The sequence below is a fragment of the Streptomyces sp. NPDC030143 genome (assembly GCF_055573695.1).
The window spans coordinates 241,225-351,395 of sequence record NZ_JBVIAY010000007.1; the positions used below are offsets into that span (position 1 = coordinate 241,225).

Below are 110,171 nucleotides of genomic sequence, written 5' to 3' on the forward strand. Positions count from 1 at the left end.
TCATGACGACGATCGGGCCGTCCCCGGAACCCCCCGTGGCACCGGGGACGACCCCGCACCCGGCGGCGAGTGACGCACAGGCCACCAGGGCACCCGCCGAGACGGCGGTGGCTCTGGCGGATCTGGTGAAGCGGGTGAACCCGGGGAGGAAGGTGCTTCGTGCGCGTCGCCTGCCGGTCATGGACACGCACGATTCCGTCACATGGATAACCTCCGCGTCATCCATGGTCGACAACAGGTGACCGAGAGGTGAATTGCGGGGGCCGGTGAGGCGCCCGAGGCCGAGAACGTACGATCGGTGACCGTGCAAGGTTCGGAGAACTCTTCCCGTCGCGGCCGTCGCTCGTTCACCATGGGCGGCATGCCACTCAACGACATGCCGTGGTGGCGCTGGCGCAGCAATGTGCGCTCCGCGCTGCACATGCTCTCCGACCCGGCGTTCCAGCGCGACGTCTGGCTGGCCGGTGTGGAGGGCTACGGGGACGTCACCGACGCCGTGTACCGCCTGGTCGAGGACACCTGGCTGGACAACTGGTCCGCCGAGAAGTACGTCGGTACGATCTTCCGCGACTCGCAGGAGGCGGCCCTCGTCGACACGGCCGTCCTGCGGGTGCTGCGGATCATGCACCAGGTCGGCCCGGACGCGCCGGTCTCCGCCTATCTCGACCACGAGGCCTGGCCGGAGGCGGTGCGGGCGGCGCGTGACGCGCATGTGCGGATGGCGGCGGCCGACGGCGAGGACCCGGACGCGGCGCCGCGCACGCTCGAGGTGCTGCGGATCATGACGCGTTCCGCGTGACGGACGTCGGGCCGGGGCCCGCGACGGACGTGAGACCCTGTCCTGCATGAGTGAGCAGTCCACCCGAGCCGCGGCGGCCCCCGCCGACCAGTACGTCCTCACCCTGTCCTGCCCCGACAAGCAGGGCATCGTGCACGCCGTGTCGAGCTACTTGTTCATGACCGGCTGCAACATCGAGGACAGCCAGCAGTTCGGGGACCACGACACGGGTCTGTTCTTCATGCGCGTCCACTTCTCGGCGGAGGCGCCGGTGACGGTGGACAAGCTGCGGGCGAGCTTCGCGGCGATCGGCGACTCCTTCCACATGGACTGGCAGATCAACCGGGCCGACGAGAAGATGCGCATCGTCCTCATGGTCAGCAAGTTCGGGCACTGCCTGAACGACCTGCTGTTCCGCGCGCGGATCGGAGCGCTGCCGGTGGAGATCGCGGCGGTGGTGTCCAACCACACCGACTTCGCCGAGCTGGTGGGCTCTTACGACATTCCCTTCCACCACCTTCCGGTGACGAAGGAGAACAAGCCCGAGGCCGAGGCGCAGCTGCTGGAGATCGTCCGCGGGGAGAACGTCGAACTGGTCGTCCTCGCCCGGTACATGCAGGTGCTCTCGGACGACCTGTGCAAGCAGCTCAGCGGGCGGATCATCAACATTCACCACTCCTTCCTGCCGAGCTTCAAGGGCGCGAAGCCGTACCACCAGGCGCACGCCCGGGGCGTGAAGCTGATCGGGGCGACCGCGCACTACGTCACCGCCGACCTCGACGAGGGGCCGATCATCGAGCAGGAGGTCGAGCGGGTCGGGCACGACGTCACGCCGGACCAGCTCGTCGCGATCGGGCGGGACGTGGAGTGCCAGGCCCTGGCCCGCGCGGTGAAGTGGCACGCGGAGCGGAGGATCCTGCTGAACGGGCGGCGGACGGTCGTGTTCGCCTAGGGGGTGTTTCCCGGCTGCCCGGCTGCTCGCCTGCGGCGGCCCGGGGGTCGGGTGCGCCCGCATCGAGGGCGTGCGGAGCCGCCTACATCCGGCTCAGGGAGGCCGCCGCCAGCAGCACGTCCCGGATGGCGTCCCGGTCCCCCACCTGGCCCGCCGCCGCCTCCTCCGGAGGGACATGGCCCGCGGCGAGCTTGCAGAACTCCGTGTCGTCCAGGGCGACATGGGCCACCTCGTGGTCGGCGGAGCCCACCGCCGCCGGGGAGTCCAGGGGAATGAGCCACTGCCCGCCGCCCGAGCCCTCGATCTCCAGCCGCAGGCTGCGGCCGGGGCTGCCGGCGGGCACGAGATGGCGGGTGGCCGTTGGGGAGGCGAGGCCCGCGCGGCGGCGCTCGGCGAGGGCGCCCGGCAGCATACGGGCGGCCAGGTCGATCATGCCGTGCAGATGGCGCGGCGCGGGCGGCGCGTAGGGGTAGTCGACCGCCTCTGCGATGTCCTCGGCGTGCACCCAGCACTCGAAGGCCCGGTCGAGCAGCGCGTCCCGCAGGGGCAGCTCGAAGGCGCCGTACGAGACGGGCACGGTGCCGGGGCCGCCGCCGGTGAAGGAGACCGTGCGCACGACGGAGTGGGTCTGCTCGCGCCACGGGCCCCGCACGTCACGGGTGGGCGGGAGGTGCGAGGCGTCCCAGAACGCCTCGGTGCGTTCGGCGGGCGTGTCCGTCGGCTTGGCCTCGCCCAGCGGGTCGTCGAGGCCGAGCGCGACGGCGACCAGGCCGTCCACGGCGAGCAGGTGCGCGATGACCCCCGCGACGGTCGTCCGGCGGCTCGTCGGCCCCTCGCCCCGGTACCAGCGCAGCCGTACGGGCGCGTGCCACTCGGCTTCCCCGAAGTCCTGGAGCAGGGCGTCGAGGCGGGCGGTCTCGGCGTCGTACGAGGCCGCCCAGCCGGGGACCGGGATGCGGGGCGGCCGCCGGTCCAGACAGCCGTCGAGGACGCGGGTGCGCAGGCCGGGGTCGAGGTCGAGGCTCTCGGGACGCTGGAGCAGGCCGACGGCCTCGCGCAGCCGGCGCGCCTCGTCGGCGCACGTTCCGCAGGAGCCGAGGTGGTCCTCGACGGCGGCGGTCTCCTCGGCCGAGCAGGCCGCCAGCGCCCACGCGCCCAGCAGCGCCTTCAGTACCGGGTGCTCCAGACGCAGCGACCCGGACGCACCGCCGCGGACCGGCTCGCGCACCGGCGTCGCACCCTCCTCGACGAAGGCCCGCGGGGGCGCAAGCGGGTACGGGACCCCGGAGAGGTGTCCCGGGTCCGGGGTGCCGGCGGGTGCGGAGGGACGGGGGCCACCCGGAGCGTCCGGTGGCCCGGGGTGGCCGTCCCCGGTGTCGCGCTCCGTCCCGTGGCGGTCGCGCGGCTCGAAGGCGCCCTCGTCGGTCATGCCGCTCCTCCGTATCCGGGTGGTGCGCCGGGGGCGGGGGTGTCGTGGGCGGTGGAGAGCAGCTGGAGACCCAGGCGGAGCCGGCGGCGGGCCTCGTCCTCGGTGACGCCCAGGTCGGCGGCGGTCTGGCGGTAGTCGCGGCGCTGGAAGTAGGCCAGCTCCAGGGCGGCGCGCAGCGGCGTGGGCATGGACTGGACGATGTAGTCGGCGCGGGCGGCGACGGCGGCGTGGCGGACCTTGTCCTCCAGTTCCTCGGTGGTGCCGGGGGCGCCGTCGGCGAGGGCCGCGGTCTCGGTGGCACGCAGCCGCTGCACGGCGAGGCGGTGCGTGAGGGTGGCCACCCAGGTCCGCAGGGGCCCCTGCTTGGGGTCGTAGGAGTCGGGCCGGGCCCAGACGTGGGCGAAGACCTCGCGGGTGACGGCGTCCGCGGCTCGTTCGTCTTCGAGCACGCGGTGGGCGAGTCCGTGCACCAGCGAAGCGAACCGGTCGTAAAGCTCGCCGAGGGCGGCAGCCTCCCCGCGCGCGAGCCGCTGTTGCATCTTGCGGTCCCAGCGGGGCGGTGCGTCCTCCGTCGCCATGCGGCCCCCTCACCCGTCCGTCCGCGTCCAGCGTGCTGCCACCGTCACCTCGAATGTAGTCGGCACGTCCCACAGTGCACGCCCCTTTGTGGCATTGTGCGCCCCCCGTCCCCCGGCAGGTGGTATGGGCCGTGCCTACCCAACCCCCTTGTGATCAAGCCTGTTCTGTTGCGATCGAACAGGACCGAATGTGACGGAAACAAGCCTCTTTCGTTCATCTCTCGTTTTTGGCTCGGCGTTTCGGGGAACGGCCGCTGGGCAGCCGCGCTGCGAGGAAGCGAAGGGACAGCTTCCGTTCTGGCGAGCGAAGGGCGTGGTCGTGGCGTTCGAAGTGACCGACGGCGAGCGGGGCGGGTGGGCCGTGCTCCATGTGTCGGGCGAACTGGACCTGGTGACGTCGCCCGTGCTGCGCAAGCGGGTGCACGACGTGGTGGCCGAGGGGCGCCACAGTCTCGTCCTGGACCTCTCCGAGGTGCATTTCTGCGACTCCAGCGGCGTCGGCGTGCTCATCGCCGCCCGCCGCCTCATCCGTTCCTGCCGGGGCCGGCTGCGTCTGATCCTGCCGGCCCGGGGCGCGGCGGAGGGCTCGCACGTCAACCGGGTCCTCGGCGCCCTCGGGGTGCGCCGGCTCTTCGACGTCTACGGTGATGTCGCCGACGCCGTGGGCGACGACACCGAGCCCCTGTCGGCGTAGCAGCCGACCGCACCTCGGAGTGCGCCCGGCGGCGCCTACCCGCAGTGGCGTGCCCAGCGGCGGGCCTCCCCCCTCGCGTCCCGCGTCCCGTGTCCCGTGTCCCGTGTCCCGCGTCCCGCGTCCCCGTCGGTCCGGTGCGTCTCGCGCGGCGGTGACGAAGGGCGGGGCAGGACCCGTCCGGCAGCCGGCCGGCACACCCGCGGGCGGGTCACCGGCGTCCGTACGCTCCTGCCGCTGCCGCTGCCGCTGCCGCTGCCGCTGCCGCTGCCGCTGCCGCTGCCGCTGCCGCTGCCGCTGCCGCTGCCGCTGCCGCGTCACGGCCCGGCCACGCCCCTGTCCCGGAATTCCCCCGGTCTTGGCACAACGCTCACCTTCCCGCCGCCCGGACGTCGCCGGCGTCGTACGCTCCCTGCCTGGAAGCACCCCCACGTGACGACGTAAGGCGGCCCGAGAAGCATGGTCAGCAGCGAGTACGAGCGCCGGATCGCCGGCCGGTTCGCCACTTTCGACCAGGACGGCAACGGCTACATCGACCGGGAGGACTTCGGCGCCGCCGCGAAGGCGCTGCTCGCCGAGTTCGGCACTCCGGCCCGGTCGGACAAGGGACAGGCCCTCTACGCCGGTGCCGAGGCGTTCTGGCAGGGCATGGCCGGCATGGCGGACCGGGACGGCGACCAGCGCATCACCCGGGACGAGTTCGTCAGCGGCGCGGTCAAGCGCCTGCGCGACAACCCCGAGCGGTTCGCCGAGATCGCCCGCCCCTTCCTGCACGCGGCCCTGGCCCTCGCCGACACCGACGGCGACGGGGCGGCCACCGTGGAGGACACCGTGCGCGTGCTGCGCTGCCTCGGCGTTCCCGAGCAGGTCGCCCACGCGGCCGCCGTCACGCTCGACGGCGACGGTGACGGCAGGGTCGGCGAGGCGGAGATCGTGCCCGCCTTCGCGCGTTACTTCACCGTCCCCGAGTAATCCCTGGCGGATCTGACGTCCGCTGTCCGGCCGGCCCCGGGCGGCGTCACCGTCCGCCGGCCGTGAAGCGTTCGCGCAGTTCGTACTTCAGCACCTTGCGCAGCGTCTCGCCGCGCGGAAGGGCGTCCACCAGCTCCAGCTGCTCCGGCAGCTTGTGCACGGACAGCCCTTCCGCGCGCAGGTACGCGGTCACCGCCTCCAGGGTCAGCTCCTCGGCCCCGGCGGGCTGCTCGACCACCGCGCACACCCGCTCGCCGCGCTCGGCGTCCGGCAGGCCGACGACCGCCACGTCGCCCACCGCCGGGTGGGCGTGCAGCAGGTCCTCGATCTCCTTGGCCGAGATGTTCTCGCCCTTGCGGATGATGACGTCCTTCAGCCGGCCGGTGAGGACCAGATGGCCGTCGGCGGTGAGGTGTCCGAGGTCGCCGGTGCGCAGGAACCCCTCCTCGTCGAAGGCCTCGGCGGTCTGCTCCGGGTCCAGGTAGCCCCGGCACACCGCCTCCCCGCGCAGCCGCACCTCCCCGTCCACGATCCGTATCTCCATGCCCTCCGGCGGCCGCCCCTCCGTCGTCGCGAGGTTCTCGGGGGTGTCGTCCGGTGACCCCATGGTGATCATCGGCACCTCGGTCATCCCGTACCCGTGGGTGAGCTGCACGCCCATCTCGCGGACGACCGCGTGGTAGAGCTCGGGCGGTTTCGGCGCCCCGCCGCCGGCGAGCAGCCGCAGCGAGGGGATCAGCGGCGTGTCCGGCCGTTCGCGCTGCTGGGCGAGGAACATCGAGTAGAACGCCGTCGACCCGCCCGCCACGGTCACCCCGTGCCGGCGGTACTCCGCGAGCGCCTCCGGCAGGGCGAACTGTTCGAACATCACCGAGGGGAAGCCGTACAGCAGCAGCATCACCGTGTAGTCGGGCCCGGCGATGTGCGCGTAGGGGAAGGCCATCGAGCCGACGTCGTCGGCGGACAGCCGCAGCGCGTGGGCGAGGCAGGAGCCGCCCGCGATCAGGGAACGGTCGGTGTGCAGCACGCCCTTGGGCGCGGACGTCGTCCCGGAGGTCCAGTAGATCCAGCGGACGCGGGTGCCGTCGGCGGGCGGCGGGGGCAGCACGGACGGGTCGCCGTCGGGGAGGTCGTCGTACGCCTCGAAGACGCCCTCGGCGCCCAGCCGCCGAGCCATGGCGCCGTGGTCGAAGCCACGCCACACGCCCGGCACCGCGAAGTACTCGGCCTTCGACTCGCGCAGCGCGAAGCCGACCTCGCGGTCCCGGTAGAAGGGGATGACGGGGCTCTGGACGGCGCCCAGGCGGGCCAGCGCGAAGGACAGGACGACCGTCTCGGGGCGGGTGGGCAGCTGCCAGGCGACGACCGTGCCGGGGCGCACCCCACGCTCGTACAGGCCGGCCGCGGTCCGCTCGGCCCGCGCGCACAGCTCGCCGAAGGTCAGCGAGCGGTCGCCCTGGAGGAGGACCGGACGGTCGGGGGTGAGGGCGGCGCGGCGGGCCAGGAGCTCCCAGAGAGTGCGGGACGCGCTCAGCGCGTGGGCGGTGTCGGTCACGGCGGCCCCTTGTCGGCGGACACAAGATCTGACGGACAGTCAGATCGTGGGCAGAGCGTAGGGCCGGGCGCCTTGTCGGTCCAGGGGTGTGGCACTAGCCTGCTTGCGACGGCCGATCTGACGGTCCATCAGATACAGAGGTGGGGAACCCCATGGCCCAAGCCGAACTGCCCCGCATCATCAGCGTCGACGACCACGTCATCGAGCCCGCACACCTCTTCGACACCTGGCTGCCGGCCAAGTACCGCGACCGCGGCCCCAAGCCCCTCACCGCCGGGATCGGGGACCTGGCGTACGTCGGCGGCAAGTACCGGATCACGATGGACCCGGACGGCCCGCCCACCGACTGGTGGGTCTACGAGGACCTGAGGTTCCCCTACAAACGCAACATCGCCGCCGTCGGCTTCGACCGCGACCAGATGACCCTGGAGGGCATCACCCGCGCGGAGATGCGGCGCGGCTGCTGGGACCCCGTCGCCCGGCTCCAGGACATGGACCTCAACCACGTCGAGGCCAGCCTCTGCTTCCCGACCTTCCCCCGCTTCTGCGGCCAGACCTTCGCCGAGGCGCACGACAAGGAGGTCGCCCTCGCCTGTGTGCGCGCCTACAACGACTGGATGGTGGAGGAGTGGTGCGGCGACAGCGGCGGGCGGCTCATCCCGCTGTGCCTGATCCCGCTGTGGGACATCGACCTGGCGGTCGCCGAGATCCGGCGCAACGCCGCCCGCGGGGTGCGCGCGGTGACCTTCTCCGAGATCCCCACCCACCTGGGGCTGCCGTCCATCCACTCCGGCTACTGGGACCCCTTCTTCGCCGTCTGCGAGGAGACCGGAACGGTCGTCAACATGCACATCGGCAGCAGCTCGCAGATGCCGGCCGCCTCGCCCGACGCGCCGCCCGCCGTCCAGGCCTCGCTGTCCTTCAACAACGCCATGGCGTCGATGATGGACTTCCTCTTCAGCGGTGTCCTGGTGCGCTTCCCGGCCCTCAAGCTCGCCTACTCCGAGGGCCAGATGGGCTGGATCCCCTACGCCCTGGAACGCGCCGACGACGTGTGGGAGGAGCACCGCGCCTGGGGCGGGGTCCGCGACCTGGTCCCCGAGCCGCCGTCCACCTACTACTACCGGCAGGTCTTCTGCTGCTTCTTCCGCGACAAGCACGGGGTGGCGTCCCTGGACGTGGTGGGGCGGGACAACGCCACCTTCGAGACCGACTACCCGCACGTCGACTCGACCTTCCCGCACACCAAGGAGGTCGCCCTCGACCATGTGAAGGGCCTCGACGAGGAGACGGTCCACAAGCTGATGCGGGGCAACGCGATCCGCATGCTCGGCCTCGACCTCGACGCCTGATGGACCTCGCGGACACCCCGGAGGAGGCGGAGTTCCGCGCCCGCCTCAGACAGTGGCTGACGAAGGAACTCCCGGCGCTGCCCGACAGGCCGCCGCCCGACGACTGGCCGGCCCGCCGCGCCTACGACCTCGGCTGGCAGCGCAGGCTGTACGACGCCGGGTACGCGCACGTGCACTGGGACGCCACCCCCACCGTCCGGCTGATCTTCCTGGAGGAGACGGAACGGGCCGGAGCCCCCTACGTGGGCGCCGGCTTCGTCGGGCTGCTGCACGCCGGTCCGACGATCGCCGCCGAGGGCACGGCCGCCCAGCGGGAGCGCTGGCTGCCGCCGATCCTGCGCGGCGAGGAGGTCTGGTGCCAGGGCTTCAGCGAACCGGGCGCCGGGTCCGACCTCGCCGCCCTGCGCACGCGCGCGTGGCGCGACGGCGACTGCTACGTGGTGAGCGGGTCCAAGATCTGGACGTCGCACGCCGAGGTCGCCGACTGGTGCGAACTCCTCGTGCGCACCGATTCGGACGCGCCGAAGCACCGGGGCATCACCTGGCTCGCGCTGCCCATGGACAGCCCGGGCGTCACCGTTCGGCCGCTGCGCACGCTCGCCGGGTCGGCCGAGTTCGCCGAGGTGTTCCTCGACGAGGTGCGGGTCCCGGTCGCACACCGGGTGGGCGCCGAGAACGACGGCTGGCGGGTGACCATGGTGACGCTGTCCTTCGAACGCGGCACCGCCTTCGCCGGCGAGGTCGTCGCCTGCCGCCGCGTCCTCGGCGACCTCGCCCGCGAGGCACGCGCCAACGGCCGCTGGGACGACCCGGCGCTGCGGCGGCGGCTGGGCGCCCTCAACGCCCGCTTCCGCGCGTTGTGGCGGCTCACCCAGTGGAACGTCAGCGCCGCCGAGGCCGCGGGCGGGGTGCCCGGCGTGACGGGCTCGGTCTTCAAGCTGAGCTACTCGCACGCCCGCCAGGAGCTGTACGACACCGCCGCCGACGTCCTCGGCGACGCGGCCCTCGATCTCGGCCGGCCCTGGGTGCTCGACCGGCTGTCCTCCCTCTCGTACACCATCGCGGCCGGGACCTCGCAGATCCAGCGCAACATCGTGGGCGAGCGGATCCTCGGACTGCCGAAGGGGCGGTGACGTGCGGGCATGCGCTTCCGACTGACCGAGGACCAGAAGGCGTTGCGCACCGGGGTGCGGGAGGTGCTGGCGCGCCGCTTCGACCGGGAGGCGCTGCGCCGGACCGTCGCCGACCCGCGGCTCGACCGGGGGCTGTGGCGGGCGCTGGGGGAGGCCGGGTTCTTCGCGCTGCGGCTGCCGGAGACGCGGGGCGGGGTCGGACTGGGCCTGCCCGAGGCCGTGTTGGCGTTCGAGGAGGCGGGCCGGGCGCTGCTGCCGGGACCGCTGGTGGCCACCCATCTCGCGGCCGCGGCCGTGCCGGGCGCGGCGAGCGGGGAGACGGTCGTGGCGGTCGTCGACGGCGGGCTGGTGGAGTGGTTGGCGGAGGCCGACGTCGTCCTCGGGGAGGCCGACGGTGCCGTGCCGCTGCGGTCGGTGGACCCGCTGACCCCGCTGCACCGGGTGCCGTCCGGCACCCGGCCGGCCGACCCGGTCGCCGTCCTGCTCACCGCCGCCGAACAACTCGGCACGGCCACGCGCGCGTGCGAGCTCGCCGCGCAACACGCTCGGACGCGGGAGCAGTTCGGGCGGCCGATCGGCGCCTTCCAGGCCGTCAAGCACCTGTGCGCCGAGCTGCTGGTGCGGGTGGAGGTGGCCCGGGCCGCGGTCTACGCGGCCGCCGTCACCGCCGACCCGGCCGACATCGCCGCCGCCCGCCTCCTCGCCGACGAGGCCGCCGTGCGCGGTGCCCGCGACTGTCTCCAGGTGCACGGCGGGATGGGGTTCACCTGGGAGACGGAGACACACCTGCTGCTCAAGCGCGCCTGGGTGCGCACCCGACGTGCCGGAAATGTCACGGAGAGTGAAGAGATGCTCGCGGTGGACCTGCTGGGCGAACCGGCCGGAGGGCCGCCCCAGGGCTCCTGCCTGCGGTGATGGTGTGACGTGAGTGGCCTGTGGGGCTCATGTCGCGGATCGTGGCATACCGCCGTCACGGAGCGTGGATATGCAGTTGTGTCCTACGCGTGACCCGTCACGGCATGGAGTCGGGGAGTCGCTCCGGTACCTTCTGTGGGATGCGAGTGGTTCCGAGTACGAACCGTGTCGGCGGCACCCCCCGGGCGGTGCCGGACGTCGCGGCGTGCACCCCTGCTCGCAGGGCGTTCTCCTGTCCGGACAGGCCGCGGTACTCCGCCTGTTCGACTCCTCGCGGCGAGCGTCGCACAGTATGCCGTACAGGTACTCCTTCGCGCTGGAATATGCCCGAAGCGCTTGTTGAGGTGACTGTACGTCAATCAAGCTGTCCCGTAAGGGATTCACGTTCCGTCACCCTGCCTCTGGCTGTTGTTCTGGCCATGCAGAAAATGGCTACGATCGTGGCCCTCGTCGTCATGGTGCTCGCGTGGCTCACGTGGCTCGCGTGGCGCGCGGCCATGTGTCCGCCGGTTCGGATGGTGTGAGCGGTGCAGGTGCTTCAAGTGCAGTTGGAGATCCGGCCCGACCCCGCTGAGGTGGGTCGCGCCCGGCGGTGGGCCCGTTCGCGCCTCGTCGGGTCCGGAATAGGGGACGACGAACCACTCGCCGAGACGCTGATCCTGCTCGTCTCCGAGCTCGTCACCAACGCCGTCGTGCACACGGGCCGTGCGGCCGTGCTGCGGCTCTCCCTGCCGGGCAGGACGGCCGAGGGGGCCGTCGTCCGGCTGGAGGTGGCCGACCGCAGCGACCGCGCGCCCGTGCCCCGGTGCGTGGACGACGACTCCACGGGCGGGCGCGGCCTGGCCCTCGTCGACGGGCTCGCCGACCGCTGGGGCTGGACCATGGAGGGCCCCGGCAAGCGGATCTGGTGCGAACTCGACCGGTGCGCCCCGCCCGGCGTGAGCAAGGCCGAGGGCGAGGGGCCCGCCTGCCAGGGGCCGACGTACGAGGGGTTCGCCTACGAGGCGGTGTGACGGCGCACGGCGGAGGTGGCGCACGGCGGAGGCGGCGCACGGCGGAGGCGGCGCACGGGGGGGACGGCGGGTCGACGGCCCGTCAGGTGACGGAGCACGGGGGCAGAAAGCGCTGTCGTCCGACTCCCGGCGGGGCTCGATGCGCCCGGGTGTGCTTCCGTGCGCGCCCATGACAAAGGGTGCGTACGTGATGAATCCCCGATCGGGTGTTGACGACTCGTGTCCGTTTGATCACGCTTGTGGTCAGCGATTCGCCGCGAGGGGACGACGAGGGCTTCGGTGACGGAGGCCCTCGCCGAGTGCGGGTCGCGATTCGGCGTCGGTCCCCGCAGGGTCGAGGGGATGCCGACGGGGCCCCCGCTCGGGCGCGGTCGAGAGCGGGGAGGGTACGCCGAGTCGGATGGTGGTGCGCAGTGTGCCGTGCTCGGGGCGGGCACATGCGCGCCACCATTCGTCGTTCTCCGCGCCCCTGGGGGTCTCGGCGGGGGTGAGGGGGTTCACAGGACGGCCACCGGCGCCACCGGCGATCCGGTGCCGCCGACGAACGGCTCGGGCGTCGCCGACAGCAGGAACGCGTAGCGGCCCTCTTGTCCACAGGCTGTGGACAACTTTTCGAGATTCCAGTTCTGGCCCTGGAGCATCCCCATCTCCACCAGGTGGAGCGCGTGCACCGGCAGCCACAGGTCCTCGATCTCGGGCGGGAAGATCTCGAACGTGAGCGTGTCGTTGGCGACCGCCGCCACGTCCCGCGCGTGGAACCACTCCGGCGCGCGCACCGACAGCCCGGGCGACGGGTGCGCGTAGCCGTGCCTGTCCCCGGCCAGGTAGGCCCGCACCTGACCGGTCCGCACGAGCACGATGTCGCCTGCCCGCACCCGCGTCCCGGCCAGCTCCTCGGCCGCCTCCAGGTCCTCCGGGGTGACCGCGTGCGCGCCGTCCAGCCGGTCGACGCCCCGCGCGCGTGCCACGTCCAGCAGCACCCCGCGCGAGACGACGTGCCGCGCCTTGTCGATGCCGCCGAACCCGGCGCCGCCGTGCGCGGTGATGCCGGTGGCCGGGCGGCCGTTGTAGAGGCGGCCCGCGTGCGAGACGTGCGTCAGCGCGTCCCAGTGGGTGGCGGCCTGGAGCCCCATGGTCACCGCGTCGTCGCTGCACGCCACCGAACCGGGCCCGAAGAGCTCCTGGTTGATCTGCACCATCACGTGCAGGGGGTTGACCCGCCCCGGGATCATCCCGGTCTGCACGCCGTCCTCCTTGAGCGGGAGGGCCAGCGGGACCCGCCGGCCGGTGCGCACCTCGGCGACCGCCCGCCGCACGACCTCGTCGGTGATCAGGTTGAGGGTGCCGATCTCGTCGTCGGCCCCCCAGCGGCCCCAGTTGTTGACGCGCTGGGCGATGGCGTGGAACTCCTCCGGCAGTGCCATCCGGTGCCTCCCCGGGGCTTGTCCTCGACCGTCCGGCGGGACATAAAATCTAACGGTCCGTCAGAAACCGTGGGAAGGGGCCGAGCATGGGGAACTTCTTGGCCGGCAAGGTCGTCGCCGTGACGGGCGCCGGCCGGGGTATCGGCCGGGCGGTGGCACTGGCGGCGGCCGCCGAGGGCGCGCGGGTCGTCGTCAACGACTACGGCGTCTCCGTGGACGGCGCCTCGCCCACCAGCGAGGTGGCCGAGGCCGTCGTCAAGGAGATCGAGGCGGCCGGCGGCGGGGCCGTCGCCGTCGCCGACGACATCTCCACCATGGCCGGCGGACAACGCGTCGTGGACACCGCCGTGTCGGAGTACGGGCGGCTCGACGGCGTCGTGTGCGTGGCCGGGATCCTGCGCGAGCGGATGCTGTTCAACATGTCCGAGGAGGAGTGGGACCCGGTGGTCGCCACGCATCTGAAGGGCACCTTCACCGTCTTCCGGGCCGCCTCCGCCGTGATGCGCGCCCAGCGCTCCGGCACGCTCATCGGCTTCACCAGCGGCAACCACCAGGGGTCGGTGTCGCAGGCCAACTACAGCGCGGCCAAGGGCGGGATCATCTCGCTGGTGCGCAGCGCGGCCCTCGGGCTGCACAGGTACGGGGTGACCGCCAACGCGGTCGCGCCCGTCGCGCGGACGCGGATGTCGGCGGGGGTGCCGACGGAACTGGCCGAGATCGGCGAGCCGGAGGACGTCGCCGCCATGGTGATCTACCTCTTGTCGGACCGCGCGCGGGAGCTGGGGATAACCGGGCAGGTCTACACGGTCGCCGGTGCGAAGATCGCGGTGTGGGCGCAGCCGCGGGAACTGCGGTCGGCCCACGCGCAGGGCGGTCCCTGGACCCCGGAGCGGATAGCGGAGGCCCTGCCCGGGTCGGTGGGGGTGGACCCGATGCCGATGCTGGAGCGGGTGGGGGAGATGGCCCGGGCGGCCCGGGAAGGGGCCCGCCCGAACGCGTGAGCGGATGGACGCCGGAGGTGAACGTGGATTTCGCCATCACAGCCGAGGACGACGCGATGCGGGCCGAGGCGCGTGCCTGGCTCGCCGCCCATGCCGGACGCGCCGGCGACCGGCGCACCTGGGAGCGCACCCTCGGCGCGGCCGGGTGGATCGGTCTCGGATGGGGCGAGGCCGGATACGGCAACCGGACCGCGAGCCTCACCCAACAGGTCGCCTGGGCCGAGGAGTACGCGCGCTCCGGTGCCCCGCCGCGGTCCGGGCACATCGGGGAGAACCTGCTGGCGCCCACCCTCCTCGCACACGGCAGCCCCGCGCAGAAGGCCCGCTTCCTGCCGCCGATCGCGGCCGGCGCCGAACTCTGGTGCCAGGGCTACAGCGAACCCGGCGCCGGGTCCGACCTCGCCGGTATCCGCACGAAGGCCGAACGGACCCCGGACGGGACGGGCTACCGGGTCACCGGGCAGAAGATCTGGACCTCCCTCGCGCACGAGGCCGACTGGTGCTTCGTGCTGGCCCGCACCGACCCAGAGTCGACGCGCCACCGCGGGCTGGGCTTCCTCCTCGTGCCGATGGACCAGCCCGGCCGGATCGACGTGCGGCCGATCCGGCAGATGACCGGCACGAGCGACTTCAACGAGGTCTTCTTCGACGGCGCCCACGCGCGCGCGGACCATCTCGTCGGCGCCGAGGGCGACGGCTGGCGGGTCGCGATGAGCCTCCTCGGCTTCGAACGCGGGGTGTCCACGCTGGCCCAGCAGATCGGCTTCGCCGAGGAACTGGGGCGCGTGGTCCGCACGGCCGTCGCGACGGGCGCCGCCGACGATCCCGTCGTACGGGACCGGCTCGTCACGCTGTGGGCCGAGCTGCGGGCGATGCGCTGGAACGCGCTGCGGACGCTGGGGGGTTCGGGCGGGCCGGGCGCGCCCAGTGTGGCCAAGCTGCTGTGGGCGGGCTGGCATCAGCGGCTCGGGGAGCTGGCCGTTCAGGTGCGGGGCGCCGCGGCCGCGGTGGGCCCGTCGGACTGGTCGCCCGACCTGCCGTACGCGCTCGACGAGGCGCAGCACCTGTTCCTGTTCTCGCGGGCCGACACCGTCTACGGCGGCTCGGACCAGGTGCAGCGCACGATCATCGCCGAGCGGGTGCTCGGCCTGCCCGGACAACCCAGGGGACGGTGAGGGACGCGATGCGTGGCGTGGTGTTCGACGGGGAGCGGGCCGAGGTCGTGGACGACCTGGTGGTACGGGAGCCGGGGCCCGGGGAGGTGCTCGTCGCCGTGGCGGCGGCCGGACTGTGCCACAGCGACCTGTCCGTGGTCGACGGGACGATCCCGTTCCCGGCGCCGGTGGTGCTCGGGCACGAGGGCGCGGGTGTGGTGGAGGCGGTGGGGGCCGGAGTCACGCACGTCGCACCGGGCGACCACGTCTCGCTGTCCACGCTCGCCAACTGCGGCACGTGCCCGGAGTGCGACCGGGGGCGGCCCACGATGTGCCGGCAGGCCATCGGCCGGCCGGGGAGGCCCTTCACGCGCGCGGGGCGCCCTGTCCACCAGTTCGCGTCCAACTCCGCCTTCGCCGAGCGGACGGTGGTGAAGGCGGTGCAGGCGGTCCGGGTCCCGAAGGACCTTCCGCTGCCGTCGGCCGCGCTGATCGGGTGCGGGGTGCTGACCGGCGTCGGTGCCGTGCTCAACCGGGCGCGCGTCGGGCACGGCGAGAGCGTCGTCGTCATCGGGACGGGCGGGATCGGGTTGAACGTGCTGCAGGGCGCGCGGATCGCGGGCGCCTCGCGGATCGTCGCCGTCGACGCCAATCCGGGCAAGGAGGCGGTGGCGCGGCGGTTCGGCGCCACGGACTTCCTCACCTCCACGGAGGGCGTAAGGGACCTCCTGCCGACCGGCGCCGACCACGTGTTCGAGTGTGTGGGGCGGGTGGAACTCGTCCGTCGGGCCGTCGACCTGCTGGACCGCCACGGCCAGGCCGTCCTGCTCGGTGTGCCGCCGACCGGCGCGGAGGCCTCCTTCCTCGTCTCCTCGCTGTACCTCGACAAGTCCATCCTGGGCTGCCGTTACGGCTCCTCCCGCCCCCAGCGGGACATCGCGCTGTACGCGGAGCTCTACCGCGAAGGCCGGCTGCTGCTCGACGAACTGGTGACGGCCACGTACCCGGTCGAGGACTTCGCGAAGGCGGCGGCGGACGCGGAGGCGGGACGGGTGGCCCGGGCCGTCCTGACCTTCTGAGCCTGAGGCGGCCGTGCTTCGCTCAGGGGCCCGTCAGGGTGCGGGACCGATGCCGTGGCGCGGTCGGCCGAGGGAGTTCCCGGGCCTGCCGCGGGGTGGTCCGGAAGGTGCGCCGGTACGCCGTCGGCGTGACCCCCAGCGCCGTCTGGAGGTGCTGGCGCATCGACTGGGCGGTGCCGAAGCCGGCGTCGTGGGCCACCTGGTCGATCGACAGGTCGGTGGACTCCAGGAGGTGCCGGGCCCGTTCGACCCGCTGCTGGGTGAGCCACTGGCCGGGGCTGAGGCCGACCTCCTCGCGGAAGCGGCGCGTGAAGGTGCGCACCGACATGGACTCCTGGGCGGCCATGTCCCGCAGCTGGATCGGCTCGTGGAGGCGGCCGAGCGCCCAGGCGCGCGCGGAGGTCGTGCCGGCCTGCTGCGGGTCGGGCACGGGGCGCTCGATGTACTGCGCCTGCCCGCCGTCGCGGTGCGGCGGCACGACCGTGCGGCGGGCGACCTCGTTGGCGACGGCGGTGCCGTGGTCGCGGCGCACCATGTGCAGGCACAGGTCGATGCCGGCGGCCACACCCGCCGAGGTGAGGATGTCGCCGTCGTCGATGAACAGCACGTCCCGGTCGACCTCGACGCGCGGGAAGAGCCGCTGGAGACGGTCGGCGTCGGCCCAGTGGGTGGTGGCGGGCCGGCCGTCCAGGAAGCCGGCGGCGGCCAGCACGTACACGCCGGTGCAGATGGAGGCGAGGCGGGTGCCGGGCCGGACGTGCGCGAGGGCGGCGGCCAGGTCCTCGGTCAGCACGCCCTCCTCGAAGACCGGGCCGAGTTCGTACGAGGCCGGGACGATCACGGTGTCGGCGGTGGCGAGGGCCTCCGGGCCGTGGGCGACGTCGATGGCGAAATCGGCGTCGGTCTCGACGGGTCCGGGAGGCCGTACGGAGCAGGTGACGACCTCGTACAGGTGCTGTCCGTCGGGACCCTTGGGGCGGCCGAAGATGCGGTGCGGGATGCCCAGCTCGAAGGGGAGCAGCCCGTCGAGGGCGAGGACGACGACGCGGTGCGGGCGCGAGCCGGGGGTGCCAGTGGCCGATTCCATGGCCCGATCCTAACGAATGCTGACCTTCGGGCCACTCGATGGGAAGGGGCCGTGAGCCGGAAGCTTCAGGACGTGACCGAGATCCACACAACCCGAGCGGCCCGACCGCCCGAAGCCACCCCTGTCGCCCACGTCGCCGAGCCGGCCGGAGTCGCCCCGGGGCGGCGGCGCCGGCGCGTTCACCGCGCCTGGTTCGTCGCCGCCGTCACCTTCGTCACGATCATCGGCGCGGCGGCCTTCCGTTCGCTGCCGGGTCTGCTCATCGACCCGCTGCACGCGGAGTTCGGCTGGTCGCGCGGCACGATCGCCGCGGCGGTCTCGGTCAACCTCGCCCTGTACGGCCTGACCGCGCCCTTCGCCGCCGCGCTGATGGACCGCTTCGGCATCCGCCGGGTCGTGGCCGTGGCCCTGACCGTGATCGCGGTCGGCTCGGGTCTGACGGTGTGGATGACGGCGGCCTGGCAGCTGATGCTGTACTGGGGACTGCTGGTCGGTCTGGGGTCGGGCTCCATGGCGCTGGCGTTCGCGGCGACGGTCACCAACCGCTGGTTCGCCGAGCGGCGTGGCCTGGTCAGCGGCATCCTCACCGCCGCCTCCGCCTCCGGCCAGCTGATCTTCCTGCCGGCGCTGTCCTGGATGGTCACGCGCCACGACTGGCGTCCGGCTGCCGTGACGGTCGCCCTCGCCGCCCTGGCCGTCGTCCCCTTCGTCTGGCTGCTGCTGCGCGACCACCCGGCGGACGTGGGCCTGAAGCCCTACGGGGCGAAGGAGTTCGTGCCCAAGCCGCCCCCGGTCACGGGTGCCGCCCGCCGCGCGGTCACCGTCCTGGTCTCCGCGATGCGCACGGGCCCCTTCTGGCTGCTGGCCGGCACCTTCGCGATCTGCGGCGCGTCGACGAACGGCCTGGTCCAGACGCACTTCGTGCCCTCCGCCCACGACCACGGCATGTCCGTCCCGGCGGCGGCCTCGCTCCTCGCGGTCATCGGCGTGTTCGACGTGGTCGGCACGATTGCCTCCGGCTGGCTCACCGACCGCTTCGAACCGCGCCGCCTGCTGGCGGTCTACTACGCCCTGCGCGGCATCTCGCTCGTGTTCCTCCCCCTGCTGCTGGCCCCGACCGTCCACCTCCCGATGATCTTCTTCATCGTCTTCTACGGCCTCGACTGGGTCGCCACGGTCCCGCCCACGCTGGCCCTGTGCCGGGAGCGGTACGGCGACGACAGCGCGATCGTCTTCGGCTGGGTCCTCGCCTCCCACCAGGTCGGCGCGGCCCTGATCGCCTTCCTCGGCGGTGTCGCCCGCGACGTCTTCGGCTCCTATGACGTCGTCTGGTACGCGTCGGGCGCGCTGTGCGCGGCGGCGGCGCTGATGGCGCTGGTGATCCGGCGCGGGCCTTCTGCAAGGACCCCTTAGAGGAACCGGCCCCTGTGGAACAGCAACGGTGCCGCGTCCTCCCGGCCGGCGCCGAGGGCGTCCACCCGGCCGACCACGATCAGGTGATCGCCCCCCGTGTGCACGGCGTGGACCGTGCAGTCGATCCACGCCAGCGTGTCCGTGAGGCGCGGGGCGCCGGAGACGGGGGCGGGGTCGTAGGGCACGCCCGCGAACTTGTCCGCGCCGCTCACCGCGAAGGCGCGGCACAGGCCGCCCTGGTGGGCGGCCAGGACGTTCACGCAGAAGGTGCCCGCGCGGGCGATGCGCGGCCAGGTCGTGGACGTGCGGCCGACCATGAAGGCGACGAGGGGCGGGTCGAGGGAGAGGGAGGTGAAGGACTGGCAGGCGAAGCCGGACGGGCCGGGCTCGCCGTCGGCGGCGGGTGCGGTGACGACGGTGACGCCCGTCGCGAAGGCGCCCAGCACCCGCCGGAACTCCGCCCGGTCGACCGGCGGCCGTTCGTCCTCGCGGACGCAGCGCAGGTCGGGGCGGGGAAGAGGCTCGACCGGGTCTGCCGCCCGGAGGTATCGGACGGCGGCGGCCGCCATCCCTGCGTGTCCCATCACATCCCCCATTGAAACTGACGGACCGTCAGATGAGAAGGGGTGCGGCGTCGGATGAGAAGGCGTGCTGTGCCGAAGAGGGACGCGGGGCCCGGCGGAGGTGCGCGGGGCCCCGCGGAGGGCTCAGGGCGCGCGCGTACGCTGACGCCGTGGGGTGGGATGGCATGCACACGAGGGCGGCTGCGAAGGCCATCGCGCAGGCGGCCGCGCTGCGGCCAGGGTCCGCGCCGACGGCGGCGATCGCGGCCGGGGCGGCACAGCTCCCGGCGGCCCATGTGCTCTGGTGGAGCCACAGTCTCGCCACCGACGCCTACGGCCGCGGCCTCGGCGGGGCGCTCGGCCTGCTGTGCGTGGTCGTGTTCGCGCCCCTGTACCTGCCGGTGCTGGGTCTGCTGCACGCGGTCACGCAGATCCTGCCCGGCGCCGCCCTCGCCGACCTCGCGCTCGGCCGTCTGCGCGGACCGTCCTGGGTCCGGCACCTGCTGGGCGCGGTCGGCGTCGGGGCCGTGTGGGCGCTGGTGGCCGCCGTGCTGTGGGACCGGCCGTTCGGCACCACGGTCCTGGTGCTCGCGGCGCTCGCCGTCGTCCCGGTCCTGGCGATGGCCTACGCGCGGCGGACGGCGCCCAGCACCTGGGGCGTCTGGTGGCGCGCGGGCGCGGGCTCCGTCGCGCTGTCCGTGCTCGCCCTGGTGGGCGGAGCGCTGGCCGGTGCCACCGGACTGCTCCCGCGCTACGAGCCGCCGAAACTGTCCGCCGCTCGGATCGCCGGTGTGTGGAGCGGTGACGACGGGGCGGAACTGCGGCTGCTTCCGGGCGGGCGGGCCGAGCTGACGAGGGTGCCCGCGGAGCCGGAACCCTTCGCGGACGCCGACGCGGTCGTGTGCTCGGGCGTCGGCACCTGGACCTTCGTGACGGAGGGCACCGGCGGCCGACGGGACGTCGTCGTACGCCTCGCGTCGGGTACCGGCACCGGCAGCGGCTGCGGCGACGAGACGTCCTGGACGGTCGGCGGGACCGAGCGGGCCCCCGAGCTGTTCCTGTTCGTCGGGGACCCGGACGTCGAGGACCTGCGGATCCTGAAGCGGGCCGGGGGCTGACCGTCAGCGGCCCCCGAACTCCGGGTCCCGGCGCGCCACGAAGCTCGCCAGCCCCTCCCGGGCGTCGGCCGTCGTCATGTTGATCTCCTGGGCGGCCGCCTCCGCGGCGAACGCGGTGGCGCGGTCGCCGTCGAGGGAGGCGTTGACGAGCTGCTTGGTGAGGGCGAGGGCCCGGGTGGGGCCGGCGGCCAGGCGTTCGGCCCAGGCCCGGGCCGTCTTCGCCAGCTCGCCGTCGGGGAGCACCCGGTTGACCAGGCCGAGGCGTTCAGCGTCGACGGCGGTGAGGGCGTCGCCGAAGAACATCAGCTCCTTGGCGCGTCGCGGTCCCACGAGACGGGGCAGGAGATAGGCGCCGCCCGCGTCGGGGACCAGGCCCCGGCGGACGAACACCTCGATGAACCTCGCCGACTCCGCGGCCAGCACCAGGTCGCAGGCGAGGGCGAGGTGCGCGCCCAGGCCGGCCGCCGTGCCGTTGACGGCGGCGACGACCGGCTTCTCGCAGTCGAGGACGGCCGCGATCAGGCGTTGGGCGCCCAGGCGGAGGGTGCGGGCCACGTCGCCCGGGACCCGCTCCCCGGCCGGGGGTCCGCCGCGCAGGTCCGCGCCCGCGCAGAAGCCGCGGCCGGTCCCGGTGAGGACGACCGCCCGCACCTCCGGATCGGCGGAGGCCTCGGCGAACAGCTCGATCAGCCGGTCGCGCAGGGCGGGCGTGAGGGCGTTGAGGGCCTCGGGGCGGTCCAGGGTGAGGTGGGTGACGTGCCGGTCGGTCGTGTTCCGGATCCAGGGGTCGGGCACGCTCATACTCCGTTCCGGGAGGACGGGACAGCCGGGTGCACGCTCACACTCCGTTCCGGGGACGGGACAGCCGGGTGCGGGCGGGGCTGCCCTTCGTCTCGGTGCCGAGGCCGGCCCCGTGCCGGAGGCCGGCCACCTCGCGACCGTCGGGCAGGCCCGGACGTACGGGCAGGTATACGACCTCCGGGCGCGGGTGCGGGTGCGGGTGCGGGCTGCCCGTCGCCGGGAGCACCTCCGGACCGCCTCTTCGGCGCCGCCTCGTCGGCCGCCCTCGTCCGTCCCGGCCGTGACGTGATCCCCCGCCGGTACGGCGACCCCCGCACACCCCGGCCGGCGGGTCCCCTCACCGGCACACCGCCAGCGCGTCCAGGGCCACCGCCCCCTGCCCCCGCTCCAGCACCATCAGCGGGTTGATGTCCAGCTCGGCCAGATCGTCGCCGAGTTCCAGCGCCATGCGCTGGACCCGCAGGACGACTTCGACCAGCGCGTCCAGGTCGGCCGGGGGGCGGCCCCGGACGCCGTCCAGCAGGGCGCGGCCGCGCAGTTCGCCGAGCATGGCGCGGGCCTGGTCCTCGCCGAAGGGCGGGACGCGGACCGCCGCGTCGCGCAGGACCTCCACCAGCACCCCGCCCAGCCCGACCGTGACCGTCGGCCCGAAGAGGGCGTCGTGGGTGACGCCGACGACCATCTCCACGCCCCGTTCGACCATCTGGCACACCAGGACGCCGTCCAGCGCGACGTCCTCGTAGCGGGCGGTGTCGGTCAACTCCCGGTAGGCGTCGCGCACCTGACTGGCCGAGGTCAGGCCGACCTTCACCAGGCCCAGTTCGGTCTTGTGGGCGATGCGGGCGCCGGAGGCCTTCATCACCACGGGGTAGCCGACCAGACCCGCCGCCCGCACGGCCGCCGCCGCGCTGGTCACGAGCTGCTCGCGCGGGACCCGTATGCCGTACGCCCGCAGCAGTTGCTTCGCCGCGTGCTCGCTGAGCTGCTGGCCGGGGCGCATCAGCATCCGCGCCTTGCGGAAGGACGGGGACGGGGTGCGCGGGGCCCGGTCGAAGGGGGAGCGGTAGTCGCGGACGAAGCGGTGGTGGTCGAGGTGGGCGCGGACCGCCGCGAGACAGTTGCCGAGCGTGCGGAAGGTCGCCACCCGGGAGGAGCCGAGGAGGACCTCGCGGTAGGCGGACTCCGTGCCCACCGGGGAGCCCCACACCACGCACACCAGCTTGTCCGTCGTCTCCGCCGCGTCCACCAGGTCCCGGACGAGTCTGTCGCTGAGCGGCGGGAAGGGGCCCGTGACGGGACAGATCAGGACGCCGACCTCGGGATCGTCGAGGAGCGCGTCGATGATCTTCCGGCCCCGCTCGTCGCCCACCGGGTGGCCGCCGTTGTCCACGGGGTTGGCGACGTTCAGGTAGTCCGGGATCCACCGGTGCAGTTCGGCCTGTCGGGCGGCCGACAGCGTCGGCAGGCGCAGGCCCGCCGCAGTCGCCAGGTCGGCCGCGTGGGCGCCGGTGCCCCCCGAGATCGAGTAGATCACCACGCCGTCGGCGCGCGGCGGGCGGGCGCGGGCCAACAGGGCCGCCGTGTCCTGGAGTTCGTCGAGACCGTCCACCCGGATCACGCCGTACTGGCGCATCGCCGCGTCCACCACGTCGTCCGCGCCGGTCAGCTTGCCGGTGTGGGTGGCGGCGGTGCGGGCGCCGGTCTCGGTGCGTCCTACCTTGACCGCGACGACCGGGACCCCGCGGCGGGCGGCCCGGTCGGCGGCGAGGAGGAAGGCGCGGCCGTCCTTCAGCCCCTCGATGTAGCAGGCGATCGCGCCGACCTCGGGCCGCTGCGCGAAGTAGGAGACGAAGTCGGCGGTCTCCAGGTCGGCCTCGTTGCCCGTCGGCGCCCAGTGGGAGAGGCGGATGCCGAGGTCCTGGAGGGCGAAGACGGGGCGGCCCTGGTGGCCCGACTGGGTGACCAGCGCGATCGACGGCCCCTCGAGGTCGTCGCGGAAGTGCTCGAAGGCGTTGAGGTTGGTGTTGGGGCCCAGCAGCCGCATCCCCGAGCGCGCCACGGCCGCGGCCAGGCGGTCCTGGGCGGCGGCTCCCTCCTCGCCCGTCTCCGCGAAGCCCGAGGCGAAGACGACCGCGAACCGCGCCTTGGCCTCGGCGAGACGCTCGATCACGGGCAGCGGGTCGGCGACCAGGACCACCGCCAGATCGACCTGCTCCGGCAGGTCGGCCACGGACGGGACGCAGGGGATGCCGAAGACCGAGTCGCGGGTGGGGTGCACGGGATGCAGCCGGGCCCCCACCCGCTCGGCCCAGCGCACCAGTTGCCGGGTGACACCGGTGTGGGGCCGGCCCTCGGCGTCCGACGCGCCGACGACGGCGACCGTCTCGGGCCGGAAGAAGCGGTCCAGATCGGGGACGGTCGCGTACAGCGGACGGCCGCCGACGTCGAGATCGTCCGCGTCGGCCGGCCGTCCGTGCACGGCCGGACCGGGCTGTTCGCCGCACGCGATGACCCGGGCCCGGCGGGAGTCGGTGGTGAGGGTGCCGTGGGTTGATCCAAGCATCGGTCCGCCCGCTCCTGTGTGACTGCCAAGTAACTGACGCTCTGTCAGGTTACATAGCTGACGGTCTGTCAGAAATAGTCGTGCACACAGAAACGAACGGCCCCGGGGAACCGGACGGCGGGTTCACAGCACCGCCAGCACCTCCCGCGCCACCCGCTCGCCCGAGCGCACGGCCCCGTCCATGAAGCCCATCCAGTACGTGGAGGTCTCCGTGCCGGCCCAGTGGATGCCGCCCACGGGCCGGCGCAGGGCCGGGCCGTACTGGGTCAGGACACCGGGCGCGGCGACGGAGACGGGGCCGCCGCGCGTGTAGCCCTCGTTGTTCCAGCGTTGCAGGACGAAGGAGGAAGGGGAGGCGGCTTTCTCGCCGAAGTACGTCGCGTAGTCCTTCAGCACGGCCGCCCTGACCTCCGCCTCGCTCGCCGCGTCCAGGGCCCGGGCCTTGTCGGCCTCGATGAAGCCCATCAGCGCGCCGTACGAGGCGTCCGGCGGGGAGTTGTCGAAGGTGGAGCTGACCACGCCGGTGTCGCTGACGACCTGGCCGTTGAGGCCGTCGGCCCGCCAGAAGGGGGTGTCGTAGATCGCGATCGCCTTGCCCACCGACGCCATCGGCAGGCGCTGGGTGAGCTGGTCGCGGTCGGCGGGCAGGAGGGGGTCGTAGGTGATGCGCGCGGCCAGCGGCGGGGGCACGGCGACGACGACCTTCCTGGCGGTGACGGTGACGCCGTCGGCCGTCACGACGTACCTACTCCCGGACCGGCTCACCGCGCGCACCGGGGCGTTGAGCACCACGCGGTCGCCGAGCGTGGCGGCGAGCTTGACCGGCACGAGCTGTGAGCCGCCGACGAAGCGCAGCTCCTGGGCGCCGTTCGCGGTCTCGGTGAGGCGTTCCAGGGTGCCGGGGGTGGACGCGTCGCCGGCGGCGGCGATGTAGAAGAGGACGAACAACAGCGACAGTTCGCGGGGTTCGGCGGAGAAGATCGAGGTGCAGGCGACGTCGAGGAGGAACTTGGCGGACGGGACGACGGCGTTGGCGCGCAGCCAGGTCTCGAAGGTCTGCCGGTCCCACTCGGCGGCCTTGGCCGCGGTCCAGGGCGCGTCGACCGGGACCTGTCCGGCCATGTCGTTGAGCGAGGCCTGGACGATCGCCGCGTTGGCGAGCCCGGCCGCGTCGACCGGCGGGACCGCGCCGAGGAGTCCGTCGGTGGCGTAGGGGGTCTTCCTGCCGTCCTTGTAGAGCAGGTTCCTGCCGGTGTTGTGGGTCGGGAAGGTGGCCACGCCGAGGGAGTCGGCGAGGGCCTTGATGCGGTGCTGGGTGGGGCCGATGAACTCACCGCCGCCCTCGGTGACCCCGCCGCCCGCCAGGGGCAGGCCCAGCACCCGGCCGCCGACGCGGTCGCGGGCCTCCAGCACGGCGACCGTCCGCCCGGCGGCGACCAGGTCCCGGGCCGCGGTGAGACCGGCGAGGCCGGCGCCGACGATCGCGACGTCCACCTCCCGGGCGGCCGCCGCATGGGCCGGGCCGGTGCCGGTCGCGGTCAGGGTGGCCGCCCCGGCGACGGCGGCGGTGCCGCCGAGCAGGGAGCGGCGGGAGAGCTGTCTTTCACTTGCCACGTGCGTCCTCCGTGGAGAAGAGGGGGTGGAGTCGGAAAGGTGAACAGGGCTCACATTCTGGGGGTGCGCGGGGGGACGGGACAACGCTCTCGCGACGTCGGGATCAACGGAGGGGGCGGACGGCAGGGAAAGCGGCGCGGGACAGCACGGGCGCCGTCGGCCGGGTCCGCTCGGGCGGGGGTCACGTCAGCGGGCGCCGCCGGGCCGGGGCGGGAGGATCACGGCGGCGCGGGCCGCCGGGCCGGGCCACCGGGTGTGCGCGTACCCCTGGCGGCTGTTCCCGGCGGCCAGGGGCGCGCGCACCGCTGGCGGGGCGGTTCCGGGCGGGTGCGTGCTGCTGCGGGGGCGGTTCCGGGCGGTGCCGGAAGGTGCGCACCGCCTTCGGGGGCCGTTCTCAGCGGCGCCGGATGTGCGCGCGCACCGCCTTCGCGATGCGTTCCGCGTCCCGCGCGACCTCGCGCAGGGTGCCGCTGATGGGGGTGGTGAATCCGGTGAAGTACAGGCCCGGGGCGTCCTCCGGGGCGTGGCGGCCGTGGGCGACCGGCAGGCCGCGGTCGTCCAGCACGTCGAGGTGGCCGACGAGGCCTTCCAGAGCGCGCACGTATCCGGTGGCGGCGACGACGGCGTCCGGGGACAGGCGGGTGCCGTCGGCGAGGACGACCTTGCCGTCCTCGAAGCCCTCGACGGCGGCCACGACCTCGACCTTCCCCTTGCGCACGGCGTCGATCAGACCGACGTCCTGCACCGGGATCGCCCCCTGCCGGGCCCGGGTGTAGAGACCGGTGTCGGGGCGGGGCAGGCCGTGGGCGGAGAGGTCGGGCAGGCTCAGCGCCATCACCCGGCATATCCGGTCGACGAGGCCGACGGGCAGCCGTCGCACCAGGATGCCGCTGTACTGGGCGGGCCAGCCGAGGGTCGAACGGCGCACGATGTGCGGGACCGTGCGCACGGCGAGGCGGACCCGCTCGGCGCCCTTCTCCACCAGGTCCACGGCGATCTCCGCGCCGGTGTTGCCGACGCCCACGACCAGGACGTCCCGGCCCGCGTAGGGCGTGCCGTCGCGGTAGGCGCCGGCGTGCGTCAGCTCGCCGGTGTACGTGTCCCGGCCCGGCCACTCGGGCAGGCGCGGGGTGTGGTTGTAACCGGTGGCGACGACGACCGCCGCTCCGGTCAGCCGGCGGCCGCCGGAGGCGTGCAGCAGCCAGCCGGTGCCGTCGGGGGTGCGCTCGACACGGGAGACCTCGACGCCGGTGACGATCTCCAGCTCGTGGACCTCGGCGTACTTCTCCAGGTACCGCGCCACGTCGTCCCGGGCCGGCCAGCGGCCGAACCCGCGCGGCATCCGGAGCCCCGGCAGGGCCGACGAGCGCCGGGTGGTGTGCAGGTGCAGCCGGTCGTAGTGGCGTCGCCAGGACGCGCCGATCCGGTCGGCCTTCTCCACCACGACGACACGGATCCCCAGGGCGCGCAGCGCGTACGCGGTGGCCAGCCCGGCGGGGCCGCCGCCGATCACGTAGACGGGGCGGTCGGCGGGGTTCGCGGGAGCGACAGGGTGATGTGCTGCGGAGTCGGCCATGAGCGCGAGCGTAATCACGCAGCTGGTTGATGGGTCTCGGTCAAGACCGGAATTGGTTGCGGATCGGTCACGCTTGAGGGAGACGTGGGCCGGGCCTGTGACGCACTTCACCGGAATGTGGGCGAGGCGTGACGCCCGGCCGGGTGTGCCGGCCCGGCCTCACGGGGCGAGGGCCGGTGGGCCGGCGGACGACGACGGGGCGGACGTGCTGCCGGAGGCTGCGCGCCGAGGGCGACGCCGCCCACCGCCGCGGCCCCGGCGGCACCGGTGCCGATGACGGCCGCCTGCGCTTGATGGCCCTGTACTTCACGGTTCGACGCCTTGCTGTTGCCAAAGCCGTGGGTCACCCGTGAACGGCTCGGGGCTGTCGGCAATTCGGCGGCAGACCGGCCGGGTTCGCGAAGACAGGCGGACACCGCACGGCCGGCGCACAGGCTGCTCCCCTCGTGCGCGAGCGCTTCCCGGACCCATGGATCTGACGTACCGTCAGATCCATGGAGACCCTCTGGCTCGACGGTGCGCAGTGCATGGCGGTGCTGAGGATCGGGCTCGGACTGTGGTGGCTGGAGTGCTGGCGGCACAAGGACAGGAAGAGCTGGTCCGAGGGCGCCGGCATCGCCTGGGCGGCGGACGTCGCGGCCAGGCACCGCTGGAGTGCCGTTCGGTCCGGTTTCGCGGCGGTCGTCACACCGAGGCCGCGCGTGATGTCGTACGTCGTCGTCTACGCGGAGCTGGCCCTCGGCCTGGGGCTGGTCGCCGGGTTCCTCACACCGGTCGCGCTGGTGGGCGGGCTGCTGCTCAACGGCCTCTACTTCACCCTCATGATCCACGACTGGGCCGAGCAGGGGCAGAACTCGATGATGGCGCTGATCTCGGTGGTCGCGCTGCTCGGGATGGGGTGGCAGACCTGGTCCCTGGACAGCGCGCTGGGGCTGTTCCCGTGAGCGCGCGCCACGACGTCCCCGAGCCCGACGCCTTCACGCGCGCGTACTGGGACGCGGCCGCGGAGGGCCGTCTGCTGCTCCGGCGCTGCGGGGCGTGCGGACGGGCCCACCACTACCCGCGGGAGTTCTGCCCGCACTGCTGGAGCGAGGACGTGCGGTGGGAGCGGGCCAGCGGCCGGGCGGTGCTGTACACGTGGTCCGTCGTCCACCGCAACGACCTGCCGCCCTTCGACGCACGCACCCCGTACGTCGCCGCCGTGGTCGACCTCGCGGAGGGGCCGCGGATGGCGACGGAACTGGTGGGGGAGGCGCGGCCCCGGGCCGGGATGGAGCTGGTGGTGGAGTTCCGGGAGGGAGTGCCGGTGTTCCGGGCCGCGCGGCCCGCGCAGGGGTGACCGGGGCCGCCGGGGAGGCCGGTGGCGGGACCTCTCCCAGAGCCTCCGGGAGGCCCTCCGTCCCGGGGCGCACGGGTGTTTCAATGGCCGGATGACCGACATCCGCGCGCCGTACGCCGCATCGACCGCCCCCGGTCCCCACGGTCTCGGCCTCCGCCTGCGCCCCTGGGACCCCGGGTCCGCCGCCGACGTGGACGCATGGCTGCGGGGCCGCACCGACCCCGAGTTCCGGCGGTGGAACACGCCCCTGCGGGAGATCACGGACACGGCCAGCGCCCGCGCGTCGCTGTACGCCAAGGCCGACGAGACGACGAACGGGACCGGCGTGACCTTCTGCGTCACCGACGCGGACGACGGCACGGTCCTCGGACAGATCGGCGTCGACTCGATCGACCGCGTCCGGCGCGCGGGCAACGTCGGCTACTGGGTGCTGTCCGAGGCGCGCGGCCGGCAGGTGGCGACCCGGTCGCTGCGACTGGTGACGGAGTGGGCGTTCACAGAACTCGGTTTGCACCGGCTGGAGTTGGGCCACGCGCTCGGCCACGAAGCGTCCTGCCGAATCGCCGAGCGCTGCGGGTTCTCCTTCGAGGGGGTGCTGCGCGGCGCGATGTTCGAGCAGGGCCGCACGGACGCCTTCCGCGACGTCCACCGCCACGCCCGCCTGGCGACCGATCCGGCGCTCCGCCCCTGGGAGGCGCGGTGAGACCCGGCGACTGGACCCTCACCCACGACCTGCACGCCTTCCTCGACCGGGCCGGCGCGTTCCTGCACTCCCGGCCCGACCTGCACACCGTCCCCCTGACCCTGGCGGACGGGCTGCGCCGGCGCGGGCCGCACACCTACGGACCGGAGAGTCCCGTCTTCGGCGTCCTGGAGCACGGCGGAGCCGTCCGCGCGGTGTTCCTGCGGACGCCGCCCTGGTGGCTCACCCTCACGTCCCTCACCGAGGAGGAGGCCGACGCGCTGGCGGTGCGTCTGTCCGCCGAGGGCCACCCGCTCCCCGGCGTCTCCGCCGAACGCGACACGGCGGCGGCCTTCGCCCGCTCCTGGCAGCGGCACAGCGGCGCCGGAACGAGCCTGAAGGAACGCCAACGCCTCTACCGGCTGGGCGAGCTGACCGCTCCGGGCCCCGTCCCCGAGGGGCGCCCGCGGGTCGCCGGCGCCGCCGACCGCGACCGGCTCGCGCGCTGGTTCGAGGAGTTCATGGCGGAGATCGGTCAGCGCAACACCCAGGACAGCGGCGCCTGGGTGGACTCCCGCCTGGCCCACGGCGGCATCACCCTCTGGGAGACCCCCGACGGCACTCCGGTCGCCATGGCCGGCGTCACCCCGCAGGTCGCCGGACAGGTCCGGGTCGCCCCCGTCTACACCCCGCCGGAGCTGCGCGGCCGGGGCTACGCGGGTGCCGCCACCACCGAGGTCAGCCGGGCCGCGCTGGCGTCCGGGGCGGCGGACGTCCTCCTCTTCACGGACCTGGCGAACCCCACGAGCAATGCGCTGTACCAGCGGATCGGCTACCGGCCGGTGGCGGACTTCGCCGTGCACGAGTTCGCCGGAGGTCGGTGACGGAGGGCTGCCGCACGGCGGTTCGGCACACGGCGGTCCAGCGTGCGGCGATCGGGTGTGCGGGGATCGGGCATGCGGCGATCGGGTGTGCGGCGGTCAGGTGTGCCGGGATCAGGCGTGCGACGGTTCGGCGCGCGGCGAGCCGCACTCGCCGGTCGCCGGGCGGCCTCCCGCCGCAGGGCGCTCGGGTCGACGGTGAGCCGCTGTGCGGCGGTCAGGTGTGCCGGGATCAGGCGGGCGACGGTTCGGCGCGCGGCGAGCCGCACTCGCCGGTCGCCGGGCGGCCTCCCGCCGCAGGGCGCTCGCGTCGACGGTGAGCCGATCGCCGTGGATGTCGGTGCCCCGGACGGCGCCCCCGCCCGGCGGTGCGGCTCTCGCCCGGCGGTGCGGCCGCCCGGTGACGCGGCTCTCGCCCAGGCGGTGCGGCCCCCGCCCGGCGGTGCGGCAAGCCCGGCGGTGCGGCCCCCGCCTGGTGACGCGGCCCGGTGGTGTGGCCCTCGCCCTGGTGGTGCGGCCCCCGTCCGAACCGAGGGCCACGGCAAAGCCCCGCCCCCACCACTGGACGACGTGGTGGGGGCGGGGCGTCGGTCGTGCGTGCCGCTCGCGGTGACTACAGGTAGTACCCGAACAGGTCCGCGATCACGTGCACGGTCCCGCCGTTCGGACGGAAGTCGATCTTTCCGTTGACGACCGGCACGGTCACCAGGTTGGCCACGGTCTGGCCGGCGGTCCAGTTGAGGTTGGACGCGTTCGGCAGGGTGGTCCCGTCGGGCCACACGGTCAGGAAGCCGTTGGCCGTCGGGGCGGTGACGGTGACGTTGAGGACCACGGCCTTGGCGTTCGCCAGGGTGTGGCCGTCGTTGATGTCCAGCACCAGCGTGGAGCCGCCGGGCACCGGCGTGTTGCGGGCGGTGCCGAGGGCGTAGCGGGTGTCGAGCAGTCGGCTCGGGCCCGCGGTGTGGAAGGACGAGCCCTCCGCCGTGGGCGTGTAGTAGCCGAAGACGTCCGCGATGAAGTGCACGGTGCCGGTGCCGGCGTTGTACAGGTTCACCTTGCCGTCGGCGCCGATGGGCAGGACGACCATGTTCGGACGGGTCTGGCCCTTCAGCCAGTTGATGTTCGACGCGGTCGGACGGCTCGCGCCGTTCGGGTACGCGATGAGGTGACCGGTCGAGGTCGGCGCGGTGGCCGTGACGTTGAGGACCACGGCGGTGGCGCCGGTGGCCGGCACGCCGCCGACGCCCGCGACCTTCAGGGAGACGGTGCCCTGGCCGGCGACCGGGGTCCGGCCCGCGACGCCGATGGCGTTGCGGGTGTCGAGCACCCGGGTCGGGCCCTTGGCCAGGTAGGTGCTGCCGCCGGCCTCGGTGGAGTAGTAGCCGGAGACGTCCGCGATGAAGTGCACGGTTCCGCTGCCCGCGTTGAACAGGTCGATCGAGCCGTCCTTGCCGACCGGGACGGTCACCAGGTTCGGGACGATCTGGCCCTTGAGCCAGTTCATGTTCGACGAGGCCGGGCGGGTGGTGCCGCTCGGGTACGCGATGAGGTGACCGGTCGCGGTGGGCGCGGCGGCCGTGACGTTGACGACGACCGCGGTGACACCGGTGGCCGGGACACCGCCGACGCCCGTGACCTTCAGCTTGACCGTGCCGTTCGCGGCGACCGGGGCGGTGCCGGGACGGCCGATGCCGTAGCGGGTGTCGAGGACGCGGGCCGGGGTCAGCGCGTTGAAGGTGCCGGCCGGGGAGCGCGGCACGGCCTGGCACAGGCCCTTGACGATCTCGCGGCCGTTCGGGGTGCCGAGGCCGGTCGCGAGGTCGTAGTCGGTGCCGGCCTGGTACAGACCGCTGGAGTTCCCGGAGTCCGTCAGGTTGTTGTTGCCGGTGGTGACGTCACGGAACGCGGTGGCCGGGAGCCGGTACAGCGCGGAGTGGACGTCGCCGACGGAACCGTTGGCCTGGCAGGCGAGGTCCTGGTCGGCCTGCGCCATGAGCGCGGCCCACACCGGGGCGGCGCCGCTGGTGCCGCCGATGATGTGCCAGTACTGGGTGCCGTCGCTCTCGTGGCCGAAGGCGACCGGGTAGCCGGTGGCCGGGTCGGCGAGGCCGGAGACGTCCGGGACCTGACGGCAGACCTTGCCGGCGCCGGCGGCGCAGGCGTCGCTGTAACCCTTGCCGACGCGGTTCTGGAAGCCGTCGGCGGACAGCTGGAAGCGCTGCGAGACGCCGCCGCCGGAACCGTTCCAGGTGGTCTGGTTGGAGACCTGGGTCCGCATGGTGGTGCCGCCGACACCGAGGACGTACGGCGAGCTCGCCGGGTTGTCGGTGACCAGCTTGTCGGCGTTGGGGGCGTCGTCGTCCGGGACGTAGCAGCCGGTGGAGCCGCTGTCGCCGGAGGCGGCGACGATGGTCTGGCCCTGCGCGGCGGCCTGCTGGAAGATCAGGGCCTCGGCGTCCATGACGTCGGCCGGGGTGTTCATCTCACAGCTGCCCCAGCTGACCGAGACGACCTTGGCCCGGTTGTCCGTGACGATCCGGCGGAACACGTCCGTGCCGTCCTGCCAGGTGTTCGGGCCCTGGTAGACGACGACCTTGGCCTGCGGGGCGAGACCGATGACGGTCTCGACGTCCAGCGCGGTCTCCAGACCGACACCGGTGTCGATGCTCGCCGGCTCGCTGGGACCGCCGTTGACCCGCACCGAGCTGACCGGGACCTTCGTGCCGTGGCACGCCTGGTAGCTGTTGATGTCCCGCAGGTCGTAGTTCTCCAGCGAGTAGACGGCGATGGTGGTGCCGGTCTGCACGTTGGGCTGGTCGGCCATGTTGTAGGCCGTCGCCAGCGACCTGGCGCTCCAGTAGTCCTGCTTGTCGTACGCGGCCGGAGCACCGGGCACGTCCGTCGCGTACAGGTCCTTGATGTCCTGGCACATCGTCGGGGTGGTACCCGTCAGACGCGACCGGCGGGCGCCGTCGGTGGCGTCCGCGGTCCGCTGCTTGCGCGGCGCGCTCTTCGGGCCGGTGTTGCGCGGCTCGTACGACGCCAGCGTGCTCAGACCGACCACCGCGCGGACGTCGCCCGCGCTCGTGCCGTCGAACTGCGGGGCACGGGTGTTGGTCAGGCCGGTCTTGCCGTCCTTCAGCTTGTAGCCGTCGAACTCGGTGGCGAAGGCCTTCGCCGCGCCCGCGACCGTCGTGCGCACGGGCAGCGTGAGCCCGTCCGACTCCAGCTCGCCGACCGTGAGGCCCTTCGCCTCGAGGTCGGCGCGGACGCGCTCGACGGTCTGCGGCAGTGCGCCGAAGACGCTCGCGAACTCACCGGTACCGAGGTACTTGCGGTAGTTCGGGGACTTCGGGTCGGAGACCTCGGCGACGAAACGCTTCAGCGCGGCCGGGTCGCGCGGCTCCAGCACGACGCTCAGGTCGAGCGTCTGCCCGGCCGCCGGGTCCGCCGAACGGACGGCGCCCTGCGGGACCTTCGGCGCCGAGCCGACCCGCCGCGGGGCCGGCTCGTCCGTGGTGGTGGCGTGCGACACCGGCGACACGGTGGCGGTCACGGCCAGGGCGACGACGGTCGCCGCGCCCCATCTGAACGCCTTATCACGGGCGGTTCGGCCCATGCACACTCCTTCTCGCGATCTCTGTCGCCCGGGGATGTGCGCGGGCGGTGAAACCGCGGAAGGGTGCGACCGTGCGCGTATGCGGGCACGGCGAAAGCGTGATGAGTCCGTTGCCGGGGTCCGGGCATGACCCGCCCGCGACCAGACCTACGTGAGCCCCCCCGGCGGTGTCACCGCTCCCACGCGGCGGACGACAGCCAGAAGTGAATTCGTATCAGTCGTGAGATCACCGCAACAAGCGGGGGATCCGCTGTTTACGGGACTGTGATCAGACAAAACCGAACGTCTGGGGACATTGGGTCGGCTCGGTGTCGCCGCGGCCGGCCGCGAGGACCGGTCACGGTCGCGCCGGCCGGCTCACGGCCACAGCAGCTCGCGGACCCAGGCCCCGTCCTCGCGCCGGTAGCGGAGCCGAACGTGCCGCCGCCGCCCGTCCCCCTGGAAGAACTCGACCTCGTCGGGCCGCAGCCGGTACAGCGTCCACGTCGGGGCCTCGGCGTCCGGTTCCCGGCGGGCGCGTTCCCAGGCCGCCTCCGAGGCCCTCGTCAGCTCCTCCACCGAGCCCAGGACCTCGCTCTGCCGTCCGGTGAGCGCGGCGGCGAGCGCTCCCGTGGAGCGGGCGTGCAGGTCCGCGCGCGCCTCCTCGGCGGGGGCCGTGGCGACCGGGCCGCGCACGCGGATCTGGCGGCCCTGGACGGGCCAGTAGAAGGTGAGGGCCGCGTAGGGGCGGGCGGCGAGCGCGCGGCCCTTCCGGCTCGTCACATGGGTCGCGAAGGCCCAGCCGTCGGCGTCGGCGCCGTGCAGCATCACGATCCGGGCGTCCGGGAGGCCCTTCTCGTCGGCCGTCGCCAGGGTCATGGTGTGCGGCTCCCGCTCGCCCGCCGCCACCGCCTCGGCGAACCACGTCGTGAACAGCGCCAGCGGTTCGCCGGGGGCCGCCTGCGGGTCGAAGGGCGGCAGGCCGGTCACCTCCGGGTCCCACACCCGCAGCGACCTCAGCAGCTCGTGAAGATCCGTTCCCATGGTCCGAGTATCGTCCGGGCCGCGCCGGATCCGGCACGCGGCCCGGACGGGTCCCAGGCGCTGTCCGGCGGCCCGGTCCTGCCGGGCGGGATACGCCGCAGGCGCGGCTCGGTCCGCCGGACGGGCTGCGACGCGACCCGATCCCGGACGACGGCCCCTGGGGCGTGTTTCGGCAGTCCCGTCCGGCCCGCGACGCCCGGCACGGGCCTCTCCTCGGAGCTCCGAGGGCCCGTCAGGGGTCCTCAGCCGCGGCCCAGCACGACCGTCCCCGACGAGCAGAACCACCCGCCGGTCCCCGAGGCCACGCCCAGCCGGGGCAGGCCGCCGTCGCGCCCCCGCACCTGGCGGGCTCCGGCTTCGCCCCGTAGCTGGCGTACCGCTTCCACCAGGAGGAACAGGCCGCGCATGCCGGGGTGCTGGGCGGACAGGCCGCCGCCGTCCGTGTTCACCGGCAGGTCTCCGCCCTCGACCCTGAGCCGGCCCTTCTCGACGAACGCCCCGCCCTCGCCCTTGGCGCAGAAGCCCAGGTCCTCAAGGGTCACCAGGGTCATGTAGGTGAAGGCGTCGTAGAGCTGGGCGAAGTCCATCTCCGAGGGGCGGACCCCGGCCCGTCCGAAGGCGAGGCGGCCGCTGACCGCCGCCGGGGAGACGGTGAAGTCCTCCCACTCCGTCATGCTCGCGTGCGAGACGTGTTCGCCGGTGCCGAGGATCCACACCGGCGCCGTACGGCAGTCCCGCACGTACTCCTCGGCCGCCAGCAGCACCGCCGCGCCGCCGTCGGAGCGCAGACAGCAGTGCAGTTTCGTGAACGGGTCGGCGATCATCGGGCCGGACAGCACGTCGGCGACGGACACCGGGGTGCGGAACATCGCGTCCGGGTTCAGCGCCGCGTTGGCCCGGGCCTGGACCGCCACTTCCGCCAACTGCTCGACCGTCGTGCCGTGGCGGACCATGTGGCGGCGGGCCGCCATCGCGTACTTGGCGATCAAGGTGTGGCCGTAGGGCGCCTCGAACTGGAGGGGGCCGCGCGCGCCGAAGGACAGGGTGCCGGTGCGGCGGCCCGCCCGGACGTCCGCGCGGGCCGTGGAACCGTAGGCGAGCAGGACGGCGTTCGCGTGGCCGGCCGCGATCGCGTCCGCCGCGTGGCCGGCCATCACCTCCCAGGTGGAGCCGCCGACCGAGGTGGAGTCCACCCAGGTGGGGCGCAGGCCCAGGTAGTCGGCGACCTCCACGGGGGCGAGCGCGCCGAGCCCGGCGGAGGCGAAGCCGTCGACGTGCGCGCGGTCCAGTCCCGCGTCGGCCAGCGCCCGGCGGGCCGCCTGGGCGTGCAGGGCGTAGGGCGTCGCGTCGTCCACGCGTCCGCAGTCGGACAGGGCCACGCCGACCACGGCGACCTTGCGGTTCCCGGGTGTCGTCCCTGACGTCCCTGAGGTCATGGATCTGACGGTACATCAGATACGGGGTGAGAGGCAGGGGTCGGGGCTCTGGGCATCCCCGCCTCCCCGGCCTAATATGACGCCCCGTCAGGTAATGACCGAGAAGCGGAGGGGAGTCCCGCCCATGGACCCCGGCTTCACCGCCGAGCAGGACGAGATCCGCCGTACGCTGCGGGAACTGCTCCACAAACGCTCCGGCCCGCCCGAGCTGCGCGCCGCCCTCGACACCCCCGCCGGCCATGACCCCGCCCTCTGGACCACCCTCGCCGACCAGCTCGGCCTGCCCGGCCTCGCCCTCCCCGAGACGTACGGCGGGATCGGCTGCCCGGTCACCGACCTCGCCCTCGCCTGCGAGGAGACGGGCCGGGCCCTCACTCCGTCCCCGCTCCTCGCCACGTCCGTCCTCGCCGCACCGTTGCTCCTCGCCCTCGGCACCGACGCCCAGCGCGACGCGCTCCTGCCGCGCATCGCCTCCGGCGCCCTCACCGCCACCCTCGCCGTCCCCGCCTCCGCGCTCACCACCGCCCTCGCGCTGACCGGCCCGAACGGCGGCGACTGGGCGGGCGGGGGCCGCGCGGGCGGCATCCAGGCCCGGCCGGGCGGCGGCAGCTGGCGGCTGTACGGGGAGGCGGCAGGTGTCCTCGACGGGCACAGCGCCGGCCTGCTGCTGGTCGCCGCCCACACCGGCGGCTTCGCCCGCTCCCGCCCGCTGCTCTTCCTCGTCCCCGGGGACGCCGCGGGTCTGACCCGCACCCGTCAGACTGCCCTGGACGCCACCCGGCCCCAGGCCCGCGTCCAGCTCCGGGACGTGGCGGCCCGACCGCTGGGCGACCCGGACGCGGACATCCTGCCGTCCCTGGCCCGGCTCGGCGACCTGGCCGCCGCGGTCCTCGCCTGCGAGGCCGTCGGCGCCGCCGACCGGGCACTGGAGCGGACCGTCGAGTACGTCGGGCAGCGCGAACAGTTCGGCCGGACGATCGCCTCCTTCCAGGCCGTCCAGCACCGGCTCGCCGACGTGTACGTGCAGGTCCAGACGGCCCGCTCCGCCGCCTACTACGCCGCCTGGGCGACCGCCGCCCACGCCGGGAGGGCCGGCGCCCTCGCCCTCGCCCAGGCCCTCACCGCCCTGCGCACCGCCGCCGCGGAGGCGATCCAGCTCCACGGCGGCATCGGTTTCACCTGGGAGCACGAGGCCCACCTGTACTTCAAGCGCGCCGCCGCGGACGACCTGCTCTTCGGCCCCACCCACCGCCTGCGCGCCCACGCGGCCGCCGAGGCACAGCTCTTCACCCGCGCCGACGGACGGACGGAGGTGCCGGTGTGACCCCGGCGACGGGAGGCGACGGCCCCCGGGGCCCCGCCCGCGTCCACCCGTCGCTGCCGTCCCCCGGCCGGTCGACGGAGGGTGCGACGTGATCGGTACACGGCTCGTGCAGAAGGTCTCCTCGACACCCGGGTTCGCCAGGGTCGCCCCCTGGGTCGTCCCGGCGCTCGACCGTGCCGTCCACCGGCTCACGCGGGGGAAGGTACTGCTCAGCGCCCAGCTGCTGCCGGGGGTCGTGCTCACCTCGACCGGGGCCAGGAGCGGGCTGGCGCGGCGGACGCCCCTCGCCTGCATGCCCGAGGAAGGAGGCAGGAGCTGGATCCTCGTCGGGTCCAACTTCGGGCGGCCCGGCCATCCCGCTTGGACGGCCAACCTCCTCGCGCACCCGGACGCCGAGATCAGCTGGAAGGGCGCGGACGTCGCGGTGACCGCCCGGCTGCTGGAGGGACCGGAGCGGGCGGCGGCCTGGCAGGCGGTGCTGGCGTTCTGGCCGCCGTACGCGACGTACCAGGCGCGGGTGGAGCGGGAGATCCGGCTGTTCCGGATCACGCGGCGGGCGTCATAGCGTGGCCAGCCGCTGGACCAGCAGGAACGCGCCGATCCCCAGCATCGCCGCCCCCGAGGTGCGGGTGACCGCCCGGGCCGCGGCGGGGCGGGCGCCGAGCACCGTGCGCGCCGCCAGTCCGACCACCGCGTAGACCAGGGCACAGCACGCCATGTGCAGCATCCCCAGGACGGCCGTCTGGGCGGGGACCGGCAGCCCTGCGGAGCCGGTGTCCAGGAACTGCGGCAGCACCGACAGGTAGAGCAGGAGCCCCTTGGGGTTGAGGCCGCTGATCGTCGCCCCCCGCAGGAACACCCGGCCGCCGTCCCGCGCCGCCGCCTCCCCCGCCTCCGGCACCGCGGGCCGGCGCAGCACGCCCCACCCCAGCCGCACCAGGTACGCCGCTCCCGCCAGGGTGAGCGCGGTGAGCAGGGCGGGCGAGCCGGCCACCAGGACGGCGAGGCCCGCCGCGGCGAGCGCCGTGTGCAGGGCGTAGCCGCTGACCAGCCCGGCCACCGCCGGGCCCACCGAGCGTCCCCGCAGTCCTGCCGCGATCACGTACGCCCAGTCGGCCCCCGGCACGCACACCAGCAGCAGATCCACGGCGAGGAAGGAGAGAAGGGATCCCGAGTGCATGGGGGCGACATTAGGCTCGTTGAGGTCGAAAGTGTTGTCGAAGTTTGCGCGACAGGGGGGCTGCCGAGGGAAGATCTTCCCCATGGACGACGTGGATCGGAAAATCCTTGCCGAACTCCAGCAGGACGGGCGGCTGACCGTGACCGAGCTGGCCGCCCGGGTGCGGCTCAGCGTCTCGCCGTGCCACCGGCGGCTGCGGGAACTGGAGCGGTCGGGGGCGATCAGCGGGTACCGGGCGGTCGTGGAGCCGGCCGCGGTGGGGCTGACCTTCGAGGCGCTGGTCTTCGTGTCGATGCGGCAGGAGGACCGGGACACGGTCGCCGGGTTCGAGAGCGCGCTGGCCGGCATCCCGCACGTCCTGGAGGCCGAGCGCCTCTTCGGGGAACCGGACTACCTGCTGCGGGTGGCCACCGCCGACCTCGCGGCCTTCCAGCGGCTGTACGACGAGCGGCTGGCCACGCTGCCGGGCGTCCAGCGGCTCACCTCGACGCTGGTGATGAAGCACGTGGTGAAGGACCGCCCGCTGCCGGCGTGAGCCCGACCGCCCCGGACAACGACGGACGGCGGCCCACCTCGGTGGACCGCCGTCTGTCGGACAGGACTTGAACCCTTGCAATCCCGGGGGCCGGGGCGGGCTACTTCGTCGGCTTCTTGCCGGTGACGCCCAGATACACCAACAACGCGAGATTCGGCTTGAGTTCGGCCTGCTTGACACCCCAGGACTGGAAGCCCTTCTGGTGCGAGGCGACCGCCGCCAGCATCGCGACGAGCGAGCCGGCGACCGCGGCCGGGTTCACGTCCTTGTCGACACGGCCCTTGGCCTGCAACTCGGCGACCGACTCCGCGAGGGAGTTGTTCACCGAGTTGAGGATCTTCATGCGGAGTTTGTAGAAGCGCTTGTCGCCCTCGGCCGCACCGAGGTCGACGACACGCAGGATCGCGTCGTTCCTCCGCCAGAACTCCAGGAAACCGTCGACGAGTTCCTGCGCCGTCTGCCAGCCGGCCTTGCCGACCCAGGACCGGCCCGCGAGCAGCTCGGTCAATCCGGCTCCCTCGGCGGCCATTTGCTCGGCGATCTCCAGGACGGCGCCCTCGACGTCCGGGAAGTACTGGTAGAAGGTCGCGGGCGAAGTGCCCGCCTTCCGGGCGACATCGATGACCTTGACGTCCCGGTAGGGAGAGGAGCTGAGCATCTCGCTGAGGCAGTCGAGCAACTTCTGCCGCGTCGCCTGCCCGCGCCGACCGGCCACGCGGCCGTCGACGGTACGCACTTGTCCTGTCATGTCGTCAGCTTACCGAGGGGTGATCGGAGCGCTATTCGGCCGACTGCAAATGGGGTGCGCGGGGGCGCGGAGGCGGGTGTGCCTGGTCTGCGGGCTGCGTGAACCGCCGTTACGTTGGCTGCATGGCCGAAAACAGGGCATCGGTGTACACAGGGGGATACCCCGAGGGCGTCCCCTGCTGGGTGGACGCGCAGCTTCCCGACGTGGAGGCGGGCCGGCGGTTCTACGGTGAGCTCTTCGGCTGGGCCTTCGAGGGCGCGTCCGGCGCCTCCGTCTGGGCCCGGCTGGCGGGGGAGCCCGTGGCCGCCCTCGCCCCGAAGACGGACGGCCGCATGCCCACCGTCTGGACGGTGTACTTCGCGACGCCGGACGCCGAGGCGACCACCCGGCGCATCCGGGCGGCCGGCGGGCAGGTCGTCATGGCGCCGTTCCCGGTCGACGGGCTGGGCGCCGCCGCCCTGGCCGCCGACCCCGAAGGCGCCGTCTTCGGCCTCTGGCAGCCCGGCAGCCACCCCGGCTTCGGCATCCGCCACCGGCCCGGCGCCTTCGCCTGGGCGCAGCTGTACGCCCGCGACATTCAGACCGCCAACACCTTCTACGGCCACCTCTTCCACGAGGCGCTCTTCGGTCCCGGCGCCGAGCCCGACTTCGGGCGGGCCCCCGTCGCGGACGTCTTCCCCGAGATGATGCCGCCGCACTTCCTGGTCCACTTCGGCGTCGCGGACTGCGAGGCGGCGCTCGGCGCGGTCGGCCGGCTCGGCGGGCGCGTCCAGGCGGGTCCGTTCACCGCGTCCTACGGCACGGTGGCCGTCGTCACCGACAATCAGGGGGCGTCGTTCGCGGTCCTGGAGCGCTGAACTGTACCTTTCTGCCCTGGTATGACATCGGACACCCCGATTGTCACCGGGTTCGCAACAGGTGGTCCGGCCAGGAAGAATCGGGGTGCGTGCCGCCATGGCGGTGCGGTGGTGAGACGCTGCACGGGGTCGCGTACACATATGGGTGGCGGGGCTCGTACGGGGAGGTGGCAGGCAAGTGGTGGATCAGCTGACACAGCACGATCCGCGGCGGATCGGGCCGTTCGAGGTGCTGGGACGGCTGGGGGCCGGCGGCATGGGGCTGGTCTATCTCGCGCGTTCGGCCTCGGGCCGCCGTGTGGCGATCAAGACGGTCCGCACGGAGCTCGCCGAGGACCAGCTGTTCCGCGTGCGCTTCACCCGCGAGGTGGAGGCGGCGCGGGCGGTCTCCGGCTTCTACACGGCCGCCGTCGTCGACGCCGACCCGCGCGCCGCCGTGCCCTGGCTGGCCACCGCGTACGTGCCCGCCCCCTCGCTCGAGGAGATAGTGAACGAGTGCGGGCCGCTGCCGGCCCAGGCGGTGCGCTGGCTGGCGGCGGGTGTCGCGGAGGCCCTCCAGTCCATCCACGGCGCCGGGCTCGTCCACCGCGACCTCAAGCCCTCCAACGTCCTCGTCGTGGAGGACGGCCCCCGGGTGATCGACTTCGGCATCGCGTCCGGTGTCTCGAACACCCGCTTGACGATGACGAACGTCGCCGTCGGCACCCCCGCCTACATGTCCCCGGAGCAGGCGAAGGACTCCCGCAGCGTCACCGGCGCCAGCGACGTCTTCTCCCTCGGCTCCACCCTGGTCTTCGCCGCCACCGGCCACCCCCCGTTCCACGGCGCCAACCCCGTCGAGACCGTCTTCATGCTGCTGCGCGAGGGCCCGGACCTGGAGGGCCTGCCCGACGAGCTGCGCCCCCTGATCGAGTCCTGCATGCAGATGGAGGCCACGGGCCGCCCCAGCCCCGCCGACCTCCAGGCCCAGCTCGCCCCGCACCTCTTCGGCTCCGGCTCCGACGACAGCGGTACGGCGTCGGCGTGGCTGCCCGAGAAGGCGGTCGCCCTGATCGAGACCCGCCGCGGCGGCCGCCCGACGGCCAGACCGGCCGCGCCCACCACCGGCCGCGGCGGCGACGCCGGCGGGGCGGGTGCCGACCGGCCCGCCGTACCCCCGCAGCCCTCGCGCGACCCCGTGGTGCTGTCCCGGCCCGCGGCCGGCGTCCCCGACACCGGTCCCGTCCGGCTGGCCGGCGCGGCCGTGCCCATCGGGCCCGGCCCGCGCGTCGCCGACGTCCGCGCCGCCGCCGTCAGGGCGCCCGCGCCCGAGCCCGGCCTGGTCGCCTCCTGGTCCCGGCCCCGCACCGGCGTCAACGGCGCCGACCCCGCCGTGCCGCCCGCCCCCACCGCGGCCCCGGAGACCCCGGCCGGCTGGCGGCCCTGGCGGTTCCGCATGTCCAACGACGTGTGGGGCACCCCGGCCGTCGCGGGCGACCTCGTCTACGTCACCTCCTTCGAGGTGCACGCGCTGGACGTGGCCACCGGCCGCCGCCGCTTCAAGACGCGGGACGTGGCCTGGTCGATGGCGGTCGCGGACGGCCGCGTCCACGCCTCCGACGGCCCCACCCTCTTCGCCCTGGACGCCCGCGAGGGCACCGACCTGTGGCGGCTGCCGACGGACGCCTGGGTGTACTGCCTCAAGGCCGAGCGGGGCACCGTCGTCACCGGCACCCGCGGCGGCGGCGTGCAGGCCTGGGAGGCCTCGACCGGGCAGAAGCTGTGGGAGGTCACCGGCTGCCAGACCGACTTCGAGTCCCCGGAGGCCGGGCCCGCCCTGCACGACGGCACGGTCTACGTCTGGCAGGACGCCCGGCTGCGCGCCCTGGACGCCCGCACCGGAGACGAACGCTGGTCCTACCCCATCGGCGACGCGGCCTCCTGCGGCGGCGTCCCGGTCCGCGTCACCACCGCCCCCGACGGCTACGCCTACATCTCCGCCGGCACCCGCGTGCTCGCCGTGGACGTGGCGAGCGGCATGGTGCGCTGGCACTTCGAGGCGCCGGCGGCCTTCCTCTCCGCACCCGCCTTCGTCCCCGGCCCGGCCGTGACGGGCGGCGGCGTGTACCTCGCCGACTACCTCGGCACGGTCTACGCCCTGGACGCCACCGACGGCCGCGACCGCTGGCGCATCGCCACCGAGGCCCGCTCCTCCATCGACCCGGTCCTGGTGGCCGCGGGCCACGTCCACGTCGGCAGCGGCAAGGGCCTCTACACCCTCGACGCGGTCACGGGCACGCCCAAGTGGCGCTTCCAGGCCGGCGGCGACATCGTCGGCGCCCCCGCGGTCGCCGAGGGCCGCATCCACTTCGGCTCCACCGACCACCTGCTGTACACCCTCAAGGCCGACGACGGCCGCCTGCGCTGGAAGCTCGCCACCGGCGGCGAGATCACCGGCTCCCCGGTGGTCCGCGACGGCGTGGTGTACGCCTGCAGCAAGGACCGCTGCGTGTACGCCCTGGACGCGGAGAAGGGCACCGGGACGGCGAGAACGGCGTAGCCCCCCCCGACGGAACCCTGTCGTCGGGGACGGGGACGGACCCTTGTCGTCCGGGACCTGACGGACCTGCGCCGTCCCGGGCGGGACGGACCTCCGTCGTCCGGGAAGGCCGTCGGGCCCCGGTCTCCGGGAGGGGACGGGACCCGGTCTTCGGAAGGGGGGCGGCCCCCGGTCTCCGCGCCGGGGCGGACCCGTCGTCCGGGACGGCCGTCGTACCGAGTACACGGAAAGGGGGCCGGACGGCGGCCGTCGCTGCGGGGGCGGTGCGTTCACCGCTTCCACCCCAGACGCTACGCCGGGTACGGGGCGGTCGCCATGCGGTGACCCGGGCGCGAGGGCCCGTGGACGGGCCCGCGCCGCGTCGGCCACGAGGTGCCCGCGCGCACCGGCCACCGCCCGCCCCGGCTCACCTCACCTCACCCGGAACCCTCCCGGGCGCCGTCCCGCGAACAGTTCCGCCTGCCGGTCGGGCGGCAGGTTGCCCAGCGCGATGAGGTGCGGAGCCTGCGCGTAGCCCGCAGCGCGGGCCGGCTCCCTCGCCGCCCACAGCGCCCGGACGGTGCCCTGAACGCCGGCGGGCGGGTACCCGGCGACGACCGCGGCGCAGGCCAGGGCCGCGTCCAGCGCCCCTCCCGGGTCGGTGAGTTCCGACACGAGCCCGATGTCGTGGGCGCGCCGCGCGGAGATCCGTTCGGCGGTGCCCATGAGCATCATCCGCGCGGCCTCCCCGTACGGCATGCGTCCGCTCATCAGGACGGACTCGTAGGCGCTGACCATGCCGTAGGGGGTGTGCGGGTCGAAGAAGACCGCGTCGGCGCCGGCGACGAGGAACTCGCACTCGCCGAGCAGGTAGAAGGCGCCCCCGCAGGCCATCCCCTCGACGGCGGCGACGACCGGCTTCCACAGGTCGTTCGCCTTGGGCCCGACGGTGAGCAGCGGGTCGTCCTGCATGTAGGGGGAGGAGGGCTGCGGCACGACGGCGTCCCGGTCGATCCCGGTGCAGAACGCCCGCCGCCCGGCCGCGGCGAGCACCACGGCCCGCACGGCGTCGTCGAACCGCAACGCCCGCCAGACCTCGGCGAGGCGCCGCGCCATGCCGAGGTCGACGGCGTTGAGCCGCTCGGGCCGGTCCAGGGTGACCACGGCGACCCCGGTGTCCTCGTCGACGGCCAGCCGGACGCTCACGGGCGCTCCCGGGTGACCACGGCGACGCCGGTGTCCTCGTCCACGGCCGGACGCGCGCTCACGGGCGCTCCAGAACCCACTGCGGCAGTCCGCCGTCCCCGTCGAAGACGACCCGCACCCGTGCGCCGATGCGCAGTCGCGCGACCGGCACCGAGTCGAGCCGCGCGCCCGCCTCCCGCACCAGGTTCCCCACCAGCCGGATCCGCGGTGTCTCGGCCAGTTCCACCACGATCACGTTGTAGGGCGCCTGGTCGGCGTAGTCGGGCAGCAGGGGCGGGTGCGGGACGACGTAGGACCAGATGCGCCCGCGCCCCGAGGTGCGCGTCCAGGTGCTCGCGAAGGACTGGCAGTGCGGGCAGCAGGGCCGGGGCGGGAAGCGGGGTTCGCCGCAGTCGGCGCAGCTCTGCACGCGCAGTTCGCCGCGGGCGGCGTACTTCCAGAAGGGGGCGCCGTCGGCGTCGGTGACGGGTTTCAGCATGTCGGTCAGCTCCTCAGCAGAAGGGCGGAGGTGGGGACGCCCTCGCCCGCGGTGACCAGGCAGGCGGCGGCGCCGGGGACCTGGGCGGTGCTGGTGCCCCGCAACTGCTTCACGCCCTCGTTGAGGAGGTTGAAGCCGTGCACGTACGCCTCGCTCAGCCCGCCGCCCCCGGTGTTGAGCGGCAGCCGTCCGCCGGTCTCCAGCGCCCCGCCCTCGGTGAAGGCGCCGCCCTCGCCCCGGCCGCAGAAGCCGTAGCCCTCCAGGGAGAGCAGCACGAGGGGGGTGAACGCGTCGTAGATCTGGGCGACGTCGACGTCCTGCGGGGTGAGGTCGGCGTGCTTCCACAGGTGGCGGGCGGCGGCCCAGGCGGGTCCGGTCAGCGGGTCGTCGTTCCAGTAGTTGACCATCCCGTGGTGCTGGGCGGGCAGGCCCTGTGCGGCGGAGTGGATGTACACGGGGCGTCGGCGGCAGTCGAGGGCGCGTTCGCGGCCGACGACCACGCAGGCCAGCGCCCCGTCGGTCTCCAGGCAGTTGTCGTAGAGGCAGAGCGGTTCGCTGATCCAGCGGGAGGTCATGTACGACTCGCGGGTGAGGGGCCGTTCGTACATGACGGCGGCGGGGTTCTGGTTGGCCCGGTTGCGGCACGCGAGGGCCACGTTGAAGAGGTGGTCCCGGGTGGCGCCGTACTCGTGCAGATAGCGGCGGGCCAGCATGGCGATCTCGTCGACGGGCCGCAGCAGCCCGTACGGCCGGGTCCACTGCGCCGGGGTGGGCAGTTGGACGGTGGTGTTCGTCCAGGGCCGGGGCCCGCTGCCCCGCTTGCGCGACCGCCAGGCGACGCCCACCGTGGCCTGCCCGGCGGCGATGGCGGCGGCGAGGTGGGCGACGGTGGCGCAGGAGCCGCCGCCCCCGTAGGGGACGCGGCCGAAGAAGGTCAGGTCCCCGAAGCCGACGGCCTTCGCCAGCTCCACCTCGTCGGTCTCCTCCATGGTGTAGGAGGCGAGGGCGTCGACCTCGCCGGGGGCGATCCCGGCGTCGTCGAGCGCGGCGAGGACGGCGCGGCAGGCGAGGGTCCGCTCATCCTCGGGGAGGTGCTTGGCGAAGGGGGTCTGGCCTATGCCGACGATGGCGGTGGCGTCCTTGAGACCGGCCATGCTGGTCATCTCCGCTCACTGGTAAGGCGGCTGACAGTTCGTCAGGCTACCGTTAATCTGACGGTCAGTCAGCTACTGGTTCGGGAGGCTGTCGTGCGCGGTGACGTGGAGTGGGGGACGGTCCCCGGGCTCGTCCGCTGGGCGGCGCAGCGGTACGCGGACGTCGAGGCGGTGGTCGAGGGCCGCACCCGGATCTCGTACGGCGAACTGGGCGCGCGGGTGGAACGGTCGGCCGCGGCCTGTCTGGCGCACGGGGTGCGGCCGGGCGACCGGGTCGCCGTCTGGGCGCCCAACTCCCTGGACTGGATGGTCGCGGGGCTGGGCGCGCTGTCGGCGGGCGCGGTGCTGGTCCCGCTGAACACCCGGTTCAAGGGCGCGGAGGCGGCGGACGTGCTGGCGCGCAGCGGGGCACGGCTGCTGTTCGTGACGGGCACGTTCCTCGGCACGTCGTACGTGGCGTCCCTGCGCAGGGCGGCCGGGGACGGACCGGGGGAGGGCCCGCTGGGCGGGCTGCCGGCGCTGGAGACCGTGGTGGTGCTGGCGGAGGACGCCCCGGTGGGTTTCCGCACCTGGAAGGACTTCCTGGCAGGCGGCGACCGGGTGCGGGACGCCGACGTCCGGGCGCGGTCCTCGGCGATCGCCCCGTCCTGGCCCTCGGACATCGTCTTCACCTCGGGCACCACCGGCCGTCCCAAGGGCGTGGTCATCACCCACGCGCAGACCCTGCGGGCCTACGACATCTGGTCCGACCTGGCCGGACTGCGCCGCGGCGACCGCTACCTGATCGTGAACCCCTTCTTCCACACCTTCGGCTGGAAGGCGGGGGTGATCGCCTGTCTGACACGGGGCGCGACGATGATCCCGCAACCGGTGTTCACCGTGGACACGGTGCTGGCGAACGTGGCGTCGGAGCGGGTGTCGGTCCTCCCCGGTCCGCCGACCCTCCACCAGGCCCTCCTCGACCACCCGTCCCGCGACGCCTACGACCTCTCGGCCCTGCGGCTGGTGGTGACCGGGGCGGCCGTGGTGCCCCTGCGGCTGGTGGAGCGGCTGCGCTTCGAGCTGGGCGTCGACACGGTCCTGACGGCCTACGGCCTCTCGGAGGCGAGCGGCATCGTCACGATGTGCCGCCGGGGCGACGAGCCGTCGGTGATCGCCTCGACGTCCGGCCGGGCCGTCCCGGGCACGCAGGTGCGGGTGGTGGACGCCGGGGGCGCGCCGCTCGGCCCCGGCGAGCCCGGGCAGGTCCTGGTCCGCGGCTTCAACGTCATGCGCGGTTACTACGACGACCCCGCGGCCACGGCGGACGTCGTCGACGAGGACGGCTGGCTGCGCACGGGCGACGTGGGCGTCCTGGACGCCTCGGGCAACCTGCGGATCACCGACCGCATCAAGGACATGTTCGTCGTCGGCGGCTTCAACGCGTACCCGGCCGAGATCGAGCAACTCCTCGGTCTGCACCCCGGGGTGGCCGACGTGGCGGTCGTCGGCGTCCCCGACGCCCGGCTGGGCGAGGTGGGCAGGGCCTATGTCGTCCGCCGCCCGGGAGCCGTCCTGACCGGCGACGACCTGATCGCCTGGGCCCGCCGCGAGATGGCGAACTACAAGGTGCCCCGGACGGTGGAGTTCGTCGGGGAACTGCCCCGCAACGCGAGCGGGAAGGTGGTCAAGCAGGAGCTGCGGGGGCGGGCGGCCGCCGGGTCCGTCGGTGAAGGACCGTGAAAGCGCAACAAACGGGTCAAGGCTTGTCCCGCGCGAGGAAACAGCTTCCCGGTAACTTCGGTTTCCACGGCCCGGAAAAGCGGTCGAGCGCCTCCAACCTCGACTTCAGCGCCGGGGAGGCCATCCCCAACCTGGTCGTCGTGCCCGTCACCGACGGGAAGACCGACTTCTACAACCGCTACGGCAGCGTCGACCTGATCGCGGACCTGACCGGCTACTGCACCGGCTGACCGCCGGGAGACGATCCGGCCGCGACGGCTCCCCCTCCGCGCCGCCGCGGCCGGTCCCCCGTCCGGGGACGAGCCGGGTCAGACCGGCTCGTCCGTGGCGTGGGTGTTGTCCGTGCCGACCCGGCCCGTGTCGGCCGTGGCCGGCTTGGACTTGATCGGCTCGCTCGTGGCGTGCGTGTTGAGGGTGGTGATCTCCTCGGCGTCCGTCGCCTCGGGCGTGGTGGTCTTCTGCTCGTCGCTCACTGGCTGACTCCCTGACGTGATCTCGTGGCTGAGGCGGGCAACGCCCGCCCGGCAACTCCCCCGTACACCGCCGGGCGGGCGGCACCGCGGGCCGCTTCACCTTATGGGGTCCTCGCACTGTGCCCGCCTGGTCCGCGCGGCCTGGTACCGCACCTCCCCGCGTCGCCGGAAAGCCCTGGTAGCTCCGCTACGAGGACTCTCCGGCGCCTTGCGATGCACGGCACCGGACCACGTGATCAGGCGCTCATGGTGCGAGGACCCCTGAGGCGCGGCCCTCGCCGCCCCGTCTGCCCCCCGACGCGACGGAACGACACCACTGAGGATGCCGGGGGGCGATAAACGAACGATGAACGTGCAGGCGCGTCGCCTCAGGGGGCCTTGCACCATGCCCGCCGTGGTCGCTCGGCCTGATCAGGCGCTCATGGTGCAAGGACCCCTCAGGTCACCTCGAGCGGCTTCAGCAGGGCGCGCACGTCCTCGGCCTCCGGGGCGTCCAGGGAGTCGAAGATGGCCAGCGCCTCCTGCCAGCAGACCTGCGCGCGACCCGTCTGCCCGATGCCGCTCAGCGCGTGGCCGAGGACGACGAGGACGTTCCCGCGCCGCCACGCGCCGCCGATGCCGCGCAGCACGGTCAGGGCCGACTCGGCGTGCGTCGCGGCCTGCGCCAGACGCCGGGCGGCGATGTCGGCCTCGGCGAGACGGAAGAGGGTCATGCCCTCCCACAGCCGCTGCCGGCTGTCGCGGAAGACGCCGAGCGCCTCCTGGAGACGGTCGACGGCCTGTTCGAGCTGACCGCTCTGGGTGAGGGCGAGCCCCAGCGCGTACCGGCCGTTGGCGCCCTTGAGCGCGTGGCCCATGGCGTCGTACATCTCCGTGCCCCGCCGGGCCAGGGTGACGGCGGTCTCGGTGCGGCCCATGGCCAGGTGGATGCGGGAGAGGTTGCACAGGGCGCTCGCCTCACCGGGACGGTCCCCGCAGTCGCGGAAGCTGTCGATGGCCCGCGTCAGATGCGTCTCGCCCGCGTCGTACCGGCCCTGGTACAGCGCGATGACGCCCAGCATGTTGGAGGCCCAGCAGCGGGGGAGCGGATCGCCCTCCGACTCGGCCTGCTCCAGCGCCTCCGCCGCCTCCTGGCCGGCCAGTTCGAACCGGCCGGACATGTGGTGGCCGTTGGCCAGGGTCACCAGGGCCCGGGCCTCCGCCCGCCGGTCGCCGGCCGCCCGCGCGGCCGCCCGCAGGGTCGCACCGGTCGCCTCGTACTCCTTGGAGTTGGCGCCCGACTCGGCGAGGTCGATGGACGCCCAGAGAAGGTCGACGGCGCGTCTGAGGGTCCCGGCGCCGGCGGACTGCCGTACGCACGCCAGCAGGCACACCGCCTCCGCGTACAGCCAGTCCTGGGCCGCGTGCCGGTCCTCGAAGGCCAGGCCCGGGTACCGGGTGCCCTCCAGGTGGTCGACGAGCCGGTCCCCCGGGCGTTCGAGGGCGTAGCCGCCCGCCGCCGTGGCCAGGTAGAAGTCCAGCAGCCGGGACAGGGCCGCCTCCCGCTCGCCGGGCGGCTGTTCGTCGCGCTCGGCGCACGCACGCGCGTAGAGCCGGACCAGGTCGTGGAAGCGGTAGCGGCCGGGGGCCGCCGACTCCAGCAGCGAGGTGTCGACCAGGGACTCCAGCAGGTCCTCGGTGTCCTCGACCGGGAGATCCAGCACCGCCGCCGCCGCGGCCAGCGAGATGTCGGGGCCGTCGGCCAGTCCCAGCAACCGGAAGGCGCGGGCCTGGGCGGGCTCCAACTGGCCGTAACCGAGCTCGAAGGTCGCCTTCACCGCCAGGTCGCCCGCCTGGAGTTCGTCCAGACGCCGGCGTTCGTCGCCGAGCTTGGCCGCCAGCACCGACACCGTCCAGGTGCGGCGGGCCGCCAGCCGGGAGGCGGCGATGCGGATCGCGAGGGGCAGGAAGCCGCAGGCGGCGACCACGTCCAGGGCGGCCGTCCGCTCCGAGGCGACCCGCTCCTCGCCCACGATCTTCGTGAACAGCGCCAGCGCCTCGTCCGGGGACATCACGTCCAGGTCGACCAGGTGCGCGCCCGCCAGGTCGACCATGCGCACCCGGGACGTCACCAGCGCCGCGCAGCCCTCCGTGCCGGGCAGCAGCGGCCGCACCTGCGCCGCGTCCCGGGCGTTGTCCAGCAGCACCAGGACCCGACGGCCGTCCAGCACCGAGCGGTAGAGCGCCGCCCGTTCCTCCAGCGAGTCGGGGACCGCCGTGTCCGGTGTGCCGAGCGCACGCAGGAACGAGCCGAGCACCGTCTCCGGCTCCGCCGCCCGCGACCCGGCGCCCTGGAGGTCGACGTACAGCTGGCCGTCCGGGAACGCGGCCCGTGCCCGGTGGGCGACGTGGACGGCGAGGGTCGTCTTGCCGACGCCGCCGATGCCGGCCAGCGCGGATACGGCCATCACCCGGCCCGTCCCGGCGCCCGCGGGCCCCGACGCCTCCGCCAGCACCTCGCTCAGCTCGCCGACGAAGGCGGAACGGCCGGTGAAGTCGGGCACGGTCGCCGGCAGCTGGGCCGGGCGGACGGGGGCCGGTGGCGGCTCGGCCGCGGGCGCCGACGGTTCCGCCAGGTCCGGGTCGGCCTGGAGGATCCGGCGCTGGAGCTCGCGCAGCCCGGGCCGCGGGTCCACGCCCAGCTCCTCCGCCAGCAGCCGCCGGGTGTCCGCGTACACGGCGAGGGCCTCCGCCTGACGTCCGCTGCGGTACAGCGCCAGCATCAGCAGCTCGCGGAAGCGTTCGCGCAGCGGGTGCGCCGCCGTCAGCGCGGTCAGTTCGGAGACCGCCTCCGCGTGGCTGCCCTGCTCCAGGTCCATGTCCAGTCGGGACTCCAGCAGCCCGAGCCGCCACTCCTCCAGTCGCACCCGCTGCGCCTCGGCGTACGGGCCGGGCACGCCGGCCAGCGTCTCGCCGTCCCACAGGGCCAGCGCGCGGCCGAGGACCTCCCGGGCGTGACACAGGTCCCCGGCGGCGCGCGCCTTCTCCGCCTGCGCCGCCCACTCCTGCGCCACCGCCAGGTCCAGCGCGCCGGGCCCGAGCCCGCGCACCGCGTAGCCGCCCGACTCGCTCACCAGGACGCCGGGGTCGAGCACCTTGCGCAACCGTGAGGCGTACGTCCGCACCGCCGCCAGGGCCTGCGAGGGCGGCTCCTCGCCCCACAGCGCGTCGATCAGTTCGGCGGCCGTCGCCGTGCGGCCCTCGCGCAGCAACAGGGCGGCGAGCAGGGCGCGCTGCTGGGGGGATCCGGTGGCCAGCGGTTCCTCGCCGCGCCGGGCGCGCACCGGGCCGAGCACGTCGAAGCGCAACGCCGCCGGCTCCGCCGAGGAGCCCGGACGTCTCTGCTCCGGCACGCGCGGTACACGGTCGTCCATCGAGGTCTCCCTACATCCTGACCGACCGGGTCAGTTTGCCCTGTCCATGGCGGAACCGTCAGCCGGGCGAGACACCCGTCACAAGCCGGGTGGCGGGGGACCCGCGTCGGCCCACAGGTCCCTCACGCCCTCTCCGCACATCCGCGCCCGGCCGGGCCACCGCCCAAGAGCTGACGGTCCGTCAGATCGGCGCTACCGTGGCGTCCATGGACACTCACCCCGCCCCGCTGCCCCGGATCATCTCCGTCGACGACCACACCGTCGAGCCGCCCACCGTCTGGCGGGACCGCCTCCCGAAGAAGTACCTGGACACCGGGCCCCGCACGGTCCGCGCCCCGCTGAAGGAGATGAGCTTCCTCGGCGGCCGCTTCAAGCCCGTCATGGGAGCCCCCGGCGACGACGGCCCGGTCGGCGACTGGTGGGTCTACGAGGACCTCCACCGGCCCCTCACCCGTCTCGACACCGCCGTCGGCTACAGCCGCGACGAGATCAAGCTGGAGATCATCACCTACGAACAGATGCGCCCGGGCTCCTACGACGTCCGCGCCCGCCTCGTCGACATGGACGTCAACCACGTCCAGTCCGCCGTCTGCTTCCCCACCTTCCCGCGGTTCTGCGGCCAGACCTTCACCGAGGCCGCCGACCGCGACCTCGGGCTGCTGTGCGTGCGCGCCTACAACGACTGGATGGTGGAGGAGTGGTGCGGTCCCGAGGCCCACGGCCGGCTCATCCCGCTCACCCTCGTCCCGCTCTGGGACGCCGGGCTGGCCGCCGCCGAGGTCCGCCGCAACGCCGCCCGCGGGGTGCGCGCCGTCGCCTTCTCCGAGATACCCCCGTACCTCGGCCTGCCCTCCGTGCACGGCGACGCCTGGGACCCCTTCCTCGCCGCCTGCGACGAGACGGGCACGGTCATCGCCATGCACATCGGCTCCTCCAGCCGCATGCCCTCCACCTCCGCCGACGCCCCGCCCGCCGTCGGCTCCACCATCACCTTCGCCAACTGCTGCTTCTCCATGGTCGACTGGCTGATGAGCGGCAAGTTCGAGCGGTTCCCGAACCTGAAGGTGATGTACGCCGAGGGCCAGATCGGCTGGATCCCCTACATCCTGGAGCGCGCCGACGTCGTCTGGGAGGAGAACCGCGCCTGGGGCGGCGTCGCCGACAAGGTCCACCGGCCCCCGTCCGAGCTCTTCGCCGAGCACGTCTTCGGTTGCTTCTTCGACGACGCCTTCGGGCTGCGCAACCTCGACGCCATCGGGGTCGGGAACGTGCTCTACGAGACCGACTACCCCCACTCCGACTCCACCTGGCCGAAGTCCCGCGAGGTCGCCGAGGCCCAGATGGGGCACCTCGACCCGGACGTCGTCGAGCGCATCGTCCGCGGCAACGCGATCGACCTGCTCGGGCTGACGCGGGACGGACTGTGGGCGGGGGCCCGGTGACCGCCCCGGCGTACGGCATCCAACTGCCCGTCCAGTCCCAGTCCACCCTGTACGCCGAACCGTGGGAGGCCGCGGCCGGGCCTGCCGAGCTGGTCGCCGTCGCGCGGGCCGCCGACCGGGCCGGGTTCGCCTACGTCGCCTGCTGCGACCACGTCGGCGTCCCGCGCCGTCTGGCCCCGGCCATGGGCACCGTCTGGTACGACCCCGTCGCCACCCTCGCCCACGTCGCGGCCCTGACCGAACGCGTCCGCCTGCTCAGTCACGTCGCGGTCGTCGGGCTGCGCCACCCCCTCCTCACGGCCAAGCAGTACGCCACCCTCGACCGGCTCTCCGGCGGCCGGCTGGTCCTCGGTGTCGGCGCCGGGCACGTACCGGAGGAGTTCGAGGCGCTCGGGGTGGACTTCCGGCGGCGGGGTGCCGTGCTCGACGAGTGCGTGGACGCCCTGCGGGCCGCGCTCGGGCCGGAGGAGTTCCCCTCCCACCACGGCACGTGGTACGCCTTCGAGGGGCTCGGTCAGCGGCCCCGGCCGGCCCAGGAGCGCATCCCGCTCTGGGTGGGCGGGTCGTCGCCCGCCGCCGTGCGCCGCGCCGCGCTCAGGGGTGACGGCTGGCTGCCGCAGGGCGACCCGCGCGACCGGCTGCCGGGGCAGATCGCCCGCATCCGGGAACTGCGCGAACGCGCGGCCCTGCACGGGGAGTTCACCGTCGGCGCGATCGCCGAGCCGCTGTACGTCGGAACCCCCGCCTGGGACGTCGGGCGCCGCACCCTCACCGGCTCCCCCGAGGCCCTCGCCGCGTCGCTGCTCGAGTACGGGGCGATGGGGGTGGACCAGGTCCAGGTGCGGTTCCGCAGCCGGAGCGCGGCCGAACTCCTCGACCAGATAGCCGCGTTCGGCGCGGAGGTGGGAAGCCTGCTGCGCGAGGCCGCCTGACAACTCTTATTGAATCTTTGAACATGTCTGCGCCGAGCCGCGTATGTACGAACGTACGGACGTCATGGCTCCGGCGGAAGGACACGTGCAGTGCGATCCTCCCAGCGACTCTCCGTCGCCCTGGCCTGTGCACAGGGCGAGTGGCCGCACGACGACTGGCCCGCCCCGGACGACCCGTACGTGGGCCGGGTCGTGCGTCTGGCGCGGCCCTTCCGGATCCCGGCGGCCGTGGACGTCGTCGTCCTGCGCTGCGAGGAGCCGCTGGAGGCCCTGGGGGAGCTGGACGGCGCACGGGTCCCGGTGATCGTGGTCGGCGCGCGCCGGGACACGGACACCGTCGTCGAGGTGTTCCGGCGCGGGGCCGGCTATCTCGTCGAGGGCGACTACTGCACCTGCATGCTGTCCTCGGCCGTCGTCAGCGCCACCGTCGGCCACACCTCCCTCTCCCCGTCCGCCTGCGCCGCCCTGCGGGACGGGGCCCGGCGGACCGTCGCGGCCGGCGGGGCGATCGAGCGGCTGCGGGGGCTGCTGTCACCGCGCGAGCAACAGATCATGGAACTGCTGTCGACCGGTCTGGGCGCCCAGGAGATCGGGCTGCGACTCCGGCTGAGCGAGAAGACCGTCCGCAACAACCTCAGCAACATCTACGCCAAGCTGGACGCGCGCGGGAGCACGGACGCGGTCCTGCGGTGGCTGGGAGCCGCGCCCGTGCTTCGCGTCTGAGAACGATCGTTCAGGCCGCCGGAATGTCGCTCAGCGGTATTTCCACATCGGTGACGTTCTCGCCGCCCTCACCGAATCCGGGTTCGGCGCGCAGGGCCTTGGTCGAGTTCCGTATCCCGTTCGCCTCGGGTGTTCCGCATTTCACGGTGCGCAGCCACAGCCGGCCGTCGGGCGTTCCGTTCTTCAGGATCTGCGGATAGAAGACGTGCACGGTGGCGGCGCCCTCGCTCGGCGCGAAGAACACCTTCCGGCCGTCCTGCTCCTCCTTGTAGGTGGCCCGGAGGAATCCGCTCACGTCGGTGCGTTTGGCGGACCACATGAAGAAGCCGATGCTGTCCGGCGGCACGGTGTCGGACCTGCTGAACTGAAGGCCGGTCGTCGTGTCGTCCCGGGTGATGTCGATCTCCGAGGTGTTGAACTTCACGCCGATCTCGAAGACCGAGTCGCCCAGTTTGGTGTCGGCGGCCGCGGTGAATCCGTCCTCCAGCTGGATGGTCCTGGTGACGGACGTGCTCACGCTGAAGGTGTTCGTCGCCGCGGTCGTCCTTCCGCAGTTGTCGGTCACGCCCGAGACGCGCTGGTTGGGGCCGAGGCTGTCCGCCTTGAACCGGACGTCGACGAACCGGCAGTCCTGAAGCCGGTCGGAGTCCGCGGCGCAGTCCGCGCTCACTTCGGTGGGGGTGGCGGCGCCCGCCTGGTTCATCAGCGGGACGAGCACCGCGAGGGCGGCCACCGGGGCCAGGGCGAGGGTGACGCGCTTCTTCCTGCTGCGGTGGCTTCTCGGACGGTCGGTGCGGGACATAGCGGGTCTCCTGTGGGGGAAAGGGCTGGTGGGGGGCGGGGGTCAGCAGTCCGAGAGGACCGGTTTGGAGGTGCCGTCCACGACGCCGGGGGCGCCGGCGGTGCCCGGCAGGACGACGGGGCCCTCGACGACCTCCGGCGCCACGAGGTTCTGCTCGGGGGTGGCGTTGGTGACGGTCGTCGCCTCACGGGCGTCGACCCGCACGCGCCATTCGCCGGTCATGCGCTGCATCCTCGGCGTGAACTCCATGTGGAGCACCTGGCCGACCGGTACCTCGTGCACCTCCGTGGTGCCGGCGGTCCGCGACGTCACGGTCATGTCCAGCGTCCCCTTGTGCTTGAGCCAGGATCCGCTCAGCAGCCCGAACAGTCCGCCCCCGGCGCCCTGCTGGGTCACGGTGTACCGGCCCTGGCCCTGCGCCGCCGTCGCGGACCAGGTGACGGACACCTTCGCCGGCTGGGTGGCGTCCGGCTCGCAGTTCGGGAAGTCGATGGACGCCTTCTCGGTGGGCCCGTCGAAGGTCTCGAACTTCGTCTCGACGAAATCGCAGTTGTCGGAGGCGAAACCCGGTCCGGCGATCGGATGACCGCCGAAGTCGGAGATGGACTGCTGCCTGCCGTCGAGCACCTTGGCCCTCTGGCACATGGCCATGATCTGTTCCGGCGTCTTCGCGTCGGCCGCTCGGGCCGACGGGAGCAGGACGGTGACGACCGCCGCTCCGGTCGCGATCGAGGCCGTGACCGCCACGTAGGTGACCTTCTTGTTCCTGAATCGTCTTCTGCCCACGTTCCGCTCTCTCCTTGAGAATGCTTTTGCCTTTCGGTCGGGAATTATTGGGCTCCGGACGAGGTCGCCGACAGGGTCAAATATCCCTACTCGCCAGTCATGGGCATTGCATCTGCAATCATCCTTCCTGTATCTGACGATTCGTCAGGTGCAGCGGTACGCTGACCTCGGCCAACGCACCGCGAAGGGAGTCCGCATGGGTAAGCTCGACGGACGTGTCGTCCTCGTCACAGGGGCAGCGCGCGGCCAGGGGGAGCAGGAGGCGCGTCTGTTCCGGCAGGAGGGCGCCGAGGTCGTCGTCGCGGATGTCCTCGACGACCAGGGCCGTGCCCTGGCCGCGCAGATCGGTGCGCTCTACGTCCACCTCGACGTGAGCCGGGAGGCCGACTGGCGGGCGGCCGTCGATGCCGCGCGCGAGGCGTACGGCCGGATCGACGGCCTCGTCAACAACGCCGGCATCCTGCGCTTCAACACCCTCCTGGACACCCCCCTCGAGGAGTTCATGCAGGTCGTCCAGGTCAACCAGGTCGGCTGCTTCCTCGGTGTGCGGACCGTCGCACCCGAGATGGCCGACGGCGGCACGATCGTCAACACCGCCTCCTACACCGGCCTGACCGGCATGGCGGCCGTGGGTGCCTACGCGGCGACCAAGCACGCGATCCTCGGGCTGACCCGGGTGGCCGCGCTGGAACTGGCGCCCCGGGGCGTGCGTGTCAACGCCGTGTGCCCGGGCGCGATCGACACGGCGATGTCCAACCCGGCCCTTTTGGATCCGGCGGCCGACGTCGAGAAGACCTCGCGGGCGCTCGACGGGCTGTACCGCAAGCTCGTTCCGCTCGGCCGGGTCGGGAAGCCGGAGGAGGTGGCGCGGCTCGCCCTCTTCCTCACCTCCGACGACTCCTCCTACATCACCGGGCAACCGTTCGTGATCGACGGGGGGTGGCTTGCGGGAGTGAGCGTGATCTGACGTTACGTCATCTCTTGACGGTCCGTGCACCCGGTGCCACAGTCGGCGGCAACCGCAGTATCTGACGATGCGTCAGATACTCAGGACTCGGGGACGGTGAACCTCCTTGGAATTCGGGCTCTTTGTACAGGGATACGTGGGCAAGCGAGCCGAGACCGACCCGCTCGCCGAACACAAGGCGCTGATGGAGGAGACCGAGTACGTCATCCAGGCGGACCGTTCCGGCTTCAAGTACGCCTGGGCGTCCGAGCACCACTTCCTGGAGGAGTACTCCCACCTCTCCGCCAACGACGTCTACCTCGGCTACCTCGCCCACGCCACCGAGCGCATCCACCTCGGCTCCGGCATCTTCAACCCGCTCGCCCAGGTCAACCACCCGGTGAAGGTCGCCGAGAAGGTCGCCATGCTCGACCACCTCAGCGGCAACCGCTTCGAGTTCGGCAGCGGACGCGGCGCCGGCAGCCACGAGATCCTCGGCTTCCTCCCCGGCATCACCGACATGAACCACACCAAGGAGATCTGGGAGGAGACGATCGCCGAGTTCCCCAAGATGTGGCTCCAGGACGAGTACGAGGGTTTCCAGGGCAAGCACTGGGCGCTGCCGCCGAGGAAGGTGCTGCCCAAGCCCTACGGGAAGTCGCACCCGGCGATGTGGTACGCGGCCGGGTCGCCGCCGTCGTACGCGATGGCCGCCCGCAAGGGGCTCGGAGTTCTGGGCTTCAGCGTGCAGAAGGTGTCCGACATGGAATGGGTGCTGGAGCAGTACAAGACGGCCGTCGTCGACGCCCAGCCGATCGGCGACTTCGTCAACGACAACGTCATGGTCACGACGACCGCGATCTGCGCGCCGACGCACGACGAGGCGATCCGGACCGCCGTGAACGGCGGGCTGCACTACCTGCCGTCGCTGGTCTTCCGCTACCACGACACCTTCCCGCGGCCCGAGGGCTTCCCCGTCTGGCCGGAGACGCTGCCCGAGTACACCGCCGAGTTCGTCGAGCTCCTCATCGAGGAGGAGCTGCTGATCTGCGGCGACCCGGACGAGGTGCTCACCCAGTGCAAGCGGTGGGAGCAGGCCGGCGCCGACCAGCTGAGTTTCGGGCTGCCGGTGGGGGTGCCGAAGGAGGAGACGCTGCGGACGATCCGGCTGATCGGGGAGCACGTCATTCCGAAGATCGACACGGACCCGGTCCACCGGACGACGCGGTTCCGTCAGGGGGCCTGATGCTCGACCACGTCATCGCGGGCGCCACCGTCGTCGACGGCACAGGCGCCCCCGCCCGGGTCGCCGACGTCGGGCTGCTCGACGGGCGGATCGCCGTCGTCGGCCGCATCACCCAGGAGTCGCGCACACGCGAGGACGCGCACGGTCTCGTCCTCGCCCCCGGCTTCGTCGACCCCCACACCCACTACGACGCCCAGCTCTTCTGGGACCCCTACGCCACCCCCTCCCTCAACCACGGCGTGACCACCGTCGCGGCCGGGAACTGCGGGTTCACCCTCGCCCCGCTCCACCCCGGGCGCGCGCGGGACGCCGACTACACCCGGCGGATGATGTCGCGGGTGGAGGGGATGTCCCTGGTGGCGCTGGAGGAGGGGGCACCCTGGAACTGGCACTCGTTCGGCGAGTACCTGGACGCGCTGGAGGGGCGGATCGCCGTCAACGCGGGCTTCATGGTCGGGCACTGCGCGCTGCGGCGGTACGTGATGGGGCCGCGGGCGGTGGGCGGGCAGCCGTCCGCCGAGCAGCTCGACGCGATGACCGCGCTGTTGCGCGAGTCGATGGAGGCCGGCGCCTGGGGGCTGTCCACCACGCAGTCCTCGACCCACGACGACGGCGACGGCAGACCGGTCGCCTCCCGGCACGCTCGGCCCGCCGAACTGCTGGCGCTGGCGAAGGCCGTCGGCGAACACGAGGGCACCCAGATCGAGGCGATCGTCGCCGGCTGCCTGGACCAGTTCGACGACGCCGAGATCGACCTGCTGGTGGAGATGAGCGCGGCCGCCGGACGCCCCCTGAACTGGAACGTACTCACCATCGACGCGGCCGTCCCCGAACGGGTCCCCCGGCAGCTGGAGGCGAGCGAACGGGCACGGCGGGCCGGCGGCCGGATCGTGGCGCTGACCATGCCGATCCTCACCCCCATGAACATGTCCCTGGGCACCTTCTGCGCCCTGAACCTGATCCCCGGCTGGGGCCCGGTCCTCGCCCTGCCCGTGCCCGAGCGCATCGCGCGGCTGCGCGACGCGGACGTCCGCGCCGAGCTGCTGCGCCGCGCCGACTCGAAGGAGGCGGGCGTCTTCCGGCGGCTCGCGCACTTCGACCGGTACGTCATCGGAGACACCTACAGCGACGCCAACCGAGGGCTGACCGGCCGTGTCGTGCGGGACATCGCGGCCGAACGCGGCCAGGACCCCTTCGCCTGCCTGGTGGAGATCTGCGCGGCCGACGACCTGCGGACGGTCCTGTGGCCCATGCCCACCGACAACGACCCGGCGTCCTGGGCACTGCGCGCGCAGACCTGGCAGCACGAGGACGTCCTGCTCGGCGGCTCCGACGCCGGCGCCCACCTGGACCGTATGTGCGGCGCGCCGTACACCACCCGCTTCCTCGGCGACTGCCTGCGCGGCCGGAGGCTGGTCGGGCTCGAGCAGGCGGTGAGGATGCTCACCGACGACCCGGCGCGGCTGTTCGGCCTGCGCGGACGCGGCCGGATCGAGGAGGGCTTCCACGCCGACCTCGTCCTCTTCGACCCCGAGCGGATCGACGCGGGCCGGGCCACCCTCGTGCGCGACCTGCCGGGCGACAGCCCGCGCCTGGACTCCCGGGCGATCGGCGTGCGCGCGGTCTGGGTCAACGGGGTCGCGGCGATCCGCGACGACACGGTCACGGGCGCCGTACCGGGCAAGGTGCTGCGGTCCGGCCGCGACACACGGACGGTGGCCACCCGGTGAACCAGCGGCTGTTCGTCGGCGGCGCGTGGGTCGAACCGGACGGCGGCCACTACGAGGTGACCGACCCGGCGACCGAGGAGAGCGTCGGCCGGGCGCCGGAGGCCTCTCCGGACCAGGTGCGCGCGGCCTGCGCGGCGGCCCGCGAGGCCTTCGGGCCGTGGTCGCGCACGGCCCCCGAGGAGCGGGCCGCGCTCCTCGCGCGCACCGCCGAGGTCATCGCCGGCCGCTTCCGGCCGTACGCCGAACTGGCCCGTGCCGAGACCGGCGCGACGACGGGGACCGCGCGGGCGATGCAGGTGGGCGTCGGCATCGCCCGCTTCCGCCGGTACGCGCGCGTGGAACCGGCCGAGTGGGCGATCCCGCCGCAGATCAACGAGGCCGGCCCGATGGGCAGGTCGGGCGTGATGGGCGCCCTGGCCCTCCGCCAGCCGGTCGGGGTGGTCACCTGCGTCACCTCGTACAACAACCCGTGGGCCAACCCGGCGGGCAAGGTCGCCCCGGCGCTGGCCATGGGCAACACGGTCGTCGTCAAACCCGCCCCGCAGGACCCGCTGTCCGTCTACCGCATGGCGGAGGCGCTCCAGGAGGCGGGCGTGCCCCCGGGCGTGGTCAACGTCGTCTCCGGGCGGGCCGTGGAGGTCGGCGAGACGGCCGTCGCGTCCCCGGACGTCGACATGGTGAGCTTCACCGGCTCCACGGCGGTGGGACAGCGCATCGCCGAGGTGTGCGGCCGCACCATGAAACGCCAGCTGATGGAGCTCGGCGGCAAGGGCGCGGCCCTCGTCTTCGACGACGCGGACCTGGACGCCGCGGTGGCCGGCATCGGCACCACGTTCTCCTTCTACAGCGGCCAGATCTGCACCGCCCCGACCCGGGTGCTCGCCCAACGGGGCGTCTACGCACGGCTGGTGGAGCGGCTCGCGGCCCATGCCCGCCGTCTGAAGGTGGGCGACCCGCGCGAGCCGGACACCGTCGTCGGCCCGCTGATCTCGGCCGCCCACCGCGACCGGGTCGAGGCCTACGTCGAACTCGGCCGCGAGGAGGGCGCCGTGGTGGTGGCGGGCGGCCAACGCCCGCCGGCGGAACGGGGCTTCTACGTGGCCCCCACCCTGCTGGCGGACTGCACCAACGACATGCGGGTGGCGCGGGAGGAGATCTTCGGCCCGGTCGTCGTCGTGATCCCCTTCGACGACGAGGACGAGGGCGTGGCCCTCGCCGACGACAGCGACTACGGCCTGATCGACTACGTCTGGTCCGGGGACGTCGCCCGCGCCTTCCGCGTCGCCCGCCGCCTGCGCGCCGGCGGCGTCGGGATCAACACCGTCGGCCGCAACATGGAGGCCCCGTTCGGCGGCTTCCGGCGCAGCGGCGTCGGCCGGGACGTCGGCTCGTACGCGCTGCACGCTTACAGCGAGGTGCAGGCGATCGTCTGGCCGGGCTGAGGTGACCCGAGACGCCGGGGGAGCGGTCAGGACGTCAGGTCGATCCGCACGGTCAGCAGATCCGTCCCCAGCGCCCGCACCGCCGCGCTGTTGAACCGGGGCAGGGCGCGCAGCCGGACGACCGGGTCGTCACCGGGCAGGAGGCGGGCGGTGCCGGTGTGCCAGCGCCCGCGGATCCGCACCCGCACCCGCGGATCCGCCTTGATGTTGCGGACGTACTGCGACCGCTCCCCGAACTCCGACACCACCCAGAAGGAGTCGCCGACCCGCCGTCCCCCCACCGGCGTGTGCCGCGGCAGCCCGGAGACCCGGCCGGTGGTCTCGATCACCGTCTGGAAGGGCAGACGGCGCAGGAGCGGGTTCAGGCGGCGCTGGACCGCGGTGGTGGCGCGGAACCTGAGGTCCTTGAGACGGGGCATGTCCGTACGACTCCCTCACACGACTGGCTCGAACTGTTGCTTCAATGGTGGTCGAACGCGACGGGGCTCCGACGCGAGGGGTCCCCCACCCGCGGGACCCCGACGTACGGCCTCCCGGCGCGCTGTCCTCGACGCGCGTGACGAAGGCAGGTGGCAGCGGATGGGGATGCGGACGCGGATCCGGGTCGTGACGTGGAACCTGTGGTGGCGGTTCGGGCCGTGGGAGGCGCGGCAGAAGGCCGTCCTGGAGGTACTGCGGGAGCTGGACCCCGACGTCGTGGGCCTCCAGGAGGTGTGGGCGGCCGGCGGGGAGAACCTCGCCGAGTGGCTCGCCGCCGAACTCGGCCTGCACGCGACCTGGGCCCCCTCCCACGCCCCCGAGCGCTGGCAGCGCCGGATCGGCGACCCCGAGGTCGGCATCGGCAACGCCGTACTGAGCCGCTGGCCGGTGACGGCGCGGGAGGTCCTGCCGCTGCCCGCCCCCGCCGACCTCGACGACGGCCGCCTCGCCCTCCACACCCGGATCGCGACCCCCTCGTACGACATCCCCTTCTTCACCACCCATCTCTCCTCGCCGCTGCACGCCTCGGCGGTGCGCTGCCGGCAGGTCGGCGCGCTCGCGGAGTTCGTCGCCCGGCACCGCGGCGACGGGCCGTTCCCGCCGGTCGTCACCGGGGACTTCAACGCCTGGCCGGACTCCGACGAGATCCGGCTCTTCGGCGGGTACCGGACCGCCCCCGCCGTCCCCCGCCAGGTCCTCCTGGACGCCTGGGACTTCGCCGACCCCGCCGCCCCCTGGGCCACCTGGTCCACGGACAACCCGTACGCGGCCCGCGCGGGCTGGCCGAACGCCCGCATCGACTACGTCCACGTCGGCCCGCCCGGCCCCGACGGCCTCGGCCGCGTCCACACGGCCCGCCGGGCGGGCGACGGCCCCGTGGAAGGCGTCTGGCCCTCGGACCACGCGGCGGTCGTGACGGAGCTGGCGGCCGGTCCGGCCGGGTGAGCGCGCGCTCGCGGACGTCCTACGAGGTCCCCCCGCCGAAGACGCGGTGCTGCGGTGGTGGTCGGGGACCGGCTCGCCGTGGAAGCCCCCACGGACGATGAGGACCCCTTGTGTCCGGAGCCCTCAGGGGTCCTTGCACCATGAGCGCCTGACCAGGCCGCGCGGCCCGGGCGGGCATGGTGCAAGGCCCCTCTCTTCCCCCTGATGCCGTTGTCGCTGGAGGACGCACGCGACCGGCGTGCGGTTCCGCCCCCGGGGCCTGCCGGAGGGACCGGTCACCGCCCCAGGAACACCGGATTGGTGAACGCCGCCAACACCCCCGGCACGGGCCCCGCCGCCACCTCGTGTCGCACCTCCGCCCGTACGTACGCGGCGTACGAGGGAGTCGTCACCCACTCCGCCGCTCCGGCCCCCGACACCGGCAGCGGCCCGGAGGTCGACAGCACGCCCTGGTCGGTGACGAAGCGGACGGTGCAGCGGGGGGCGCCCGTCACCTCCAGCCGTACCGTCACCGGCGTGTCCGCGTCCACCCGCAACCGCTCCCCGACGCCCGCCCGTTCGCCCCGCGAGCCCGTCGCCGTGAGGGACACGGTCACCGACGACGACTCGGCCACGTAGGAGCGGCCCGCCCGGATGCCGTCCTGGACGGCCTCGCGGGTCAGGTCGTCGGCCAGGACGACGGTCTGGGGCAGGCCGACCGCGGCGGGGGCCCGGTGGGCGTCGCTGTTGCCCATCGCCGGGATCCAGGAACGGGAGCCCGAGCGGGCGCCCGCAAGCATCGCGTCCCAGTCGGCGAGGGCGACCTCGTCGTCGGGGGTCCAGGGGCCGTTCCAGACCTCCACGGCGTCCGCCTCCCCGAAGCCGAACCTCCAGCCGCAGCCGATGCAGGTGGCGTGCGGGTGGGCCGGGACGACCAGGCCGCCCGCGCTGCGGATCCGCCGGGCGAAACGGCCGAAGCGGTGGTCGCGGGCCCGGTAACGCCAGTCGACGAAGGTGCCGGGGTCCGTGCCCAGGGCCAGGGCGTGGCCGTTGCGCGTGGTGACCTCCTCGCCCAGCAGGACCAGCAGGTCGTCCCCGGCCACCTCGGCCCAGTGGGCGTGGCCCGCGTGCGTGTTGTGCTCCGACGTGTTGATGAAGTCCAGGCCCGCCGCCCGCGCGAGCGCCCCGATCTCGGCCGGGGTGCGGCGGCCGTCCGAGTGCCAGGAGTGCAGATGGCAGTCGCCCCGGTACCAGGCCCGCCCCCGGCCGGCGGCCCGTCCGGGCGGGTACGCCGGCCGGGGGGTCCCACCCCGCTCGCCGTAGGTCAGCGTCACGGTGATCTCGTACGTCAGGCCCTGCGGCGCCACCGTGCAGGGGCCCAGCGCGAGGTGCCAGGTGCCCTCCCGCACCGGGCCGGGGAGGTATCCCGGCGTCGCCTCGTCCGCCCGCAGGAAGAACTCCGTGCGGGCGTCCCCCGACCAGCCCCGGAAGCCCTCCCCGCCCAGCGCGGTGCCCCGTTCGTCGAAGACGCCGACGTCGAGTGCGTTGCCGGGTGTGCCGACGGGGAGGGACGGGCGGTCGTAGCGGTAGGCGACCCTGAGCTCCCTGACCCCCGGCGGGACGTCCACGGGCACGTACACGAAGTCCGGCGACCCGGGCGGCAGGGTGCCCCGGACGGTCCTCGTCTCCCAGCCCTCCCGGCCGGCGGCCGATGCGAAGCTCACACCTCCCAACGTAGGCGCGGCGGCGGCCCCCGTCACGAGCAGCCGTGCGCCGTCCGGCGGCGGTGTCGCCCTCGTCGTCACCGATGCCGGCCACTGTCCCCGCCGGACGTGAACTCCCCTGCCGGACACGGGACCGGCGCGCTTGCCGCTGTCGTGCGCGCACGCAGGGCACCTGCTCGGAGACCGTCGATGCCGACCGGTCGGTATGGACAGGTGTGCGCTCCGCAGGTACAGATAGGGGACGTCCCACGTGACGAAAGAGCCGCTGCCCGAAAGGCCCGCCCATGCGCATCGCCGTCACCGTCTTCCTCACCGACGAGACGATCACCCCGACCCGCCTCGCCCGTGAGCTGGAGCAGCGCGGGTTCGCCGGGCTCTACCTGCCCGAACACACGCACATCCCCGTCGAGCGGACCACGCCCTACCCCGCCGGCGGCGAACTGCCGCGCGAGTACGGCCGCACCCTCGACCCCTTCGTCGCGCTCGGCCAGGCGGCCGCCGTCACACGGACGCTGGGCCTCGGCACCGGCATCACACTCGTCGCCCAGCACGACCCGATCGACCTCGCCAAGAAGATCGCCACCCTCGACCACCTCTCCGGCGGCCGCTTCACCCTCGGCCTCGGCTACGGCTGGAACGTCGAGGAGGCAGCCGACCACGGCGTCGAGTGGCGTACCCGCCGCGAGCTCGTCCGCGACCGGATGGCGCTGATGCAGGCCCTGTGGGCGCAGGAGCCGACCGCCTACGAGGGCGCCTTCGGCTCGGTCCGGGCCAGCCACGCCCACCCCAAGCCCGCACAGAAGCCGCGCGGCCCGGTCACCGGCCCGCGCACCCTGCTCGGGGGCGCCGCGGGTCCCAGGCTCTTCGAACACATCTGCGCGTACACCGACGGCTGGCTCCCCATCGGCGGGCGGGGCCTGTCCGAGTCCCTGCCCCTGCTGCGCGCCGCCTGGGCCGACGCCGGCCGCGACCCGGGCGCCCTCCAGGTCGTCCCCTACGCCGTCCACCCGTCCCCGGGCAAGCTCGCCCACTACGCCGACCTCGGCATCGAGGAGGTCGTGGCGCAGCTGCCCCCGGCGGGCGAGACGGAGGTACTGCGGGCACTGGACGGGTACATGCCGTACCTCTAGCCCGCACGGACCCACGACGCCGGCACGGACCCACGACGCCCGCACGGACCCTCCACGCCCGTGCGGTACCCCTGGTCCGCGCACCGAGAGCACGCACCGGCCGAAAGCCCGAGTACACCCGGTACGAGGCCTTCCGTCCGGCACGCCGAGAGCACGCACCGGACACCGCGGGCACCGCACAGGACTTCCGAAACACCCCTAGTCCGTCGCCGGACCGAAGGTCGGTGTCTCCACGTCGTCCCCGGCCGGTCCGATGTCACCCGTCCTCCACCCGGGGTCCACCGCGCAGGGCGTGGAGGCGCCGCCCGTGAAGTAGTCGCGGTCCGCGTACCACTCGAAGGACATCCGCTCCTGCCCGTCCGAGCGCGAGGCGAACAGGGACCACAGGTCTCCGCCGACGTTCTCCCGGTACGAGGTGATCTTCCAGCCGGTGTCCTTCAGATGCTCGTGGAGCCGGCGGATGCCGGGGATCGCCTGGTCGGAGGGGACGTCGTCGAGGGCCCAGCTGTGACTCATGCTGTAGGCGCCGTCGACGGTCTCGTCGGTCAGACCGCCCCGGTGGCAGAAGTCCGTCCCGAGCGTGTTCTCGGTGGAGACCCCCAACTCCTCGACGCCGGGCGGGATGGTGCGGGTGAACCCCAGCACGTCGTAGGCCTCCTGGGAGCGTTCGACGGCGAGCGCCGCCCTCTCCTCGGGCGCGACGCGGGGGAAGTCCGACGGGTCCTTCGTCACTACGGCGAGCCAGATCACGAAGGCGAGGACGAGGAGCAGCGGCACGGCGACGAGCACGGCGCAGCCGATCCCGAGGGCCTGCGCGGCGCTGGTGCGGGTCGGGGCGGCGGCGGTGGTGATCTCCTCGGGCATGGAAGGACCGTAGGCCCGCCGGGACGCCCGGCGGATCTGTACGACCGCGCACGGCGGGTGGGTATCCGTACTCAGATCGCCCGTCCCGGCCTCGCCCACCCGCCGCCGGGCGCGGTGTCCGCGGCCGGGGCGGCACCGGCCCACGGCCGCCGCGGTCAGCGAAACCGTGATCGTATGCTCGGAGGATGACGACCTCCGCGACCTCCGGAACCGGCCCCACCGACCGCCCCGGCGGCACCGGCCCGACCGAGAACTCCCTGCGTCGCGCCCTCAAACGCGCCCGGGACGGCGTCGCCCTCGACGTCGGCGAGGCCGCCGTGCTGCTCCAGGCGCGCGGCGAGGCCCTCGACGACCTCGTCGCGTCCGCCGGCCGGGTGCGGGACGCGGGCCTCGCGCAGGCCGGCAGGCCCGGCGTCATCACCTACTCGAAGAGCGTCTTCATCCCCCTCACCCGGCTGTGCCGCGACAAGTGCCACTACTGCACGTTCGTCACCGTGCCCGGCAGACTGCGCCGCGCCGGGCACGGCATGTTCATGTCTCCCGACGAGGTGCTCGACGTCGCCCGCAAGGGCGCGGCGCTCGGCTGCAAGGAGGCCCTGATCACCCTCGGCGACAAGCCGGAGGACCGGTGGCCGGAGGCGCGCGAGTGGCTCGACGCGCACGGCTACGACGACACCATCGCGTACGTACGGGCCGTCTCCGTCCGGATCCTGGAGGAGACGGGACTCCTCCCGCACCTCAACCCGGGCGTCATGAGCTGGACCGACTTCCAGCGCCTCAAGCCCGTCGCGCCGAGCATGGGCATGATGCTGGAGACCACCGCCACCCGCCTGTGGTCCGAGCCCGGCGGCCCCCACCACGGCTCCCCGGACAAGGAGCCCGCCGTACGGCTGCGGGTCCTCGAGGACGCCGGCCGCTCCTCGGTCCCCTTCACCTCCGGGATCCTCCTCGGCATCGGCGAGACGTACGAGGAGCGCGCGGAGTCGCTGTTCGCGCTGCGCAAGGTCGCGCGGGCCTACCACGGCATCCAGGAACTGATCATCCAGAACTTCCGTGCCAAGCCCGACACGGCGATGCGCGGCATGCCCGACGCGGAACTCGACGAACTGGTCGCCGCGGTGGCCGTCGCCCGGCACGTCCTCGGGCCGTCCGCCTGCCTCCAGGCCCCGCCGAACCTCGTCGACAGCGCGTACGAGCGGCTGATCGCGGCCGGCATCGACGACTGGGGCGGCGTCTCCCCGCTCACCATCGACCACGTCAACCCCGAACGCCCCTGGCCGCAGATCGAGGAACTCGCGGCGCGGTCGCGGGCCGCCGGCTTCGAGCTGCGCGAACGGCTGTGCGTGTACCCGGAGTTCGTCACCCGCGGCGAACCCTGGCTGGACCCGCGGCTGCTGCCGCACGTCCGCGCGCTCGCCGACCCGGCCACCGGCCTCGCCCGGCCCGAGGCGCTCCCGCGGGGGCTGCCGTGGCAGGAGCCGGAGGAGGCGTTCGAGGCCACCGGCCGCACCGACCTGCACCGCACCATCGACACCGACGGCCGCACCGCCGACCGCCGCGACGACTTCGACGAGGTGTACGGCGACTGGGCCGCCCTGCGCGAGGCCGCCGCCCCCGGCATGGCCCCCGAGCGCATCGACACCGACGTGCGCCAGGCCCTGCGGACGGCCGCCGACGACCCGACGAAGCTCACCGACGACGAGGCGCTCGCCCTGCTCCACGCCGACGGCCCGGCCCTGGACGCGCTGTGCCGCGTGGCCGACGACGTCCGCAGGTCGGCGGTCGGGGACGACGTGACGTACATCGTCACCCGCAACATCAACTTCACCAACGTCTGTTACACCGGCTGCCGTTTCTGCGCCTTCGCCCAGCGCCGCACCGACGCCGACGCGTACACCCTCTCCCTGGACCAGGTCGCCGACCGCGCCCAGCAGGCCTGGGACGTGGGCGCGGTGGAGGTCTGCATGCAGGGCGGCATCCACCCCGACCTGCCCGGCACGGCGTACTTCGACATCGCACGGGCGGTGAAGTCCCGCGTCCCCGGCATGCACGTGCACGCGTTCTCCCCGATGGAGGTCGTCAACGGCGCGACCCGCACCGGGCTGTCCGTCCGCGAGTGGCTGACGGCGGCGAAGGAGGCCGGCCTCGACTCCATCCCCGGCACGGCGGCGGAGATCCTCGACGACGAGGTCCGCTGGGTCCTCACCAAGGGCAAGCTGCCGACGGCCACCTGGATCGAGGTGATCACGACCGCCCACGAGCTGGGCATCCGCTCGTCCTCGACGATGATGTACGGCCATGTCGACCAGCCCCGCCACTGGCTCGGCCACCTGCGCACGCTCGCCGGGATCCAGCAGCGCACCGGCGGCTTCACCGAGTTCGTCACCCTGCCGTTCATCCACACCAACGCGCCGGTCTACCTCGCCGGCATCGCCCGCCCCGGCCCGACGACCAGGGACAACCGGGCGGTGACGGCGATGGCACGGCTGCTGCTGCACCCGCACATCCCCCACATCCAGACCAGTTGGGTGAAGTTGGGCGCGGAGGGCGCGGCGGAGATGCTCCGCTCGGGCGCCAACGACCTCGGCGGCACGCTGATGGAGGAGACCATCTCCCGGATGGCGGGCTCGTCGTACGGCTCCTACAAGTCGGTGCGCGACCTGGTCGCCGTCGCCGACGCGGCGGGCCGCCCGGCCCGGCCCCGCACCACCCTCTACGGGGAGGTGCCCGAGGAGCGGCGGCGGGCCGCCGCGGCCTCCGACGGCCACCTGCCGGAACTGCTGCCGGTGCTGGAGTGAGCGGCGGGACGGGACCGATCAGAGGGCGCCCCACAGTACGATGATCGAACCCCCGCCAGGAGAGGGGCCCCGTACCTGAGGAGATGCGTGCCCGTGCCAGCCCGACGGCTGCCCTCGTGGGCCTGGGTCACCGGTCTGACGGCCGGCGCGATCGTCGCGGTCGCCGCGCTGACGGTGCAGGCCGACAAGGGCCCGCATCCCACGGTGCCCGCGGCCCGGCCGTCGGCGTCGCCCGCCGCGGGCGCCGAGTCCTCGGCCTCCGCCTCCCCGGCGGCCCCGAAGGCGCCGGCCGTTCCCGCGTCCTCCGGCACCGGCCGCCGCATCGTGTACTCCCTGGGCCAGGACCGGGTCTGGCTCGTCGACGCGGACGACGCGGCGCGCCGCACCTTCACGGTCTGGCCGGGCACCGTCGACCCCGAGCCCGGCACCTACACGGTGTCGGTGCGCAAGGACGCCACCACCGGCTCGGACGGCGTCCCCATCGAGCACATCGTCTACTTCTCGGTGAAGTCGGGCGTCAACATCGCCTTCTCCAACGCCGTCGACGGCTCGTCCCCGGCGCCCGCCACGGGAACCCGGACCGGCGGCATCCGCATGGCGAAGGCCGACGGGGCCGCGCTGTGGGCGTTCGGGGCGACGGAGACGCGCGTACGGGTCGTCGAGTAGCCGGTCCTCGAGGTCCTCCGGTCAGCCGGTGGTCCCCGGCCTCCGCTCGAACGGCAGGAACTGCACGATCAGCACGACCCCGCTGAGCAGGAACACCCGCAGCGCCGCGTCCAGCCCGTTCCAGTCCGACGACTGCCACATCGCGAACCACTCGCCGCCGATCGCGATGAACCCGCCCCCGAACAGCAGCATCAGCATGAGCAGGCCGTACGTGGACACGCTCCGCGCGCGGGCCTCGTCGCGCCGGGCCCAGAACCACGTCCCGGCGGTCAGCACGGCCGCGGCGACGGTCTCCCAGGCGATGATCGCCACGTACGCGGCGTCCTGGAGCCCCTTGCTGGTGATCGCCCGCCACATCAGGTCGTCGTCCTTGAAGGTGGTGTCCATCGCGAGGACGTGTCTGACGAACTGTTGGTTGGTGCCGAAGTCGGTGATGTTCCCGAAGGCGACCAAGGCGGTGTAGAGGGCGACGGTGCCGGTGAGGAGCGTCGCGGTGAGGGTGAGAGCCCGAGCCGTGCCGGTGCTGTGGGTGATGTTCCTGGTGTCAGGGGTAGTCATGGGGAAAATGTGCCCACAGGGTTGATCGACTCCCGTCCACATCGCGCCAGAATCCGGTCCCCACGGGTCCTCCACCGGACCCGCACTCCACCGCACCGCCACCGGGCGGGCACACAGCAGGCACACCGGGCATAGCGCCCTGGCCGCCGCCGGTCCGGCCCGTTCGCCCCTCAACGCCCCGTCCCCGTTCGATTACAGTGACGAACCGTCGTACGTACGGACGGTGCCCGGGGAGGACAAGGTGGGTGCGACTGCCGGGGCCGTCTGGGGCCGGACCGAACAGCAGGACTTCCGCAGCCGGGTGCGCGGCACGCTGCTGGGCGCGGCCGTCGGCGACGCGTTCGGGGCGCCCGTGGACGGCCTGGGGCTGGAGGAGATCCGGCAGGGCCACGGCCCCGAGGGACTCGTCGACCTCGCCCCCGCCTACGGCCGGCGCGGCGCCGTCACCCACCTCACCCAGCTGACCCTGTTCACCGTGGACGGCCTGATCCGCGCCCAGGTCCGCCGCGACACCGGCGCCTGGCATCCGCCGACCGATCTGCACCGGGCGTATCTGAGATGGGCCGCCACCCAGCGCGACTGGGGGCCCGACCTGCGCAAGGACGACGGCTGGCTGGCCCGCGAGGAGTGGCTGTACGCCCGCCGCGACCCGACCCGCCCGCTGCTGCTGGGGCTCGGCGACGACACGATGGGCACCCTGGAGAAGCCCAAGAACCCCGACGCGGCCGGCCCCGAGGTCACCGCCCGCTCCGCGCCCTTCGGGCTGCTCGTCGGCTGGGAGCCCCAGCTCGTCGCCCAGCTCGCCGTCGAGTGCGCCGCCCAGACCCACGGCCGTCCGACGGCCTGCCTGGCGGCCGGCGCGTACGCGGTGACCGTGCACGCGCTGGCCCGCGGCGACAGCCTCGACGGCGCGGTGCAGCAGGCGCTCGCCCTGATGGCCGCACGGCCGGGACACGAGCCGGTGTCGGAGGCGATGCAGCGGGCGCTGGGCGCCGTGCGGCAGGGACTGCCCGGCCCCGCTCGGGTGGAGGAACTGGCCGGGGCGGGTACGGCGGAGGGGGTGCTGTCGGCCGCGCTGTACTGCGCGCTGGTCGCGGAGGACGTCCGTCACGGGCTGCGCCTGGCGGTGAACCACGGTGCCCCGTCGGCGGCGACGGGCGCCGTGGCGGGCGGGCTGCTCGGTGCCCTGCACGGCGAGACGGCCCTCCCGCCGGCCTGGCTGGCCGAGCTGGAGGGCCGCCCCACGATCCTGGAACTGGCCGACGACTTCGCCATGGAGATGACCCAGGGGCCGGCTCTGCACGGCCCCGCGGGAGCCTCCCCGGGCTGGCTGTCCCGCTACCCCCGCGGCGGCCCGAGCTGAACCCCTCAGGCCCCTGCCCCCAGGCCCCTGCCCCAAGCCAGCCGACCCGGGTCCTCGGCTCTCGTCCCGGGTCCTCGGCTCTCGTCCCGGGCCCTCGCCCCCGACCCTCGGCCCCAGCCCGATCTTGGCTGTCGGCCCCGGCGCCGGCCCTGACCCGGGCCTCGGCCCTCGACGCCGGCACTCGACCCCTGCCCGGGTCTGGACCCGACCGCGGTCCCCGGCCCCCGCCCTGTGCCCAGCGCCGGCGGTCGGTTCCCCGGCCCCGTCAGACCGGGGTGGTCGGCTGACCCCCCACCGTGTCCCTCGGCTCCGGGGCGGCCGCCGCCCCCGCGGAGTCGTCGTCGTCCGTGTTGATGCGGTCGATGATCGCGAGCCGTTCCGGGGTGTCCTCCGGCTTCAGGAAGCCGATCAGGATGTACAGGACCAGGGAGACCGCGAGCGGCACGGAGACCTGGTACTGCAACGGCACACCGCCCTCGAGGCTCCAGTCGATCGGGTAGTTGACCAGCCAGAAGGCGAGCAGGCCCATCGACCAGCTCACCAGGGCGGCCGTCGGGCCGGAGCGGCGGAAGGGGCGCAGCAGGCCGAGCATCATCGGGATGGCCATCGGGCCCATCAGACCGGCCACCCACTTGATCACGACGGTGATGATGTCCTTGAAGGTGGGGGAGTTGACCTGGGTCGCCGCCGCCATGGACAGTCCGAGGAAGACGACCGTCGCGATCCGCGCAACCCGCAGTCCCTGGCCCTGGCTCCAGGTCCGCGCCCTGGGCCAGATCACCGGCGCGCAGTCCCGGGTGAAGACGGCGGCGATGGCGTTGGCGTCGGAGGAGCACATGGCCATCGTGTGGGAGAAGAAGCCGACGATGACCAGCCCCAGCAGGCCGTGCGGCAGGAGCTGTTCGGTCATCAGGGCGTAGGAGTCGGAGCCGTCCTGCTTCTGGGACTCGACCAGCAGCGGTGACATCCACATGGGGAAGAACAGCACCAGCGGCCAGACCAGCCACAGCACCGCCGACAGGCGCGCCGACCGCTCGGCCTCCTTGGCGTTGGGGGTGGCCATGTACCGCTGGGCCTGGTTGAGCATGCCGCCGTTGTACTCGAAGAGCTTGATGAAGAGGAACGCCAGCAGGAAGACCGTGCCGTACGGGCCGACCAGCGGCTCCTCGTGGCCCCGGAGCGCCGGTTCGTCCCAGGCACTGACGACGGTGAGGCCCTTGTCGCCGAGTTCCATGACGACGGCGACGAACATCGCGATGCCGGCGAGGAGCTGGATGACGAACTGGCCGAGTTCGGTCAGCGCGTCGGCCCACAGGCCGCCGATGGTGCAGTAGACGGCGGTGATCCCGCCGGTGATGAGGATGCCCTGGTTCAGCGAGATGCCGGTGAACACGGACAGCAGGGTGGCGATGGCGGCCCACTTGGCACCGACGTCCACGATCTTCAGCAGCATCCCGGACCAGGCCAGTGCCTGCTGCGTCTTCAGGTCGTACCGGTTCTTCAGGTACTCCAGCGGGGAAGCGACATGGAGTCGGGAGCGCAGCCGGTTGATGCGGGGCGCGAACAGCTTGGAACCGATGGCGATGCCGAGCGCGATGGGGAAGGACCAGGTGATGAAGGAGGTGACGCCGTAGGTGTAGGCGATGCCGGCGTACCCGGTGAACATCACCGCGCTGTAGCCCGACATGTGGTGGGAGATGCCGGACAGCCACCAGGGCATCTTGCCGCCCGCGGTGAAGAAGTCGCTGACGTTGTCGACCCGTTTGTGGGACCAGACGCCGATGGCGACCATCACGCCGAAGTAGCCGATGAGCACGGCCCAGTCGAGACCGTTCATGTGCCCCCTTCCAGGGTTCGCCGCCAGGGTCAGGCAGGTGAACTCTGGGTGGGGTGGCATGGCCACGGCAAGCAAGAGGTAGGTCAAGAGGGGGTAAAATAGTTCTCCGGAGTGACCCGGGTTCACATACCTGAATTGCCGCCCGGAAGAGAAAATGGCCGGAAAAGGCCGGTCAGCGCATCAGTTCCCCGGCGTTGACCAGCAGCGACTGCCCGGTGATGGCCCGCGCCCGATCAGAGGCGAGGAAGGCCGCCGCGTCGGCCACATCCGCGTCCGTGGCCAGTTCCGGCAGTGCCATCCGCTCGGCCAGCCGCCCGAGCACGACCTCTTCCGGGACCCCTTCCGTCGCCGCGGTGAACCGCACGTAGGCCTGGACCGGCGGCCCCCACATCCATCCCGGCAGCACGGTGTTCACCCGGATCCGGTGCGGACCGAGCTCCCGGGCCAGGGAGTACATCGCGCTCGTCAGCGCCCCCTTCGACGCCGCGTACGCCGCCTGCCGCACCTGCGAGGGCGCCGCCACCGCCGACTGCGTGCCGATGAACACCACCGACCCGCCCCGCTCCTTCAGCCCGTCGAGACAGGCCCGCGTCATCCGCAGCGACCCCAGCAGGTTCACGTCGATCACCGACCGCCAGGTCGCGAAGTCCGCGTCCTCCAGCCCCCCGAAGTGGGAGTCGCGGGCCGCGACGTGCACCACCGCGTCGATCCCCCCGAACCGCTCGCGCGCCAGCTCCGCCAGCGCCGCGCACTGCCCCTCGTCGGTGACGTCCGTCGCCCGGTACGCCGTGTGCGCCCCGTCCGGGTCGATCGCGGCGGCGCTGCGGGCGAGGTTCGCCTCCGTCCGCGCCCCCAGCACCGCGTTCCCGCCGTCCCGCACCACGGCCGCGGCGACCTGGTGGCCGAGCCCGGCGCCCACCCCCGACACGACGACGGTCTTGCCGGTGAGCAGGGGCATCGGTGCCTCCCGGGTCTGGCGCATCATCTGACGGGGCGTCAGAGTATGGGCGACCGCAGGAGGACGGAAGGGGAAGCGCATGAGCGAGGAGACCCGCAGCGAGACGTACGCCGAACTGGCCGCCGTCGGCCCGTACGGGGTGCGCCCCGGACACGCCCTGATCACCCTCGTCGAACCCCACCCGGGCCACGAGTACGCCTACAACCGCTGGTACGAGGACGACCACTACTACGCCGGCGCGATGGCCATGCCCTGGATGTTCGCCGGCCGCCGCTGGGTGGCGACCAGGGACCTGCAACTGCTCCGCCGCCCCGGGAAGTCCGCCGTCGCCCAGCCCGTCACCACCGGCTGCTACCTCTCCACCTACTGGATCACCGACGGCCGCTACGACGACCACATGCGCTGGACCGTCGCCATCAACCGGCGCCTCAACCGCGACGCCCGCGTCTACCGCGACCGCACCCACGTCTTCACCGCGTTCCACGACCACCAGACGACGGTCTACCGCGACGGCGCCGCCGGCCCCCGCGACGTCCACGCCCTGGACCACCCCTACGCCGGTCTGGTCCTCCAGGTCGTCGACGCGGAGTCCCCCGAGCGGCGGGCCGCCCTGCTGGAGTGGCTGACCACCCGCCACCTCCCGAGGCGTCTCGCCGCGTCCCCGACCGCCCTGGTGACCGTCTTCCGGCCGACCCCCCTCCCCGGCGACCGCATGACCTACGTCAAGCAGGTCGAAGCCGTCGACACCCGCCTGACCCTGCTGTGGTTCCTGGAGGCCGACCCCAGGGACGCCTGGGACCGGCACTTCACCGGCCTGGAGGAAGCGGTGGGGGAGACGGGCCTGGGCAGGGTGGAACTGCTGGCCCCCTTCGTCCCCACCGTGCCGGGCACGGACACCCACGTCGCGCGGCTGCGGACGACCGGCCCGTCCGGCGGCGCCCCCTCCGGGGAGGACTGAGGGGAGGGCGAGCCGGGCTCCCCTGTTGTCCGGAGCCCCGAGGCCGGGCCGTTCAGGCCGCGGAGCGGGCCCGGGGCCGACGGCCCCCGGCACCCCGCGCCGCGGTCACTGCAACTCGTCCGGACACGGTGTGCCCCGCCGGAACTGGTAGGGCGCGGCGATCCGGTACGTCCCGGCCTTCGGCGCGACCAGCATGGTCCACCGGTCGCCGTCCGCGTCCTCCTCCGTCTCGAACAGGCAGCCGTGGACGTTGTCGTACGTCTTCGGCTCGCCCTCGGCCCGGTTCTTGGACGCCTCCGTCTCCTGCGGCGGCTTCAGGCCCTTGCCGTCCGCGTCGACGAGGCCCAGCCACGGCGAGTACGGGATCCGGATCAGGATCCGCCCGGCCTTGCGCACCTTGATCGTCATCTCGCCCTGCGCCGCCCGCTCCACGACCGCGTTCGGCTCGGCGAGCGGCCCCGGGTCGACGACCCGGAACAACTGCCAGTTCGCGTCGCCCCAGATCTGCTCCAGATACGGCAGCCCCCGCTGCACCAGCTCCCGCTCCCGCTGCCCGCCGTCCCCGTCGGGCTCGTCCTTGGGCACGACCACGAAGTGCACGGCCCACCGCTGGAGCCACTCGCGGTAGTTCGCCGAGTTGAGCGTGTCGTCGTAGAAGAGGGGGTTGCGCTCCATGTCGGCCTGCCGGTTCCAGCCCCGGGCCAGGTTGACGTACGGCGCGAGCGCGGAGGCCTCGCGGTGCGAGCGGGCCGGGACGACCTCCACGCGGCCCTTCTCCGCCCCGACCTCCTGCAACTCGTTGACCAGCGGCGCCAGCTCGCGCGCCCAGGACGCGGCCGGCGTCGTGCGCACGACGTCGTCGACCGACTTGAAACCGATCCACCCCACGAACGTCGCGCACGACAGGGCGATCACGTACCACTTGGCGCTGCGCGGCACCGCGAACGGCAGCGCCGCGGCCAGCACCACCCCCGCGAAGAGCATCGCCAGCCGGGTGATGTTCGAACCGATCTGCGAGCTGATGATCCACACCAGCAGCACCGCGATGCCGTACACGGCCGCCGTGATCCGCACGGTCTTCCAGTCGCTCGGTACGACGGCGTAGACGACGGCCGAGAACAGCAGCGGCAGCAGCGCCGAGCCGAACGACATCGGCTGTGTCCCGGAGAACGGGAACAGCCAGGCCGAGACGGCGACGACCGCGCTCGGCGCGATCCCCAGCGCCCACGCGCCCGGCCGCCGCTTCTGCAGGAACATCGCGACCGCCACCAGACCCACGAACAGGCCCGCCACCGGCGACCCCATCGTGGCGAGCGCGGCGAGCGGAGCCGCGCACAGCGCCTTCGCCCACCGCCTGTACCGCCAGCGGTGCGGCCAGCAGAAGACGACGGCGACCGCGCCGAGCGCGAACATGTTGCCGAGCCCGAACGTCACCCGCCCCGAGACCGCGTTGCACAGCAGGGCGAAGACCCCCACCAGCGCCGGCCACACCGGGTTCCTCACCGGCCGGCAGCGCAGCAGGATCAGCGTCAGCAGCCCCGCCGACAGCGTCCCGGCGATCATCATCGTCGTCCGCACCCCGAGCACGGACATCAGATACGGCGACACCACGCTGTACGACACCGGATGCATGCCGCCGTACCAGGCGAGGTTGTACGCGGAGTCGGGGTGGCGGCCGACGAACTCGGCCCACGCGTCCTGCGCCGCCAGATCCCCACCGCTGTTCGCGAAGGTGAAGAACCAGATGACGTGCAGGAGGGCGGACAGGGCCGTCATCGACAGCACGAGGTGCCGGCGGAGCCATCCGCCGACCCGGCCGGGCACGCCTGTCATACGGGACGCCTCGGGGGCGCGCTCCGCCCGGTCCCGCTCCCCGCTGCCGCCGTCACGGGCACCGGCCTGCGGCGCGGGCAGGCGTACCCGCGGGCCGGTGTCCGGGCCCGGACCGGTGTCGTCGGCGCGTGTCGGCTCCGCAGTGGCCACTCGAAGGCACTCCCCGTGTCCTGTCTTCTGTTCTCGGCCGCGTCCCGTTCGCGTCCGCTTCTCGGCCGCGTCGCCGCGACCGCCGACCTGTCCCGTTTCGCGACGCTAGCACGCGCCCCGCCGAGCGGCTGCCCGGCGGGGCGCGGTGCGTTTTGTTCGGAGCTCTCAGGGCTCCTTGCACCATGCCCGCCCGGGCCGCGTGGTCCGGTGCCGTGCATCGCAAGGCGCCGGACAACGCGGCCTGATCAGGCGCTCACAGTGCAAGGGCCCCTCAGCCGATGCGGGTCAGCTTGTCCGAGAGGCCCGGCTCGGCCAGGTCCTTCTGGAGGGTGACCGGCACCCGTACCGCGCCCCCGGAGCCGTCGCCGACCGTGAGCGTGCCGACCCGGGTGCCCGCCTTCGCCGTGTGCGGAACGTCCCCGGCGGCGAACGACAGCTTCGTCGTCATCCCGGGCCAGCCGACGGTGGTGACGTCCTCGGTGACGACGACCGGGGTGCGGCCGCCGAGACCGTCGTCCACGTACCCGACCACGTCGCCCTTCTTCAGGGTCTTCGCCGAGATCAGCGCCTTCTGGGCGGCGGTCAGGGCCGTCCTGCTGACCCGGTTGACCGTCTTGAGGATGGTCGGCTTGTGCTGGCCGAGGATCGCGCCGACGATCGTGACCGTCTCACCGCCCACCTCCTTGCGGGCGGCGAAGAGCAGGTTGCCGCCGGCCGCGGTGGTGGAGCCGGTCTTGATGCCGATCGCGCCCATGAGGAAGGGGAGCTCGTTGTAGTTCGAGAAGTAGGTGCCGGAGGGGTCCGTCCAGCTGGCCGCGCTGGTGATGGCGACGAGGGCCGGGATCTTCACGACCGCGTTGCCGAGCTTCACCTGGTCCTCCGCCGTGGAGACGGTCGTCTCCTTCAGCCCGGAGGGGTCGGTGTACGTCGTCCTCGTCATCCCGAGCTCCTTGGCGGCGGCGTTCATCTTCTCGACGAACGCCGCCTCCGAGCCCGCGTCCCAGCGGGCCAGCAGCCGGGCGATGTTGTTCGCGGACGGGATCATGACGGCCGACAGGGCCTGCTTCAGCGTGAGCTTGTCACCGGCCTTGACGCTGTTGAGGGTGGACTCGCCGTCCTTGTAGTAGCCGCCCTCCGTCTCGGCGGTGGCGTCGACGGTGATGCCCGGACCCTCCTCGCCCATCTTGAGCGGGTGGGCCTTGAGGATGACGTAGGCGGTCATCGTCTTGGCCACCGAGCCGATCGCGACGGGCGTCTGCTTGCCGAAGCTGTCCATCGTGCCGATGCCGTCGACGTCCATCCAGCCCTGGCCCTCGCCGGGCCACGGCAGCGAGAGCTTGCTGCCCTCAAAGGTGTACGAGTCCTTCGCGGTGAGCGTCAGCTCGGGCGCGGGCAGCGGCCGCACGGCCTGTACGACCGCAAACACGATCACCAGCAGGAGGGCCAGCGGTGTCCAGATCTTGACCCGCCGGGCCAGCGTCCTCAGCGGGGTCGGCGGAGGCGGCGGGGTGTTCGTCAGCTCGGCCAGCAGGTCCAGCGGCGGCTTCGGCGGCAGCGGCTGCTGCGTCGTGCGCTCCGGGCCGATCTGCGGGACGACTGCGGTGGAGTCGGCGGCGGGCCGGACCGTGTCGGGCTTCGCCGGTTCGGCGGGCTCGGCCGGCTCCGTGCGCCTCGGCTTGCGCGTGGAGGGGTCGTCGAGGGGCTTGAGCGCGACGAACGTACTGGTGCGCTCGGCCTCGGGCTCAGGCTCGGGCTCCGCCTCGGGTTCGGGCTCCGCCTTGTCGGCGGTGTCCGTCTTCGGAGCCCCGGTGGCCTTGGCGGCGTCGCCCAGCTTCAGCATGGTGGTCGGCTGGTCGACGGCCGGCTCGGCGGGCCGCAGGGTCTTGAAGACGGCGGTGGGCTGGTCGACGGGGGCGTCGGACGGGTCGTCAGCCGCGGAGTCCGCCGGCTCGGCGGCGTCGGCCCCGGACTCGGCGTCGGTCTCGGCCTCGGGCTCGGGCTCGGTTTCGGTCTCGGGCTCGGGCTCGGTGTCGGACTTCGGCTTGGTGCCGTCGGAGGCTTCGGCCTTGCCGGCCGCTTCGGCCTTGTCGGTCCTGCCGCCCTCGCGCGCGTCGGTCGTGTCGTCCGCGTCGGTCGCCCACTTCGGAGCGGGCTTCGAGGCGGGCTTGGCCTCGGGCTCGCGCGCCTGCCCGGCTTTCGCGTTGTCGCCGGAGTCGTCGGAGCCGCCGTCACCCTCGGAGCCGTCGTCGTGGGAACCGTCCGGGGCCTCGACCGAGCCGCCATCGGCCGTCTCGGCGTCCTCGGCGGCGTCCTTCCCGTCCTTCTCGTCGGCCGAGGCCACCCACTGCGCGACGGCGGCCCGCAACCGCTCGTCACCGCCCTCGGAGGCGCTGGAGGTGCTGGAGGCGTCGGAGGCGTCCGCATCCGTCCCGGCATCCCGGGAGGCGTCCTCGGGGTCGTCCTCGGCGTCCTTCCCGGAGGTCTCCTGCGGCTTCCCGGCGGAACCCGCGCCCTTCTCGGCGTCACGCTCCGGCCGGGACGCCGACGCCGACGCCGGCTCAGACTCCGGGTCCGGGTCCGACCCGGAGTCCGTCTCCGGCTCGGAGTCCGTCTCCGTCTTCAGGTCTCGTACGGAGAACACCCGGGTCGCCGTGTCCACCCCGCCCCGCGTCTCGGGAACCCGCGGATCCCGTGCCTCGGGAACCGTGCCCGCGCTCCCCGACGTCGGTTCCGCCGACGACTCGTGCTGCTTCGACCTGTCGGGGGACTCGCCCGCCACCGATGCCTCCTCCATGTGCCGCACGCCCACCGCGCGCCTGCCGAACCATGAACCGCCGCCCGGGACACCGCCGTCCGACGCTGTCCGAACCATGTACCAGTGTCCTGTGTAGAGGGCTTGGCTCCTGCGGTAGACGAGAACGACATACCTACTGGTTCCACTACAAACAGGTCACGCACCCTCGACAGACCAATGTGAGAGGGGTCACCCTGTCATTCATCCACGCGGGGAGGCATGGATGGGCAGGAGCCGCAGAACGATTCCGGAAGAGCTTCTTCTGCTGGCGTTGGACCCGACCACGGGTACCACCGCACAGCCGCAGTCGCTCGACCTTGGTCTGGCCGGAGCACAGCTAGTGGAGCTGGCGCTGGCCGGACGGATAGCCCCAGACGGGGATCGTATCGCCGTGGTGTCCCCACGGCCGACTGGAGATCCGACTTTGGACTGCGCGTTGGAGTTGCTGCGAAGGCGCGGCGCTCCCGTACGGGCCGTCCACTGGATCGGCGGGCCGCGTCTCGGGCTCCGCCAGACCTACCTCTCGCATCTGGAGCGGTGCGGCATGGTGCATGCCGTGGCGGGCCAGATGTGCGGAGTGCTGCCGACGACTCGCTACCAGGCGACGGACACCGACATCAGCCGGGAGATCAGAGCCCGACTGGATTCCGCGATCCGCACCGGCGTGCCGCCGGACCCGCGGACCGCGGCGCTCGCCGCGCTGGCGCACGCGGTCGGTCTCGGCAAGCACCTGTATCCGGGCAACGAGGGACGCTCGTCCCGCTCCCGGCTGCGGGACCTGATCAGGCACGACCCGATGGGCGGCCTCGTGGCGCACGCCGTGATGGACGTCCAGAACGGCGCGGCGGCCCAGCCGCGCCGCAGCCCGGCCCAGGCCGGCCGTCAGGCCGGACCGGGAGTCAGGCCCGCACCGGAGCCCGCCCGTGGCGTTCCGGCGCAGGCGCACCGCGGTTCCATGGCGCGCGTCGTGGCCCACTGAGCCGCGGTCACCCGACGCGCCCGTACGGCAGACAGGCAGGACCCCGTACCACTCGGTCGTCCCGTACGACCCGCATGTCCCGCACGACCCGCACCACCTGTCGACCCGTTCGGGAGCCGCAGCGGCCCGCGCGGGGTGGTGGTGCCGTGAGTCCCCACGACACACGGCATCAGCGCCCCGCGCGGACGCATGTCAGGGGCACCCCTGTTCGGCAGCCGCGCCCCGAACTGGCGTGTACAGGCCGCATATCCACCGTTTTCCAGCGGTAGGAAGCACCTTGGTGGCAGTCTGCTCAACAGCAGATACGCAAAGTGTCAAGTACAGGCATGCAGCCGGAGGTGCACGTCCCGTGGCGTCCAATGTCAATCCGACCGTCCGGCGACGCCGGCTGGGGCAGGAGTTGCGCAAACTCCGCGAGGACAAGGGTATGACGGCAGAACAGGTCGCCGACCGCCTGCTGGTGTCCCAGTCGAAGATCAGCCGCCTGGAGAACGGACGCCGCAGCATCAGTCAGCGTGACGTCCGCGACCTGTGCGGGGTGTACGAGGTCGAGGACCCGCGGATCGTCGAGTCGCTGATGCAGATGGCCAAGGACTCGCGCCAGCAGGGCTGGTGGCACGCCTTCGGGGACATCCCCTACAGCGTGTACATCGGCCTGGAGACCGATGCCGAGTCGTTGCGGATCTACGAACCCCAGATCGTCACCGGCCTGCTGCAGACCCGGACGTATGCCGAGGCCATCATCCGCGGAACCCTGCCCGAGACGCCGGATTCGGAGATCGACAAGCGCATCCAGGTGCGCATGCGACGGCAGGAACGAATCACCACCGACAATCCGCTCCGGCTGTGGGTGGTGCTGGACGAGGCCGCCCTGCACCGCGTCGTCGGCGGCCCGGCGGTGATGCGCGAGCAGTTGGAACACCTCACCGAGATGTCGCGGCTTCCCCAGGTGACGGTCCAGGTGCTGCCGTTCGGCGCCGGCGCCCATCCCGGCCTCGCCGGGCAGTACACGATCCTGGAGTTCGCCGACGCGGCCGACTCGAGCGTGGTGTACATCGAGGGCGTCACCAGCGACCTGTACCTGGAGAAGGCGCACGATGTGCAGCAGTACTCCGTGATGTACGAGCACCTCAGGGCGCAGGCGCTGAGCGTGGAGGACTCGCGTCGCCGGGTCGAGGACGTGGCCAAGGAGTATGCGCGGTGAGCGTCGACCGGGAAGGGTCGCGCATCGTACACCGCCGGTGTGCTCCACTGGAAGACTCACCTGGAATATGCCATTCGGTCGAGTGAATGGCTGCTCCGGATGGCGGGGCGGGCGAGTAGCGTCAATCACGCCAACGATCACCGACGTTGGCGTAAAACCCTGCCGTGAGCCCGCGTTCGGGTCCGCGGCGGGGCGACCGTGACTCGCCAACTGGCTCACCGGAGTGAACATGGCAATTCTGCAAGGCGCCACGGAAACGTGGACGAAGTCTTCCTACTCCGCCACCGGCGCGTGCGTGGAGGTCAAGTCCCCCACGTGGTCCGCGCTGAACGTGCGGGACTCCAAGGCCCCCGACGGGCCCCTCCTCGCCTTCCCGGCCGAGGCGTGGAACGCCTTCGTGGCGTCGGTGAAGGAGTAGGGCCCGGTTCGACCCTCGCGCCCCGCACCGCAGAAGCCCTCTCGACAAGATCGCCGTCCTTGCCGAGGGGGCTCGGCTCGTCCCGGCCCCGCCCGGCCCGAACGAGCCGGCCGGGAAGCCGAGCCGGAACGAGCGGGCCGAGCGGCAACGAGTCGGCCGGAACGAGCCGAGCCGGAAGCCCAGCCGGAACAGCCCGGCCCGCCGTCGGCTATCGCACCGGGAACGCCACGTCACACACCGGGTCCTGCGGCCCCGCCGCGGCCCAGTCGGCGAAGTAGATCTCCCGGCACGGGCCGTCGAGCTCCAGACCCTCCCGCTTCATCCACGCCTCCACCGCCTCGAAGGCGGCAAGGATCTGCGGATGGCCGACCTGCGCCTTGCGGATCCGGGTGAACGCCAGTCGCCGGGCCGGCTCCACGCGGGCGGTGACCTCCCGCCCCCTTCCCTGCCCGGCCGCCCATGCCCGCGCCGCGGCCTCGTCGGCGACGGGCATGCACGACTCCGCGGGACCGTCGCTCTCCATGGACACCTCGGCGTGATAGACGACGAACGGCGCGCCGGTGATCCCGCCGCAGGCCGCCGCGCCCTCCTCGAGGCGCCCCAGGGACGCGCCGATCCACGTCGGCAGTTCGTCCGCCAGGGTGTGCCGCTTCTCGGCGAGCACCAGCTGCGCGGGCACATCCACCGTCTCGACCTCGAACCTGTCGTACATCTCGGAGCTCCTTCCCGACAGTCGTCCACGGAGGTACTCGGCGAGGGTGCGCCGGGCCGCGTGCCGCGACTCGACGTCCGCCCAGTAGGCGGCGAGCCGGTCCGCGGCCGCGGTGCCGTCCGCCGCCCCGACCACCTCGGCGATCCGGGCGAGCGGCATGTCCAGCTGCCGCAGCAACGCCACCAGCCGGGCCCGCTCGATCTGCCCGGCGCGGTAGTAGCGGTATCCGGTTCCCTCGTCGACCTGCGCCGGAGCGAGCAGCCCCAGCCGGTCGTACAGCCGCAACGCCTTGGCGGACAGGCGGCTGCGCCCGGCGAACGCGCCGATGGTGAGCAGCTCCTCGTCGTCCCGTCGTGCGGCGTCCGTCATGCCGTCCTCCGTCACCGGGCGGCCCTTCCGCCCGGTGACGAGGAGACTCGGGCCTGCCCCAGGGTCAAGGTCAAGCAGGGCTCAGCCGAGGCGGGCCTCGATCGCGGCGACGACCTCGGCCGACTCGGGCTCGGTCTGCGGCGAGAACCGCGCGACGACGGTCCCGTCCCGCCCGACCAGGAACTTCTCGAAGTTCCAGCGGATGTCCCCGGTGTGCCCGTCACCGTCGGCGACCTCGACGAGCCGCTCGTACAGCGGGTGCCGGCCCTCCCCGTTCACCTCGACCTTCTCGGTCAGCGGGAACGTCACGCCGTACGTCGCCGAGCAGAACTCCGCGATCTCCTCGGCGTTGCCGGGCTCCTGCCCGAGGAACTGGTTGCAGGGCACGCCGAGTACGGTGAAGCCCTTCTCGGCGTACCGCTCCTGGAGCCGCTCCAGGCCCGAGTACTGCGGGGTCAGCCCGCACTTGGAGGCCACGTTCACGATGAGCACGACCTGGCCCGCGTACTGCGAGAGGTCAGCGGATCCGCCCCGAAGGGCGCCGATCTCGACGTCGAGGGGAGAGGTACCGGCATCTGTAGTCATGCCGCGAGCCTAGGGGGTGTGCCGAAGGTCCCGCACGGCACCCACGGCGCCCGGCACGCCGTCTCGCCGCACCGGCCGAAAGCCCGAGTACCTCCAGTACGAGCGATTTCGTCCGGCACGCCGAGAGCACGCACGGGACACCGCGGGCCGCACAGGACTTTCGGACCCCCCCCCGGGGCCTGTCGTCGCGATCAGGTCGCCCCCGCGTCTGCGGCGTGACCCGAACGGCAGACCCCTGGCCGCGCGACGCGACTCGCCCCCTCACCCGCATCCACCGCGACCGCCCCCTCACCCGCGTCCACCGCGACCGCCCCCTCACCCGCGTCCACCGCGACCGCCCCCTCACCCGCCGACACCACGGCGCCGTCTCCGCCCGCCTCCACGACGACCGTCCCGGCCGCCGTCCGCGTGTACAGCACCGTTCGTCCCGCCCTGCGCCGCTCCACCAGTCCCGCGTCCAGCAACACCCGCAGGTGCCGGCCCACCGACCCCAGCCCCTGGCCCGTCAGGGCGACCAGCTGAGTAGTCGTCAAGGGGCGAGCGAGCAGGATCAGCACGCGAGCCCGCGCCGCTCCCAACAGCGCGCTCAGGGCGGCCGTCGGCGTTCCGGCCCGTTCCTCCCCACCTCCGGCGAGGGGCCCCATGCACGGGTACACGACGGCGTACCGCCCCGGGCCGCGCTCCTCCCACGACACCCACCCCCACCTCGGCGTCACCGGCACGAACAGCAGCTCCGCCCCGGAGATCTCCCGGGGCGGGTACTCGTGCAGGTTGACCTGGAGGCGGCTCTCGCCGAGCCACCGCGTCCTCCCAGGCCGCAGCGAGTCCAGCACGGTGGCCCAGCCGCCCCGGCTGACCTGCGCCGTCCGGGCGACGACGTCCGCCTCCAGCACCCGCCGCCGGCGTTCCCAGTACGGCGCCACGGCGGTCTCCCACACGTACTCCAGCAGCGTCGCCGCCCGCCCGGGCAGGTCGTCGTGGTGGCGCAGCGCGTCCGGCAGCGGCCCGCCGAGGGAGGTCCGCAGATGGGCCCGCGCCTCCTCGGGCGGGGCGGACCGCACCCGCGCGACCCCGGCCTCGAAGCTCTCCCCCTCCCTCGGCGTCGGCGTGAGGAAGTCGGCGATCCAGTGCCGTCCGAGCCCGGCCCGTACGAGCAGCGCGGTCACCGGGTCGGCCGCGAGGCGCTCGCGGTAGCCGGGCAGATGCGTCCGCAGCCACGCCGACTCCCCGGGGTGCGCGGCGCCTCCCTTGTGCAGCAGCTCCAGGCTCGCGAAGGCCTCCGCGAGCGGCGAGATCACGAACCGGCTCCCGGCCAGGGTGTCGGCGTTCACCTGCCACCAGCCCACGCGCACCGCCCCCCTCACGACCTTTCGCGCCCCGGCGAAACACTAACCACCGCCCCGGACCCCGCCGGAGACTCCCGGCATGACCGGCACTTCTCCACCCGACCTGCGCGACGGACGCGCCCCCCACGGCTACCGGAACCTCCCGCGGACCCCCGAGTTCACCCCTCTGCTGCTCTCCTCCGCCGCCCACACCGCCGCCCAGACGGTCGCCGGGCTGGCCCTCGCCACGCTGGTCTACCGCGCCACGGACTCCCCGCTGCTGTCGGCGGTGAGCATGTTCGGCCCGTCCCTCGCGCAGGTCCTCGGCGCGACCTTCTTCCTCTCGGGCGCCGACCGCCTCCCGCCGAGAACGGCCCTCGCCGGCCTCTCCCTCGCCTTCGGCGCGGCCACCGCCGTCCTGGCGCTGCCCGGCCTCCCGGTCGCCGCCGTCCTCGCCGTCGTCCTCGCGCAGGGTCTGGTCGCCGCACTCGGCGGCGGAGTCCGCTGGGGTCTACTGAACGAGATCCTGCCCAAGGAGGCCTACCTGCCCGGGCGTTCGGTGTTCAACATGACGGGCGGTCTCATGCAGATCGCCGGTTACGCGACCGGCGGCGCCCTCGTCACGGCCCTCTCCCCGCACCGCGTCCTGCTCCTCGCGACGCTCCTCCACCTGGCCGCGGCCCTCGTCGCCCGCCTCGGACTGACCGCCCGCCCGCCCCGCGCCACCGGACGCCCCTCGGTCGCGCGGACCCGGCGCACCAACGCCCTGCTCTGGTCGTCCCGCCCGCGCCGCCTGGTCTACCTGGGCCTGTGGCTGCCCAACGGTCTCATCGTCGGCTGCGAGGCCCTCTTCGTGCCGTACGACCCCGGCGCCGCCGGCACCCTGTTCGCCTGCGCGGCGCTGGGCATGCTGGTCGGTGACCTCACCGTCGGCCGTCTCCTGCCGCCCGCCGTCCGCACCCGCGCGGCCACCCCCCTCCTGCTGCTCCTGGCCACGCCGTACGTCGTCCTCGCCCTGCGCCCGCCACTGCCCGTGGCCGCGTTCTGCGCGGCGCTCGCCTCCGTCGGCTTCGGCGCGAGTCTGGTCCAGCAGGAACGGCTGATGGCGCTCACCCCGCCCGAACTCAGCGGCCACGCCCTGGGGTTGCACTCGGCCGGCATGCTCACCGCGCAGGGCCTCGCCGCGACCCTCACGGGAGCCCTCGCCCAACTCACCACACCCGCCACCGCGATGGCGGTGACGGCCCTCGCGTCGATCGCGGTGACCCTGTCCCTGGCGCGGGCCGCGACCACCCGCGACGGTTGATGTGCGGGGTTCTCCACAGGGGCGCCCGAGCGGCGTCGGGCTGTCGGCCGCTCCGGCTAGGGTCGGCGGTATGGATCAAGGGGAACTGATCGCGGAGTTGGAACGGGCCGGGCGCGACAAGGAACTGAGGGCGCGGATCGTCCGTCGTCTCGCCGAGCCGGGCGCCGCCGCCGCGCCCGGGCTCGTCGCCGTGCTCGGCACGGTCGGCCGCGAGGCGATGTGGAGCCTGCGGGACGCCCTGCGACTGATAGGCCCCCCTGCCTTCGACGCCGCGGTCGCGGCCCGCGCCAGGGCGGAGAAGGTGCCCGACTGGTGGGAACTGGGCCATGTGCTGCGCGGCTTCGACGAGCGGTGCCTGCCCCAGTACGTCGCCACGCTGGCGCACCCCATGACGGACCTGCGGCGCCAGGCGCTGTGGGGGCTGCAGAACCTCGGGGCGGCTGCCGCCGACGCCGTGGTGGAGGTCATTCCGTTCCTGAACGACCCGGACCGTTCCCTGCGCTTCCAAGCCGAGAAGACGATCCGGGCCATCGGCGGACAGGCGGGCCCCGCACTGCGCCGCATCCGCCGCGAGGGCCCCGGCCACCTGCGCCGGCACGCGCTGAGCGCGCTGGCCCTCACCGGCGGCGAGGCCGGACTCGACGAACGCGACCGGCGCGCCCTGGAGCGGCTCGTCCGGATCAAGACGGCCGAGGACACCGCGGAGAACCTGCCGGAGCACCGCTGGCTGGCCGTCCCCGGAGCGGCGTACGAGGGCCTCTTCGAGGCCATGGGCCTGCACGACCGAAGGCCGTGCACGGTCGCGATGGGGCTGTCCGCGATGGCGGACGACACGGCCGTCGTGGTGGGCCCCGACGGCGCCGCACGCACGGTGTACCGGGTGTTCGTCACGCCCGAACTCGACGGCTGGCGGCTCGTCTACGCCGACACCCCGCTGTGGGAGATGCACTGGAACGTCGAGGACCTCCTGTGCCGCATCAGCGCCGCGTGTGGCCAGGCCCAGTTCTTCTTCCAGGACGACCACAGCGACTCGATGGTGTGGATCGTCGCCGTCGACGGCACCCTGCGCCGCGGCTACTGGCGCTACGGGGAGCCGGAATGGAAGGGCGAGCCCATGGACTGGGAGGAGCCCGTCGACGCCGACCCGGACTTCGACCCCGAGGACGGGCACCGCGAACCCAACGCCACCCGGGAGTCCAGCGTCGACCGCGCCGCCGTCCACCTCTCCCTCGCCCCTGCCGGGGTCACCGGCGACACCCCCCTGCGCGGCCACGGCTGGCTCGCGGTCACGGAGGAGGGCGTGGGCCACGGCCCGTTCACCGGAGTGCTGCGCATCTAGGGCCCTTCTGATGGATCTCCGCGGCGTCGCGACGCCCGGCACGCACTCTCGCCGCACCGCGCGAAAGCCCAAGTAGCGCCGCTACGAGGACTTCCGCGCCGCACGCCGAGAGCACGCACCGGACGCCGCTCCTTCTCCCACGGAGATCCATCAGAAGGGCCCTAGTCCACCGGGGTGCGCAGGGTGCCGGGCACATAGGGTGCGCCGGACCCGCCGGATGCGCCGTCGGCGCTGTCGGATGTGCCAGGCACGTCGGCGCTGTCGGATGCGCCAGGCCCGTAGGACGTGCCGGACGCGCCGGATCCGCCGTATCTGCCGGAGTGTCAGATCTGTCGGAGGTGTCGGATTCGCCGGACCCGTCGGACCGTCGGATGCGCCGGTTCCGGCAGGTCGGCCGGTCCTTCGAGACAGGACGGCGGGCAGGACCCGCATACCCCCGGCGTCGGCGGGGCGGCGGCGTCGTCGGCGCTGCGGCGGACGTCCCGTCCCGCCGCCCGGCACTGCTCCACCGCCCCTCTGGTCCGTACCGGCGGGGTCCGGCCGTCGCAGGGCGTGTGGCGTCCGCCGGGGCCGGGACCGCTGCCATTCTCGTCGTCCATGGATGTCAGCACCTTCTACGCCCTCTTCTCCGCCACCTGCTTCACTCTGGTCGGCCTGTGGTGGAACGTCGTCCAGAGCCATACCGACTGGATGTGCGACCCCGCCCTGCGCCGTGTCGTCGGAGGGATCTACCTGTCCTTCCTGCTGCCCGCCCTGATGGGCCTGTTCGCCCAGGTCGGCGGCACCGAACAGCCGCAGGTCTGGCGGGCGGCCTTCATCGCCCTCGCCGTGATCGGCTGCGTGTGCACCCTGCGGCTGCTGGCCCGTGCCCGCGGCGACCACTTCGTCACCTGGCAGCAGGCCGGCGCCGCACTGCTGTACGCCCTCATCGCCGCCGTCGGCGCGTTCCCCGAACTCGCCCGCCACGTAGAGCTGCGCCCCATCCAGGCCGAGGCCCTCATGCTGATCGCCCTGATCGTGCTGGGCCACGCCCTGGTGTGGCGGTTCATGGCGGGGGAGGGCCGCGCCGCCGAAGCCTGAGGGTGGATCTCGGGACTGGGGTTGTGGCCGCCCGCCCGGTCGGTCTGCGGGGTGGGGCGGGGCGAGCGCGTCAGGAGTGGACTGCCGACGGGGAGCCGTCGCCGCAGACGGCGGGCAGGCGGTGAGCAACACGGCGCCGGCGGGCCGACGCGCCGGCCGACTGGGCGACCTCTACCGCTCTGCCGCCGTACCGCGCCGGGCCGGGAGGGGCATCGACGTCTTCGGCGTGCGTGTCGACGGCCCGCCGGTGCCGGTGCCGGTGCCGGTGCCGGTGCCGGCGCCCCGCGCCAAGCCCTGCGGTCCCTCGCGGCCGTCGCCGCCGGCGACCCACACGGATCCCTCCCGTCCCTCGCCTTCCCCCCTCACTCCTCCTCCGGCGGCGACGATTCGAGGAGCCGCTCCGCGATGTCGTCCGCCCACTCCTGTGCCCAGCGGCGGAGCTCGCCGATCGCCCGGTCGTCGAGACCGTGGGCGGCGAACTCCGTGTCGTCGATCAGCTCCGCGCCGGTCAGGCGAGTCTGGAGGTCGGTGAGGTCGAAGGTGTCCCGGGCGTGACGGCGGCCCAGTTCCTCCAGCTCGGGGTGGCTCCAGCGCTCCGAGGCGGCATGGACGTCGATGAGGTCACGGGCCAGGCCGCGATCGGTCAGTGCCCGGACCCTGGTGCCGACGACGTCTTCGAGGGAGAGCGTCAGCCCGAGTTCCGTGTGCACCGGCGGGCGCCAGAGCACCTCCTTGAGGACGAAGAGCGCGCACTCCTCCCCGGTGTCCGGATCGGTGACGGTCAGTCGGCCGAAGAGCGGATCCGTCTCGACCCGCACGACGAGCCACCCGCGTGCCTCCAGACCGGCCCGGACCGTGGCGGCGATGTCCTCCATCCCGGCCGGACTCTCGGTGGCGACGTCCACGTCCTGGCTGGTGCGGTCCACCAGGCCGTGGGCTCGGGCGGCGAAACCGCCGCTGAGCGCCAGCGGGTAGTCCCGGCCCGCCGCGAGAACGTCGGCCAGCAGACGTCGACGCGGGTCGGCAGGGTTCACGCGGCGACCCGAGCGCGGGCGGACAGGTCGCCGCCGGCCGCGTCCCCGACGCCGCGGAGGTCCGGGCCGATCCGCGGGCGCGGCGCCGGAGGCCCGGCGACGGGCGCCGGCCCGGACCGTGCCGGGCGCAGGGGCAGCCGTCGGACGTACGTCACGCGGCGCAGGTCGCACGGAGAGGGCGGTGAGGCCATGAGCCGATTATCGTGCGCCGGCCCTGTCCGTGGCGGTGACCGACATGGACCGGCGCCGATGTCGGCCGTGCACGCCGCGGAGCACCCGCCCGCAGGGGCACCGGCACCGTTCGTCCGGGAACGGGGACCTCGCCGCGAAGCGCCGCCCGGGATGCCCGCCTCCACGTCGCGCGGGAACGCCGGCTACCGGGCGTCGGTCACCCGCACCGGCATCGCGTGACCCACCCGGGGACGGTCTCCGTCCGCACCTCCTGGTGCCGGTGGTGCCGGTGGTGCCGGCGGCGCCGGTCGGCGTCCTGGCGGCCTTGTGGCCGGCCCGGCGGGCGGCCCGCCTGAACCTGCTGGAGGCGATCAAGGCGGAGTAGCCGGACGGCACCGGAGCAGCCGCACGACGCAGGGGCCGCCGCTCCCGGGCCGGGAGCGGCGGCCCCTACCCGTTCAGGCGTTCCCCGACCCGGCCGGCGCCCTGCTCATCGCCGTCATCGCCGGCGGAGAGTGGCGCGTCAAGGTCCGTCGGACCGTTTACTGGGCTCGGTTCTGGGCAAGCACCGGGTTCTGGGCGGGGGTGTCGGCCGGGGCCGGGACGTCCTTCCCGGCGTCCTCCGGCGCGCCGAACCAGGCCACCGCGACTGCGCCCGAGACCGCCAGGACGAAGCCGGTCACCGCCAGCCAGGCGAAGCCCGGGCGTGAGGCGTCCCCCAGCCACCAGACGCCGATCATGCCGGGCAGCACGGTCTCGCCGACCACCAGCGCCGCCGTCGCCCCGTTCACCGAGCCGATCTGCAGCGCGACGGTGTGCAGGTACATGCCGCCGATTCCGGCGACCAGAATGGCGTACAGGGCCGGGTCGGTGAGCAGCGTGCCGAGGTCGAACGGATCGATCCCGTTCAGCACTCGCACGCCCACGCCGAGCGCGCCGAAGCCGAGACCGGAGAGCAGACCGGCCAGGATCGCGGCCCGAGCGCCGAGCAGCCGGACCAGGACCGTGCCGCCCGCCATCAGTAGCAGTGAGATCGTGAGGAGCCACCAATGGGTGGTGATCGGTGTGTGCCCGCTGCCCTCAGGGCCCGCCGCGCTCGCGAGCAGCACCAGCGCCGAGCAGACGACTGCGACCGAGGTCCACTCCGCCCGGGTCAGCCGGATGCCGAGCAGCTTGACGCTCAGGACGGCCGTGATGATGAGGTTGGCGCTGATGACCGTCTGGGAGAGGAACAGCGGCAGCAGACGCGCGGCGAGTGCGCCGAGCCCGAAGCCGACGAAGTCCAGGACCGTGCCGACGATGAATTCCCAGGTCATCGCGGCCTGGGCGGTGGAGGAGAGACTGGGGCCACCATGCGCGGTGACCTGTCCGGTGGTGTGCCCGGCGGCGGCCGCCTCGCGGCGGGCCGACTTGCGGGAGCCGACGGCCTGGAGGACGGAGCCCGTGCCGTAACAAATCGAGGCCGCAACGGCGGTCAGGAGTCCTATGAGCACCGAGCACTCCGTTCAGGGGGGTGGTTCCTGGCTGTTCTCCCTGCCAGACGAGGGATCGACCGCCCGCGTTGCGTGGACCGGGTCTGCGTCGAGATGGACGTGAGCCGGCATCCCGCTGGGGACCCGGCGTAACGATCAAGCGGAGATGCCCGCTGCGTGTTGGGTCGCAGCAGGCCACGGGCTGGGACCGCCACAGCGGAGACACCGTCACTGCGGCCGAACAGGACCATCGGCTGCTGCCGCCCCGGAACGCCGGATCCGTTGGATGCGGGCTCTCGGAACGGGTTTGAGCCTGGTGTTCGCCATGCTGTGGAACCTGCTGATGGCCAATGCCACGGCCACGACGAACAGCGCGCCTACCCGAGAGAGGTAAACGCTCTGGTCGGACACTGTGCCCCCGGCAGGATTCGAACCTGCGACACCCGCTTCAGGAGTTTTCTCCGGGAGGGCCTACGACCTGCGGAGACGCTCGCTTCAGGTCGCCTGGTCTGGGGAAACCCTTCTCCGTAGTTCTCGTGTATTCACGGGGTTTCCCGGCCAGATGTGTACTGGATACGTTCCGGCTGGGGCCGGTCGGTAGAGGGCAATTTTCGGAGACGCCGGCGTGCGTGGCACCAGGAGTAGCGTGGCAGGTGCGAGGCGGTCCCGTTGTCGCACCTGCCCTACAGACGGGTGGTCCTCATGACCAGCTCGGATACACCTCCTGTTCCCCGGCGTCTGCCCAGCGGTGTCCACGAGGCTGTGCGGCCGGGTTGTGCGCTTCTCCGGCTGGAGACGACCGCATCACGTGAAGGTGTCCTCGATGGTGCGTGGTGGCCGCGCTCGCGCGACATGGGCGCCGAGCTGCCCGCGCTGCTGAGTGCCCTCATCGCCCACCTCGGCCCCGTGACCCGCGTGGGGCTGGACACCGCGGCTTGGGAGGGTCTCCCGACGCGCATCCTTGTGGACGACCGCGTGGTGCACATCGATTCCTTCCCGGTCGGTGACGACACGGTCCTGATCACCCGGGGCGACCGGGACATCTTCTCGCTCCTGGTGGTCCCGCCGGACGTGGCACCGGACGCCGCCCGCACCGCGATGGCCCAGGCGGTCCGGGCGGACAACATCAGCCAGGCGGAACAGATCCTCATCGACACCGGGAGCGGGCGCGGTTCGTCGGGCTGACGGGTCACCGCCGGGATCGACCGGCGCAACGGTGTCGGACGGCGGGGGCGAAGTCAGCCGCGCCACTCGACCCTGAACAGGGTCGCGTCATCGGTGGTGTGTGCGACCCGCGCCTGCTTGAGCGTGTGGAGCAGGGATCGCGTCGCCGCCCGGATGCCAAGGCTCTCCAGTTGGATCACGCGGTCGATCCGGTGGTCCTCCCCGGACTCTCTCGGAGCGGTCCGCGTGCATTTCGGCAGAACCGATTCCGGCCGGTGAAGCGGATCCGCTGATCGCCGATGAGTGCTCGACACCTGGCCGGTCAAGCCGCGGTCTCGGTGATGAGGACGGCAACGGTGACGGGGCCCGGGGCGTCGGCGGCCGTCGCGTCGGCCACGGCGGCCCGGACGGCGCGCGCGACTTCCAGGGGATGGTGTCCGGGGGCAACGGCGAGGTGGACCTCCACACGCCGGCCGGGTGGGTCGGCATGGTCCTCCATCTTGACCGGGCGGCTCCCCAGCACGGCGGTGAGGCCGGCGACGCCCGGAACACCCGTTGCGACGTCCGCCAGATCCCCGACGGGCCCTCGCGGGGAGCCCGCTCCGGTCACGGGGAACGAGCTCCGTGCGGCTGCGGTCGTTGCTGCGGGTGTGCTTTGCGGCGTGAACGTCATGGATGTAGCGACAGTCCGCGCTTTCGTACCTGTCCGCGGGACCTCATGGAAATCCGTGACGCGCAGGTCGGCTGTCACGGTGGCCAGGCCGAGTCGTCGAGCGGCCGCGTCCAGCAGTCTGCTCCTCAACTGGTCGGCGGTTTCGGGCAGTGGCTCGCCGAGTGATGCCGAGAAGGCGGCTTCGATCCTGAGCGGGCCCGGCGGCATCGCGCTGGCCGGTGGACGGACGGCCGGCTCGGACACGGATTCGAGCGGCGCCGGCCCGATGCGCAGAGACTCCAGTCGCACCCCGGGAATCTCGTTCGCGGCCCGCCCGAGGGCCTGGACGGCCGCTTGCTCGGTGATCCATGTCCCGTCGGCGGGCCCGCCCAGCGGGAGCAGCCGACCCTGGCCGAACATGTGCCGTACCGCCTGCGTCCCTGCTTCGGTCTTCACCGGTCTCTCACCCTCTTCCAGGCGACTTGTCCGCCTCTCGCGCCTCGCAGTGTTCAATTCCGGCAATACACCCTAACGTGATTATAATCTTAGAAATAAGGACCAGATGGGCCTCTCAGGGAGGAATACCCCGATGGCCGAGATCACCGGCGCAAGGCGCAGTGGCGCTCCCGCTTCTCGTGGCCGGACGACGGTCGCCGATGTGGTGGTGGAGAAGATCGCCGGAATGGCGACACGGGACGTGCCCGGCGTCCATGCCCTGGGCAGCGGTTTCGCCCGCTCGATGGGGACCATGCGGGAGCGGATGCCCGGCGCCGGCAGCGGCAAGTCCGTCACACGCGGGGTCAGCGTCGAGGTCGGAGAGCTGCAGGCGGCCATCGACCTGGAGATCGTCGTCGACTACGGCGTCTCGATCACGGACGTGGCCGGTGAAGTGAGAGAGAGCGTGATCTCCGCGGTGGAGCGGATGGCGGATCGCGAAGTCGTCGAAGTCAACATCACGGTCAGCGATGTGAAGCTCCCCGACGAGGAGGACGAAGGGGAAGAGCGGCAGCGGATCCAGTAGCCGGGGCGCAGCAGCCCGTGTGAGCGAAGGAGCGCGTGATGAGCAGAGCCGTGGTGGGCCTGATGGCCGGGATGGCGCTGGGTTTCGCCGCGTATTTCGGTGACTTCTGGGCGTTCCTGCTGGTTCTCGGGCTGGGTGCCGTCGGTCTCGTGGTCGGGCGGTTCATGGAAGGCGATCTCGAACCGGGCGACTTCGTCCGCCGCCGGGACCGGCAGGAGCGGATCCGCGATGACCGGCGACGGGTTCGGGGAGACTGGCGGCAGTGACCGGTGAAGCCGATCGGCGTCCGGGCATTGCCGGCGGGGAGCGCGGAGCGATCACCGTCGCCGACCGGGTCGTTGCGAAGATCGCTTCCCACGTGGCGCGCGAGGCGCTGAGCCGGTTCCCCGAGTCGGTCGGCCACGTACCGCCGGGCCGCCGGACGCCCCACGTGACCACCTCCGTGCGGCGGGCACCGGAGCGGCAGACCGCAGGGCGGGACGGCGAGTCCGCCGCCGGACGGCAGGCGGCGGTCGGCGAGGCACGGCTGCGCATCACCGTCGAGCTCGGCTACCCGTCCGACATCGGGGCGCAGTGCGCCGCGGTTCGCCGGGAGGTCACCGAACGGCTCAGGACATGGTCCGGTATGGACGTGTCACATCTCGTGGTGTCGGTCGGGCGACTGCACTCGGCGCATACGCGGCACGCGGGCGAGGAGAGGGTGAGATGAGCGCGAACACCCGTCGGCGGCCGGCCGGTGACAGCGGCCTTCCCCCCGGACTCGGAAAGGCGGACCCGCCCGCTGACGGCAGCCGGGGCAAGGAATCGACGACAACCGACTCGACACCGGCGGTCGAGGCATCGGACCGGCGGGTGCGCCGTTTCTGGTCGACGCGGCGGATTCCCGCGGCCTTGGCGGCCCTGCTGTCCGCCGCGGTCACCGGACTGCTCCTGTACGACGTGGTCTCGGTCCGGGCAGGCCGGTCTGCGATGCGCTGGCGGCGGCGGCTCGCCGAGGAACTGGCCACCCGACCACTGGACGACGTCTGGATGATCGTCGGGGCCGCGGTGGCGATGGCTCTCGGCCTGTGGCTTTTCCTGCTGGCGGTGACGCCGGGACTGCGCAGGCTGCTGCCCATGCGGCGGCCCGCCGGTATCCCCGGGACAGGGGAGGTCCGCGCCGGGCTCGACCGCCGCGCGGCCGGCCTGGTTCTGCGCGACCGTGCCGTGCAGGTACCCGGTGTCCAGTCGGCACAGGTCGCCGTCGGCCGTCGGAAGGTCAAGGCCCGGGCGCGCGCCCATTTCCGCGATCTCGAGGAGGTTCGCGCGGACCTGGACGCCACGCTGGGCGAAGCCGTGACGTTCCTGGGCCTCGCCCGGCAGCCCACGCTGACCGTGCGCGTCCGGCGTCCGAAGGGCTGAGGTGATCCCGATGCTCAGGACGGTGAACCGGGTGCTGCTGGGGCTTTTCGGCCTCGGACTGTTCGCCCTGGGCGGCGGTGTGCTGCTGGGCGGGCTGGACCTGCCGCGCCGCTGGGACTTGGGCATGCCGGGCTGGTGGCCCTTCCGCGGGCCCGACGACGTGGTGCTGGGCACCGAGGGACGCACCCGGTGGCGGGAGGAAGGCTGGTGGTGGCCGAGCGTCATCGCGGTGCTCGCCGTGCTGCTGGTCCTGCTGTTGTGGTGGCTCCTCGCCCAGCGCAGGCACCGCCTGGGCGGCGTCCTCGTCGGAAGCGGGGACGGCGCGGCGGCCCGGCTCGACGGCCGTGCACTGGAGGACGTGATCGAGGCAGAGGCGCGGGACCTGGACGGGGTCGCACGGGCTCATGTACGACTGACGGGCCGAAGCACCGCTCCGGCCGCGCGCGTACGGCTGGTGCTGGAGCCGCACGCCGATCCGGCGCGGACACTGGGGCGACTGAGCCGGGAAACACTCGCGCACGCGCGGGACTCGGCCGGCCTGGACAGCCTCCCCTCGAAGGTCCGACTCGAAGAAGTCCGCCACCACGCACGACGCGCCGACTGATCCCCGGGGAGGACTCCCGACGGGGACCCGGTCAGCCCTTCCGAGGGAGAAGGAGAACCGGCCCCCGGGGGGGAGGGAGATCTGGCCCGCAGCGCAGGTCTTCACGAGTGCCCCAAAGCCATCCACGCCGCGGTTTCCCTCAAGGGAGGCATCCCGCCATGGTCCTCTTCCTGGCCCTGCTCGTCGCCGGAATTGCTCTGATCGCCATCGGGGCGGGCGTCGACGGCATGCTCTATCTGTCCTCCGCCGGTGTACTGCTCCTCATCGCTGATCTGCTCTACCTGGCGGCCCGCTCCGCGTGGCGATCTCCTCGGCGCCCGGCCCGCTGAGGCCGCGCCCCTCCCGGTCTCGTCGCACGGAGCAGACGGTCGGAGCCCGTGTCCATGAGCAGTCGTTCGGTCTGCGGGGAGGGGTGGTGCAGCCTCAGGGACGCGTGAGTCTCGGCGGCGTGCCGTGACACGTCGAGGAAGACGCGCAGGCCGTTGCTGTCACAGCGGTCGACGGTGGTCAGATCGACGTCGATGAGGGTGATGCCGTCCTGCAGGCACCGCTCCAGAGCGGCGCGCACCTGGGGCGCGGTGGCGGGGTCGATCACACCGGCCAGGGTCAACAGTGCCCGCCTGTCCCGGTCGTGCCGGTAGATGTTCAGCTGCGGAAGAGTCATGACGCCTCGGTTCGGATGCTCAGATGCCTCGGTCCACGGGTCCAGGCCGCTCCTCGCCCGGCCCGGGGCCCGGGTGTACGCCCTGGGCACGCGTCGCCGCGGACTGAGCCGATGGTTCCGAGGCGCGGCCGGGCTGACGGTGGGGCGCCCGGATGATCACCCGTGGTGCGTGGCGCGGCTGCGGCGCGCAGCGGCCGCGGCGGCCGGGCCGGGGGGCGCTGTACCGGTACGCGGCGATTCTGTGGGCGTGCTGGATGTTGAGCCGGTGGATCACGTATGCCGCCGCTGCGATGAGGACCAGGAAGGCGGCGGCTGTCAGGAAGGCGTTCATGGCGGCCACCTCACATACCGATGATCAGCCGGCTGGCCCGGCCGGGCGGACCGGTCTGGTCGGGAACGGCCGCGGCCACCGCGGAGGCGCCGCCCTCGTACTCCCATGCCTCGTCCGGGTCCAGTGGCTGGTCGGCCGCCAAGACGCCGTGCCGGGCCTCGTCCGCGGCGATGAGCGCGCTCGCGGTCAGTGGCGGGCCGTCGTGGTCGGACGCGGCGGCCATCAGCCGGGCCGCCGACTCCGCCCCGGTCTCGGGTGGGATGACCAGCAGGTCCCAGCGGCCGGCGCCGCAGGAGAGCAGCAGCAGCTTGTGGGGGTCGATCTCCGGGGTGAACCAGCCGACCTTGACGATGTGGCCGTGCACGGAGATCTGGCGGGGGATGACCGGCCAGTGTTCCGGGTTGACGGCGATGCGGGTGATGCGGCCCCACAGGGGATCCAGCACATCGGTGAGTGCCGGCAGTTCGCTCGGCAGATCCCGCGAGCGGGGCCACCAGGCTCCGTCCAGGAGTCCGCGGGAGGCGCCGTCGGTCTTCAGTGCGAGACGCGCGGCGGGGGCTGCGACGGGCTCGGGATGCGGCAGGGTTGGGTACAAGGTCGCCGACATGATGCGGACCCGTCTCCGGGCCGCCTCTGCGGCGGCCCGGGTTTCATCTTTCGCCGGGGACGACCCGGCGTGGAAGCCGGTGTGCGAGATGCCCTCGGTACTGTCCACACTACTCCGCGTTTCGCTGCGGCGGGGAGCAGCGGCCGCAGGGAGTGGAGTACCGGCCGGGGCGATCCCCCGGCAAGTGCCTCAGCGCGTGCCGGGGAGTCCCCGTCCTTCGGACGCGGCCACAACGGTGTCGGACGGCGGGGGCGAGAGGTCAGCCGCGCCACTCCACCATGAGCAGGGTCGCGTCATCGCTGGTCCGCCCGCCCCGCGCCTGCTTGAGCGTGTGGGACAGGGATCGCGTCACCGCCCGGATGCCGCGCCCGGTCCTCTCCAGTTGGTTCACGCAGCCGATCAGCTGGTCCTCCCCGAACTCCTCCCCACGACTCTTGTGCTCCTCGACCACTCCGTCGGTGAAGCAGAGGACGCGGTCCCCGCGCACCAGCCCCAGCTCGCTGATCCGAGGCAACGAACCACCCAGGCCGACGGGAAGGGTCGTCGGGGCGACCAGACGCTGTGCGACGCGGTGGTCGCGGACGAGGATCGGCGGCGGGTGCCCGGCGTTGATCCACTGCACCCGTCCCGTCGTCGTGTCCAGCTGCATCATCTGTGCGGTGACGAAGTGCTCGGGACTGAACTGCTTCGCCACGGCACGGTCCATGAAGTCGTAGATCTCCGGCAGTCCGATGCCGGCGCGGCGGGCGTGGCGGTAGGCGCCGATGGCCACGGTGGCCATCGTGGCCGCGTCCAGTCCGTGGCCCATCGCGTCGATCATGGCCACGTGGAGGACGTCGTCGTTGAGCGCGTAGTCGAAGCTGTCGCCGCCCACGTCGTAGGCGGGTTCCAGGATCCCGGCCACGGCGACCCGGGGCATGATCATCGCCAGCGGTGGCAGCAGGGACCACTGGATCTCCGCGGCGACGCTCATCGGCTCGTCACGTCGGACATCGAAGAACAGGTCGGAGTAGCCGTGCTTGGTCACCAGCAGGTCGGCCACCAGGCCGGAGATCCTGTGCAGCAGGCGGCGGTCGTGGTCGTCGACGCTGTCCAGCGTCACCGCCATGACCCCCACCTGGTCACCGCCGTCCAGCAGGGGCAGGTGGACCCGGACGCCGTCCTCCCGGGGCACCTCCACAAGGACCGCGTCGAGGAAGCAGCGGCCCGCATCGGAGTCGTCGATCACCTGAGGATCCCCGCTCGTGAGGCCCTCCCCGGGCAGCGGTACGAGCAGCAGCTGGCCGTAGTCCTGCAACAGCACCTGCGGTCGGCGGCCACCGAGCCGCTCTACCACGTCGGCGACCAGGGGCCCGATGAGATGGGGCGGCAATTCGTGCGCGCTGTCGAGGATCTCTCCGAGGAGAGCTTCCCCGAAGCTCTCGGAGCGGTCCGCGCGCCGTCCTGCCGTCATCCTCTCACCCCGCCATGGTCAGGGCGGGCCGGTATGACAAGGGATCTGTCGGTGCCATGGCTCCATCACGGGGTCGTGGACGCCCGGGCCCGCCGGGTACGCGTGGCAGGCCGGGGCGGACTGCTTACCTGGGTCCGGCTCCTCCTTCCGGCTCCCATGTGTCCTGTCCGTCGAGGCCGCTCTCGGCGAATGCCAGCAGACGCGGGGCCGACAAGGGGTTCTCGGGGTCGGAGGCGGCGGTCAGCAGCAGGGCTGCCGTTCCGGCCGGTTCGTCCGGTGGGACCACGAGCAGTTCCCAGCGCCCCACGGTGCCGCAGTCCACGGTGATGGCATGCATCTCGGCGGCGCCGTCGCTCAGGGCCACCTCGATCACATGCCCCGGTGCCATCACCGCCTGCGGGGCATCGGGCCAGGCTGCGGTACCCACGGTCACACGCGTGACGGTGCCGATGCTCGGATCCAAGGAGCCGACCAGCGCGGGCAGCTCCAGTTCCAGTGCGTCGCAGCGCGGCCACCACGCGCCGTCCAGCGGGCCATGGCTGACGTCCGGTGTGAGGCTCAGCCGAGGCAAGGGCATCCGGTAGGTGTGTCCGTCATCTGGCGCCGCACCTTCGGCTGGCTGTGTGATGACGTTCATCGTGCGATCCCATTCCGGGCGGTTCGGTTTCCGGCCGCCCGTGTCTGTTACTCGCCGGGAAAGGCGCCGCCGTGATCGTGCGCCCGACAGTTCTCGGTACCTGTCAGGCTACTCCCGGCCCTGGCGAGCCGCGTGGCACGCAGCCAGCCACATCACCGGCGTGCTGAGGGCTGCCCTTCGGCACACACGGTCAACACGCAGGGGGCGACGGGGCCGGGCAGCCCGACGACCTCACCCATGTTCCGCCACCCCCAGGACGAGAAGGCGGCTTGTCCTGCCTGGTCGGCAGGATGCAGCAAGGTGACCCCGAGGGAGGAGCGCAGGTCTGTGAGCAGACGCTGTTGCAGGCGGCGGGCGATATCGCGGTGCTGAGCGTGTGGATGGGCCACGACCTGGGTGAGGACGACGAACCGTGCGCGGTGGGTGAGCCGCTGGATGATCTCCTGAAGCGTTCCGTCGAACCCCCGGCGACCGGAGCCGTCAGAGCCCACCGGAAAACCGAAGGCGCAACCGACCAGCACCGTCGTCTCGGCGACCAGCAGGGCGAAGCCGGGGCGGTGGGCGGTGACCGCCAAGCGGTGCAGGAAGTCTCCTCGATCGTGGTACGCCTCGCCGGCGGTGCCCGCGACGGACTCCGCAGCCAGGTCGGCGATGTCCTCGCGCATGTCTTCTGCCTGCCAGCGGGTCAGCCGGCGAAGGCGGATCCCGTCCCTCAGGACCGGCTGGTCCGGCCGATGAGCGGGGTCCTCGGGCACCCGCGTCGCGGTACTCATGAGGCCGCCGGACGCTGCGGGCGGCACGGGACTCACGGGGGCCGTAAGGAGCAGCGAAGTCGATCCGGTGGCATCGAGGAGCCTGGTGATCTGCGCACACGGATGGTGCAGCCGCAGGCGAGCGTGGACCCGGCCGGCGCGCCGTGATGCCGACAGGAGGACGTCCAAGCCCCTGGCGTCGCAGGAGCCGACCGTGGTCAGGTCGATGTCGATCTCGGTGACGCCGTCCAGCAGACACTGTTCCACTGCGGCCCGCAGTAGCGGCGTCGTGGCCGGCCCGATGTCGCCGGCAAGCGTGACGAGCGTCCGCTCTCCTCGGTTCCGCCGATGTATGTCCAGCCGGGAAAAGGTCATCACGCCTCCCCTCGGCGGGGTTGCGGACCTGCACGGGTGCTCAGCGCGGCCCCTGCCATGATGAGCTTGCGCGCAGTTGCTTCGACCGCGGCGGACATGATGCCGACCCGTCTCCGCGCCGACCCACTGGGGCGGCCCGGGGTTCGTCTCTCGCCGAGGACGACCCGGCGCGGCGGCCGGAGTGCGTGATGCCCTCGGTACTTCAACGGTACGTCGGCCGCAACCGGAAGCGGCTGCTTCGAGGGGCGCGAGGCACGGTAGGGGCCGCATCACCAACGGGTCGTCCTCCGGTCCGGGCTCTGCGGCGAGTACGAGCGCACGGGTTCCGGTCAGGCCCGGCTTGCAAGGACCGCCTCCAGCGTCGTCCTTCACCCCCATGACGTGGTGAACCGAACGCCCTCCCCCGCTCCCTCTCCCGTAAGCGGCCTGCCGCGCGGGCGGACTTGGCCCGACGACAGGGCGTCTGAAGGATCAGGTCGCAGGAGTTGAGCCAGTGGCCGTTTCCGCAGGTCAGCGGCCTGACTGCAGGCTAGCTCGTTCTTGCTCCGTTCGGGAACTGCTCAGCCCGGGTCGCCTCCCGGCGCGCTTCCTGGATGATCTGTTCGAACTCGGCGGGTGGCGAGGAGACGGCTGCCGGACGGCGGTTTCCGGCGCGCTTCCATCCGGAGGCCATGCTCCCCGTACAGGGGCGGTGACTGCGCCTGGGTCAGTCGCCGTGGTAGAGGCGAACTGGATCGATCAGCTGGATGGCGGGGTCGTTCTCGGCGAGGTGGCGCAGTTCGTCGGTGAAGCCGGTGCCGCTGTAGCACTGCAGCCGGGTGACGTCGGTGGCGGTGCCGCGCGCGGTGAGGAGAGCGCGGATGTGCTGGAGACGTTCGAGGTGGCCCTTTCCCATGACGTCGTTCCATTTGGCTTCGCCGATGGCGAGTAGTGTTGCGCGGCCGCTGTCGGTCTCGCCATGGACCGCGACGTCGACTTCGTGGGTGGTCTTCGCGGCAGGATCGCTGACGGTCCCGCTGGCGACCCTGGTGACCTGCCCGCCGTGGGTTGCGGGGGACGCGTGCCAGCGGGCCCATTCGCGGCAGACCTGTTCGAAGTGCGGGCCGACAACCTTGCTGCGGAAGGTGGACTGGGCGCGGCGCCAGACGGCGGGGGCGCGTCCGGGGCGTTCCAGATCGCCCCAGGCGGGGCGCATGACCGCGTGGTAGAAGGCGATGAGAGGTTCGGCGATGCGGTAGGCGGAGCGGTTGCGGCGGAAGGCGTCGGCCTCGTGGGTGATCATGCCGACGTCCTGGAGGACGCTGAGCGGGTGCGCGAGGTCGGTGGACTTGCGGCCGAGGTAGTCGGCGATGCCGCCGCGTGCGGCGTTTCCGGCGGCGATGGCGGCCAGGACGGAGTGGTAGAGCGCGGTGTCGTGGAGTTCGGGTTCCTCTGCGAGCAGGTAGCGGGCCTCGCGGAAGAGCGGACGGGCGGGATTGAGGACGGCGCGGGTGACCCAGGCGTCGAAGTCGTGGGGCCCAGATGGGGCGTCGCCCTGGGTGAACTCGCGGCGGTAGGCGGGGGTGCCGCCGACGATGGCATGGGTGAGCAGTGCGGTGCGCGGGTCGGTGATCTCCCAGAACTCGGAGGCGAGGCGGAAGTCCAGGGTGGGGACGACGAGTTCCAGGCCGGCGCGGCCGCGCAGCGGGGCGTTGCCGGCGAGGAGTCCGCCCATGAAGGACAGGGCGGAGCCGCACAGCAAAAGCCGTACGGGGGTGTTGGTGTGCTGGGCGGCGGGGTCGAGGGCGCGCTGGATGATCGAGGGGAGGGCGGGGGAGGCCTTGGCGAGGAAGGGGAACTCGTCGATGACCGCGATGGTGGGGCCGCCCCTGTCGGCGATGCGCATGAGTTCCGTGACGGCCTCGTCCCAATGAGTGAAGCGGAACGGGGTGGGCTGGTCGCGATGGCGGGCGAGGGCTTCGCCGAACTGGCGCAAGGCGTCGGTTTCGGTGGTCTCGGTGGCGGTGAACATGAAGCCGCCGCTTGCCCGCGTGACGGCGTCCAGGAGGAAGGTCTTGCCCTGGCGGCGGCGGCCGGAGACCACACCGAGGGTGGCGCGCGGGCCGGGCAGGGCGGCGAAGCGGGTCAGCTCGGCCCACTCGAAGTCGCGGTCGAACATCTCGGCGGGTTTGTCCACAGCGCACCTCTGTATGGATAGGTGGGCTTATTATATCTGGACTTATTCAAGACTCCTTCTTTGCGTGAAATGCCCGGCGTCGGCCCCGGACGGGGCGAGGCCAGGGGGCGAGGTGCAGGGGTGGCGTCGAGTGGAGTGACCCCCGGACGTCCGACACCTGGACGCTGGTGGCGCGGTCCCCGCGCGGGAGCGTGATCTCGGCGCAAGGGACTCGGGCGGCGGTAACCTCGCGCAGGGTGTGTCATTCGGCAGGGGGTTACCGCGTGCCGGTGTGTCATTCGGCCCTGATGTTGTCCACGTACACGATGCCCTTGGTCGCCGCGCCGCTCCCGTGGACGAGGTACAGATTGAACGCCGTCACCTTGGCGAGGTGAGCCGCGTCAAGCACGGCTCCGGCGTGTGCGGTGTCCCAGGGAGCGGGCGTGAAGTCGCTGAAGGGTGCCCTGACCTCCTGCCCGCTCGTGTCGGACAGCGGAACCTGGTACCAGAAATCGACTCCGCCGGCGACGATCTGGAGCGCCCCGCCGTTTGCGGAACCGTCGCCCTGCAGCCACAGCGCAAGGGACGTGAAGGCGGACCAGTCCGCGTCGACCGGCTTGCCTGTGCCGGTGTACTCGGCGCCCGTGAAGTCGTACGCGTAGGCCAGTCCGTAGGAGCCTGAGGACTTGTGGTCGGCGGACAGGGTGAGGGTGTGGGAGTTGACATGGGTGTATGCCTGGCTCAGGGCGGTGTCGTCTCCGGCGTATCCCTCGAAGTCGTCGACCCAGCCGGCAGGCAGGGGCGCGACCTCGCCGAGGAGGACCACGGCCGAGTCGGTGAGCGTCCTGCCGTCCGCCCGCGCGCTCACGGTGAGGGTCACCGAGCGGTTGTTCCGCGTGGCCGGGTCGATCGACCAGTCGCCCGAGTAGAAGCCGTCGGCGTCGAGGCGCAGCCGTCTGGCGCGTCCGCCGTTCACGGAGTAGGTGACCCGACTCGCCCTCGCGGGTGTGACACGCACCCGGACGGTGGTCTTGGAGGCTGCTACGCGCTGTCGGTCCGTAGGGGTCACGAGGTGCATGAACGGGGCGTTCCTGACAGCGGTGGTGCGAGCGGAGTACACCCCTCGGAGATCGGCGGCGAACAGGGTGCAGGGGTCCTGGTGGTAGGCGACGAAGTCCGGCAGCAGGACGTGGCCCGGGTACGGGACGTAAGCACGCTTGGTGCCGCCGAAGTTGGCCCAGGTGAGCATGTACGTCATCTGACGGGCCAGCGGGTCCGCCTGGATGGCCTGCGACAGCTGGGTGAACCACTGCGGGTCGCGGACCTCGGTGCCGCCCTCCCCGAACTCGGTGAAGGCCGCTGCCTTGCCTCGCTCGTTCGCCAGCCGGACCACCATCGCCAGATCCTTCACCACACCGTCCAGCCAGGGGGTCGGTCCGGCGTTTTCGTCGTAGGAGTCGTAGCCGAGGATGTCGACGAAACGGTCGCCGGGGTAGGTCTTCAGGTAGCCGGTCGGGTCGCCTCCGAAACTTGAGTTGGGCGAGTAGGCGTAGAGCAGGTTGTGGACGCCCCTGGTGTCGCGCAGGTACTCGACGGTGTAGCGGAACAGCTCGATGAACTCGGCCGAGGTGGCGTGGCCGGCACCCCACCAGAACCAGGCTCCGTTGTTCTCGTGGAAGGGACGGAAGACGACCGGGATCGCGGTGCCGTCCGGCCGCCGCGCGCCTTTGACCGCCTTCGCGATGCGGTCGAGGAAGGCGTTGAAGTCCGCGTGTTTCGCGCCTCCGGGAAGGATCTGGCCGACCACTCGGCCCGTTGTGTCGTAGAAGTTCCCGCCGGTGACGAAGTTCGGCATGTGAGCGCTGAGGGTGTTGATCCCGCCGCGTGCGTCCCCCTGCCGGATGCACCGGCTGAGCGCGGCGATGTTCTCGGCTTCGGTCCCGCCGTCGACGCCGGGGCGTTCGTCGCCGTCGAGGATGAGGGTGTCCCAGCCGAACACCGCGGGGTAGTCGCCCACCGCCGCCCTGGTGTCGGACGCCTTGCCGTCGGGGGTGGTGAAGGTGAAGCCGTAGGTGAGGTCGTGCTGGTGACCGAACAGGATGCCTTTGCCCTGCTGCCGCTTCAGGTACGCGAACAGCGCGCGGGTGGCGGGGGTCGCCTTGTCGTCGACGATCCGCACCGGCGTCGGCGCGCCGACGAGCTCCGTGCGGGAGGTCGCCGCGGCGGCCACCGAGGTACGGGCGCCGGCTGCCGCGGCGACCGTGGCACCGAGGAGGATGAACGTGCGGCGGTTCAGGGGAGAGCTGGGCATGTGTGTCTCCGTTTGACGTGGCGATCTCTCGCCAAGGGGAGGTGTCCCGCGGGGGCCGGGGGCCGGGGGCCGGGGGCTGGGGGCCGGGGTGCCCCGTCCCGAGGGGTGTCGTGGGCCGCTCCCGTCGGCGGCGCCAGGCGTCGTCGGAGACGGCGGCTGGTCGCCGTAGTCGTATGCCGGGTCGGGGGGGCGCTCAGGCACCTTTGGACAGGCGGCTGCTCGGCCTGCTCAGTCGGCCGTCGAACAGTCGTCGCACTCCGGGGGGCGAGCCGGCTTCCGCACGCAGGTCTGCGACCCAGAGCCGTGAACCCGGCCCGGACTGCTTCGCGGCGCCTCGCGCGGACCCGTTGCAGGTGCAGCGCCGGAGGAAGAGAAACAGGAAGATGACGAGCGTGGGCACGATGCGAGGACTGCCTCGGCCGCGATGTCATCCCCGTGGGCTCCGAAAGGGATGAGGAGTCGGAGAGGGGGTGGCCAGGGCCCCGGTGATCGGATTGCCGCGGACCAGCCACGGCGTTGGTCCGAGGTCGCGGTCGGTCGTGGCTTCTCCGGTCGGAGTGCGTACTTCACCGCGGGGCCGACCTTGAGCAGGATCGTGGAGCTGCCCCCGGACTCCTTGACGATCTCGATCTCGGTGTTGGAGCCAAGTCGTGGTGGTGCCTCGGCGTGGTCCATCGGATCGTGCCGGTCCGCGGCCGCCGTCGATGCACCCTCGTGGCGTGCGCCACCGCGAAGGCCGGGAACGTGGCTCCACCGCTGCGAGGGCGCCACTGGTCGCCGCGGCCCTGAGCAACCAGGGTCCGTAGGTCACTTGTGGGGGTCCTTCCCGTGACGTGGTCGGCTGCAGGTAGACGGGGTCCTGGTCAGGGACACCCGCGACGCACGACACACGTGTGCTTCAAGTGGCGCTATTCGACTAGAAGTTGAGGAAAAAAGAAAGGCTAAGCGGCTCGCGAGACCCAGGCGCACCCTCTGTTCGCCGCGATTGCTACGGAGCGGCAGGCGCAGGACTGCCGCGCTCTGGAGGATGCCTGCGCCCTCGGTGCAGGGGGCATGCCGGGCTGTGGGAGAACCGGCGTCGGTTGACGCGCCAGTGACAGCGTGATCCGGACGAGTCTCGCGAGGCCGGTCGGTCCCGGACGCATTCCCCCTCTGCAGAGATCCTCGTGAGCGCGGGAGTCCGGGAGTTCGTCGTGCGGCTGCCGTACTGGCTGGATGCGTGAGCCCGGTGATCGGCGACACCACGCGGCGCTCTCCCCCGTTGCCCGTGGAGTCGTGATCAGCGGCGCCGTGCTTGCGGCGGCTGCGGAGCCGGAACGGCGGCTGCGTGTTGGAAAGGAGCGTTGGGGCGCTGGGCTTCACTGTCAGCCCATACTCCGCTGCGGGCCGGTGCTGCGCGGGCTCGTGAGCTGGTGCCGGCCGTGTGCTGAGGCGTTGGCTGCGCCGGGAAGCGCGGCTTGTCCCGCCTTGTCCGCTCACGCAAACGGCCCCGGACGAGGAGTCCGAGGCCGAGTAAAGCCGTGGAGCAGACCGCCCCAGCCACGACGAACCCTTCTCTGACATCAGGCGGCTGACTGCTGTGTGCGCGGCCCGGGCGCGGGCCGGGCTGGAGCGGGGCGGAGACAGACATCCGACGCGGTTGATCAGTCAAGCGGTGTCGGGGAAGGCGGTGGCCAGGCACATCAAGAACCAGCGCCTCGCCTCAGCCGGCTACAACTGGGCCTTCGCCGCCCTCACCGCATCCCCATGAGCACGAGCCCACTACGACCGCCGCCGAGCAACCGAGGAACGACACGTCGCAGCACAACGCAACCTGTTCAACCGCATGCTCGGCTGCCTGCACCACTGCCTCACCCACCGCAACCGCGAGCCGGGGGCAACGGAAAGGCCCCAACAGACCGAAATCTGTAAGAGCCTCACCCAGTACTCCATCACACGTGAGGCGTACCGTTCCAGATGACGAGTCAGGAACGGAGACCAGGATGACCCACCCCTCCGACATCCACCCCCCCGCCGAGAGCAACGGCCAGCGCCTCTCCCGCCTGCGCGCCCGCCGCCGCTGGACACAGCAGCGCCTCGCCACCGAATCCGGCTACAGCCTCGCCACCATCAGGGCCTTCGAACAGGGCCGCCGCAGCCTCGACCGCGCCAGCGTCGTCCTCACCTTCGCGCACGCCCTCGACTGCCACCCCACCGAAATCACCGGAGCCCCCTACGTACCCGCCCAGGCCGACCACGACGGACAAGCCGCCGTCGCCTCGGTCGCCGCCGTCCGGCGGGCCCTCATGCGCCACGGCCGGCCGGCACGCCCCACCGACGCCGAGGTCGCCGCGCTCGACCTGCCCGAGCTGCAGGCCCGTGTCGCCGAGGCCAACGCACACCGGCAAGCGGCAGCACTCACCCAGTCCGGCGCCGTTCTTCCCGCGCTGCTGCGTGACCTTCAGGTCGCCGCCGATCTGACCCACGGCGACGACCGTCGGCTCGTATTCCGGCTGCTGGCCTCCGCCTACGAGTGCAGCATGCAGTACCTGTACAAGCTGGGCCACACCTCCGACGCCACCCTCGCCACGGAACGAGTCGTCTGGGCCTCCGAGGAAACCGGCGACCCCCTGCGCATCATCGCCGCCCGCTGGTACGACGCCGGCGAGTTCCTCACCATCGGCGAGCACGATGAGGCGGGCGCCATCATCGACGAGGCGCTCACCGAACTGGGCGCGATCCCCTCGCCGGGCCCGGAAGCGGTATCCCTGCGCGGCGCGTTCCATCTCAAGGCATCGCTCAACCTGGCCCGCGCCAAGGACACGAGCGCCGCCGTCCGCCACCTGCAGCACGCGCAGCAGGCGGCCGACGAGCTGGGCGAGGACCGCAACGACTGGCAGATGCAGTTCGGCCCCACCAACACCGCACTGTGGTCGGTCAGCCTGCCCGTTGAGATGGGCCGCGGGAAGGACGCCGTGGCCCGCGCGGAGAAGGTACGGCTCCCTGTCGGCTACTCGCGTGAGCGGCTGTCGCACTTCCACATCGACCGCGGCCGCGCCTACTTCTACAACGGCCAGCGCGAGGACGCCGTGCGCGCCTTCCTCGACGCGGAGCAGCTCGCCCCCCAGGCGACTCGCGCGCACGCGGCGGTGCGGGAGACCGTGGGCACGATGATCCGCACCCGCAAGCGCGGCGATCTGGTCGAGCTGGGGATCCGGCTCGGCATCGTATGACACAAGTACTACGATCCGTAGCGCTTTGGTGACCCTCTGACGACTAGCGTCGGTTGAGCAGCACAAACCACGCGGCCAGGGGGGTCATCGCATGTCAGGCACAAGCGAGGCTCGTCCGGCCGGTCGGCCCAGCGCCACCAGACATGCCGACGGGCACATCCCCAGAGCGACCGGCAGGCGCGCCGGCCATCGTCCTCTCGCTTGGAGAGGACAAAGCCGCCTGCCCTCATGGGCTGGCCGCACTCAGGACAGTCCGGGGCTTCGTCGGTCATGCGGCGCACCTTAACGGGAGCGACTTCTTCGTCCCGAAGCAACTTGGGTACGCCCTCGACCTCGGGGCCGTGCGGCTCTCACGTGCTGCGATGGTCCGCAGGTGTGCGCGGTTGTCCGCCGCTGTCCGTCG

96 protein-coding genes and 1 pseudogene (1 of these 97 running past the window's edge) are annotated in these 110,171 nt (G+C 72.9%); 52 read left to right on the plus strand and 45 right to left on the minus strand.

Annotation, left to right across the window (positions count from 1 at the left end; genetic code table 11):
- Positions 1-181: the 5' portion of an ABC transporter substrate-binding protein gene (locus ACZ4YY_RS15430; RefSeq protein ID WP_468289191.1), read on the minus strand. Its footprint begins 1,154 nt before the window's first position; the window shows 181 of its 1,335 coding nt (coding positions 1-181); the start codon lies at positions 179-181; its stop codon lies off the left edge, out of view.
- 117 nt (positions 182-298) lie between these two features.
- Here ACZ4YY_RS15430 and ACZ4YY_RS15435 point away from each other — a divergent pair, with 117 nt between their 5' ends.
- On the plus strand, positions 299-799 hold the full coding sequence (locus tag ACZ4YY_RS15435; RefSeq protein ID WP_468289194.1) for an SCO4402 family protein: 501 nt from the start codon (positions 299-301) through the stop codon (positions 797-799).
- Positions 800-845: 46 nt separating this feature from the next.
- Positions 846-1,730: a formyltetrahydrofolate deformylase gene (gene purU / locus ACZ4YY_RS15440; protein WP_468289197.1), complete on the plus strand. Its 885-nt coding sequence runs from the start codon at positions 846-848 to the stop codon at positions 1,728-1,730.
- An 82-nt stretch (positions 1,731-1,812) separates the two neighbouring features.
- Here purU and ACZ4YY_RS15445 read toward each other — a convergent pair whose 3' ends face one another.
- Positions 1,813-3,159 carry a maleylpyruvate isomerase N-terminal domain-containing protein gene (locus ACZ4YY_RS15445; RefSeq protein ID WP_468289200.1) on the minus strand — a complete coding sequence of 449 codons (1,347 nt, stop codon included), beginning with the start codon at positions 3,157-3,159 and terminating at the stop codon, positions 1,813-1,815.
- The gene (locus ACZ4YY_RS15450; protein ID WP_468289203.1) at positions 3,156-3,737 is read right to left on the minus strand and encodes a sigma-70 family RNA polymerase sigma factor; all 582 of its coding nucleotides are present in this window, start codon (positions 3,735-3,737) and stop codon (positions 3,156-3,158) included. Before ACZ4YY_RS15450 ends, ACZ4YY_RS15445 begins: the two co-directional genes overlap by 4 nt.
- A 313-nt stretch (positions 3,738-4,050) precedes the next feature.
- Between ACZ4YY_RS15450 and ACZ4YY_RS15455 the strand changes: the two genes are divergently transcribed.
- Positions 4,051-4,431, plus strand: a complete 381-nt coding sequence (locus ACZ4YY_RS15455; RefSeq protein WP_468289206.1) for an STAS domain-containing protein — start codon at positions 4,051-4,053, stop codon at positions 4,429-4,431.
- Between the two features lie 456 nt (positions 4,432-4,887).
- On the plus strand, positions 4,888-5,400 hold the full coding sequence (locus ACZ4YY_RS15460; RefSeq protein WP_468289209.1) for an EF-hand domain-containing protein: 513 nt from the start codon (positions 4,888-4,890) through the stop codon (positions 5,398-5,400).
- 46 nt (positions 5,401-5,446) lie between these two features.
- Here ACZ4YY_RS15460 and ACZ4YY_RS15465 read toward each other — a convergent pair whose 3' ends face one another.
- Positions 5,447-6,955, minus strand: coding sequence for a class I adenylate-forming enzyme family protein (locus ACZ4YY_RS15465; protein ID WP_468289212.1), 1,509 nt, complete (start codon positions 6,953-6,955; stop codon positions 5,447-5,449).
- Positions 6,956-7,107: 152 nt separating this feature from the next.
- Between ACZ4YY_RS15465 and ACZ4YY_RS15470 the strand changes: the two genes are divergently transcribed.
- The 4 genes from ACZ4YY_RS15470 (at position 7,108) to ACZ4YY_RS15485 (ending at position 11,368) form a co-directional block, all read left to right on the plus strand.
- Positions 7,108-8,307 (plus strand): amidohydrolase family protein, encoded by a 1,200-nt coding sequence (locus tag ACZ4YY_RS15470; RefSeq protein ID WP_468289215.1) that lies wholly within the window; start codon positions 7,108-7,110, stop codon positions 8,305-8,307.
- Positions 8,307-9,440, plus strand: coding sequence for an acyl-CoA dehydrogenase family protein (locus ACZ4YY_RS15475; RefSeq protein WP_468289218.1), 1,134 nt, complete (start codon positions 8,307-8,309; stop codon positions 9,438-9,440). The genes ACZ4YY_RS15470 and ACZ4YY_RS15475 overlap by 1 nt, the downstream gene beginning before the upstream one ends.
- A 9-nt stretch (positions 9,441-9,449) precedes the next feature.
- Positions 9,450-10,355, plus strand: a complete 906-nt coding sequence (locus ACZ4YY_RS15480) for an acyl-CoA dehydrogenase family protein (RefSeq protein ID WP_468289221.1) — start codon at positions 9,450-9,452, stop codon at positions 10,353-10,355.
- A 542-nt stretch (positions 10,356-10,897) separates the two neighbouring features.
- Positions 10,898-11,368: an ATP-binding protein gene (locus tag ACZ4YY_RS15485; protein ID WP_468289473.1), complete on the plus strand. Its 471-nt coding sequence runs from the start codon at positions 10,898-10,900 to the stop codon at positions 11,366-11,368.
- Between the two features lie 497 nt (positions 11,369-11,865).
- Here ACZ4YY_RS15485 and ACZ4YY_RS15490 read toward each other — a convergent pair whose 3' ends face one another.
- Positions 11,866-12,792: a cyclase family protein gene (locus tag ACZ4YY_RS15490; protein ID WP_468289223.1), complete on the minus strand. Its 927-nt coding sequence runs from the start codon at positions 12,790-12,792 to the stop codon at positions 11,866-11,868.
- Positions 12,793-12,878: 86 nt separating this feature from the next.
- Between ACZ4YY_RS15490 and ACZ4YY_RS15495 the strand changes: the two genes are divergently transcribed.
- From ACZ4YY_RS15495 to ACZ4YY_RS15505, 3 genes are read left to right on the plus strand one after another with little or no spacing between them, the layout of a single operon-like run.
- Positions 12,879-13,793 (plus strand): SDR family oxidoreductase, encoded by a 915-nt coding sequence (locus ACZ4YY_RS15495; protein ID WP_468289226.1) that lies wholly within the window; start codon positions 12,879-12,881, stop codon positions 13,791-13,793.
- A 56-nt stretch (positions 13,794-13,849) separates the two neighbouring features.
- Positions 13,850-14,968 carry an acyl-CoA dehydrogenase family protein gene (locus tag ACZ4YY_RS15500; RefSeq protein ID WP_468289476.1) on the plus strand — a complete coding sequence of 373 codons (1,119 nt, stop codon included), beginning with the start codon at positions 13,850-13,852 and terminating at the stop codon, positions 14,966-14,968.
- An 8-nt stretch (positions 14,969-14,976) separates the two neighbouring features.
- A complete protein-coding gene (locus ACZ4YY_RS15505) occupies positions 14,977-16,026 on the plus strand; it encodes a Zn-dependent alcohol dehydrogenase (RefSeq protein ID WP_468289228.1) in 1,050 nt (349 codons plus the stop codon).
- 22 nt (positions 16,027-16,048) lie between these two features.
- Here ACZ4YY_RS15505 and ACZ4YY_RS15510 read toward each other — a convergent pair whose 3' ends face one another.
- Positions 16,049-17,113, minus strand: coding sequence for a GlxA family transcriptional regulator (locus ACZ4YY_RS15510; RefSeq protein WP_468289231.1), 1,065 nt, complete (start codon positions 17,111-17,113; stop codon positions 16,049-16,051).
- Between the two features lie 72 nt (positions 17,114-17,185).
- Between ACZ4YY_RS15510 and ACZ4YY_RS15515 the strand changes: the two genes are divergently transcribed.
- A complete protein-coding gene (locus ACZ4YY_RS15515) occupies positions 17,186-18,526 on the plus strand; it encodes an MFS transporter (protein ID WP_468289233.1) in 1,341 nt (446 codons plus the stop codon).
- On the opposite strand, the gene ACZ4YY_RS15520 is transcribed toward ACZ4YY_RS15515, so the two are convergent.
- The gene (locus ACZ4YY_RS15520; protein WP_468289235.1) at positions 18,523-19,110 is read right to left on the minus strand and encodes a flavin reductase family protein; all 588 of its coding nucleotides are present in this window, start codon (positions 19,108-19,110) and stop codon (positions 18,523-18,525) included. The genes ACZ4YY_RS15515 and ACZ4YY_RS15520 overlap by 4 nt on opposite strands.
- A 164-nt stretch (positions 19,111-19,274) precedes the next feature.
- Here ACZ4YY_RS15520 and ACZ4YY_RS15525 point away from each other — a divergent pair, with 164 nt between their 5' ends.
- Positions 19,275-20,207 (plus strand): hypothetical protein, encoded by a 933-nt coding sequence (locus ACZ4YY_RS15525; RefSeq protein ID WP_468289238.1) that lies wholly within the window; start codon positions 19,275-19,277, stop codon positions 20,205-20,207.
- 3 nt (positions 20,208-20,210) lie between these two features.
- Here ACZ4YY_RS15525 and ACZ4YY_RS15530 read toward each other — a convergent pair whose 3' ends face one another.
- From ACZ4YY_RS15530 to ACZ4YY_RS15545, 4 genes are all read right to left on the minus strand, one after another.
- Positions 20,211-21,008, minus strand: a complete 798-nt coding sequence (locus ACZ4YY_RS15530) for an enoyl-CoA hydratase/isomerase family protein (RefSeq protein ID WP_468289241.1) — start codon at positions 21,006-21,008, stop codon at positions 20,211-20,213.
- Between the two features lie 337 nt (positions 21,009-21,345).
- Entirely contained in the window at positions 21,346-23,571 is a 2,226-nt protein-coding gene (locus ACZ4YY_RS15535; RefSeq protein WP_468289244.1) for an acetate--CoA ligase family protein, read from the minus strand.
- 123 nt (positions 23,572-23,694) lie between these two features.
- Entirely contained in the window at positions 23,695-25,185 is a 1,491-nt protein-coding gene (locus tag ACZ4YY_RS15540) for a flavin monoamine oxidase family protein (RefSeq protein ID WP_468289247.1), read from the minus strand.
- Between the two features lie 394 nt (positions 25,186-25,579).
- Positions 25,580-26,761: a flavin-containing monooxygenase gene (locus ACZ4YY_RS15545; protein ID WP_468289250.1), complete on the minus strand. Its 1,182-nt coding sequence runs from the start codon at positions 26,759-26,761 to the stop codon at positions 25,580-25,582.
- Between the two features lie 494 nt (positions 26,762-27,255).
- On the opposite strand from ACZ4YY_RS15545, the gene ACZ4YY_RS15550 reads away from it, so the two are divergent.
- The 4 genes from ACZ4YY_RS15550 to ACZ4YY_RS15565 all read left to right on the plus strand — a co-directional run bounded on the left by ACZ4YY_RS15550 (position 27,256) and on the right by ACZ4YY_RS15565 (position 29,666).
- Positions 27,256-27,705 carry a DoxX family protein gene (locus tag ACZ4YY_RS15550; protein WP_468289253.1) on the plus strand — a complete coding sequence of 150 codons (450 nt, stop codon included), beginning with the start codon at positions 27,256-27,258 and terminating at the stop codon, positions 27,703-27,705.
- Positions 27,702-28,100, plus strand: coding sequence for a Zn-ribbon domain-containing OB-fold protein (locus tag ACZ4YY_RS15555; protein WP_468289256.1), 399 nt, complete (start codon positions 27,702-27,704; stop codon positions 28,098-28,100). Before ACZ4YY_RS15550 ends, ACZ4YY_RS15555 begins: the two co-directional genes overlap by 4 nt.
- Before the next feature lie 91 nt (positions 28,101-28,191).
- Positions 28,192-28,803: a GNAT family N-acetyltransferase gene (locus ACZ4YY_RS15560; protein ID WP_468289259.1), complete on the plus strand. Its 612-nt coding sequence runs from the start codon at positions 28,192-28,194 to the stop codon at positions 28,801-28,803.
- A complete protein-coding gene (locus ACZ4YY_RS15565; protein WP_468289262.1) occupies positions 28,800-29,666 on the plus strand; it encodes a GNAT family N-acetyltransferase in 867 nt (288 codons plus the stop codon). The genes ACZ4YY_RS15560 and ACZ4YY_RS15565 overlap by 4 nt, the downstream gene beginning before the upstream one ends.
- 610 nt (positions 29,667-30,276) lie before the next feature.
- On the opposite strand, the gene ACZ4YY_RS15570 is transcribed toward ACZ4YY_RS15565, so the two are convergent.
- From ACZ4YY_RS15570 to ACZ4YY_RS15580, 3 genes are all read right to left on the minus strand, one after another.
- Positions 30,277-33,282: a S53 family peptidase gene (locus tag ACZ4YY_RS15570; protein WP_468289265.1), complete on the minus strand. Its 3,006-nt coding sequence runs from the start codon at positions 33,280-33,282 to the stop codon at positions 30,277-30,279.
- 357 nt (positions 33,283-33,639) lie between these two features.
- Positions 33,640-34,305: a pyridoxine/pyridoxamine 5'-phosphate oxidase gene (locus tag ACZ4YY_RS15575; RefSeq protein WP_468289268.1), complete on the minus strand. Its 666-nt coding sequence runs from the start codon at positions 34,303-34,305 to the stop codon at positions 33,640-33,642.
- Positions 34,306-34,547: 242 nt separating this feature from the next.
- Positions 34,548-35,741: a thiolase C-terminal domain-containing protein gene (locus tag ACZ4YY_RS15580; protein WP_468289270.1), complete on the minus strand. Its 1,194-nt coding sequence runs from the start codon at positions 35,739-35,741 to the stop codon at positions 34,548-34,550.
- A 124-nt stretch (positions 35,742-35,865) separates the two neighbouring features.
- Here ACZ4YY_RS15580 and ACZ4YY_RS15585 point away from each other — a divergent pair, with 124 nt between their 5' ends.
- The gene (locus tag ACZ4YY_RS15585; RefSeq protein ID WP_468289479.1) at positions 35,866-37,065 is read left to right on the plus strand and encodes an acyl-CoA dehydrogenase family protein; all 1,200 of its coding nucleotides are present in this window, start codon (positions 35,866-35,868) and stop codon (positions 37,063-37,065) included.
- A gap of 88 nt (positions 37,066-37,153) precedes the next feature.
- A complete protein-coding gene (locus ACZ4YY_RS15590; protein ID WP_468289273.1) occupies positions 37,154-37,630 on the plus strand; it encodes a nitroreductase/quinone reductase family protein in 477 nt (158 codons plus the stop codon).
- Here the strand turns inward: ACZ4YY_RS15590 and ACZ4YY_RS15595 are convergent.
- Positions 37,625-38,245, minus strand: coding sequence for a LysE family translocator (locus ACZ4YY_RS15595; RefSeq protein ID WP_468289275.1), 621 nt, complete (start codon positions 38,243-38,245; stop codon positions 37,625-37,627). The genes ACZ4YY_RS15590 and ACZ4YY_RS15595 overlap by 6 nt on opposite strands.
- An 82-nt stretch (positions 38,246-38,327) precedes the next feature.
- Here ACZ4YY_RS15595 and ACZ4YY_RS15600 point away from each other — a divergent pair, with 82 nt between their 5' ends.
- Positions 38,328-38,780: an Lrp/AsnC family transcriptional regulator gene (locus ACZ4YY_RS15600; protein WP_468289278.1), complete on the plus strand. Its 453-nt coding sequence runs from the start codon at positions 38,328-38,330 to the stop codon at positions 38,778-38,780.
- Between the two features lie 100 nt (positions 38,781-38,880).
- Here the strand turns inward: ACZ4YY_RS15600 and ACZ4YY_RS15605 are convergent, their stop codons facing one another.
- Positions 38,881-39,528, minus strand: coding sequence for a TetR family transcriptional regulator (locus ACZ4YY_RS15605; protein WP_468289281.1), 648 nt, complete (start codon positions 39,526-39,528; stop codon positions 38,881-38,883).
- A gap of 122 nt (positions 39,529-39,650) precedes the next feature.
- Between ACZ4YY_RS15605 and kbpA the strand changes: the two genes are divergently transcribed.
- Together kbpA and afsK are read left to right on the plus strand one after the other, a co-directional pair.
- Entirely contained in the window at positions 39,651-40,385 is a 735-nt protein-coding gene (gene kbpA, locus ACZ4YY_RS15610) for an AfsK-binding protein KbpA (RefSeq protein WP_468289284.1), read from the plus strand.
- A 178-nt stretch (positions 40,386-40,563) separates the two neighbouring features.
- Complete coding sequence (gene afsK / locus ACZ4YY_RS15615; protein ID WP_468289287.1) at positions 40,564-42,924, plus strand: protein serine/threonine kinase AfsK; 2,361 nt, start codon at positions 40,564-40,566, stop codon at positions 42,922-42,924.
- 411 nt (positions 42,925-43,335) lie between these two features.
- Here the strand turns inward: afsK and ACZ4YY_RS15620 are convergent, their stop codons facing one another.
- The 3 genes from ACZ4YY_RS15620 to ACZ4YY_RS15630 are packed head-to-tail and all read right to left on the minus strand — an operon-like array spanning position 43,336 to position 45,741.
- Positions 43,336-44,109, minus strand: a complete 774-nt coding sequence (locus ACZ4YY_RS15620; protein WP_468289290.1) for an enoyl-CoA hydratase/isomerase family protein — start codon at positions 44,107-44,109, stop codon at positions 43,336-43,338.
- Positions 44,110-44,167: 58 nt separating this feature from the next.
- Complete coding sequence (locus tag ACZ4YY_RS15625; RefSeq protein ID WP_468289293.1) at positions 44,168-44,587, minus strand: Zn-ribbon domain-containing OB-fold protein; 420 nt, start codon at positions 44,585-44,587, stop codon at positions 44,168-44,170.
- Between the two features lie 5 nt (positions 44,588-44,592).
- The gene (locus ACZ4YY_RS15630; protein WP_468289482.1) at positions 44,593-45,741 is read right to left on the minus strand and encodes a lipid-transfer protein; all 1,149 of its coding nucleotides are present in this window, start codon (positions 45,739-45,741) and stop codon (positions 44,593-44,595) included.
- A gap of 93 nt (positions 45,742-45,834) precedes the next feature.
- On the opposite strand from ACZ4YY_RS15630, the gene ACZ4YY_RS15635 reads away from it, so the two are divergent.
- Positions 45,835-47,463: a FadD3 family acyl-CoA ligase gene (locus ACZ4YY_RS15635; RefSeq protein WP_468289296.1), complete on the plus strand. Its 1,629-nt coding sequence runs from the start codon at positions 45,835-45,837 to the stop codon at positions 47,461-47,463.
- Between the two features lie 23 nt (positions 47,464-47,486).
- The gene (locus tag ACZ4YY_RS15640) at positions 47,487-47,693 is read left to right on the plus strand and encodes an N-acetylmuramoyl-L-alanine amidase (protein ID WP_468289298.1); all 207 of its coding nucleotides are present in this window, start codon (positions 47,487-47,489) and stop codon (positions 47,691-47,693) included.
- A gap of 78 nt (positions 47,694-47,771) precedes the next feature.
- Here ACZ4YY_RS15640 and ACZ4YY_RS15645 read toward each other — a convergent pair whose 3' ends face one another.
- Positions 47,772-47,936, minus strand: a complete 165-nt coding sequence (locus ACZ4YY_RS15645) for a hypothetical protein (protein ID WP_468289301.1) — start codon at positions 47,934-47,936, stop codon at positions 47,772-47,774.
- A gap of 437 nt (positions 47,937-48,373) precedes the next feature.
- Complete coding sequence (gene afsR / locus ACZ4YY_RS15650; RefSeq protein ID WP_468289304.1) at positions 48,374-51,349, minus strand: SARP-family global regulator AfsR; 2,976 nt, start codon at positions 51,347-51,349, stop codon at positions 48,374-48,376.
- A gap of 206 nt (positions 51,350-51,555) precedes the next feature.
- Between afsR and ACZ4YY_RS15655 the strand changes: the two genes are divergently transcribed.
- From ACZ4YY_RS15655 to ACZ4YY_RS15665, 3 genes are all read left to right on the plus strand, one after another.
- A complete protein-coding gene (locus ACZ4YY_RS15655) occupies positions 51,556-52,791 on the plus strand; it encodes an amidohydrolase family protein (RefSeq protein ID WP_468289307.1) in 1,236 nt (411 codons plus the stop codon).
- Complete coding sequence (locus ACZ4YY_RS15660) at positions 52,788-53,723, plus strand: TIGR03619 family F420-dependent LLM class oxidoreductase (RefSeq protein ID WP_468289309.1); 936 nt, start codon at positions 52,788-52,790, stop codon at positions 53,721-53,723. Before ACZ4YY_RS15655 ends, ACZ4YY_RS15660 begins: the two co-directional genes overlap by 4 nt.
- A 90-nt stretch (positions 53,724-53,813) precedes the next feature.
- A complete protein-coding gene (locus ACZ4YY_RS15665) occupies positions 53,814-54,446 on the plus strand; it encodes a LuxR C-terminal-related transcriptional regulator (protein WP_468289312.1) in 633 nt (210 codons plus the stop codon).
- Between the two features lie 10 nt (positions 54,447-54,456).
- Here the strand turns inward: ACZ4YY_RS15665 and ACZ4YY_RS15670 are convergent, their stop codons facing one another.
- Together ACZ4YY_RS15670 and ACZ4YY_RS15675 are read right to left on the minus strand one after the other, a co-directional pair.
- On the minus strand, positions 54,457-55,248 hold the full coding sequence (locus ACZ4YY_RS15670; protein ID WP_468289315.1) for a hypothetical protein: 792 nt from the start codon (positions 55,246-55,248) through the stop codon (positions 54,457-54,459).
- A 42-nt stretch (positions 55,249-55,290) separates the two neighbouring features.
- Positions 55,291-56,034, minus strand: coding sequence for a hypothetical protein (locus tag ACZ4YY_RS15675; RefSeq protein WP_468289318.1), 744 nt, complete (start codon positions 56,032-56,034; stop codon positions 55,291-55,293).
- Positions 56,035-56,230: 196 nt separating this feature from the next.
- On the opposite strand from ACZ4YY_RS15675, the gene ACZ4YY_RS15680 reads away from it, so the two are divergent.
- The 4 genes from ACZ4YY_RS15680 (at position 56,231) to ACZ4YY_RS15695 (ending at position 61,398) form a co-directional block, all read left to right on the plus strand.
- Positions 56,231-57,001, plus strand: a complete 771-nt coding sequence (locus ACZ4YY_RS15680) for an SDR family NAD(P)-dependent oxidoreductase (RefSeq protein WP_468289321.1) — start codon at positions 56,231-56,233, stop codon at positions 56,999-57,001.
- A gap of 106 nt (positions 57,002-57,107) precedes the next feature.
- Positions 57,108-58,226, plus strand: coding sequence for an LLM class flavin-dependent oxidoreductase (locus ACZ4YY_RS15685; RefSeq protein WP_468289324.1), 1,119 nt, complete (start codon positions 57,108-57,110; stop codon positions 58,224-58,226).
- Positions 58,226-59,956 (plus strand): N-acyl-D-amino-acid deacylase family protein, encoded by a 1,731-nt coding sequence (locus ACZ4YY_RS15690; RefSeq protein WP_468289327.1) that lies wholly within the window; start codon positions 58,226-58,228, stop codon positions 59,954-59,956. Before ACZ4YY_RS15685 ends, ACZ4YY_RS15690 begins: the two co-directional genes overlap by 1 nt.
- Positions 59,953-61,398 (plus strand): aldehyde dehydrogenase family protein, encoded by a 1,446-nt coding sequence (locus ACZ4YY_RS15695; RefSeq protein WP_468289331.1) that lies wholly within the window; start codon positions 59,953-59,955, stop codon positions 61,396-61,398. Before ACZ4YY_RS15690 ends, ACZ4YY_RS15695 begins: the two co-directional genes overlap by 4 nt.
- 26 nt (positions 61,399-61,424) lie before the next feature.
- On the opposite strand, the gene ACZ4YY_RS15700 is transcribed toward ACZ4YY_RS15695, so the two are convergent.
- Positions 61,425-61,817, minus strand: coding sequence for a nitroreductase/quinone reductase family protein (locus tag ACZ4YY_RS15700; protein ID WP_468289334.1), 393 nt, complete (start codon positions 61,815-61,817; stop codon positions 61,425-61,427).
- 160 nt (positions 61,818-61,977) lie between these two features.
- Between ACZ4YY_RS15700 and ACZ4YY_RS15705 the strand changes: the two genes are divergently transcribed.
- Complete coding sequence (locus ACZ4YY_RS15705; protein ID WP_468289337.1) at positions 61,978-62,823, plus strand: endonuclease/exonuclease/phosphatase family protein; 846 nt, start codon at positions 61,978-61,980, stop codon at positions 62,821-62,823.
- A 275-nt stretch (positions 62,824-63,098) separates the two neighbouring features.
- Here the strand turns inward: ACZ4YY_RS15705 and ACZ4YY_RS15710 are convergent, their stop codons facing one another.
- Entirely contained in the window at positions 63,099-64,526 is a 1,428-nt protein-coding gene (locus ACZ4YY_RS15710; RefSeq protein WP_468289340.1) for a CehA/McbA family metallohydrolase, read from the minus strand.
- Positions 64,527-64,810: 284 nt separating this feature from the next.
- Between ACZ4YY_RS15710 and ACZ4YY_RS15715 the strand changes: the two genes are divergently transcribed.
- A complete protein-coding gene (locus tag ACZ4YY_RS15715) occupies positions 64,811-65,656 on the plus strand; it encodes a TIGR03619 family F420-dependent LLM class oxidoreductase (protein ID WP_468289343.1) in 846 nt (281 codons plus the stop codon).
- 198 nt (positions 65,657-65,854) lie between these two features.
- Here ACZ4YY_RS15715 and ACZ4YY_RS15720 read toward each other — a convergent pair whose 3' ends face one another.
- The gene (locus tag ACZ4YY_RS15720) at positions 65,855-66,520 is read right to left on the minus strand and encodes a hypothetical protein (RefSeq protein WP_468289345.1); all 666 of its coding nucleotides are present in this window, start codon (positions 66,518-66,520) and stop codon (positions 65,855-65,857) included.
- A gap of 185 nt (positions 66,521-66,705) precedes the next feature.
- On the opposite strand from ACZ4YY_RS15720, the gene ACZ4YY_RS15725 reads away from it, so the two are divergent.
- Both ACZ4YY_RS15725 and ACZ4YY_RS15730 read left to right on the plus strand, forming a co-directional pair.
- Positions 66,706-69,318 carry a bifunctional FO biosynthesis protein CofGH gene (locus ACZ4YY_RS15725; RefSeq protein WP_468289348.1) on the plus strand — a complete coding sequence of 871 codons (2,613 nt, stop codon included), beginning with the start codon at positions 66,706-66,708 and terminating at the stop codon, positions 69,316-69,318.
- 87 nt (positions 69,319-69,405) lie between these two features.
- On the plus strand, positions 69,406-69,984 hold the full coding sequence (locus ACZ4YY_RS15730; RefSeq protein ID WP_468289351.1) for a hypothetical protein: 579 nt from the start codon (positions 69,406-69,408) through the stop codon (positions 69,982-69,984).
- Between the two features lie 21 nt (positions 69,985-70,005).
- On the opposite strand, the gene ACZ4YY_RS15735 is transcribed toward ACZ4YY_RS15730, so the two are convergent.
- Positions 70,006-70,542, minus strand: coding sequence for a DUF2165 domain-containing protein (locus ACZ4YY_RS15735; RefSeq protein WP_468289354.1), 537 nt, complete (start codon positions 70,540-70,542; stop codon positions 70,006-70,008).
- Positions 70,543-70,783: 241 nt separating this feature from the next.
- On the opposite strand from ACZ4YY_RS15735, the gene ACZ4YY_RS15740 reads away from it, so the two are divergent.
- Positions 70,784-71,905 carry an ADP-ribosylglycohydrolase family protein gene (locus ACZ4YY_RS15740; RefSeq protein ID WP_468289357.1) on the plus strand — a complete coding sequence of 374 codons (1,122 nt, stop codon included), beginning with the start codon at positions 70,784-70,786 and terminating at the stop codon, positions 71,903-71,905.
- 265 nt (positions 71,906-72,170) lie between these two features.
- Here the strand turns inward: ACZ4YY_RS15740 and ACZ4YY_RS15745 are convergent, their stop codons facing one another.
- Both ACZ4YY_RS15745 and ACZ4YY_RS15750 read right to left on the minus strand, forming a co-directional pair.
- Complete coding sequence (locus ACZ4YY_RS15745) at positions 72,171-73,742, minus strand: sodium:solute symporter family protein (RefSeq protein WP_468289360.1); 1,572 nt, start codon at positions 73,740-73,742, stop codon at positions 72,171-72,173.
- A 172-nt stretch (positions 73,743-73,914) separates the two neighbouring features.
- A complete protein-coding gene (locus tag ACZ4YY_RS15750) occupies positions 73,915-74,700 on the minus strand; it encodes an SDR family oxidoreductase (protein WP_468289363.1) in 786 nt (261 codons plus the stop codon).
- A 79-nt stretch (positions 74,701-74,779) separates the two neighbouring features.
- On the opposite strand from ACZ4YY_RS15750, the gene ACZ4YY_RS15755 reads away from it, so the two are divergent.
- Positions 74,780-75,658 carry a hypothetical protein gene (locus tag ACZ4YY_RS15755; protein ID WP_468289365.1) on the plus strand — a complete coding sequence of 293 codons (879 nt, stop codon included), beginning with the start codon at positions 74,780-74,782 and terminating at the stop codon, positions 75,656-75,658.
- Between the two features lie 105 nt (positions 75,659-75,763).
- Here the strand turns inward: ACZ4YY_RS15755 and ACZ4YY_RS15760 are convergent, their stop codons facing one another.
- Positions 75,764-77,641, minus strand: coding sequence for an MFS transporter (locus ACZ4YY_RS15760; protein ID WP_468289368.1), 1,878 nt, complete (start codon positions 77,639-77,641; stop codon positions 75,764-75,766).
- 271 nt (positions 77,642-77,912) lie between these two features.
- Entirely contained in the window at positions 77,913-80,513 is a 2,601-nt protein-coding gene (locus ACZ4YY_RS15765) for a D-alanyl-D-alanine carboxypeptidase family protein (RefSeq protein ID WP_468289371.1), read from the minus strand.
- A 145-nt stretch (positions 80,514-80,658) separates the two neighbouring features.
- Between ACZ4YY_RS15765 and ACZ4YY_RS15770 the strand changes: the two genes are divergently transcribed.
- From ACZ4YY_RS15770 to ACZ4YY_RS15780, 3 genes are all read left to right on the plus strand, one after another.
- Positions 80,659-81,414 carry a GOLPH3/VPS74 family protein gene (locus ACZ4YY_RS15770; protein ID WP_468289374.1) on the plus strand — a complete coding sequence of 252 codons (756 nt, stop codon included), beginning with the start codon at positions 80,659-80,661 and terminating at the stop codon, positions 81,412-81,414.
- A 349-nt stretch (positions 81,415-81,763) separates the two neighbouring features.
- Complete coding sequence (locus tag ACZ4YY_RS15775) at positions 81,764-82,618, plus strand: helix-turn-helix domain-containing protein (protein ID WP_468289377.1); 855 nt, start codon at positions 81,764-81,766, stop codon at positions 82,616-82,618.
- 229 nt (positions 82,619-82,847) lie between these two features.
- A complete protein-coding gene (locus ACZ4YY_RS15780; protein ID WP_468289380.1) occupies positions 82,848-83,036 on the plus strand; it encodes a DUF397 domain-containing protein in 189 nt (62 codons plus the stop codon).
- Positions 83,037-83,244: 208 nt separating this feature from the next.
- On the opposite strand, the gene ACZ4YY_RS15785 is transcribed toward ACZ4YY_RS15780, so the two are convergent.
- From ACZ4YY_RS15785 to ACZ4YY_RS15795, 3 genes are all read right to left on the minus strand, one after another.
- Positions 83,245-84,117 carry a MerR family transcriptional regulator gene (locus tag ACZ4YY_RS15785; protein WP_468289382.1) on the minus strand — a complete coding sequence of 291 codons (873 nt, stop codon included), beginning with the start codon at positions 84,115-84,117 and terminating at the stop codon, positions 83,245-83,247.
- 81 nt (positions 84,118-84,198) lie between these two features.
- Entirely contained in the window at positions 84,199-84,702 is a 504-nt protein-coding gene (locus tag ACZ4YY_RS15790) for a glutathione peroxidase (RefSeq protein WP_468289385.1), read from the minus strand.
- 191 nt (positions 84,703-84,893) lie between these two features.
- Complete coding sequence (locus ACZ4YY_RS15795) at positions 84,894-86,048, minus strand: winged helix-turn-helix domain-containing protein (RefSeq protein ID WP_468289388.1); 1,155 nt, start codon at positions 86,046-86,048, stop codon at positions 84,894-84,896.
- 79 nt (positions 86,049-86,127) lie between these two features.
- Between ACZ4YY_RS15795 and ACZ4YY_RS15800 the strand changes: the two genes are divergently transcribed.
- The 3 genes from ACZ4YY_RS15800 to ACZ4YY_RS15810 all read left to right on the plus strand — a co-directional run bounded on the left by ACZ4YY_RS15800 (position 86,128) and on the right by ACZ4YY_RS15810 (position 89,752).
- Entirely contained in the window at positions 86,128-87,333 is a 1,206-nt protein-coding gene (locus tag ACZ4YY_RS15800) for an MFS transporter (protein ID WP_468289391.1), read from the plus strand.
- 70 nt (positions 87,334-87,403) lie between these two features.
- Positions 87,404-88,672: a HEAT repeat domain-containing protein gene (locus ACZ4YY_RS15805; RefSeq protein WP_468289394.1), complete on the plus strand. Its 1,269-nt coding sequence runs from the start codon at positions 87,404-87,406 to the stop codon at positions 88,670-88,672.
- Between the two features lie 597 nt (positions 88,673-89,269).
- The gene (locus ACZ4YY_RS15810) at positions 89,270-89,752 is read left to right on the plus strand and encodes a hypothetical protein (RefSeq protein ID WP_468289397.1); all 483 of its coding nucleotides are present in this window, start codon (positions 89,270-89,272) and stop codon (positions 89,750-89,752) included.
- Between the two features lie 362 nt (positions 89,753-90,114).
- Here the strand turns inward: ACZ4YY_RS15810 and ACZ4YY_RS15815 are convergent, their stop codons facing one another.
- Both ACZ4YY_RS15815 and ACZ4YY_RS15820 read right to left on the minus strand, forming a co-directional pair.
- Positions 90,115-90,786: a nucleotidyl transferase AbiEii/AbiGii toxin family protein gene (locus tag ACZ4YY_RS15815; protein ID WP_468289400.1), complete on the minus strand. Its 672-nt coding sequence runs from the start codon at positions 90,784-90,786 to the stop codon at positions 90,115-90,117.
- Positions 90,787-91,499: 713 nt separating this feature from the next.
- A complete protein-coding gene (locus ACZ4YY_RS15820) occupies positions 91,500-92,450 on the minus strand; it encodes a hypothetical protein (RefSeq protein WP_468289403.1) in 951 nt (316 codons plus the stop codon).
- Positions 92,451-93,131: 681 nt separating this feature from the next.
- Between ACZ4YY_RS15820 and ACZ4YY_RS15825 the strand changes: the two genes are divergently transcribed.
- Positions 93,132-93,614: a DUF5994 family protein gene (locus ACZ4YY_RS15825; RefSeq protein ID WP_468289405.1), complete on the plus strand. Its 483-nt coding sequence runs from the start codon at positions 93,132-93,134 to the stop codon at positions 93,612-93,614.
- Positions 93,615-93,667: 53 nt separating this feature from the next.
- Here the strand turns inward: ACZ4YY_RS15825 and ACZ4YY_RS15830 are convergent, their stop codons facing one another.
- Both ACZ4YY_RS15830 and ACZ4YY_RS15835 read right to left on the minus strand, forming a co-directional pair.
- A complete protein-coding gene (locus tag ACZ4YY_RS15830; protein ID WP_468289408.1) occupies positions 93,668-93,793 on the minus strand; it encodes a hypothetical protein in 126 nt (41 codons plus the stop codon).
- Positions 93,794-93,915: 122 nt separating this feature from the next.
- Positions 93,916-94,665 (minus strand): hypothetical protein, encoded by a 750-nt coding sequence (locus ACZ4YY_RS15835; protein WP_468289484.1) that lies wholly within the window; start codon positions 94,663-94,665, stop codon positions 93,916-93,918.
- 169 nt (positions 94,666-94,834) lie between these two features.
- On the opposite strand from ACZ4YY_RS15835, the gene ACZ4YY_RS15840 reads away from it, so the two are divergent.
- From ACZ4YY_RS15840 to ACZ4YY_RS15865, 6 genes are all read left to right on the plus strand, one after another.
- Positions 94,835-95,266 (plus strand): Asp23/Gls24 family envelope stress response protein, encoded by a 432-nt coding sequence (locus ACZ4YY_RS15840; protein WP_468289411.1) that lies wholly within the window; start codon positions 94,835-94,837, stop codon positions 95,264-95,266.
- A 38-nt stretch (positions 95,267-95,304) separates the two neighbouring features.
- The gene (locus tag ACZ4YY_RS15845) at positions 95,305-95,532 is read left to right on the plus strand and encodes a hypothetical protein (RefSeq protein WP_009321523.1); all 228 of its coding nucleotides are present in this window, start codon (positions 95,305-95,307) and stop codon (positions 95,530-95,532) included.
- The gene (locus tag ACZ4YY_RS15850) at positions 95,529-95,975 is read left to right on the plus strand and encodes an Asp23/Gls24 family envelope stress response protein (protein WP_468289414.1); all 447 of its coding nucleotides are present in this window, start codon (positions 95,529-95,531) and stop codon (positions 95,973-95,975) included. The genes ACZ4YY_RS15845 and ACZ4YY_RS15850 overlap by 4 nt, the downstream gene beginning before the upstream one ends.
- A complete protein-coding gene (locus tag ACZ4YY_RS15855; RefSeq protein ID WP_468289417.1) occupies positions 95,972-96,667 on the plus strand; it encodes a DUF6286 domain-containing protein in 696 nt (231 codons plus the stop codon). Before ACZ4YY_RS15850 ends, ACZ4YY_RS15855 begins: the two co-directional genes overlap by 4 nt.
- Before the next feature lie 10 nt (positions 96,668-96,677).
- Positions 96,678-97,271, plus strand: a complete 594-nt coding sequence (amaP, locus tag ACZ4YY_RS15860) for an alkaline shock response membrane anchor protein AmaP (RefSeq protein ID WP_468289420.1) — start codon at positions 96,678-96,680, stop codon at positions 97,269-97,271.
- Positions 97,272-97,429: 158 nt separating this feature from the next.
- Positions 97,430-97,600, plus strand: a complete 171-nt coding sequence (locus ACZ4YY_RS15865; RefSeq protein ID WP_468289423.1) for a hypothetical protein — start codon at positions 97,430-97,432, stop codon at positions 97,598-97,600.
- On the opposite strand, the gene ACZ4YY_RS15870 is transcribed toward ACZ4YY_RS15865, so the two are convergent.
- From ACZ4YY_RS15870 to ACZ4YY_RS15900, 7 genes are all read right to left on the minus strand, one after another.
- The gene (locus tag ACZ4YY_RS15870; RefSeq protein ID WP_468289425.1) at positions 97,549-97,935 is read right to left on the minus strand and encodes an STAS domain-containing protein; all 387 of its coding nucleotides are present in this window, start codon (positions 97,933-97,935) and stop codon (positions 97,549-97,551) included. The genes ACZ4YY_RS15865 and ACZ4YY_RS15870 overlap by 52 nt on opposite strands.
- Positions 97,936-98,276: 341 nt before the next feature.
- The gene (locus ACZ4YY_RS15875) at positions 98,277-98,981 is read right to left on the minus strand and encodes a DUF5994 family protein (protein WP_468289428.1); all 705 of its coding nucleotides are present in this window, start codon (positions 98,979-98,981) and stop codon (positions 98,277-98,279) included.
- Positions 98,982-99,132: 151 nt separating this feature from the next.
- The gene (locus ACZ4YY_RS15880; protein ID WP_468289431.1) at positions 99,133-100,326 is read right to left on the minus strand and encodes a PP2C family protein-serine/threonine phosphatase; all 1,194 of its coding nucleotides are present in this window, start codon (positions 100,324-100,326) and stop codon (positions 99,133-99,135) included.
- Between the two features lie 124 nt (positions 100,327-100,450).
- Complete coding sequence (locus tag ACZ4YY_RS15885) at positions 100,451-100,963, minus strand: DUF5994 family protein (RefSeq protein ID WP_468289433.1); 513 nt, start codon at positions 100,961-100,963, stop codon at positions 100,451-100,453.
- 152 nt (positions 100,964-101,115) lie between these two features.
- A complete protein-coding gene (locus ACZ4YY_RS15890; RefSeq protein WP_468289436.1) occupies positions 101,116-102,090 on the minus strand; it encodes an STAS domain-containing protein in 975 nt (324 codons plus the stop codon).
- A gap of 706 nt (positions 102,091-102,796) precedes the next feature.
- Entirely contained in the window at positions 102,797-104,248 is a 1,452-nt protein-coding gene (locus ACZ4YY_RS15895; RefSeq protein ID WP_468289486.1) for an AAA family ATPase, read from the minus strand.
- A 292-nt stretch (positions 104,249-104,540) separates the two neighbouring features.
- On the minus strand, positions 104,541-106,556 hold the full coding sequence (locus ACZ4YY_RS15900; protein ID WP_468289438.1) for a glycosyl hydrolase: 2,016 nt from the start codon (positions 106,554-106,556) through the stop codon (positions 104,541-104,543).
- 1,675 nt (positions 106,557-108,231) lie between these two features.
- Between ACZ4YY_RS15900 and ACZ4YY_RS15905 the strand changes: the two are divergent.
- Both ACZ4YY_RS15905 and ACZ4YY_RS15910 read left to right on the plus strand, forming a co-directional pair.
- Positions 108,232-108,516, plus strand: a pseudogene (locus tag ACZ4YY_RS15905) (hypothetical protein); the annotation flags it as partial.
- 22 nt (positions 108,517-108,538) lie between these two features.
- Entirely contained in the window at positions 108,539-109,768 is a 1,230-nt protein-coding gene (locus tag ACZ4YY_RS15910) for a helix-turn-helix domain-containing protein (protein ID WP_468289441.1), read from the plus strand.
- Positions 109,769-110,171: the final 403 nt, after the last annotated feature.

What these genes read in the sequence shown, in the direction of transcription:
- purU (WP_468289197.1), top strand. Translation starts at nt 846, where the DNA reads ATGAGTGAGCAGTCCACCCGAGCCGCGGCGGCCCCCGCCGACCAGTAC.
- ACZ4YY_RS15445 (WP_468289200.1), bottom strand. Translation starts at nt 3,159, where the DNA reads ATGACCGACGAGGGCGCCTTCGAGCCGCGCGACCGCCACGGGACGGAG.
- ACZ4YY_RS15450 (WP_468289203.1), bottom strand. Translation starts at nt 3,737, where the DNA reads ATGGCGACGGAGGACGCACCGCCCCGCTGGGACCGCAAGATGCAACAG.
- ACZ4YY_RS15460 (WP_468289209.1), top strand. Translation starts at nt 4,888, where the DNA reads ATGGTCAGCAGCGAGTACGAGCGCCGGATCGCCGGCCGGTTCGCCACT.
- ACZ4YY_RS15470 (WP_468289215.1), top strand. Translation starts at nt 7,108, where the DNA reads ATGGCCCAAGCCGAACTGCCCCGCATCATCAGCGTCGACGACCACGTC.
- ACZ4YY_RS15475 (WP_468289218.1), top strand. Translation starts at nt 8,307, where the DNA reads ATGGACCTCGCGGACACCCCGGAGGAGGCGGAGTTCCGCGCCCGCCTC.
- ACZ4YY_RS15480 (WP_468289221.1), top strand. Translation starts at nt 9,450, where the DNA reads ATGCGCTTCCGACTGACCGAGGACCAGAAGGCGTTGCGCACCGGGGTG.
- ACZ4YY_RS15490 (WP_468289223.1), bottom strand. Translation starts at nt 12,792, where the DNA reads ATGGCACTGCCGGAGGAGTTCCACGCCATCGCCCAGCGCGTCAACAAC.
- ACZ4YY_RS15495 (WP_468289226.1), top strand. Translation starts at nt 12,879, where the DNA reads ATGGGGAACTTCTTGGCCGGCAAGGTCGTCGCCGTGACGGGCGCCGGC.
- ACZ4YY_RS15500 (WP_468289476.1), top strand. Translation starts at nt 13,850, where the DNA reads ATGCGGGCCGAGGCGCGTGCCTGGCTCGCCGCCCATGCCGGACGCGCC.
- ACZ4YY_RS15505 (WP_468289228.1), top strand. Translation starts at nt 14,977, where the DNA reads ATGCGTGGCGTGGTGTTCGACGGGGAGCGGGCCGAGGTCGTGGACGAC.
- ACZ4YY_RS15510 (WP_468289231.1), bottom strand. Translation starts at nt 17,113, where the DNA reads ATGGAATCGGCCACTGGCACCCCCGGCTCGCGCCCGCACCGCGTCGTC.
- ACZ4YY_RS15520 (WP_468289235.1), bottom strand. Translation starts at nt 19,110, where the DNA reads ATGGGACACGCAGGGATGGCGGCCGCCGCCGTCCGATACCTCCGGGCG.
- ACZ4YY_RS15525 (WP_468289238.1), top strand. Translation starts at nt 19,275, where the DNA reads ATGCACACGAGGGCGGCTGCGAAGGCCATCGCGCAGGCGGCCGCGCTG.
- ACZ4YY_RS15530 (WP_468289241.1), bottom strand. Translation starts at nt 21,008, where the DNA reads ATGAGCGTGCCCGACCCCTGGATCCGGAACACGACCGACCGGCACGTC.
- ACZ4YY_RS15535 (WP_468289244.1), bottom strand. Translation starts at nt 23,571, where the DNA reads ATGCTTGGATCAACCCACGGCACCCTCACCACCGACTCCCGCCGGGCC.
- ACZ4YY_RS15545 (WP_468289250.1), bottom strand. Translation starts at nt 26,761, where the DNA reads ATGGCCGACTCCGCAGCACATCACCCTGTCGCTCCCGCGAACCCCGCC.
- ACZ4YY_RS15550 (WP_468289253.1), top strand. Translation starts at nt 27,256, where the DNA reads ATGGAGACCCTCTGGCTCGACGGTGCGCAGTGCATGGCGGTGCTGAGG.
- ACZ4YY_RS15560 (WP_468289259.1), top strand. Translation starts at nt 28,192, where the DNA reads ATGACCGACATCCGCGCGCCGTACGCCGCATCGACCGCCCCCGGTCCC.
- ACZ4YY_RS15570 (WP_468289265.1), bottom strand. Translation starts at nt 33,282, where the DNA reads ATGGGCCGAACCGCCCGTGATAAGGCGTTCAGATGGGGCGCGGCGACC.
- ACZ4YY_RS15575 (WP_468289268.1), bottom strand. Translation starts at nt 34,305, where the DNA reads ATGGGAACGGATCTTCACGAGCTGCTGAGGTCGCTGCGGGTGTGGGAC.
- ACZ4YY_RS15580 (WP_468289270.1), bottom strand. Translation starts at nt 35,741, where the DNA reads ATGACCTCAGGGACGTCAGGGACGACACCCGGGAACCGCAAGGTCGCC.
- ACZ4YY_RS15585 (WP_468289479.1), top strand. Translation starts at nt 35,866, where the DNA reads ATGGACCCCGGCTTCACCGCCGAGCAGGACGAGATCCGCCGTACGCTG.
- ACZ4YY_RS15595 (WP_468289275.1), bottom strand. Translation starts at nt 38,245, where the DNA reads ATGCACTCGGGATCCCTTCTCTCCTTCCTCGCCGTGGATCTGCTGCTG.
- ACZ4YY_RS15600 (WP_468289278.1), top strand. Translation starts at nt 38,328, where the DNA reads ATGGACGACGTGGATCGGAAAATCCTTGCCGAACTCCAGCAGGACGGG.
- ACZ4YY_RS15605 (WP_468289281.1), bottom strand. Translation starts at nt 39,528, where the DNA reads ATGACAGGACAAGTGCGTACCGTCGACGGCCGCGTGGCCGGTCGGCGC.
- kbpA (WP_468289284.1), top strand. Translation starts at nt 39,651, where the DNA reads ATGGCCGAAAACAGGGCATCGGTGTACACAGGGGGATACCCCGAGGGC.
- ACZ4YY_RS15625 (WP_468289293.1), bottom strand. Translation starts at nt 44,587, where the DNA reads ATGCTGAAACCCGTCACCGACGCCGACGGCGCCCCCTTCTGGAAGTAC.
- ACZ4YY_RS15630 (WP_468289482.1), bottom strand. Translation starts at nt 45,741, where the DNA reads ATGGCCGGTCTCAAGGACGCCACCGCCATCGTCGGCATAGGCCAGACC.
- afsR (WP_468289304.1), bottom strand. Translation starts at nt 51,349, where the DNA reads ATGGACGACCGTGTACCGCGCGTGCCGGAGCAGAGACGTCCGGGCTCC.
- ACZ4YY_RS15655 (WP_468289307.1), top strand. Translation starts at nt 51,556, where the DNA reads ATGGACACTCACCCCGCCCCGCTGCCCCGGATCATCTCCGTCGACGAC.
- ACZ4YY_RS15670 (WP_468289315.1), bottom strand. Translation starts at nt 55,248, where the DNA reads ATGTCCCGCACCGACCGTCCGAGAAGCCACCGCAGCAGGAAGAAGCGC.
- ACZ4YY_RS15680 (WP_468289321.1), top strand. Translation starts at nt 56,231, where the DNA reads ATGGGTAAGCTCGACGGACGTGTCGTCCTCGTCACAGGGGCAGCGCGC.
- ACZ4YY_RS15690 (WP_468289327.1), top strand. Translation starts at nt 58,226, where the DNA reads ATGCTCGACCACGTCATCGCGGGCGCCACCGTCGTCGACGGCACAGGC.
- ACZ4YY_RS15700 (WP_468289334.1), bottom strand. Translation starts at nt 61,817, where the DNA reads ATGCCCCGTCTCAAGGACCTCAGGTTCCGCGCCACCACCGCGGTCCAG.
- ACZ4YY_RS15705 (WP_468289337.1), top strand. Translation starts at nt 61,978, where the DNA reads ATGGGGATGCGGACGCGGATCCGGGTCGTGACGTGGAACCTGTGGTGG.
- ACZ4YY_RS15715 (WP_468289343.1), top strand. Translation starts at nt 64,811, where the DNA reads ATGCGCATCGCCGTCACCGTCTTCCTCACCGACGAGACGATCACCCCG.
- ACZ4YY_RS15720 (WP_468289345.1), bottom strand. Translation starts at nt 66,520, where the DNA reads ATGCCCGAGGAGATCACCACCGCCGCCGCCCCGACCCGCACCAGCGCC.
- ACZ4YY_RS15725 (WP_468289348.1), top strand. Translation starts at nt 66,706, where the DNA reads ATGACGACCTCCGCGACCTCCGGAACCGGCCCCACCGACCGCCCCGGC.
- ACZ4YY_RS15735 (WP_468289354.1), bottom strand. Translation starts at nt 70,542, where the DNA reads ATGACTACCCCTGACACCAGGAACATCACCCACAGCACCGGCACGGCT.
- ACZ4YY_RS15745 (WP_468289360.1), bottom strand. Translation starts at nt 73,742, where the DNA reads ATGAACGGTCTCGACTGGGCCGTGCTCATCGGCTACTTCGGCGTGATG.
- ACZ4YY_RS15750 (WP_468289363.1), bottom strand. Translation starts at nt 74,700, where the DNA reads ATGCCCCTGCTCACCGGCAAGACCGTCGTCGTGTCGGGGGTGGGCGCC.
- ACZ4YY_RS15755 (WP_468289365.1), top strand. Translation starts at nt 74,780, where the DNA reads ATGAGCGAGGAGACCCGCAGCGAGACGTACGCCGAACTGGCCGCCGTC.
- ACZ4YY_RS15765 (WP_468289371.1), bottom strand. Translation starts at nt 80,513, where the DNA reads ATGGTTCGGACAGCGTCGGACGGCGGTGTCCCGGGCGGCGGTTCATGG.
- ACZ4YY_RS15770 (WP_468289374.1), top strand. Translation starts at nt 80,659, where the DNA reads ATGGGCAGGAGCCGCAGAACGATTCCGGAAGAGCTTCTTCTGCTGGCG.
- ACZ4YY_RS15780 (WP_468289380.1), top strand. Translation starts at nt 82,848, where the DNA reads ATGGCAATTCTGCAAGGCGCCACGGAAACGTGGACGAAGTCTTCCTAC.
- ACZ4YY_RS15785 (WP_468289382.1), bottom strand. Translation starts at nt 84,117, where the DNA reads ATGACGGACGCCGCACGACGGGACGACGAGGAGCTGCTCACCATCGGC.
- ACZ4YY_RS15790 (WP_468289385.1), bottom strand. Translation starts at nt 84,702, where the DNA reads ATGACTACAGATGCCGGTACCTCTCCCCTCGACGTCGAGATCGGCGCC.
- ACZ4YY_RS15800 (WP_468289391.1), top strand. Translation starts at nt 86,128, where the DNA reads ATGACCGGCACTTCTCCACCCGACCTGCGCGACGGACGCGCCCCCCAC.
- ACZ4YY_RS15805 (WP_468289394.1), top strand. Translation starts at nt 87,404, where the DNA reads ATGGATCAAGGGGAACTGATCGCGGAGTTGGAACGGGCCGGGCGCGAC.
- ACZ4YY_RS15810 (WP_468289397.1), top strand. Translation starts at nt 89,270, where the DNA reads ATGGATGTCAGCACCTTCTACGCCCTCTTCTCCGCCACCTGCTTCACT.
- ACZ4YY_RS15825 (WP_468289405.1), top strand. Translation starts at nt 93,132, where the DNA reads ATGACCAGCTCGGATACACCTCCTGTTCCCCGGCGTCTGCCCAGCGGT.
- ACZ4YY_RS15835 (WP_468289484.1), bottom strand. Translation starts at nt 94,665, where the DNA reads ATGTTCGGCCAGGGTCGGCTGCTCCCGCTGGGCGGGCCCGCCGACGGG.
- ACZ4YY_RS15840 (WP_468289411.1), top strand. Translation starts at nt 94,835, where the DNA reads ATGGCCGAGATCACCGGCGCAAGGCGCAGTGGCGCTCCCGCTTCTCGT.
- ACZ4YY_RS15845 (WP_009321523.1), top strand. Translation starts at nt 95,305, where the DNA reads ATGAGCAGAGCCGTGGTGGGCCTGATGGCCGGGATGGCGCTGGGTTTC.
- ACZ4YY_RS15855 (WP_468289417.1), top strand. Translation starts at nt 95,972, where the DNA reads ATGAGCGCGAACACCCGTCGGCGGCCGGCCGGTGACAGCGGCCTTCCC.
- amaP (WP_468289420.1), top strand. Translation starts at nt 96,678, where the DNA reads ATGCTCAGGACGGTGAACCGGGTGCTGCTGGGGCTTTTCGGCCTCGGA.
- ACZ4YY_RS15865 (WP_468289423.1), top strand. Translation starts at nt 97,430, where the DNA reads ATGGTCCTCTTCCTGGCCCTGCTCGTCGCCGGAATTGCTCTGATCGCC.
- ACZ4YY_RS15870 (WP_468289425.1), bottom strand. Translation starts at nt 97,935, where the DNA reads ATGACTCTTCCGCAGCTGAACATCTACCGGCACGACCGGGACAGGCGG.
- ACZ4YY_RS15880 (WP_468289431.1), bottom strand. Translation starts at nt 100,326, where the DNA reads ATGACGGCAGGACGGCGCGCGGACCGCTCCGAGAGCTTCGGGGAAGCT.
- ACZ4YY_RS15885 (WP_468289433.1), bottom strand. Translation starts at nt 100,963, where the DNA reads ATGAACGTCATCACACAGCCAGCCGAAGGTGCGGCGCCAGATGACGGA.
- ACZ4YY_RS15890 (WP_468289436.1), bottom strand. Translation starts at nt 102,090, where the DNA reads ATGACCTTTTCCCGGCTGGACATACATCGGCGGAACCGAGGAGAGCGG.
- ACZ4YY_RS15895 (WP_468289486.1), bottom strand. Translation starts at nt 104,248, where the DNA reads ATGTTCGACCGCGACTTCGAGTGGGCCGAGCTGACCCGCTTCGCCGCC.
- ACZ4YY_RS15900 (WP_468289438.1), bottom strand. Translation starts at nt 106,556, where the DNA reads ATGCCCAGCTCTCCCCTGAACCGCCGCACGTTCATCCTCCTCGGTGCC.
- ACZ4YY_RS15910 (WP_468289441.1), top strand. Translation starts at nt 108,539, where the DNA reads ATGACCCACCCCTCCGACATCCACCCCCCCGCCGAGAGCAACGGCCAG.